108 protein-coding genes and 2 pseudogenes (1 of these 110 running past the window's edge) are annotated in these 110,813 nt (G+C 64.5%); 53 read left to right on the top strand and 57 right to left on the bottom strand.

Annotated features, from left to right (window positions below; translation table 11 throughout):
* Window positions 1-181 precede the first annotated feature (181 nt).
* The 3 genes from CDQ91_RS17465 to CDQ91_RS17475 are packed head-to-tail and all read right to left on the bottom strand — an operon-like array spanning window position 182 to window position 3,206.
* Window positions 182-1,189: a cytochrome d ubiquinol oxidase subunit II gene (locus CDQ91_RS17465; protein ID WP_088473984.1), complete on the bottom strand. Its 1,008-nt coding sequence runs from the start codon at window positions 1,187-1,189 to the stop codon at window positions 182-184.
* Window positions 1,186-2,571: a cytochrome ubiquinol oxidase subunit I gene (locus CDQ91_RS17470; RefSeq protein WP_088473985.1), complete on the bottom strand. Its 1,386-nt coding sequence runs from the start codon at window positions 2,569-2,571 to the stop codon at window positions 1,186-1,188. The genes CDQ91_RS17465 and CDQ91_RS17470 overlap by 4 nt, the downstream gene beginning before the upstream one ends.
* 2 nt (window positions 2,572-2,573) lie before the next feature.
* The gene (locus tag CDQ91_RS17475; protein WP_088473986.1) at window positions 2,574-3,206 is read right to left on the bottom strand and encodes a GbsR/MarR family transcriptional regulator; all 633 of its coding nucleotides are present in this window, start codon (window positions 3,204-3,206) and stop codon (window positions 2,574-2,576) included.
* 196 nt (window positions 3,207-3,402) lie between these two features.
* Between CDQ91_RS17475 and typA the strand changes: the two genes are divergently transcribed.
* From typA to CDQ91_RS17490, 3 genes are all read left to right on the top strand, one after another.
* Complete coding sequence (typA, locus tag CDQ91_RS17480) at window positions 3,403-5,232, top strand: translational GTPase TypA (RefSeq protein ID WP_088473987.1); 1,830 nt, start codon at window positions 3,403-3,405, stop codon at window positions 5,230-5,232.
* A gap of 124 nt (window positions 5,233-5,356) precedes the next feature.
* Window positions 5,357-5,851 (top strand): hemerythrin domain-containing protein, encoded by a 495-nt coding sequence (locus CDQ91_RS17485; protein ID WP_158213718.1) that lies wholly within the window; start codon window positions 5,357-5,359, stop codon window positions 5,849-5,851.
* On the top strand, window positions 5,848-6,360 hold the full coding sequence (locus CDQ91_RS17490; RefSeq protein ID WP_237246032.1) for a MaoC family dehydratase: 513 nt from the start codon (window positions 5,848-5,850) through the stop codon (window positions 6,358-6,360). Before CDQ91_RS17485 ends, CDQ91_RS17490 begins: the two co-directional genes overlap by 4 nt.
* A 38-nt stretch (window positions 6,361-6,398) precedes the next feature.
* Here CDQ91_RS17490 and CDQ91_RS17495 read toward each other — a convergent pair whose 3' ends face one another.
* Complete coding sequence (locus CDQ91_RS17495) at window positions 6,399-6,818, bottom strand: nuclear transport factor 2 family protein (protein WP_088473989.1); 420 nt, start codon at window positions 6,816-6,818, stop codon at window positions 6,399-6,401.
* 12 nt (window positions 6,819-6,830) lie between these two features.
* Window positions 6,831-7,739, bottom strand: a complete 909-nt coding sequence (locus CDQ91_RS17500) for an NAD-dependent epimerase/dehydratase family protein (RefSeq protein WP_088473990.1) — start codon at window positions 7,737-7,739, stop codon at window positions 6,831-6,833.
* Between the two features lie 103 nt (window positions 7,740-7,842).
* On the opposite strand from CDQ91_RS17500, the gene CDQ91_RS17505 reads away from it, so the two are divergent.
* Both CDQ91_RS17505 and CDQ91_RS17510 read left to right on the top strand, forming a co-directional pair.
* Window positions 7,843-8,220, top strand: a complete 378-nt coding sequence (locus CDQ91_RS17505) for a winged helix-turn-helix transcriptional regulator (protein ID WP_237246033.1) — start codon at window positions 7,843-7,845, stop codon at window positions 8,218-8,220.
* Between the two features lie 195 nt (window positions 8,221-8,415).
* Window positions 8,416-9,486, top strand: a complete 1,071-nt coding sequence (locus tag CDQ91_RS17510) for a hypothetical protein (RefSeq protein WP_088473992.1) — start codon at window positions 8,416-8,418, stop codon at window positions 9,484-9,486.
* A gap of 5 nt (window positions 9,487-9,491) precedes the next feature.
* Here the strand turns inward: CDQ91_RS17510 and CDQ91_RS17515 are convergent, their stop codons facing one another.
* Window positions 9,492-11,843 carry a TonB-dependent receptor domain-containing protein gene (locus CDQ91_RS17515; protein ID WP_088474091.1) on the bottom strand — a complete coding sequence of 784 codons (2,352 nt, stop codon included), beginning with the start codon at window positions 11,841-11,843 and terminating at the stop codon, window positions 9,492-9,494.
* Window positions 11,844-11,985: 142 nt separating this feature from the next.
* On the opposite strand from CDQ91_RS17515, the gene CDQ91_RS17520 reads away from it, so the two are divergent.
* Genes CDQ91_RS17520 through CDQ91_RS17530 form a run of 3 tightly spaced genes read left to right on the top strand, consistent with a single transcriptional unit; the run spans window position 11,986 to window position 14,642 of the window.
* Entirely contained in the window at window positions 11,986-12,729 is a 744-nt protein-coding gene (locus CDQ91_RS17520) for a response regulator (protein WP_237246038.1), read from the top strand.
* Between the two features lie 23 nt (window positions 12,730-12,752).
* On the top strand, window positions 12,753-14,108 hold the full coding sequence (locus CDQ91_RS17525; RefSeq protein ID WP_144036815.1) for an ATP-binding protein: 1,356 nt from the start codon (window positions 12,753-12,755) through the stop codon (window positions 14,106-14,108).
* 33 nt (window positions 14,109-14,141) lie between these two features.
* Window positions 14,142-14,642, top strand: coding sequence for a hemerythrin domain-containing protein (locus tag CDQ91_RS17530; protein ID WP_088473995.1), 501 nt, complete (start codon window positions 14,142-14,144; stop codon window positions 14,640-14,642).
* Here CDQ91_RS17530 and CDQ91_RS17535 read toward each other — a convergent pair.
* Together CDQ91_RS17535 and CDQ91_RS17540 are read right to left on the bottom strand one after the other, a co-directional pair.
* Window positions 14,594-16,186, bottom strand: a complete 1,593-nt coding sequence (locus tag CDQ91_RS17535; protein WP_088473996.1) for a ShlB/FhaC/HecB family hemolysin secretion/activation protein — start codon at window positions 16,184-16,186, stop codon at window positions 14,594-14,596. The two genes, CDQ91_RS17530 and CDQ91_RS17535, sit on opposite strands and share 49 nt — an antisense overlap.
* Before the next feature lie 53 nt (window positions 16,187-16,239).
* On the bottom strand, window positions 16,240-17,259 hold the full coding sequence (locus tag CDQ91_RS17540) for a hypothetical protein (RefSeq protein WP_088473997.1): 1,020 nt from the start codon (window positions 17,257-17,259) through the stop codon (window positions 16,240-16,242).
* A 378-nt stretch (window positions 17,260-17,637) separates the two neighbouring features.
* Between CDQ91_RS17540 and CDQ91_RS17545 the strand changes: the two genes are divergently transcribed.
* Complete coding sequence (locus CDQ91_RS17545) at window positions 17,638-17,910, top strand: DUF3297 family protein (RefSeq protein ID WP_088473998.1); 273 nt, start codon at window positions 17,638-17,640, stop codon at window positions 17,908-17,910.
* Window positions 17,911-18,190: 280 nt separating this feature from the next.
* Here the strand turns inward: CDQ91_RS17545 and CDQ91_RS17550 are convergent, their stop codons facing one another.
* The 3 genes from CDQ91_RS17550 to CDQ91_RS17560 all read right to left on the bottom strand — a co-directional run bounded on the left by CDQ91_RS17550 (window position 18,191) and on the right by CDQ91_RS17560 (window position 23,135).
* Window positions 18,191-18,778, bottom strand: a complete 588-nt coding sequence (locus CDQ91_RS17550; protein WP_088473999.1) for a CHAP domain-containing protein — start codon at window positions 18,776-18,778, stop codon at window positions 18,191-18,193.
* Between the two features lie 164 nt (window positions 18,779-18,942).
* A complete protein-coding gene (locus tag CDQ91_RS17555; RefSeq protein WP_088474000.1) occupies window positions 18,943-21,294 on the bottom strand; it encodes a putative bifunctional diguanylate cyclase/phosphodiesterase in 2,352 nt (783 codons plus the stop codon).
* A gap of 92 nt (window positions 21,295-21,386) precedes the next feature.
* Complete coding sequence (locus tag CDQ91_RS17560; protein WP_088474092.1) at window positions 21,387-23,135, bottom strand: fatty acyl-AMP ligase; 1,749 nt, start codon at window positions 23,133-23,135, stop codon at window positions 21,387-21,389.
* Between the two features lie 180 nt (window positions 23,136-23,315).
* Between CDQ91_RS17560 and CDQ91_RS17565 the strand changes: the two genes are divergently transcribed.
* The 4 genes and pseudogenes from CDQ91_RS17565 to CDQ91_RS21760 form a co-directional block, all read left to right on the top strand.
* Entirely contained in the window at window positions 23,316-23,888 is a 573-nt protein-coding gene (locus tag CDQ91_RS17565) for a regulatory protein RecX (protein ID WP_088474001.1), read from the top strand.
* A gap of 49 nt (window positions 23,889-23,937) precedes the next feature.
* Window positions 23,938-24,387 (top strand): DUF192 domain-containing protein, encoded by a 450-nt coding sequence (locus tag CDQ91_RS17570; protein ID WP_164499273.1) that lies wholly within the window; start codon window positions 23,938-23,940, stop codon window positions 24,385-24,387.
* 75 nt (window positions 24,388-24,462) lie between these two features.
* On the top strand, window positions 24,463-24,849 hold the full coding sequence (locus CDQ91_RS17575) for an NADH:ubiquinone oxidoreductase subunit NDUFA12 (RefSeq protein ID WP_088474002.1): 387 nt from the start codon (window positions 24,463-24,465) through the stop codon (window positions 24,847-24,849).
* Window positions 24,850-25,094: 245 nt separating this feature from the next.
* Window positions 25,095-25,265: pseudogene (locus CDQ91_RS21760) on the top strand (DUF2155 domain-containing protein); the annotation flags it as partial.
* Between the two features lie 35 nt (window positions 25,266-25,300).
* Here CDQ91_RS21760 and aat read toward each other — a convergent pair.
* Complete coding sequence (aat, locus tag CDQ91_RS17585; protein WP_088474094.1) at window positions 25,301-26,083, bottom strand: leucyl/phenylalanyl-tRNA--protein transferase; 783 nt, start codon at window positions 26,081-26,083, stop codon at window positions 25,301-25,303.
* The gene (locus tag CDQ91_RS17590; protein WP_088474003.1) at window positions 26,080-26,910 is read right to left on the bottom strand and encodes a class I SAM-dependent methyltransferase; all 831 of its coding nucleotides are present in this window, start codon (window positions 26,908-26,910) and stop codon (window positions 26,080-26,082) included. The genes aat and CDQ91_RS17590 overlap by 4 nt, the downstream gene beginning before the upstream one ends.
* Window positions 26,911-26,962: 52 nt before the next feature.
* Here CDQ91_RS17590 and CDQ91_RS21075 point away from each other — a divergent pair, with 52 nt between their 5' ends.
* A complete protein-coding gene (locus CDQ91_RS21075) occupies window positions 26,963-27,151 on the top strand; it encodes a hypothetical protein (RefSeq protein WP_144036816.1) in 189 nt (62 codons plus the stop codon).
* 12 nt (window positions 27,152-27,163) lie between these two features.
* Here the strand turns inward: CDQ91_RS21075 and CDQ91_RS17595 are convergent, their stop codons facing one another.
* The 6 genes from CDQ91_RS17595 to CDQ91_RS17620 all read right to left on the bottom strand — a co-directional run bounded on the left by CDQ91_RS17595 (window position 27,164) and on the right by CDQ91_RS17620 (window position 33,769).
* Entirely contained in the window at window positions 27,164-28,654 is a 1,491-nt protein-coding gene (locus CDQ91_RS17595) for a TadA family conjugal transfer-associated ATPase (protein WP_088474004.1), read from the bottom strand.
* A 182-nt stretch (window positions 28,655-28,836) separates the two neighbouring features.
* Entirely contained in the window at window positions 28,837-29,094 is a 258-nt protein-coding gene (locus tag CDQ91_RS17600) for an ATP synthase F1 subunit epsilon (RefSeq protein WP_088474005.1), read from the bottom strand.
* 47 nt (window positions 29,095-29,141) lie between these two features.
* A complete protein-coding gene (gene atpD, locus CDQ91_RS17605; protein WP_088474006.1) occupies window positions 29,142-30,665 on the bottom strand; it encodes a F0F1 ATP synthase subunit beta in 1,524 nt (507 codons plus the stop codon).
* A gap of 57 nt (window positions 30,666-30,722) precedes the next feature.
* Window positions 30,723-31,598, bottom strand: coding sequence for a F0F1 ATP synthase subunit gamma (locus CDQ91_RS17610; RefSeq protein ID WP_088474007.1), 876 nt, complete (start codon window positions 31,596-31,598; stop codon window positions 30,723-30,725).
* 71 nt (window positions 31,599-31,669) lie between these two features.
* A complete protein-coding gene (atpA, locus tag CDQ91_RS17615) occupies window positions 31,670-33,199 on the bottom strand; it encodes a F0F1 ATP synthase subunit alpha (protein ID WP_088474008.1) in 1,530 nt (509 codons plus the stop codon).
* Between the two features lie 3 nt (window positions 33,200-33,202).
* Complete coding sequence (locus CDQ91_RS17620; protein ID WP_088474009.1) at window positions 33,203-33,769, bottom strand: F0F1 ATP synthase subunit delta; 567 nt, start codon at window positions 33,767-33,769, stop codon at window positions 33,203-33,205.
* A 206-nt stretch (window positions 33,770-33,975) separates the two neighbouring features.
* On the opposite strand from CDQ91_RS17620, the gene CDQ91_RS17625 reads away from it, so the two are divergent.
* Window positions 33,976-34,653: a dienelactone hydrolase family protein gene (locus CDQ91_RS17625; RefSeq protein ID WP_088474010.1), complete on the top strand. Its 678-nt coding sequence runs from the start codon at window positions 33,976-33,978 to the stop codon at window positions 34,651-34,653.
* A 7-nt stretch (window positions 34,654-34,660) separates the two neighbouring features.
* Here CDQ91_RS17625 and CDQ91_RS17630 read toward each other — a convergent pair whose 3' ends face one another.
* Window positions 34,661-36,190, bottom strand: coding sequence for a S1C family serine protease (locus tag CDQ91_RS17630; protein ID WP_088474011.1), 1,530 nt, complete (start codon window positions 36,188-36,190; stop codon window positions 34,661-34,663).
* A gap of 40 nt (window positions 36,191-36,230) precedes the next feature.
* Window positions 36,231-37,052: a DUF2306 domain-containing protein gene (locus tag CDQ91_RS17635; RefSeq protein ID WP_088474012.1), complete on the bottom strand. Its 822-nt coding sequence runs from the start codon at window positions 37,050-37,052 to the stop codon at window positions 36,231-36,233.
* 166 nt (window positions 37,053-37,218) lie between these two features.
* Between CDQ91_RS17635 and CDQ91_RS17640 the strand changes: the two genes are divergently transcribed.
* From CDQ91_RS17640 to CDQ91_RS17650, 3 genes are read left to right on the top strand one after another with little or no spacing between them, the layout of a single operon-like run.
* Window positions 37,219-37,689 carry a DUF1203 domain-containing protein gene (locus CDQ91_RS17640; RefSeq protein WP_088474013.1) on the top strand — a complete coding sequence of 157 codons (471 nt, stop codon included), beginning with the start codon at window positions 37,219-37,221 and terminating at the stop codon, window positions 37,687-37,689.
* A complete protein-coding gene (ada, locus tag CDQ91_RS17645; protein WP_088474014.1) occupies window positions 37,686-38,747 on the top strand; it encodes a bifunctional DNA-binding transcriptional regulator/O6-methylguanine-DNA methyltransferase Ada in 1,062 nt (353 codons plus the stop codon). Before CDQ91_RS17640 ends, ada begins: the two co-directional genes overlap by 4 nt.
* Window positions 38,748-38,786: 39 nt before the next feature.
* The gene (locus tag CDQ91_RS17650; protein WP_088474015.1) at window positions 38,787-39,545 is read left to right on the top strand and encodes an isocitrate lyase/PEP mutase family protein; all 759 of its coding nucleotides are present in this window, start codon (window positions 38,787-38,789) and stop codon (window positions 39,543-39,545) included.
* A 6-nt stretch (window positions 39,546-39,551) separates the two neighbouring features.
* Here the strand turns inward: CDQ91_RS17650 and CDQ91_RS17655 are convergent, their stop codons facing one another.
* The 4 genes from CDQ91_RS17655 to CDQ91_RS17670 all read right to left on the bottom strand — a co-directional run bounded on the left by CDQ91_RS17655 (window position 39,552) and on the right by CDQ91_RS17670 (window position 46,729).
* On the bottom strand, window positions 39,552-41,090 hold the full coding sequence (locus CDQ91_RS17655; RefSeq protein WP_088474016.1) for a hypothetical protein: 1,539 nt from the start codon (window positions 41,088-41,090) through the stop codon (window positions 39,552-39,554).
* A gap of 69 nt (window positions 41,091-41,159) precedes the next feature.
* Window positions 41,160-43,328: a primosomal protein N' gene (locus CDQ91_RS17660; RefSeq protein WP_088474017.1), complete on the bottom strand. Its 2,169-nt coding sequence runs from the start codon at window positions 43,326-43,328 to the stop codon at window positions 41,160-41,162.
* Window positions 43,329-43,494: 166 nt separating this feature from the next.
* A complete protein-coding gene (locus CDQ91_RS17665) occupies window positions 43,495-44,580 on the bottom strand; it encodes a PepSY-associated TM helix domain-containing protein (RefSeq protein ID WP_164499274.1) in 1,086 nt (361 codons plus the stop codon).
* A gap of 4 nt (window positions 44,581-44,584) precedes the next feature.
* On the bottom strand, window positions 44,585-46,729 hold the full coding sequence (locus tag CDQ91_RS17670) for a TonB-dependent receptor (protein ID WP_088474019.1): 2,145 nt from the start codon (window positions 46,727-46,729) through the stop codon (window positions 44,585-44,587).
* A gap of 142 nt (window positions 46,730-46,871) precedes the next feature.
* Here CDQ91_RS17670 and CDQ91_RS17675 point away from each other — a divergent pair, with 142 nt between their 5' ends.
* On the top strand, window positions 46,872-49,196 hold the full coding sequence (locus CDQ91_RS17675; RefSeq protein WP_088474020.1) for a patatin-like protein: 2,325 nt from the start codon (window positions 46,872-46,874) through the stop codon (window positions 49,194-49,196).
* 118 nt (window positions 49,197-49,314) lie between these two features.
* Here the strand turns inward: CDQ91_RS17675 and dnaJ are convergent, their stop codons facing one another.
* Together dnaJ and dnaK are read right to left on the bottom strand one after the other, a co-directional pair.
* Window positions 49,315-50,436, bottom strand: a complete 1,122-nt coding sequence (dnaJ, locus tag CDQ91_RS17680; protein ID WP_088474021.1) for a molecular chaperone DnaJ — start codon at window positions 50,434-50,436, stop codon at window positions 49,315-49,317.
* A gap of 127 nt (window positions 50,437-50,563) precedes the next feature.
* Window positions 50,564-52,468, bottom strand: a complete 1,905-nt coding sequence (gene dnaK, locus CDQ91_RS17685) for a molecular chaperone DnaK (RefSeq protein WP_088474022.1) — start codon at window positions 52,466-52,468, stop codon at window positions 50,564-50,566.
* A gap of 153 nt (window positions 52,469-52,621) precedes the next feature.
* Here dnaK and CDQ91_RS17690 point away from each other — a divergent pair, with 153 nt between their 5' ends.
* From CDQ91_RS17690 to rmuC, 3 genes are read left to right on the top strand one after another with little or no spacing between them, the layout of a single operon-like run.
* Entirely contained in the window at window positions 52,622-53,152 is a 531-nt protein-coding gene (locus CDQ91_RS17690) for a copper chaperone PCu(A)C (protein WP_144036817.1), read from the top strand.
* Entirely contained in the window at window positions 53,153-53,623 is a 471-nt protein-coding gene (locus CDQ91_RS17695) for a vgr related protein (protein WP_088474024.1), read from the top strand. It begins immediately after the preceding gene.
* 53 nt (window positions 53,624-53,676) lie between these two features.
* Window positions 53,677-55,032, top strand: a complete 1,356-nt coding sequence (gene rmuC / locus CDQ91_RS17700) for a DNA recombination protein RmuC (protein WP_088474025.1) — start codon at window positions 53,677-53,679, stop codon at window positions 55,030-55,032.
* A gap of 86 nt (window positions 55,033-55,118) precedes the next feature.
* Here rmuC and CDQ91_RS17705 read toward each other — a convergent pair whose 3' ends face one another.
* The 8 genes from CDQ91_RS17705 to CDQ91_RS17740 form a co-directional block, all read right to left on the bottom strand.
* Complete coding sequence (locus CDQ91_RS17705) at window positions 55,119-55,829, bottom strand: META domain-containing protein (RefSeq protein WP_088474026.1); 711 nt, start codon at window positions 55,827-55,829, stop codon at window positions 55,119-55,121.
* 95 nt (window positions 55,830-55,924) lie between these two features.
* Window positions 55,925-56,737, bottom strand: coding sequence for a TrmH family RNA methyltransferase (locus CDQ91_RS17710; protein ID WP_088474027.1), 813 nt, complete (start codon window positions 56,735-56,737; stop codon window positions 55,925-55,927).
* Window positions 56,738-56,741: 4 nt separating this feature from the next.
* Window positions 56,742-57,020 carry an HPr family phosphocarrier protein gene (locus CDQ91_RS17715; RefSeq protein WP_088474028.1) on the bottom strand — a complete coding sequence of 93 codons (279 nt, stop codon included), beginning with the start codon at window positions 57,018-57,020 and terminating at the stop codon, window positions 56,742-56,744.
* Window positions 57,017-57,421 (bottom strand): PTS sugar transporter subunit IIA, encoded by a 405-nt coding sequence (locus CDQ91_RS17720; RefSeq protein ID WP_088474095.1) that lies wholly within the window; start codon window positions 57,419-57,421, stop codon window positions 57,017-57,019. Before CDQ91_RS17720 ends, CDQ91_RS17715 begins: the two co-directional genes overlap by 4 nt.
* Window positions 57,422-57,459: 38 nt before the next feature.
* A complete protein-coding gene (gene rapZ / locus CDQ91_RS17725) occupies window positions 57,460-58,401 on the bottom strand; it encodes an RNase adapter RapZ (RefSeq protein ID WP_088474029.1) in 942 nt (313 codons plus the stop codon).
* Window positions 58,398-58,844, bottom strand: a complete 447-nt coding sequence (locus CDQ91_RS17730; protein WP_088474030.1) for an HPr kinase/phosphorylase — start codon at window positions 58,842-58,844, stop codon at window positions 58,398-58,400. The genes rapZ and CDQ91_RS17730 overlap by 4 nt, the downstream gene beginning before the upstream one ends.
* A gap of 54 nt (window positions 58,845-58,898) precedes the next feature.
* On the bottom strand, window positions 58,899-60,512 hold the full coding sequence (locus CDQ91_RS17735; RefSeq protein WP_237246035.1) for a sensor histidine kinase: 1,614 nt from the start codon (window positions 60,510-60,512) through the stop codon (window positions 58,899-58,901).
* Window positions 60,505-61,215, bottom strand: coding sequence for a response regulator transcription factor (locus CDQ91_RS17740; protein WP_088474032.1), 711 nt, complete (start codon window positions 61,213-61,215; stop codon window positions 60,505-60,507). Before CDQ91_RS17740 ends, CDQ91_RS17735 begins: the two co-directional genes overlap by 8 nt.
* A gap of 301 nt (window positions 61,216-61,516) precedes the next feature.
* On the opposite strand from CDQ91_RS17740, the gene CDQ91_RS17745 reads away from it, so the two are divergent.
* Window positions 61,517-63,118 (top strand): phosphoenolpyruvate carboxykinase, encoded by a 1,602-nt coding sequence (locus tag CDQ91_RS17745; RefSeq protein WP_088474033.1) that lies wholly within the window; start codon window positions 61,517-61,519, stop codon window positions 63,116-63,118.
* A gap of 49 nt (window positions 63,119-63,167) precedes the next feature.
* Window positions 63,168-63,614 carry a hypothetical protein gene (locus CDQ91_RS17750; RefSeq protein ID WP_088474034.1) on the top strand — a complete coding sequence of 149 codons (447 nt, stop codon included), beginning with the start codon at window positions 63,168-63,170 and terminating at the stop codon, window positions 63,612-63,614.
* Window positions 63,615-63,664: 50 nt separating this feature from the next.
* Here CDQ91_RS17750 and CDQ91_RS17755 read toward each other — a convergent pair whose 3' ends face one another.
* Window positions 63,665-65,509, bottom strand: coding sequence for a DUF885 domain-containing protein (locus CDQ91_RS17755; protein ID WP_088474035.1), 1,845 nt, complete (start codon window positions 65,507-65,509; stop codon window positions 63,665-63,667).
* Window positions 65,510-65,635: 126 nt separating this feature from the next.
* The gene (locus CDQ91_RS17760; RefSeq protein WP_088474036.1) at window positions 65,636-66,025 is read right to left on the bottom strand and encodes a DUF3597 domain-containing protein; all 390 of its coding nucleotides are present in this window, start codon (window positions 66,023-66,025) and stop codon (window positions 65,636-65,638) included.
* Between the two features lie 178 nt (window positions 66,026-66,203).
* On the opposite strand from CDQ91_RS17760, the gene CDQ91_RS17765 reads away from it, so the two are divergent.
* Complete coding sequence (locus CDQ91_RS17765) at window positions 66,204-66,848, top strand: DUF937 domain-containing protein (protein WP_088474037.1); 645 nt, start codon at window positions 66,204-66,206, stop codon at window positions 66,846-66,848.
* Between the two features lie 42 nt (window positions 66,849-66,890).
* On the opposite strand, the gene CDQ91_RS17770 is transcribed toward CDQ91_RS17765, so the two are convergent.
* From CDQ91_RS17770 to rplU, 3 genes are all read right to left on the bottom strand, one after another.
* On the bottom strand, window positions 66,891-67,487 hold the full coding sequence (locus CDQ91_RS17770) for a GNAT family N-acetyltransferase (RefSeq protein WP_088474038.1): 597 nt from the start codon (window positions 67,485-67,487) through the stop codon (window positions 66,891-66,893).
* 240 nt (window positions 67,488-67,727) lie between these two features.
* Window positions 67,728-67,997, bottom strand: coding sequence for a 50S ribosomal protein L27 (gene rpmA, locus CDQ91_RS17775; RefSeq protein WP_088474039.1), 270 nt, complete (start codon window positions 67,995-67,997; stop codon window positions 67,728-67,730).
* Window positions 67,998-68,039: 42 nt separating this feature from the next.
* On the bottom strand, window positions 68,040-68,450 hold the full coding sequence (rplU, locus tag CDQ91_RS17780) for a 50S ribosomal protein L21 (RefSeq protein WP_088474040.1): 411 nt from the start codon (window positions 68,448-68,450) through the stop codon (window positions 68,040-68,042).
* Between the two features lie 228 nt (window positions 68,451-68,678).
* Between rplU and CDQ91_RS17785 the strand changes: the two genes are divergently transcribed.
* The gene (locus tag CDQ91_RS17785; protein WP_088474041.1) at window positions 68,679-69,200 is read left to right on the top strand and encodes a hypothetical protein; all 522 of its coding nucleotides are present in this window, start codon (window positions 68,679-68,681) and stop codon (window positions 69,198-69,200) included.
* Between the two features lie 34 nt (window positions 69,201-69,234).
* On the opposite strand, the gene pspF is transcribed toward CDQ91_RS17785, so the two are convergent.
* Complete coding sequence (gene pspF / locus CDQ91_RS17790) at window positions 69,235-70,272, bottom strand: phage shock protein operon transcriptional activator (protein WP_088474042.1); 1,038 nt, start codon at window positions 70,270-70,272, stop codon at window positions 69,235-69,237.
* Window positions 70,273-70,443: 171 nt separating this feature from the next.
* On the opposite strand from pspF, the gene CDQ91_RS21340 reads away from it, so the two are divergent.
* From CDQ91_RS21340 to CDQ91_RS17835, 10 genes are all read left to right on the top strand, one after another.
* Window positions 70,444-70,614: a hypothetical protein gene (locus CDQ91_RS21340; protein WP_158213719.1), complete on the top strand. Its 171-nt coding sequence runs from the start codon at window positions 70,444-70,446 to the stop codon at window positions 70,612-70,614.
* Between the two features lie 101 nt (window positions 70,615-70,715).
* Window positions 70,716-71,378: a phage shock protein PspA gene (gene pspA, locus CDQ91_RS17795; RefSeq protein WP_088474043.1), complete on the top strand. Its 663-nt coding sequence runs from the start codon at window positions 70,716-70,718 to the stop codon at window positions 71,376-71,378.
* Window positions 71,379-71,390: 12 nt separating this feature from the next.
* The gene (gene pspB / locus CDQ91_RS17800) at window positions 71,391-71,666 is read left to right on the top strand and encodes an envelope stress response membrane protein PspB (RefSeq protein ID WP_088474044.1); all 276 of its coding nucleotides are present in this window, start codon (window positions 71,391-71,393) and stop codon (window positions 71,664-71,666) included.
* Window position 71,667: 1 nt separating this feature from the next.
* Window positions 71,668-72,048: an envelope stress response membrane protein PspC gene (gene pspC, locus CDQ91_RS17805; protein ID WP_088474045.1), complete on the top strand. Its 381-nt coding sequence runs from the start codon at window positions 71,668-71,670 to the stop codon at window positions 72,046-72,048.
* A 50-nt stretch (window positions 72,049-72,098) separates the two neighbouring features.
* Window positions 72,099-72,398 carry a hypothetical protein gene (locus CDQ91_RS17810; RefSeq protein ID WP_088474046.1) on the top strand — a complete coding sequence of 100 codons (300 nt, stop codon included), beginning with the start codon at window positions 72,099-72,101 and terminating at the stop codon, window positions 72,396-72,398.
* A gap of 14 nt (window positions 72,399-72,412) precedes the next feature.
* The gene (locus CDQ91_RS17815) at window positions 72,413-72,733 is read left to right on the top strand and encodes a hypothetical protein (RefSeq protein ID WP_088474047.1); all 321 of its coding nucleotides are present in this window, start codon (window positions 72,413-72,415) and stop codon (window positions 72,731-72,733) included.
* Between the two features lie 12 nt (window positions 72,734-72,745).
* Complete coding sequence (locus CDQ91_RS17820) at window positions 72,746-72,994, top strand: hypothetical protein (protein WP_088474048.1); 249 nt, start codon at window positions 72,746-72,748, stop codon at window positions 72,992-72,994.
* 27 nt (window positions 72,995-73,021) lie between these two features.
* On the top strand, window positions 73,022-73,285 hold the full coding sequence (locus CDQ91_RS17825; RefSeq protein WP_088474049.1) for a hypothetical protein: 264 nt from the start codon (window positions 73,022-73,024) through the stop codon (window positions 73,283-73,285).
* A 25-nt stretch (window positions 73,286-73,310) separates the two neighbouring features.
* Entirely contained in the window at window positions 73,311-73,565 is a 255-nt protein-coding gene (locus CDQ91_RS17830) for a hypothetical protein (protein WP_174688525.1), read from the top strand.
* 157 nt (window positions 73,566-73,722) lie between these two features.
* Window positions 73,723-74,133, top strand: coding sequence for a SufE family protein (locus CDQ91_RS17835; RefSeq protein ID WP_088474050.1), 411 nt, complete (start codon window positions 73,723-73,725; stop codon window positions 74,131-74,133).
* Window positions 74,134-74,233: 100 nt separating this feature from the next.
* Here the strand turns inward: CDQ91_RS17835 and CDQ91_RS17840 are convergent, their stop codons facing one another.
* The 6 genes from CDQ91_RS17840 to CDQ91_RS17865 all read right to left on the bottom strand — a co-directional run bounded on the left by CDQ91_RS17840 (window position 74,234) and on the right by CDQ91_RS17865 (window position 83,849).
* A complete protein-coding gene (locus tag CDQ91_RS17840) occupies window positions 74,234-77,731 on the bottom strand; it encodes a TonB-dependent receptor (protein WP_088474051.1) in 3,498 nt (1,165 codons plus the stop codon).
* A 301-nt stretch (window positions 77,732-78,032) separates the two neighbouring features.
* On the bottom strand, window positions 78,033-79,304 hold the full coding sequence (clpX, locus tag CDQ91_RS17845) for an ATP-dependent Clp protease ATP-binding subunit ClpX (protein ID WP_088474052.1): 1,272 nt from the start codon (window positions 79,302-79,304) through the stop codon (window positions 78,033-78,035).
* Window positions 79,305-79,473: 169 nt separating this feature from the next.
* Window positions 79,474-80,124, bottom strand: a complete 651-nt coding sequence (locus CDQ91_RS17850) for an ATP-dependent Clp protease proteolytic subunit (protein WP_088474053.1) — start codon at window positions 80,122-80,124, stop codon at window positions 79,474-79,476.
* A 139-nt stretch (window positions 80,125-80,263) separates the two neighbouring features.
* Entirely contained in the window at window positions 80,264-80,602 is a 339-nt protein-coding gene (fdxA, locus tag CDQ91_RS17855) for a ferredoxin FdxA (RefSeq protein WP_088474054.1), read from the bottom strand.
* A gap of 113 nt (window positions 80,603-80,715) precedes the next feature.
* Window positions 80,716-81,075, bottom strand: a complete 360-nt coding sequence (locus tag CDQ91_RS17860) for an RNA-binding S4 domain-containing protein (protein WP_088474055.1) — start codon at window positions 81,073-81,075, stop codon at window positions 80,716-80,718.
* Window positions 81,075-83,849 (bottom strand): helicase-related protein, encoded by a 2,775-nt coding sequence (locus tag CDQ91_RS17865; protein ID WP_088474056.1) that lies wholly within the window; start codon window positions 83,847-83,849, stop codon window positions 81,075-81,077. The genes CDQ91_RS17860 and CDQ91_RS17865 overlap by 1 nt, the downstream gene beginning before the upstream one ends.
* Before the next feature lie 313 nt (window positions 83,850-84,162).
* On the opposite strand from CDQ91_RS17865, the gene CDQ91_RS17870 reads away from it, so the two are divergent.
* The 5 genes from CDQ91_RS17870 (at window position 84,163) to CDQ91_RS17890 (ending at window position 90,105) form a co-directional block, all read left to right on the top strand.
* On the top strand, window positions 84,163-85,680 hold the full coding sequence (locus CDQ91_RS17870) for a peptidoglycan DD-metalloendopeptidase family protein (protein ID WP_473825640.1): 1,518 nt from the start codon (window positions 84,163-84,165) through the stop codon (window positions 85,678-85,680).
* A gap of 84 nt (window positions 85,681-85,764) precedes the next feature.
* Complete coding sequence (hemB, locus tag CDQ91_RS17875) at window positions 85,765-86,763, top strand: porphobilinogen synthase (protein WP_088474058.1); 999 nt, start codon at window positions 85,765-85,767, stop codon at window positions 86,761-86,763.
* The gene (locus tag CDQ91_RS17880; RefSeq protein ID WP_088474059.1) at window positions 86,760-87,302 is read left to right on the top strand and encodes a GNAT family N-acetyltransferase; all 543 of its coding nucleotides are present in this window, start codon (window positions 86,760-86,762) and stop codon (window positions 87,300-87,302) included. The genes hemB and CDQ91_RS17880 overlap by 4 nt, the downstream gene beginning before the upstream one ends.
* Window positions 87,299-89,554: a spermidine synthase gene (locus tag CDQ91_RS17885; RefSeq protein ID WP_088474060.1), complete on the top strand. Its 2,256-nt coding sequence runs from the start codon at window positions 87,299-87,301 to the stop codon at window positions 89,552-89,554. Before CDQ91_RS17880 ends, CDQ91_RS17885 begins: the two co-directional genes overlap by 4 nt.
* A complete protein-coding gene (locus CDQ91_RS17890) occupies window positions 89,551-90,105 on the top strand; it encodes a gamma carbonic anhydrase family protein (RefSeq protein ID WP_088474061.1) in 555 nt (184 codons plus the stop codon). Before CDQ91_RS17885 ends, CDQ91_RS17890 begins: the two co-directional genes overlap by 4 nt.
* A 201-nt stretch (window positions 90,106-90,306) precedes the next feature.
* On the opposite strand, the gene CDQ91_RS17895 is transcribed toward CDQ91_RS17890, so the two are convergent.
* The 6 genes from CDQ91_RS17895 to CDQ91_RS17920 all read right to left on the bottom strand — a co-directional run bounded on the left by CDQ91_RS17895 (window position 90,307) and on the right by CDQ91_RS17920 (window position 96,318).
* Window positions 90,307-90,879, bottom strand: coding sequence for a urate hydroxylase PuuD (locus tag CDQ91_RS17895; protein WP_088474062.1), 573 nt, complete (start codon window positions 90,877-90,879; stop codon window positions 90,307-90,309).
* Window positions 90,880-90,959: 80 nt separating this feature from the next.
* Entirely contained in the window at window positions 90,960-91,661 is a 702-nt protein-coding gene (locus tag CDQ91_RS17900) for an inner membrane-spanning protein YciB (RefSeq protein ID WP_088474063.1), read from the bottom strand.
* Window positions 91,658-92,584: a signal recognition particle-docking protein FtsY gene (gene ftsY / locus CDQ91_RS17905; RefSeq protein WP_088474064.1), complete on the bottom strand. Its 927-nt coding sequence runs from the start codon at window positions 92,582-92,584 to the stop codon at window positions 91,658-91,660. Before ftsY ends, CDQ91_RS17900 begins: the two co-directional genes overlap by 4 nt.
* A complete protein-coding gene (locus tag CDQ91_RS17910; RefSeq protein ID WP_088474065.1) occupies window positions 92,581-93,822 on the bottom strand; it encodes a MiaB/RimO family radical SAM methylthiotransferase in 1,242 nt (413 codons plus the stop codon). The genes ftsY and CDQ91_RS17910 overlap by 4 nt, the downstream gene beginning before the upstream one ends.
* Window positions 93,819-94,625, bottom strand: a complete 807-nt coding sequence (dapF, locus tag CDQ91_RS17915; protein ID WP_088474066.1) for a diaminopimelate epimerase — start codon at window positions 94,623-94,625, stop codon at window positions 93,819-93,821. Before dapF ends, CDQ91_RS17910 begins: the two co-directional genes overlap by 4 nt.
* 52 nt (window positions 94,626-94,677) lie before the next feature.
* Window positions 94,678-96,318, bottom strand: a complete 1,641-nt coding sequence (locus tag CDQ91_RS17920; protein WP_088474067.1) for a putative bifunctional diguanylate cyclase/phosphodiesterase — start codon at window positions 96,316-96,318, stop codon at window positions 94,678-94,680.
* A gap of 247 nt (window positions 96,319-96,565) precedes the next feature.
* On the opposite strand from CDQ91_RS17920, the gene ffh reads away from it, so the two are divergent.
* From ffh to CDQ91_RS17940, 4 genes and pseudogenes are all read left to right on the top strand, one after another.
* On the top strand, window positions 96,566-98,014 hold the full coding sequence (ffh, locus tag CDQ91_RS17925) for a signal recognition particle protein (RefSeq protein ID WP_088474068.1): 1,449 nt from the start codon (window positions 96,566-96,568) through the stop codon (window positions 98,012-98,014).
* Window positions 98,015-98,054: 40 nt separating this feature from the next.
* Window positions 98,055-98,495 (top strand): annotated as a pseudogene (rpsP, locus tag CDQ91_RS17930) (30S ribosomal protein S16); the annotation flags it as partial.
* 180 nt (window positions 98,496-98,675) lie between these two features.
* The gene (rimM, locus tag CDQ91_RS17935; RefSeq protein WP_088474070.1) at window positions 98,676-99,170 is read left to right on the top strand and encodes a ribosome maturation factor RimM; all 495 of its coding nucleotides are present in this window, start codon (window positions 98,676-98,678) and stop codon (window positions 99,168-99,170) included.
* Window positions 99,171-99,282: 112 nt separating this feature from the next.
* Window positions 99,283-100,800: a serine hydrolase domain-containing protein gene (locus tag CDQ91_RS17940; RefSeq protein ID WP_088474071.1), complete on the top strand. Its 1,518-nt coding sequence runs from the start codon at window positions 99,283-99,285 to the stop codon at window positions 100,798-100,800.
* A gap of 84 nt (window positions 100,801-100,884) precedes the next feature.
* On the opposite strand, the gene CDQ91_RS17945 is transcribed toward CDQ91_RS17940, so the two are convergent.
* A complete protein-coding gene (locus CDQ91_RS17945) occupies window positions 100,885-101,085 on the bottom strand; it encodes a hypothetical protein (protein WP_088474072.1) in 201 nt (66 codons plus the stop codon).
* Between the two features lie 101 nt (window positions 101,086-101,186).
* Here CDQ91_RS17945 and CDQ91_RS17950 point away from each other — a divergent pair, with 101 nt between their 5' ends.
* The 7 genes from CDQ91_RS17950 (at window position 101,187) to CDQ91_RS17980 (ending at window position 106,724) form a co-directional block, all read left to right on the top strand.
* Complete coding sequence (locus CDQ91_RS17950; RefSeq protein ID WP_088474073.1) at window positions 101,187-102,107, top strand: LysR substrate-binding domain-containing protein; 921 nt, start codon at window positions 101,187-101,189, stop codon at window positions 102,105-102,107.
* Complete coding sequence (trmD, locus tag CDQ91_RS17955; protein ID WP_088474097.1) at window positions 102,104-102,841, top strand: tRNA (guanosine(37)-N1)-methyltransferase TrmD; 738 nt, start codon at window positions 102,104-102,106, stop codon at window positions 102,839-102,841. Before CDQ91_RS17950 ends, trmD begins: the two co-directional genes overlap by 4 nt.
* A 5-nt stretch (window positions 102,842-102,846) precedes the next feature.
* On the top strand, window positions 102,847-103,221 hold the full coding sequence (gene rplS / locus CDQ91_RS17960; protein WP_088474074.1) for a 50S ribosomal protein L19: 375 nt from the start codon (window positions 102,847-102,849) through the stop codon (window positions 103,219-103,221).
* A 113-nt stretch (window positions 103,222-103,334) separates the two neighbouring features.
* Window positions 103,335-103,931, top strand: coding sequence for a DUF1287 domain-containing protein (locus CDQ91_RS17965; protein ID WP_201791918.1), 597 nt, complete (start codon window positions 103,335-103,337; stop codon window positions 103,929-103,931).
* Between the two features lie 43 nt (window positions 103,932-103,974).
* Window positions 103,975-105,000: an aspartate-semialdehyde dehydrogenase gene (locus CDQ91_RS17970; protein WP_088474076.1), complete on the top strand. Its 1,026-nt coding sequence runs from the start codon at window positions 103,975-103,977 to the stop codon at window positions 104,998-105,000.
* Window positions 105,001-105,144: 144 nt separating this feature from the next.
* On the top strand, window positions 105,145-105,960 hold the full coding sequence (locus CDQ91_RS17975) for an arginine deiminase family protein (RefSeq protein ID WP_237246037.1): 816 nt from the start codon (window positions 105,145-105,147) through the stop codon (window positions 105,958-105,960).
* Between the two features lie 143 nt (window positions 105,961-106,103).
* Window positions 106,104-106,724: a DUF2238 domain-containing protein gene (locus CDQ91_RS17980; protein WP_088474078.1), complete on the top strand. Its 621-nt coding sequence runs from the start codon at window positions 106,104-106,106 to the stop codon at window positions 106,722-106,724.
* A gap of 4 nt (window positions 106,725-106,728) precedes the next feature.
* On the opposite strand, the gene CDQ91_RS17985 is transcribed toward CDQ91_RS17980, so the two are convergent.
* The 3 genes from CDQ91_RS17985 to CDQ91_RS17995 are packed head-to-tail and all read right to left on the bottom strand — an operon-like array spanning window position 106,729 to window position 109,920.
* Window positions 106,729-108,318 carry an MDR family MFS transporter gene (locus CDQ91_RS17985; RefSeq protein ID WP_088474079.1) on the bottom strand — a complete coding sequence of 530 codons (1,590 nt, stop codon included), beginning with the start codon at window positions 108,316-108,318 and terminating at the stop codon, window positions 106,729-106,731.
* A 52-nt stretch (window positions 108,319-108,370) separates the two neighbouring features.
* A complete protein-coding gene (locus CDQ91_RS17990; protein ID WP_088474080.1) occupies window positions 108,371-109,483 on the bottom strand; it encodes an HlyD family secretion protein in 1,113 nt (370 codons plus the stop codon).
* Window positions 109,480-109,920 carry a MarR family winged helix-turn-helix transcriptional regulator gene (locus CDQ91_RS17995; protein WP_088474081.1) on the bottom strand — a complete coding sequence of 147 codons (441 nt, stop codon included), beginning with the start codon at window positions 109,918-109,920 and terminating at the stop codon, window positions 109,480-109,482. Before CDQ91_RS17995 ends, CDQ91_RS17990 begins: the two co-directional genes overlap by 4 nt.
* A 630-nt stretch (window positions 109,921-110,550) precedes the next feature.
* Here CDQ91_RS17995 and CDQ91_RS18000 point away from each other — a divergent pair.
* Window positions 110,551-110,813 carry the 5' portion of a cupin domain-containing protein gene (locus tag CDQ91_RS18000; protein ID WP_088474082.1) on the top strand. The gene runs 73 nt beyond the window's last position, so the window shows 263 of its 336 coding nt (coding positions 1-263); its start codon is at window positions 110,551-110,553; its stop codon lies off the right edge, out of view.

A 110,813-nucleotide genomic window follows, 5' to 3' on the forward strand; every position in this document is an offset into this window, starting at 1 on the left:
TTCGCGATATCCAGACCGATTATGCTAACTTCCGACACGGACGCCTCCTCTAGTGGTGTGACAACACCTCCACTATGGCACATCGATGCCGCCGGGGGGCGTCCACCCCATCACCCCAAAGCGGACATCCATCCTCTGCCCGGTGATCCAATCCGCCGCAGAGAAGGCTAGCTCACCCGCCTCAATCATAGCTGAGATGCGTCGCCTTCCCCCGGAAGATCCAGTGCGCGAGGATCGAATAACCCAGGATCACCGGCAACACGAACACCGCACCGGCAAGGATGATCATCAGCGATTCAGGGCTCGCCGCCGCCTGCCAGATGTCGAGCCGGTCGGCGATCAGATAGGGGTAGAAGCTATAGGCGATGCCCACGAAACCGAGCGCGAACAGCACGCCTGCGGTTGCGAGCGGTACCCATGACAGCTCGTCCTTCGCGCGTAGCGGGCGGCGCAGGAAGATGGCGAGGCCGATGAACAGGGTCGCGGCGGCGATCGGGATCGGCAGCAGCGCGATAATCTCGGGCAGGCGGAACCAGCGTTCGAAGATGCGCTCCGACAGCATCGGGGTCGCGATCGAGATGATCGCCATTGCGAGCGCGGTCAGCCAGAGCGTGACTTCGGCCCAGCGCACCGCGCGCTTTTGCAGCTCGCCCTCGACCTTGTAGATCAGCCAGCACGCGCCGACGAAGAGATAGCCCGCGACAAGGCCGAGCGCGGCGAGCAGGCAGAAGAGCACCGAGGCGAGGCTCTGGTCGAACCCCAGCACATAGGCGCCGAGCATATAGCCCTGACACAGCGCGGTGATCAGCGAGCCATAGAAAAAAGCGCTGTCCCAGCGATGCTTCTGTTCGGGCGGCGCCTTGGCGCGGAATTCGAAGCTGACCCCGCGCAGGATCAGCGCGACGAGCATCAACACGACGGGCAGGTAAAGCTGGGTCAGGATCAGCCCGTGCGCGACGGGAAAGGCGACGAGCAGCAATCCGATGCCTAGCACCAGCCACGTCTCATTGGCATCCCAAAAGGGGCCGATCGAGGCGACCATCAGGTCGCGATTCTCGTCCTTCTCCAGCCGCGTCAGCATCCCGACACCGAGGTCATAACCGTCGAGGATGACGTAGAGCAGGATCGACAGGCCCATCAGCCCGGCGAAGATCACGGGCAGCCACCAGGCGTCGAAAAAGGGGGTCATGACTTTACCTCCAGCGCTTCGGCCGGGCCTTCGCCGCCGCCGGGAAGGGGGAACATCGGCTTGGCCTCGGGCGCCGCCTTGCCTAGTTTCGCGAGACGGTACAGCACCGCGATATAGGCGGCGAGCAGCACGACATAGACTATGAGGTAGAGCGCGAGCGAGCTGGCGACCATTCCCGCGCCAACCGGCCCGACGGCGTCGGCGGTCTTGAGGACGCCGGTGACGAGCCACGGCTGGCGGCCGATTTCGGTGACATACCAACCCGCGAGCGTTGCTAGCCAGCCCGAGAAGGTCATCGCGACCAGCGCGCGGGCGAGCCAGCGCGGCAGCGCATCAACCCCGCGCCGTCCGATCGTCCAGCTTGCGGCCCATGACGTGAGCAGCATCAGCATCCCGATCCCGACCATGATGCGGAAGCCCCAGAACAGCGGGCCGACCGGCGGATGATTGCCCTCATAATCATTGAGCCCGGGGACGACGCCCGCGGCCTCATGCTTCAGGATCAGGCTGGCGCCCGAGGGGACGGCGATTTCCAGATGATTGGTGCGCGCCTTTTCGTCGGGGATGGCAAAGAGGACGAGCGGGACATGGCTGCGCGTTTCCCAATTCGCCTCCATCGCCGCGACCTTTTGCGGCTGATGCTCGAGCGTGTTGAGCCCGTGCATGTCGCCGACGAAAATCTGCACCGGGATCAGCAGCGCGGCGGCATAGACGGCGGCCTTTAATGTGCGCCGCACGCCTTCGCCGCCGCCATCCTTTAGCCAGCGCCATGCGCTCATTCCGGCGATCAGGAAGGAGACGGTGAGCGCCGAGGCGAGCAGCATGTGCATCAGCCGGTATGGCATCGACGGGTTGAAGATGATCGCCCACCAGTCGGTCGCATGGACGATGCCGTCGCGCAGCTCAAAACCCGCGGGGGTCTGCATCCAGCTGTTGAGCGCGATGATCCAGAAGGCCGACAGGGTCGTGCCGCCCGCGACGAGGCAGGTCGCCATGGTGTGGACCCAATTGGGGACGCGGCGGAAACCGAAGAGCATGATGCCGAGGAACACGGCTTCGAGGAAGAAGGCGGTGAGTACCTCATAGGCGAGCAGCGGCCCGGCGACATTGCCGACGCGTTCCATATAGCCCGGCCAGTTGGTGCCGAACTGGAAGCTCATCGTGATGCCCGAGACGACCCCCATCGCGAAGCTCAGCGCGAAAATCTTCACCCACAGGCGATAGGCGTCCATCCACGCGTCGTTGCCGGTGCGATTATAGGCGAGCTTGAATCCGAGCAGCGCCCAGCCGAGCGCGATGGTGATCGTCGGAAACAAGATGTGGAAACTGATGTTCGCGGCAAATTGAATGCGCGCGAGGATCAACGGGTCGAACGCGTCCATGTCTACCGCCCCCTGTCTGACAGAAAGTCGCTGTCGGCCTGGGCGCCGCTCCGCCCAAGTATTCGATCCTTGAACTCCAATGCCTTTACCACATGCGACCCCAAACGCAAAAGCTGGAGCAGGCGTTCATTGTCGAGTCTCCGCATTTCGGCATACCAGTCGGTGAGTAGTTCGATTTGTTCGTGCATCGCCGCGATGCGTTCTTGCGCATGTTGATCGGCGGGGTCGTGTGCGGGTTCGATCAGCAGCCCGCGCAGCATCGACAGCGTCGGGTCGATTTCTCGCTTCTTGCGCTCCTCGACCAGCGTGCGGAAGATCGCCCACACGTCGCGCGGCGTCTCATAATAGTCGCGGCGGTCGCCGGGCAGATGGCGGAGCTGGACGAGGTTCCAGCTGGCGAGTTCCTTGAGGCCCATCGACACGCTGCCGCGCGACAGGCTCAGCGCTTCGCTGATTTCCTCGGCGTGGCGCGGCACTTCGGCGAGGAAGAGCATCGCGTAAATCTGCCCGACGGTGCGGTTGATCCCCCAGCGACTCCCCATCTCGCCGAAATGCAGGACGAACGCCTGCGCAAGCGGGGAGAGCCGGAACGGCGAAGATGGAGAGAGCGCTGGGGAATCAGGGGATATATTCATGGCGCATCGATACGCTTTCATTTCTAAAGTTTCAATAATTATTGAAACTTGTGACGGGTTGCCCTGGGCAATGTGGACGAAGATTGACAAATTGCGTGAGCCCGGCAATTTTGTTGCGCCGCAGCACCTCTTCTGTTAGGGGCGCGGCGTTTCGCGGCGCCCTGCGCGCTGCCCCCTTCATCAAGGCCACATCCGCATGTCTTTGCGCAATATCGCCATCATCGCGCACGTCGATCATGGCAAGACCACCCTCGTCGATCAGCTTTTCCGCCAGTCGGGCACCTTCCGCGACAACCAGCGCGTTGAAGAACGCTCGATGGATTCGGGCGATCTGGAAAAAGAGCGCGGGATTACCATTCTGGCCAAATGCACCAGTGTCGAGTGGGGCGAAGGCGCCGACCTGACGCGGATCAATATCGTCGACACCCCGGGCCACGCCGATTTCGGCGGTGAGGTCGAGCGTATCCTGAGCATGGTCGATGGCGTTATCCTGCTCGTCGATGCCGCCGAAGGCCCGATGCCGCAGACCAAATTCGTGACCGGCAAGGCGCTCGCGCTGGGCCTGAAGCCGATCGTCGTCGTCAACAAGATCGACCGCAGCGACGCGCGCGCCGCCGAAGTGCTCGACGAAGTGTTCGAACTGTTCCTGACGCTCGAAGCCAATGACGAACAGCTTGATTTCCCGATCCTTTATGCCTCGGGCCGCGGCGGTTACGCCTCGGAAGACCCCGAAGCGCGCGAAGGCACGCTCGAACCTTTGTTCAAGACGATCGTGTCGCACGTCCCGACCCCGGGCCTGCCCGAGGATGGTCCCTTCACCTTCCTCGCGACCCTGCTCGACCGCGACAATTTCATCGGTCGCATATTGACCGGCCGCGTCCAGTCGGGGACGATCAAGGTCAACCAGCCGATCCACGCGATCGACATGGACGGCAAGGTGATCGAGACCGGCCGCGCGTCGAAGCTGCTGGCATTCCGCGGGCTTGAGCGTGTTCCCGTCGAGGAAGCCAAGGCGGGTGACATCGTCGCGATCGCGGGCCTCGCGCTTGCGACCGTCGCCAACACCATCGCCGACACGAGCGTCACCGAGCCGATCGCCGCGCAGCCGATCGATCCGCCGACGCTGTCGATGCGCTTTGCCGTGAACGATTCGCCGATGGCGGGCCGCGAAGGCAGCAAGGTTACGAGCCGCATGATCCGCGATCGCCTGACGCGCGAAGCCGAAACCAATGTCGCGATCCGCATCACCGAAAGCGCCGACAAGGACAGCTTTGAAGTCGCGGGCCGCGGCGAGCTTCAGCTCGGCGTGCTCATCGAAACGATGCGCCGCGAAGGCTTCGAACTCGGGATCAGCCGCCCGCGCGTGCTTTTCGGTGAAGACGAAAACGGTAAGCGTACCGAGCCTTATGAAACCGTCGTCATCGACGTCGACGACGAACATAGCGGCACGGTTGTCGAGAAGATGCAGATCCGCAAGGCCGACCTGACCGACATGCGTCCGTCTGGCGGCGGCAAGACCCGCATCACCTTCAGCGGTCCGTCGCGCGGCCTGATCGGCTATCATGGCGAATTCCTGTCCGACACGCGCGGCACCGGGATCATGAACCGTCTGTTCGAGAAGTACGGCCCGCACAAAGGCCCGATCGAAGGCCGCAAAAATGGCGTTTTGATCTCGAACGGCAATGGCGAAGCCGTTGCTTATGCCCTCGGCCCGCTCGAAGAGCGCGGCATCCTGTTCGTCTCGCCCGGTGAGGCGCTGTACGAAGGGATGATCATCGGCGAAAATGCAAAGCCCGACGACCTCGAAGTCAACCCGATGAAGTCGAAGCAGCTCACCAACTTTCGTTCGACCGGCAAGGATGACGCGATCCGCCTCACCCCGCCGCGCCGCATGACGCTGGAACAGGCGATCGCCTATATCGACGATGATGAAATGGTCGAAGTGACGCCGAAGAATATCCGCATCCGCAAGGCGATCCTCGACCCGAACGAGCGCAAGAAAGCCTCGCGCAAGAAAGCGGCCTGACCAAGCGCGCCAGGGCTCCGGCCCTGGCGCCTTTCCCCGGCGCGGTTTGGCCTGACCGCCTGGTTCAATCTTTCTTCACATCGCCGCGATACGCCTGTGCCCATCAGCGATGGAGGGAGCGGCAATGACGATGCGTGCAGAAATCGAGCGACTGACGAGCGAGCATAGCCGGCTGCTCGCCTTGGCTGCCTCATTGGGACGCCATCTGAACGGGTCATTCCCGACCGATCGCGCGGCGCTCGATGATTTCCATGGCGCGCGCACCCAATTGCGCAACCAGCTGATCGCCCATCTGAAGCGCGAGGATTGGGTGCTTTACCCCTCGATGCTCGCCAGCGACGATCGGCAACTGGCCATCACGGCGCAGAATTTCGCCGACGAAATGGGCCATATTTCCGAAGCGTTCAGCAATTATAGCCGTCAATGGCTGCCCGATGCGATCGCCGCCGACTGGCCAGGCTATTGCGCCGCGACCAAGGGCATATTGGGCGCGCTGGCCGAGCGGATCGAGCGCGAGGATGGCGAGCTTTATCCGCTGGCCTCGACCGTCGAGGCGGTCGATGCCGCTGTGCTTGGCATGGCGCAGGTAACGGTTTCCTTCGGCGCATCGGCCGCATGACCGGCACACCGATGTTGCCTGAGGTTTACACGCGCCACCGGCTGGTGCCCGCTAAGGGTTTTGCCGACCTGAGGGTTGGCGATCTCTATCCGCTCCCGTCGCGGACGCTCGGCGACGCGAATTTCGTGGCCTTTCAGGCGGTGAGCCTCGACAATCATCCGATCCATTATGACGGGGAATATTGCCGCGCGCTCGGGTTTCCGGGGCCGCTGGCGCACGGGCTTCAGATCCTCTGCTTCACCGCCGCCGGCGCGGGCACCTTTCCGCACGAAATCGGCACCGCGCTGATCGGCATGATCGAGGTGCGCGCGCGCATCCTGAAAAGCGTCTTTCCCGGCGACACGCTGTACCCGCTCCTCGAAATCACCGAACTCAAGCCGCAGCGCACGACCGGCCTCGTCACGATGCGCGCGAGCGTGACCAACCAGCATGGCGATACGGTACTCGACGGCGAGCATGTCTATCTGCTTCGGCTGGAAGCGGACGCTACGAGCGACGCGAGCGGTTAGCCGGAGGCTATCGCCCTCCGATCCCCGCCAAGCCCCCCTCAGAGCGCGCGTCTCTCCTCCCAATCGAGGAGCAATTTGCGATCGCAGAAACGCCACACCCCATCCTCGCGGCGCCATTGGTCCTGATAGCGGATCGCCCAGCTCAGCGATTCCTTACGTCCATCCTGCTGGCTGATATGGTCCGCCGTGCAATAGGTCTCGCCGAGCGCGGTATCGCCGGTAATGGTGACGGTCTGATTGTGGATGCGATGTTGGGTCGCCGTGTACATGGTCGCCAGCACGTCCAGACTGGTAAGCACCGCATCGCGGCCGGAGAGCGTAAATCCCGGCCCTTCCAAAACGCAGTCATCGGTTAAGATGTCTGCCCACAGCTTTTTGTCGCGGCGATCCGCACCCTGCGCGTAAAGCTCGGCCGTTTGCCGCAGCGCGGCCTGATCGATCACCTGCTGAATGGTCATGTCCGTCACCTCCTATGCCTTTGTGCGATATTGGGAGACGATCTCATCGACCGTTCGCGCAATGTCATTCCGGCGATAGCCCAGCAGCGCGGCCTCGGCGGGATCGGGTTCGTAAAAAATGCTATTGCCCCGCCCGGCCAGAAGTGCCGCGTCGGGAAGCATCGGATGCTCCTGGTCGATGATCGGTGGCGCGTCCTTTCCGGCCGCCCGGAAGAAATGACCGAAATAATCCTGATAGGTCAGATTCTCGTCCCCAACGAGATAGGCGACATCCGATTGCCCATGCTCCAGGGCTCCGGCGATCGCTTCGGAAAGCGATTGCGCCGAGATGAAATTGACACCGCCGGGGGGAGCGAATGCGGGCATCGGTGCAAAAAGCCCTTCGGCATAGCGCGTATAGGCTTCGAACATCGGAACGACGAGGCCGGGCACGCTGCCCACAACAAAGGGCGCATTGACGCTCATCACCCGGAACTCGGGCGACGCCAGCGCGCGAGCACCGTCATCCGACATTTTTCGAGACCGCGCATAGGAGCTGGACGGCAGCACATCGGGAGCGGCCTGGGGATAGAAGCTGCCGACATTGACGGCATGGCGAATCCCGGCATCGCGCGCCGCCGCGAAGAAGCGCGGCACCCCTTTCGCATTGGCGCGCACCCAATGGGCATCTGCATCCTCGTCGGCTGGCACATGGCGGACATCATTACCGGCGGCAAAGACGAGGGCATCGAAACCGCTCAGCTCCTCCCGGGTAAAATCATTGGCGACATAGTCACCGGCGAGAAAGGGCAGCTCTGCGAGCGCCGACCCTGCGGCGGCTGGCTTCCGCGCCGCGATGGTCAGATCGTGACCGAGCGATTGCAGATGCAATGCGGCATGTCCGCCAATCATTCCCGTCCCGCCGACAACGAGGATTTTCATCCATTTTCTCCTGAGATTGCATGAGCCTTAAAGGCCTGTATGCTTCTGTGAGATCTTATGTCGCCATTCGCAATCAGGCACCTGAAAGTGCTGTAGGAACCCAATGGAAACCACCATGTCATCTACTATGGAAGCCTATCCGAAACTCACGATCGAGATCATGGGGCTCGTCGCGGATAAATGGTCCTTGCTGACGGTGTACATACTTGGCGAAGGAACATTGCGATTCTCGGAATTGCGCCGCCGCGCCGTACCGATCAGCCAAAAAATGCTCACACAAACGCTGCGCGTGCTGGAACGGCATGGGCTGGTGGTGCGGCGCGTCCTTCCGACGGCGCCTCCACAGGTTGAGTATTCGCTCTCACCGCTCGGCCGCAGTTTTCTGTCCGCCGCCAGCGTCATTTGCGCATGGACGCGTGATAATCTGGCGGAAGTGGACGCCGCCAGGCAACGATTCGATCAGGAACGATCGGCGGCTTAGGGTCAGGACGCATTGATTGTCACCGTCAGAAGGTGATGGTCGCGGCGAAATCGACATTCATCAAAATAGAACAAACCATAAACAAATCGCTTTCCTACAAAATCTCCGGCTGACATATTCTGTCTGGTTTGGCCGCGGTCCCGGCTTCGCTCGTCATGGGCGGTACGGCGCGCCGCTGGAGCAGGAGGGCAGGATATGCAGAACCGGATACCCGTGGCGCCCGAGGGGCGGGCGCCGCTTCCCGAATTCGAGCCGGTGCCGCGCAAATTTCGTCATGACGGGTGGACGCCCGAACGGCAGCGGGCGTTTATCGCCGCGCTTGCCGATACCGGATCGGTCAGCCGCGCTGCCGCGATGGTCAATATGGCGCAGACGAACTGCTATACGCTGCGGCGCGCACCGGGGGCGGAGAGTTTCCGGCGGGCGTGGGAGGCGGCGCTCGATTTCGGGCTGGCGCGGCTGAAGGATGTGGCGTTCGAACGCGCGATCGACGGCTATCTGGAGCCGGTGTTCGTGGCGGGCAAGCTGATGGGGTTCCGGCGGCGGCACAATGACGCCCTGTTGATGTTCTGCCTGCGCCATTACGGGCAGGATGCGGGCGGCAAGCGCACGACGATCAACTATTTTTCGACCCGCGCGGGCGCGGTGAGCGGCGTCGGGGAGGGCGGCGCGGCGGCGGCGGCCGAGGCGTCGACGACGACGGTGCGGACGGTGATCCATGGCGATGGCGGAATGGGCGACGGCGGAACCGGCGGGGCGGGACCGGGCGCGCGGCAGGACGGCGCAGCGGGAGTGCTGGAGGGCTTCGGTGGGGCGACGCTCGACGCGCAGGCGGTGGCGGAGATTGACGCGGCGCTGCTGGCGCTTGCCGAACGGCGGCGCGACATCGATGCGGCGATCGCCGGGGGCGGCGCCGAGGGGATCGCGGTGCAGATCGATGATGTCGATACGCCGCTGGTGCGGCTGGACGAGCGCGATGCGCCCTATTGGGGGCCGCTGCAACTCGGCGAGGGGTTGTCCGATGCCGAGCCGGGGCTGCGCATGGCGGGCGAGGCGGACTGGGTGCAGGCGGGGGCCGCGATTCCCGAGGTTTATCGCGAATGGATCGAGGCGGCCGAGGCGCGCGGCGAGGCGACGCCGGCGTTGCCGCTGGATGCGGTGGTGCCGGGTGCTGTCGCCGAGGTGAAGAAGCGGCCGCCGCGCCAGCGCGCCGCGAAGGACGCGGGGGACGACCAGGGGGGCGGAGCGCCAAGCCCCGGCCCCTGACCGGATCAGAAGCGTGCGTTGACGCTGACCCAATAGCTGCGCGCCTTATCCTTGTTGTTGTAATGATCGATGTAGGTCGGGGTGTAGGCGCCGTTCACCGGATCGCCGAAGTCGACGTCATAGGCGCGGAAATCCTGATCGAGCAGATTGTTGACCCGGCCGCTGAGCGTCAGATGGTCGTTCAGGCGATATTGGGCGCCGAAGTTCACCACGGTGTAGCTGTTGTAATAGAGATGGTCGCCATTGGTCGCGACGCCGCGATAGCGCCGCGAGCGATGCTCGGCCGAAAGCTGCGTCGACAGTCCGTCGAGCGGTTCCCAGTCGATCGTCACATTGGCCATATGCTTGGCCGACTGGGTGAGCGGCTGGCCCTTCGACGTGCCGGTCAACTGCTTGCTGTCGGTATAGGTATAGTTGGCGCGGAGCGAGAGGCCGTCGAAAAATTCGTAGCGGCCGGCGACTTCGGCGCCCTTGATCCGCGCCTTGTCGATGTTGAACGGGATGCTGATCGAGCTCCCGAGCCCGAGGACCGTCCAGTAATCGCCAAGGTTGGCGCAGGGACGCACGAAGTTGGTGACGGCGCACGGCCGGACGAGCGTCGTGTCGATCTTGTCCTTGAACTTGTTGTGGAACAGGGTGACGTTGAAGCCGCTGGCGGCGGTCGGGTTCCAGTAAAGCGCGACCTCGCTGTTGACGCTGGTTTCGGGCTTGAGGTCGGGGTTGCCGATGAAGGGGCTGGTGCCCTGACCGCCGAAGCCGCGGATGCCGTCGTAAAGATCGGTGGTCTTGGGGGTCTTGTATCCCGTGCTGACGCCGCCCTTGACCGTCAGGGTCGGGGTGATGCTGTAATTGGCGTAAAGGCGCGGGCTAAAGTGGCCGCCGAAGAGGTTGTGATCGTCGTAGCGGACGCCGCCGGTGATCGAAAAGCCCTCGAACGGCGTCCAGTTGTCCTCGGCGAACAGCGACCAGATCTTGTGGTCCTGCACCGCCTTGATGCCGCCGACCGCGGCTTCGAGCCCGAACACGCCGTCGTCGAGCGTGCCGTCGATATACTGGCCGCCGATCACGAAATTGTGGCGGCCGGCGAGGTCGACGGGAATGTCGATGCGGCCATCGAGCGTATATTGTGCGCTTTCAAGCGTGCGGAGCGGACGCGGCAGGAAGGTCTGCTCGGCCAGCGCGCGGCGTGCGGCGGTCGGCATGCCGGCATAGGCACCCGTCCCGCTGAACATCTGTTGCAGGAGCTGCCGTTCGGCGACCGAGAAGGGCATGGTGCGGCCCTTGTTGTTCGTCTCGATATAGGCGAACGACAGGAAGCTGCGCGCAAAGCCCCAGTCGCCATGGTGCGTCGCGGCCCAGCTCAGGCGGTCGAAGACCTGATTTTCGGTATAGCCGACGCGCGGCTGCACCACGCCGCCGCTGGCGCGCCAGATGCTTTCGATGCCGTCGAGCGTACCGAGCGGATAGGTGATTACCCCGGTGTCGGGGTCGACGATCGGCGTGTTGTCATAGGCCTGCTTCGAATAATCGATGTCGAAGGTGAAGCTGTGGTCGGGCGAGGGCGTGAAATTGATCGAGCCGCCATAGCTGCGGTTGGTGTTCTGCACCGTCTTGCCCCCGCCGCCGAAGCCGAGGCCGCGGACGTGCGACACGCCGGCGGGATCGACGACCGGCGCGAAGTCGGGTTCCGACGGATAGCGCTTGTAATAGGATCCGCGCAGTTTCACGCCGATGAGGCCGGGCACGATGGGGCCGCTGACGGCGGCGTCGAAGGTCATGTCGTCGCCGAAGTCACTGTCTTCCTGGATGCTGCGACCGAAGGTCGCCGATCCGCTCCAGCGGTCGAGGACCTTTTTGGTGATGATGTTGATCACGCCGCCGAGCGCGTCGGCGCCATAGAGCGTCGATGCGGGGCCGCGGATGACTTCGATGCGTTCGATCGTATCGAGCGGCGGAATATGGTTGAACTGGTTGCCGCCGAAGCTGTTCGGATAGATGTCGCCATGGTTGTTCTGGCGCCGGCCGTCGATCATGATGAGCGTATAGTCGGACCCCATGCCGCGAATGCTGATCGTCCGCTGCCCCGTCTTGTCCGAAGTCTCGCCGACATCGACGCCCTCGATGTCGCGCACCGCGTCGATCAGCGTGATATACGGACGCTGGCGCAGCTCCTCGGCGGTGACCACGGTGATGCTGGCGGGCGCATCGGTGATCTTCTGTTCATAGCCTGCGGCGGTGACGACGATGTCGCTGCCCGGCGCGTCGTCCACGGTTGCGGCGGCGGGCGTGGCGAGAAAGGCCGCGATGGCGGCGGCGCTGGCGCCGCGCGCGGCGGGCGAAAGAATCGACTTGATCATGAGATACCCCCGATAATGCGAATAATTATCATTTGACATTTGCGGGGCGAACTGGTGCGGACGGGGCGCCGGGTCAATCGCGAAGATGCTAACGCAGCGCGGGAGCAATATTTTGTTACAAACGGCCGTCATCGATCAAGCAGTGCCGGGGCCGATCCCGCGCGCGCCCGCGATCCCGCACCATATCGTCGTGGTCGACGATGATGCCGGGGTGCGGACGCTGCTCGCGCGCATCCTGCGCGAGTGCGGATATGACGTGACGGGGGCGGCCGACGGTGCCGAGCTCGCAACAACGCTGGGCGAGCGAAAGATCGACCTGATCCTGCTCGACATCATGCTGCCCGGCGAGAATGGGCTCGATCTGTGCCGGACGATCCGGGCGCGCAGTCGCGTACCGATCATCATGATCAGCGCGCGCGGGCAGGAAAGCGACCGGGTTGCGGGGCTCGACCTGGGGGCGGACGATTATATCGCCAAGCCGTTCGGGCGGTCGGAGGTGCTGGCGCGGGTGCGCGCGGTGCTGCGGCGGGCGCATGACGTCCATGTCCCGCTCGACATTCCGGCGCCCGAGCGCTTCGATTTCGCGGGCTGGAATTATCATGCGCGGCGCCGCGAGCTGATTGCGCCGTCGGGGGCCGAAGTCGAGCTGACCGCCGCCGAGCATGAATTGCTGCTCGCGCTCGTGCGTTATCCACAACGGATGATCGGGCGCGATCGCCTGCTCGAACTGGCGCGCAGTCGCGTGGGGTCGTCGACCGACCGCAGCGTCGACGTGCTGATCAGCCGCCTGCGCCGCAAGCTCGGCGATGGCCGCAAGTCGCGGCCGCTGATTCGCACCGTGCGCGGGGTCGGCTATATGTTCGCCGCCGATGTGACCGTCGCCTGAGCATGGGGCTTGCGCGGCTGGGCATGGTCGGACGGATCGCGCTGGTGCTGGTCTGCGCCGTCGCGCTCGAATTTCTGGGCAATGTCGCGCTGCACCGCTGGCAGGAACGCGAGCTGGTTCCGGCCGAGCAGGTGCAGCGGATTGCCACGCGGCTGGTCGAGGGCGAGCGCGTGGCGCTGGCCAGTATTCCGCGCGATCGCGAACGACTGATGCATGATCTGACGGGTGACGGCGCCGCGCTCAACTGGGTGCCGCGGACGGTGATCACCGATTTCAGCCCGGCGTTCGCGCAATTGTCGGCGATGCGCGCGCGACTGGTCGAGGCGGAGCCGACGCTGGCGAAGCGCGAATTGCGGCTGACTTTGATGCCATCGACCGATGCGGGCGCGCGCGATCTGGTCGGGGCGCTGCGGCTGGCCGACGGGTCCTATATCAGCTTTCGCGTCAGCCCCTATCTGGGCGCGCCGCCGCATCCGGCGACCGTTGTGCTTCTCCATATGCTGTTGATGGCGACCGTGCTCGGGATCGCGTTGCTGATGATCCACCGGCTGGTGCGCCCGTTGCGCAAGCTCGCCGAAGCGGCCGACGCCACCGGGATGCGCGTAGCGGGGGTGTTCGAAGCGGAAGGGCCGCCCGAAGTGCAAAGGGTCGCGACGGCCTTTGCCGCGATGCAGACGCGATTGGTGAAGGCGTTGGAGGATCAGGCCCACGCGCTCGTCGCTGTCTCGCATGATTTGCGCACGCCGATCCAGCGGCTGCGCCTGCGTGCGTCGATGATCGCGGACCGCGAAGCGCAGGATGCGATCGCCGCCGACCTCAGCGAGATGGAGCATTTCATCGACGCGACGCTCGATTATGTGCGCAGCGGCGAGGATGAGCAGGCGCGGTTGATCGACCTTGCCGCGCTCGTCGCGACCCTCGCCGACAGCGCCGCCGATATGGGCGACGACATTGCCTGTCATGGGCCCGACGAATGTCTCGTCACGGCGCGGCCGCTGGCGATCAAGCGGATTCTGGGCAATCTGATCGACAATGCGCGCCGCCATGCAGGGCGTATCGTGGTGACGCTCGACGATGCGGAGGCGGATTATATTGTCGTGACGGTCGAGGATGATGGCCCCGGTATCGCCGCCGAACAACGCGCCGAGGCGTTATTGCCGTTCCGCCGTCTCGATAGCGCGCGGGGAAGCCGTGCGGGTGGCGCAGGATTGGGGCTGGCGACCGCGCTCAAGACGGCACGCGCGATGGGCGGCGATCTGGTGCTGGAGGACAGCGAGCTTGGCGGACTGGCGGTCCGGCTGATCCTGCCGCGAGCGATTGCTGCCAATCCGGTGACGACCGCGATTTTACCCTCTTTTCACCATCCGCAGCTAACCTAATATCCGAGGGGCCACTCGAAGCGGGAGACCTCTATGTCTATCGGACATGAAATGCGTCGGTTGCGTGCCGAACATGATGCGCTGGCGACCTTGTCACGCATCCTGATGGACCTTGTCGATCAGCCAGACCCGCCGCGACCGACCGAGCTTTGCTCGGTGCGCGGGATGCTACGCGATACGCTGGTGCGTCACCTGAAATGCGAAGATTGGGTACTCTATCCGCGGCTGAAGGCGAGCGGCGACGCGGCGCTGATCCGGATGGCGTGCGAATTTGTCGCGGAGATGGGCGATATTGCCGACGATTTTGAGGTTTATGACAGCAAATGGACCGAGGATATGGTCGCCGCCGATTGGCCCGGCTTTTGCCACGAGACGCGCGCCGTTCTTGGCCTGCTTGCGATACGGATCGAGCGCGAGAATGAGGATCTTTATCCTGCGGTCGAGCGGATCGGGGTGGCCGAAGCCGCGCTTGTCGCCGCAGACGGTCAGGGTCGGAGCGACAATTTCCAGCTGAGCGCCACCCGCCAGCCCTGATCGAAACCCGGCACCGGCTGTTTCCACGCGTCGGCGACTTCGACCCCGATATTGGCATATTCGGCATAGGCGAGGCGCACTCCGCCGCCCCAGCTGCCGAGCTGGAAGCCGGTTTGCGGTATCCCCGGACGCGCGAGCAGCGTCACATCGGCATAGTCGGCGAAACCATAGATTTCGCTTTTGGCGAGCTTTCCGTTGCGCAGGGGGCGCAGTGCGACTTCGGTGAAGCCTGCGACGCCGCGGTCGCCGTTGACGAGCCCGTCGTCGAAGGCGCGGCCGAAGGTGGCGCCTCCGACGCTGAAACGCTGTGCCGCCGGAACACGGTCGCGTGTCCAACGTCCGGTTGCGGCGACGCGGATAACGGCGGCCTTGCCGACCGCCTGATTCGCCTCCAGCCCGCCATCGGCATAGAGAAAATCTTCCTCGCCGACGTCGGGGTCGACGCGCGCCCCCGCGAAACCAAGGCCTTGCGAAGCGCCGATGCGCGCGCCCAGCACGGTGCGATCCTCGCTGAACCGGAAAGCGAGGCTGCTGCTCGCGGTCCAGGTCTTTTCGGCGGCGATCGTCGATCCGAACAGCGCGTTGCGCGAATCGAGATAGTCGAGCCGCGCCGCGAGCGTCAGATTGCGGCGTGTCGCACGGATGATCGGATGGGTGATGCCGACGCCCCCGCTCCACGCCTCGCCGTTGACCGCCAGCCCCACCGGACGGGTTCGCAGCGCAGCGCCGGAAATTTCCGCACGAGTGCCGCCGATCCCGATCGGGCTCGAATGATTGGCGGCGAGATAGAGCAGGGATTTGAAGTTGAGCGCAGCGGCGCCGGTCAGTCGCGTTTCGTCGCCGCTGCGCAGCAGGCTGGAACCGCGGGCGTTCGCCTCGACGATTCCGTCATTGACGAAACGGCTGGTGCGGGTGGTGAAACCCAGGCCAATCGTCGGCTTTTTGGCATCGACCGCGAGGTCGAGCACGACCGCACCGGGTTCGCCGGAGAGGGCGAGGGTCGGGGTGACGGTGACGCCGGGAATATCGCCGATATTGCCGAGTACGCGTTCGAAACGCGCGCGCGGCAGCGGGCGCTGGCCGGGCAAGGTGCCGGCCATTTTCGCGATCAACGGCGCGGGGCCGCTGTTCCGCTCGCCGCTCAGCGTGACCGCGCCGACATGACCTTCGGCCGAGGCGACGGTGACGACACCCTCCGACAGATCCTGTTCGGGGATCACGAGAGTGAAGAGCGCGACGCTCGAGCGGCTGTAGGCGCGGGTCATCACGCCGGCGAGCCGGGCCAGATTATCCGCCGATGCAGGCTTGCCCACGAAGCGTTGCGCGGCGCGTGCGACATTGGCGGGAACGCCGGCGCCGACGAAGCGAATCTCGCGGATGATGATATCGCTGCGTGCACCGAGCTCGACCTTGCCGAGCGAGAGATTCGCGCTTTCGGGATCGGGCAGCGGATCGCGGCGGTTGTCAGAGGGCGAAAGCGGCGGCCGTCCGTCGAGCGGGGTGGCGGCCGGCTGCGCTGCCGAGGTCGCGGCGGGAAGGAGCAATGCTCCTGTCGCCGCCGCGGTCCAGGCGCTGCGCAGACTGCGCAGCGAGCGGCTCAGTTGCCGCCCTTTGGCTTCAGGCCGCCCAGCAGGCCACCGACGGTGCCGGTGACGCCCGTGACGGTATCGGTAACGGCATTGCCGCCCGTGGCGCCGCCGCCGAGCACGCCGCCGACGGTGCCGGTAACCCCCGTTACGAGGCCGGTGACGGCATTGCCGCCGCCGCCCGTGGCGCCGCCGGTTGCGCCACCCGCGACCTGAGCGAGTGTCCCCGTCACCGTGGTAACGGTCGATCCGACCAGCGCGACGGGATTGCCCGTTGCGCCGCCGGCGGGCGTCGCGATGGCGCCGAGCAGATTGCCGCCGCTGCCGGGCTGGACGGTCACCAACTGGCCGCCGGACCCAACGCCGACGGTGAGCAGCGATCCGCCGGTCTGGGTGGGCGACAAGAGGCTGGCGCCGATCAACGGCGAGGCAGAGGGCGAACCGACCGCGGTTGCCTTGCCGATCGTCGCGGTGATCAGCTGGCCGGGCGCAGCGGCAAGGCCATCGACCAGATATTGCTGACCAGTACCGGTCTGGACCAGCGCGACCCCGGTGCTTTTGACGACGCCGACGACGGTGCCGACAAGATTGGTGCCGCCGGGCAATTTGCTGTCGACCGCGTTGGCGAGCAACAGGCTCTTGTCGGCGACGACATTGACGAGGCCGCCCGTTTTGACGAGCACTCCGCCGATCACCGGATTGACGCTGGCTCGATCGCCGGTGTTGGCGAGCAGGCCGGTGCCGGCGACGCCACCGGGGCCAACCAGCCCGCCGACGGCAAGGGCGCCGGCATTGCCGAGGGCCAGGCTACCGCCGGTCGCACCGGTCGCGCCGGTGGCGCCAGTGGCACCGGTCGGGCCTGCTGGACCGGCCGGGCCAGCCGCGCCCTGCGGACCGGCGGCGCCAGTGGATCCACCGGTGCCGACGCTACCGACGCGATAGCTGCCTGACGATTCGCAGGCGGCGAGCGCGAGGCATGCCGGGATGAGGATGAGGTGGGCAGGGCGAAACTCGAGACGTGACGAACGCATGAGCAATCTCCTTCGCGGGGAATTGGTCCCTGAGTCGAAGAATAGCGCAATCGAATGAAAGTTCCCGCAAATTAGGTGGTTAACAGTCGACATTCGCGCAATTTAACCATCAAATCATTATTTTTCCTAGTATTTTTGCTAAGTAAAAATTTCGATATTTGATATATTTTGTCTCTGAAGGCCCTCGTAGTGGGTGAAGGGCGGTCTCTGCTGATCCATTTTGGTACAGGTAAAATACTGCCAAATTGGTTCTATTTGATACGCTTGCGGGGCTTTGGCATCGTCTGCTGCCTCGCAGCGGTTGGGCGCGACCGCGTGACGCTTGATTTCGGGGGGGCGCTCGCCTAGCCGCGCGGCAGCCATTGGAGATTTTTTGAGATGACCGACACCCCTCCCGACCATCTGTCGACCAACCCGCGTTCGCCGCATTTCAACATGGACGTGCTGCAGCGCGGCATCGGCATCCGTTTCAAGGGGCAGGAGCGCACCGACGTCGAGGAATATTCGATCTCGGAAGGCTGGATTCGTGTCGCCGCCGGCAAGTCGAAGGACCGCTTTGGTCAGCCGATGACGATCAAGCTGTCGGGCCCGGTCGAAGCCTGGTTCGAGGACAAGGCCGACGCCGAGGGCGAAGGCAGCGAAGAAGCCTGACCGTTAGCCACCCCTCTCGCTTGCGGGAGGGGCTGGGGGCGAGGCGCGCCATCGTGCACGCCGGAGGCCGGAGAGGCCCGCCCCGCTGCGACCGGACCGGATATTGCTGGCGTCCCCGCGAGCGGGCCGGGGCTTGCGTAATTTATCGAGCTGGAAGGCCGGGCATCCGTGCGCGGGGATCGGTTTCGCAGCCGTCCTTGGTTTCACCCAATGGGCTGGCATTGCGTCGGCGCGCCTTAGGGCAGCGCTTCTTTGAGAGAAATGGTGAGGCGGCTCGGACTTAGCCGCCGAGCGAGGCGACGACGATTTCGAGGCCGTTGCCGGGCTTCCAGTTATTCTTTGCCCAATTGGGCTCGTCGAATGCACGGCGCTGGGGGGCGGATTCGCGGCCGTCGCCATTGGCGTAGATGAAGCCCTGCACCGGGTTGGCGCGCAGGCCAAGGTCGCCGATCGGGGCGTACCAGACGCGGACCATGCTCCAGTCGCCATTGCTGCTGACGTCGACGACGCGGACATTGCGTTCGATCTGGCCGCGGCGGCCGTTGATCGGTGACCAGTTGGCATGGTCGATCAGGATTTCGCGGTCGCTGAGGACCTTCTTGACTACGGCAACATGGCCGTATGGCATGCCGCGCGTGCCGGCAAAAGCCATGACGGCGCCCTGACGGGGTTCTTCGCCGCGCTCATAGGTTCCGGCCGCCTGCGCCCACCAGGTTTTTGCATTGCCCTGAATTTCGACGCCCGATTCGGCGCGGGCGAAGGGAACGCATTGCAGATAGTCGCGGGCGATGGCGGGGGCGCTGGTCAACATGCCGGCTAGCATCATCATGGACGCGACAGCGGCACCCAGAAAACGACGATTGGACATGGATTGCGACCCCTTGTGGCTTGTCTTCAAGCGTTGGAGCGTCTTTGCCACGATGGTTCCATTCCACCACCCGTCTCGCGGTGAGTTGCATCCGTCGTGCGGTGAGCGGCGGAAGTTTTTGTTAATCTTTTCAGCTCGTCGCGCGCGCTGCTCGGCCTGTCGTCTCAGGCCGCGGCGATCGCCAGTGAAGCGGGCCGGTTGAACAGCGTCAGCACATCGGCGGCGGGCATCGGGCGGCCGTAATAATAGCCCTGGATGTTGCTGCACCCCATCGCGCGGATCGTTTCGACTTCAAGCTCGGTTTCGGCGCCTTCGGCAGTGGTCGACATGCCGAGGCTGTCGGCGAGCGCGACGACGGCGCGGATGATCGCGATCGATTCGATGCTGCCCTTTGCGGCGCCGACGACGAAGCTGCGGTCGACCTTGATCGTCGAAAATTGGGTCTTGCGAAGATAGCCGAGCGACGAATAGCCGGTGCCGAAATCGTCGAGGCTGAGGCGGATGCCGAGTCCGATCAGCTGGTCGAGCAACTGCGCCGCGCCGCCGCCGTCGCGCAGGAAGACGCTTTCGGTGACTTCGATTTCCAGTCGCTGGGGGGGCAGGCCGCTTTGCGCGAGCGCCGAGACGACGACCGAGGCGAAATTGGGGTCGGTGAGCTGGTCGGCCGACACGTTGATCGCGACCTTGAGGTTCGATGGCCATTTCATCGCTTCATGGCAGGCGGTGCGCAGCACCCATTCGCCGATCGGCGAGATCAGGCGCGCATCCTCGGCCAGCGGGATGAAGCGACCCGGCGACACATTGCCGAGTTTCTGGTTGCGCCAGCGGATCAGCGCTTCGAAGCCGTTGAGGGTGCCGTCGGTCGCGGTGACGACCGGCTGATAATGAAGCTCGAATTCGCCGCGCTCGAGCGCGCCGCGCAATTCCTGTTCCATCACCCGCCGTTCCTCGGCCTGGGCATGCAGCGAGGCGACATAGCCGGCGGCGACATTGCCGCCGCGATCCTTGGATTTATAGAGCGCAAGGTCGGCGTTGCGGGTCAGCGTTTCGACCGTCGCGCCGTCCTGCGGGCCGATTGCGAAACCGATGCTGGCGCCCACGAACAGCTGGTGATTGTCGACGACATAGGGTCGGCTGATCGCGACGATGATCCGCTTGGCAAGGTCTTCGGCGGCGGTGGCCGACGGGACATTGTGGAGAATGACCGCGAATTCGTCGCCGCCCAGCCGGCCGCAGGTCATGCCGCGATCCAAAATGCCCTTGAGCCGCGCCGCGACCTGCGCGAGCAATTTGTCGCCGACGGGGTGCCCCAGCGTATCATTGACCGCCTTGAACCGGTCTAGGTCGATCATCAGCATCGCGCAGCGCGATTTGGCCTCCAGCGCATGGGTCAGCGCGCGCGCGAGATCTTCGTTCAGGCTGAGGCGATTGGGCAGGCCGGTGAGATTGTCGAAGCGCGCCATGCGGGCGATTTGTTCGGCGGTCGCATGCTGTTCGGTTACGTCCGAGCCGACGCCGCGAAAGCCGAGGAACTTGCCGCCTTCGTCGAGGCGCGGCGAAGCCGACAATTCCCACCAGCGCGGCTTGCCGCCGATCGTCACCGGGACGGTCAGGTTGGAAAAGCTTTCGCGCCGCTTCATCCGTTCGGCCATCGCGTGCAGCGCTTTGGGGAAATTGCCGGTTTCCCATGCGTCACCCGACAAGGCCTGAAGCAGCGGGGTGCCCTCCAGCGCTTCCGCATTCGCGCCCAGCGCAAAAGCGAGGCGCGGCGATACATGGACGAGGCGGCGGGCATTGTCGGTTTGCCACAGCCAGTCGGCCGAGGTTTCCTCGAATTCGCGGAGCAGCAGGCTGACCGTTTCGGTTTTTTCGTGCAGCGTTTCCTCGGCACGGCGGAAGCGGATATGGGTCTGGGCAAAGCGAACGCAGAAGACGCAGAGCAGTAGCCCGGCGATCAGCGCGATTCCTGCCAGTTGCGGCGCTCCTGCGCGCACCAGCGCCACAGCGGCCGAGAGGCTGACCGGCGCGATGAACAGGATGCAGGCCATCGGGATGCTGTGGGCCACCATCGCGAGCATCAGCATCACCAGCAGCGCGATTGTCCACATAGACAGGACATGGTCGAGCGGCGGCGCGACCCCGGGTAGCCAGAAAGACACGCCCCACAATATGGCGCCATAGATCGCATGGCGGTTGCACTGCCGGTGTTCGGCGAGACCCGCCAGCCGGGGATCTCCGAACGGAAGTGTGCGGAAGCGATGATGGGACCAGAGGGCGAAGATCATCGTGGCCAAAGCCCAGCCGCCAGCGATGGCCAGGGGCAAGCGAACCGCCATGGTGCAGCCGGCAACCAGCGCCAGCGCGATGCCCATCGACAGGCGCAACTTCCCCTTGTTGCGAAGCGGCGCGAGTTGAAGCTGGCGGAGCTTGCCGACATCTTCGTCGCGTGGCCCCAGCCCCAGCAGGGTCCGCGCGGGAATATCATCGGCAGCCAATTGGTCAGTCAGGCTTTTCACCACATCAGTTTAGCGGGGCCGGGTTACCTGAAAGTAACCACGGCACGCGTCTGGTGCAATTTTTTGTCCCCTAACGGGACAAATATATCCCGTCAGGCCGCGATGGCAAAGGGCTGGATTTCTCCAGCGAGATATTGCGCGCGCGCTTTCGACCGGCTGAGCTTGCCCGAGCTGGTGCGCGGCAGCGTGCGCGGCGGGATCAGTTCGATCAGGCAGTTCATGCCGGTGATCGCGCGGACGCGGTCGCGGATCGTCTCGCGGAGCGCAGCGCGTTCAGCATCGTCGCTGGTGCGGCACTGGACGAGCACGGCAGGGGTTTCCTCACCGCCCGGCGCAGTGATCGCAAAGGCCGCGATGTCGCCCGACTTGAAGCCGGGAAGCTGTTCGACCGCCCATTCGATATCCTGTGGCCAGTGATTTTTGCCGTTGATAATGATCATATCCTTGGCGCGGCCAACGATATATATGTAACCATCTGACAAATAACCCATATCTCCGGTGTCGAGCCAGCCGTCGATCAGGCAGGCGGCGGTCGATTCGGGGTCGCGATAATAGCCGGTCATCAGCGACGGACCGGTGCACCAAACCTTGCCGACGGTCTGGTCGGGCAGCGCATTTCCGGCTTCGTCGCGCACTTCGATCACCATGTCGCGCGCGGCGCGGCCGCAATTGACGATGGCGCGGTAGCGGGTGGGGCGGTCGGCGTCGTTCGCCGCGCCCGACAGCTCGGTTTCCTCGACCAGTTCGACGACAATGCCTTCGCCCGGGGGCATGATGCTGACCGCGAGGGTCGCCTCGGCAAGGCCGTAGCTTGGCAGGAAGGCGCTGGCGCAAAAGCCCGCGTCGGCAAAGGCGTCGACGAAGCTTTGCATCACGTCGGGGCGGATCATGTCGGCGCCATTGCCTGCGACGCGCCAGCGCGACAGGTCGAAACGGTCGGCGACATGCGTCTGGCTGGAAACGCGGCGTGCGCAAATGTCATAGCCGAAGGTCGGCGAATAGCTGAGCGTCGTGCCCTCGTTGCGGCTGATCAGGTCGAGCCAAGCGAGCGGGCGACGGGCGAAATCTTCGGTCTTCAGATAGTCGACCGACACCTGATTGGCGACCGGCGAGAGCAGGCAGCCGACGAGGCCCATGTCATGATACCAAGGGAGCCACGAGATGCAGCGATCGCTGTCGCGCACTTCCATGCCATGGCTGTGCGCGGCAAGATTGTTGAGCAGTGCGGCGTGGGTTACCGCAACGCCGTGCGGGAAGCGCGTCGAGCCGCTGCTGTACTGGAGGTAGCAGGTCTCATTCGACTGCTGCGCCGGAAGCTCGGCGACCGGCGCGGCACGTTCGGCGAAGGCGCTCCAGTCGACCGGCAGCACATTCTGCGATTCGGCGGCCTCGACCGCCATTGCGGCGATTTCGGGCGGGAAGAAGAGCATGGTGGGGTCGCAACTGGTCAGCTGAACGACCAATTGCCCGACATAGCTGTCGCGCCCGCCAAAGCTGGTCGGCAGCGGCAGCGGCACGGGCCAGGCGCCAGCATAGATGGTGCCAAAGAAAAGCGCGGCGAATTCGGCGCCGGTTTCGGCGATCAGCGCGATGCGGTCGCCGGGTTTCACTCCGGCGGCGATAAGGCGATAGGCGGCCTCGAGCGCATCGGCCTTGAGCTCGGAATATGGATAGGGGCGCACCAGCTTTCCGCGCGGGTCGTGGAAGTTGAGCCCGCGCGTGCCGTTAGCGGCATAGTCGAGCGCTTCGCCCACGGTGGCGAAATCGGAAAAGCGGCGCGGTTGCGCGCAAAGGGTCGGCGTCGGAGCAAGCTCTTCGGCCATGGTGATCATATCGGTCATATTGGGTGCTAGGTCCCGGAAAGCGGGGCGCACAGCAACAAGCATGTCATCTTTCTGCGTCATGATTGTTTGCGCGATCCCCGGTTGTTGGAACAAAATCGCCTTTTTCGGGCTCTTATGGCCCGATATGGCGGCGCTGATCGTTCTCAATCGGGCCTGACTATGGCATAAACATGGCATATGGCCAACCGCCACGCTCCATCCGACCGGTCCAGGAAGTCACTCGGCGCAGCGCGACTCGATGAACTGGCGCTCGCCTATGTCGCGCGATTCGCGACGTCAAAGGCGAAATTGGCGCGCTATCTGACCCGAAAAATCCGCGAATCGGAATGGGTTGGCGAAAGCGATCCGTTTGCGGTGGCCGAGGCGGTGACGCTGCGGATGGAAGGGCTGGGGTATCTGAACGATCGCCAATATGCCGCGATGCGCGGCGCCGCAATGACGCGGCGCGGTTTGGGGGTCGGGCGGGTGAAAGCGCAGCTTTGGGTCGACGGCATCGCGCCGGAGGATTCGGGTGAAGCGGTCGAAACGGCCCAAGGCGCCGCGACGGGCGCCGCGATCGGCTTTGCCCGGCGGCGGCGATTCGGCCCCTTTGCGGTGCGCGTGATCGACGATCCGGCGCAGCGCGAGCGGCAGGTCGCGGCCTTTGCCCGCGCGGGCCATTCGTTAGCCCTCGCGCGGCGTATCCTTGCCATTGCGCCGGGGGATGATGAGGCTTTGGCGGCGCTGGACGATGACGGGATGTTCGATTAGGCGGGCTTGTCCCATCGGGTGGAAGGTCAAGCGGGTAGAAGGAATGCCGATGCGTGCGATGATGGTGGCGCTGGCCGCGGCGATGACGCTGCCGCTGGCGGCGTGCAACCAAAAGGCCGAAGGACCTTCGACGGTCCCGCTGACGATCCGCGACGGCGATATGGTTCATCAATTCACCGTCGAGGTCGCGCGCACCGAAGCGGAGCAGCAGCGGGGGTTGATGTTCCGCACCAGCCTGCCTGCCGATGGCGGCATGGTCTTTCCCTTCGCCAAGCCGCGATTCGCGAGCTTCTGGATGAAGAATACGCTGATTCCGCTCGATATGATCTTCGTCCGCGCCGACGGAAGCATCGACCGCATCGCTGAAAACACCATTCCCGAATCGCTCGAGCCCGTCGCGAGCGGTGGCGAGGTGAGCGCGGTGCTGGAGCTCGCCGGCGGCACCGCCACGCGGCTCGGCATTGACGAGGATGCGGTCGTGACGTGGAAAGCGCGTTGAAGCGCGTGTGAAACAGCGTGGGCGCGTGGTTTGGCGCTTGCGAAGCGTGGTGGCTTGCCTGTAAACGCCACGGCCATGAGCATTTTGGGCAAGATTTTCACCTGGTGGGACGGCGCGACCGTCGGCACATTGTTGAACAGCTGGCGCACCGGCGAAAAGGTCGGCGAGGATGGCCTCGGCAATCGCTATTTTCGCGCGCGCAAGGGCGACCGCCGCTGGGTGATTTATAACGGAGCGAACGACGCGAGCCGCGTTCCCCCCGAATGGCACGGCTGGCTGCATCACACCTTCGACGAGCTGCCGTCCGACATGTTGCCCGCGCCCCGCGCGTGGGAGCAGGCGCCGACGCCGAACCTGACCGGCAGCACGGGCGCCTATCGCCCCGCAGGTGCGCTCGAACGCGGCGGACGCCGCGCCGCAGCGACCGGCGATTATGAGGCCTGGCGGCCCGGCGCCGAGTGAGCGCCGCAGTGTCCCGGCTGACTGCGACTGTTGGGCTGGCCGTGCTGGCTGCGGCGACGCTGGCGGCCTGCGACGGGGCGCCGAGCGCGACGAAAACCGGTGGCAGCGCCAAGACGCCGCAGATCGCGAAATCCGCAAGCGTCCCGCAGGAAGTCGGCGGGATCGAAGGTGCGACGCCGATGGCCGAGCGCGTCGCGGTGCTGGGGTTGCTCAACAAGCGCAACGGGCTGGTCCGCGACCTTGAGATGAAGCCCGGCGAATCGGCGCGTGTCGACCGCGTTATCGTGCGGTTGCGTGCGTGCGAGCAGACCGCGCCGTGGGAAGATCCGCCCGAAACCGGCGCCTTCATCCAGCTGACCGTCCAGGATCAGCGCGACGACAAATGGTATCGCGTTTTTTCGGGCTGGCTGTTCAAGGAGCGCCCCGAGCGCAATGTGATCGAGCACCCCATCTATGACGTGTTCGTCAAAAGCTGTGCGATGACATATCCGGGCGGCGAACCCGTTGCGCCCTCCGCGCCCAAATCGGCGGCCGCGCCCAAGGCATCGAGTGCGCCCCAGTCGCCCGCGACGAACGGCGGCGAAGGAGGAGCCCCGGCCGCGGCGCCTGCTCCGGTCGCGGCTCCCAAGGCTGCGCCCGCACCGTCGGCTCCGGACAGTACCGAATAAAGCCGCTTCAGATAGTCGCGTTGGGGGATTTCGATCGCCCCCAGACTGGCGAGATGCGGCGTGATGAACTGACAATCGAGCAACTGCCACCCGCCCGCACGTAGGCGGGCAACGAGATGCGCGAGCGCGACCTTCGATGCGTCGCGTGCGCGGCTGACCATCGATTCGCCGAAAAAGGCGCGGCCGAGCGACACGCCGTAAAGCCCGCCGACCAGATCGTCGCCGTGCCAGCATTCGATGCTGTGCGCATGGCCAAGACGGAACAGGCGGTCGTAGCTCGCCTTGATCACCGGGTTGATCCATGTCGTCGGCCGGTCGTCGGCCGGCTCGGCGCACAGCGCGACCATATCGGCGAAGATCGTGTCGGTGGTGACGCGAAAGCGATCCGAGACGATGACTTTCTTCAGACTGCGCGACAGGCGAAAGCCGTCGAGCGGCAGGATCGCGCGCAGTCGCGGTTCGACCCAATGGACCGACGGGTCATCTGCCCCGTCGGCCATAGGAAAAAGCCCCTGCGCATAGGCGCTGAGCAGCAGCGCAGGGTCTATGGCTTCAAAGGGCTTCAGTTTGCCGGCTTTACGAATTTCAGCGTCATGCGGTCCGATTCGCCGATCGCCACATATTTGGCGCGGTCCTTGTCGCCTTCGGTCAGCGACGGCGGCAAGGTCCACACGCCCTTTTCATAATCCTTGGTGTCGCGCGGATTAGCGTTGATCTCGCTGCGTCCGGCGAGCTTGAAGCCCGCTGCCTCGGCAAAGGCGATGATCGAGCTTTCCTTCATATAGCCCGATTTCTCTTCCTTCGCGGCGGCGTCGCTTTCGTTCAGCCGATGTTCGACGACGCCCAGCGTGCCGCCGGGTTTCAGCATCGCAAAAATCTGTTTGAAGGCGTTGGCGGTATTGTCGCTGCCGCTGAAACGCCAGTTGTGCACGTTGCGGAAGGTCAGCACGACGTCGGCGCTGCCGTCGGGGACCTTGGGATTGGTTCCAGCGTTCGGAAATTCGGCGAGCTTGACCGTGCCATAGGTATCGGGTTTCGCGCCCTGCCATTCCTTGACCCGATTGAGGCCGCGTTCCCACGGAGCTGCGGCATAGAGGGCGCCGCCGCCGGCCTTGGCAAGCGGGGCAAGAATTTCGGTGTACCAGCCGCCGCCGGGCCATAGCTCGACGACGGTATCGCCGGGCTTCACGCCGAAAAAGGCGAGGGTTTCGGCGGGGTGGCGATATTGGTCGCGCGCCAGATTAGCGGGGGTGCGGGTCGGTGCGGCGACCGCGGCGGCGATGATGTCATGGCCCTGATGGGCCTGATGGGCGGCGTGGCTGTCGTCGCCGATCGCGGCGGCGGGGCCGGTAAAGGCGATGGTGGCACTTGCAACAATCAATAGCGGACGCATATGGGCACCTCTCTCTGGGGGAAGGCCCCTGTTTGCGTAGGGATGCGCGTCAATGCAAGTGTCCATGCTGTCGGTGAGTATCGGTGCCGCCCTTCTGTTCGGCGTTGCCGAGTTCGCCAATCATCGCCGGCGCAACCGCCGCGACGTCGACAGGGTCGGTTTCATGCCGTGGCGCGGGATCGCATTGGCGTCGGCCTCCGTCGCGCTGTTCGCGGCGGCGTTCTGGTTGAGCGGTCGCTGAAGGCCGAAAGGCTTACAGGCACGCCTCGAGATAGGGCTGGTCGAAGCCGTACTGGCGCGCCTTTTCGAGCGTATAGGGGCGCAGGCCCATCGCGCGATATTCGCCGACGATCTTGCCGTCCTTGTCCTCGTCGAGATATTCGAACTTGAAGAGTTCCTGGGTGACGATGACGTCGCCTTCCATCCCTATCACTTCGGTGACGTTGGTGACCCGGCGCGAGCCATCGCGCAGGCGCTTGATCTGGATGATCATGTCGACCGAATCGGCGATCTGCTTCGAAATCGCTTCCTTCGGAATCTTGATGTCGCCCATCAGGACCATATTTTCCATACGGCCAAGGGCTTCGCGCGGGCTGTTGCTGTGGAGCGTACACATCGACCCGTCGTGACCCGTGTTCATTGCCGCGAGAAGGTCGAAACATTCGGCGCCGCGAACCTCGCCCATGATGATGCGGTCGGGACGCATGCGGAGCGCGTTCTTGACGAGATCGCCCATGTGGATCGCGCCATTGCCCTCAAGGTTTGCGGGGCGCGTTTCGAGCGGCAGCCAGTGCGGCTGTTGCAGGCGCAGTTCGGCGGCATCCTCGATCGTCAGCACGCGCTCGCCCGGGTCGATCATTTTCGACAAGGCGTTGAGCATCGTCGTCTTGCCCGAGCCGGTGCCGCCCGAGATGACGATGTTGAAGCGGCTGGCGCCCGCGATCTTCAATGCGGTGCACATTTTCTGGCTCATCGCGCCCCATTGGAACAGCATGTCGAGCGTGATCGGCTTGGCCGAGAATTTACGAATCGAGATGGCGGTCCCGCGCAGGGACAGCGGCGGTACGATGACGTTGACTCGGCTGCCGTCCTTGAGGCGGGCGTCGGCGAGCGGAGTGGTCTGGTCGACGCGGCGGCCGACCATGTTGCAGATGCGCTGGGCGATCTGAAACAGATGCTGTTCGTCGCGGAACTGGATCGGCGCGATGACCAGCTGACCCTTTTTTTCGATATAGGTCTGGTAGGGACCATTGACCATGATGTCGGTGATGTCGGGGTCCTGGAGCAGTTCCTCCAGCGGGCCGAAGCCGAGCAGCTCGTCGACGAGCACCTTTTCGAGCGCGAACTGCTCGCGGCGGTTGAGCGTGATGCGCAGTTCGGCGAGCACTTCGAGGATGATCGGGCGGAATTCCTCGGTCAGCTCGTCCTTGCTCAGCGTTGCCGCAGCCTCGGGGTCGACGCGTTCGAGCAGGCGCGGCAGCACCTGCTCCTTGATCTTGTGGACGCTGGCCTCGAACCCTTGCGCTTTTTCAGGTTCCATCGCCTCGGCGGTCGAGCGCTGGTTCAGCCGCTCCATCGCCTCCATTTCGGGGGTCATCGGCCCCGAATAGGCCTCTGGCGCAGGCGATGTGTCGATCGCCGGGAACTGGGTTCCGCCGGACACGCCGGGGCCAGACTGCATCGGCTTCGCGACGCCAAAGGCGGGGCGGCCAGCGGTGCCGGGGCGACGTCCGAATGCGCTCATTATCTCATCCTGCTTTCGACTCGGGGGCAAAAGGCAACCCACGGCTGCCGCACCCCCATCCGACAGGGTGAATAAAGGGGAAACTTTGATATTGTCCTAATGGCGGGGGCAATTGCGGCGCGCACAAAAAAGCCCGCGTCCGGGTGGACGCGGGCTTTTTTGTGTTTCGTGACGGAAAGGCGTCAGCCGGCGATATGCTCGGCGAGGACGGTCAGGCCGCTCTCGTTGACTTCGGCAAAGCCGCCTTCGACTTCGATCACCTCGGGCGCGGCGCCCGCGGTGGCATAGATCGTCAGCGGGCCGTTGCGCAGCGTCGCCATGAAGGGCGCATGGCCTTCGAGCACCGAGAAGTCGCCTTCGGCCCCCGGCACGGTGACCATATGGACTTCGGCGGTCCGCTCGAGGCGGGCAGGGGTGACGAGTTCGAACTTCAGAGCCATTTTCTTGTCCTCAACCCCCTCCCCCGAAAGGGAGGGGTTCGGTAGGTTTACGCGTCTTCGGCGAGCTTCGCAGCCTTGGCGATCGCTTCGTCGATGCCGCCGACCATGTAGAAGGCCGCTTCGGGAAGATGGTCATATTCGCCATCGACCACCGCCTTGAACGACTTCACCGTATCTTCGACCGCGACGAACTTGCCGGGGATGTTGGTGAAGACTTCGGCGACGTGGAACGGCTGCGACAGGAAGCGCTGGATCTTGCGCGCGCGGGCGACGACCAGCTTATCTTCTTCCGAAAGCTCGTCCATGCCGAGAATGGCGATGATGTCCTGGAGCGACTTATACTTCTGCAGCGTTTCCTGAACGCGGCGAGCGGTTTCATAATGCTCCTGGCCGACGATAGCGGCAGTCAGAACGCGGCTGGTCGAATCGAGCGGATCGACCGCCGGATAGATGCCGAGTTCCGAAATCGCACGATTGAGCGTGGTGGTCGCATCCAAGTGAGCGAACGAGGTTGCAGGCGCCGGGTCGGTAAGGTCATCTGCGGGAACGTAAATGGCCTGAACCGAGGTGATCGAACCCTTGTTGGTCGAGGTGATGCGCTCCTGCAGCGCCCCCATGTCGGTCGACAGGGTCGGCTGGTAACCCACGGCCGAAGGAATACGGCCGAGCAGTGCCGACACTTCCGAACCCGCCTGGGTGAAGCGGAAGATGTTGTCGACGAAGAAGAGCACGTCCTGGCCTTCGACATCGCGGAAATATTCGGCGATCGTCAGACCCGAGAGGGCAACGCGAGCGCGGGCGCCCGGGGGTTCGTTCATCTGGCCGAATACGAGGGCGACCTTCGATCCTTCGGGGGTCGGGTTGCCGTCGGCGTCCTTGGCGATAACGCCGGCGTCGAGGAACTCGTGATAAAGGTCGTTGCCTTCGCGGGTGCGTTCACCGACGCCCGCGAACACCGAGGTGCCGCCATGGCCCTTGGCGATATTGTTGATCAGTTCCTGAATAAGAACCGTCTTGCCGACGCCGGCGCCGCCGAACAGGCCGATCTTGCCGCCCTTTGCGTAAGGCGCGATCAGATCGATGACCTTGATGCCGGTGACGAGGATGCTCGATTCGGTCGACTGGTCGACGAATTCAGGAGCCTTGGCGTGGATCGGCGAACGCAGGTCGGTGACGACCGGACCGCGCTCGTCGATCGGCTCGCCGATGACGTTGAGGATGCGGCCGAGCGTCTGCGGGCCGACGGGCACAGAAATCTGCGCGCCGGTGTCGGTCACGGGCTGGCCGCGGGTCAGACCGTCGGTCGCATCCATTGCGATGGTGCGGACGGTGTTTTCGCCGAGGTGCTGCGCGACTTCGAGGACGAGGCGGTTGCCGTTATTCTCGGTTTCGAGCGCGTTCAGAATCGCGGGCAGGGTGCCGGTGAACTGGACGTCGACGACGGCGCCGATGACCTGGGCGATGCGGCCCGTCGCGGTGCCGGTGCTGGCTGCCTTGGGCGCAGCGGCCTTCTTCGGCGCAGCGGCTTTCTTGGCGGGAGCCTTCTTTTCAGGGGCGGGTGCGGTTGCCATGAGCTTCTTCCTTGGGTTGATCAGTTAGAGCGCTTCGGCGCCCGCTTCTTCGTGGTGCTACAGCGCTTCCGCGCCAGCTATGATTTCGATGAGTTCGGTCGTGATCGCCGCCTGACGCGTGCGGTTGTAGATGATGGTCAGCTTGTTGATCAGGTCGCCCGCGTTGCGCGTCGCATTGTCCATCGCGGTCATCGACGCGCCCTGTTCGGACGCGGCGTTTTCAAGGAGGCCCTTGAAGATCTGGATGGTGATGTTACGCGGAAGCAGATCGGCAAGGATTGCTTCCTCGTCGGGTTCATATTCCACCGCGGCGTCGCTCGATGCCGGAACATCGACGGGGGCGGGAACCGGGATCAGCTGCTGACCGGTGGCTTCCTGAAGCAGCGCCGAGCGGAACTTCGAATAGAAGAGATGCGCAACGTCGAACGCACCGGCTTCGTAAAGCTCCATCACCTTGAGCGAGACGTCGTGCGCCTGCTCGAAGCCGATGTCGCGGATGCCGGTGGTTTCATAATGCTCGGTGATCTGACCGGCGAACAGCCGTGCGATGACCGGGCGGCCCTTGCGACCGACGAGGAAGAAGAGAACTTTCTTGCCCTCTGCCTGCAGTTCGAGCGCCTTGTCGCGCGCCGCCTTGACGATGTTCGAGTTGAACGCGCCGGCGAGGCCGCGGTCGCTGTTGAGCACGACGAGCAGATGCGTGTCGCTCTTGCCGGTGCCGGCGAGCAGCTTCGGCGCGCTGTCCGACCCGCCGACCTTCGACGCCAAGCTGGCGACGACGCCTTCGAGGCGGGTCGCATAGGGGCGCGCGGCTTCGGCAGCGGCCTGCGCCTTGCGCAGTTTCGCCGCCGCAACCATTTTCTTGGCCTTGGTGATCTTCTGGGTCGATTTGACCGAGCCGATCCGGCCTTTAAGTTCCTTCAGATTGGCCATGAAGCCCTATCCTTGTATCCCGGCGCGAGGCCGGGATCTTGGTGGACCCCGGCTTGCGCCGGGGACCAGTTTTACGCGAAAATCTTGGCGAAAGCGGTCAGCGCGGCAACCAGGCCCTTCTTGGCGTCGTCGCCAAGATCCTTGGTGTCGCGGATCGTCTTCAGCACATCGGCATGATCGCTGCGCAGATAGGCGAGCATCGCCTGTTCGTAGCGGTTCACGTCGGTCGTCGCGACATTGTCGAGATAGCCATTGGTGCCGGCAAAGATCGACGCGGTCTGCTCTTCGAACGGCATCGGCTGGAACTGGGCCTGCTTCAGCAACTGGGTCAGGCGCGCACCGCGGTTCAGCAGCTTTTGCGTCGACGCATCCAGATCCGAACCGAACTGCGCAAAGGCTTCCATTTCGCGATATTGCGCGAGCTCGAGCTTGATCGAGCCCGACACCTTCTTCATCGCCTTGGTCTGCGCAGCCGAGCCAACGCGGCTCACCGACAGGCCGACGTTGATCGCCGGACGGATGCCTGCGTTGAACAGGTTGGTTTCGAGGAAGATCTGGCCGTCGGTGATCGAAATCACGTTGGTCGGGATGTACGCCGAAACGTCGCCCGCCTGGGTTTCGATGATCGGCAGCGCGGTGAGCGAACCCGAACCATTGTCGGCGTTCATCTTGGCCGAACGCTCGAGCAGGCGGCTGTGGAGATAGAAAACGTCGCCCGGATAGGCTTCGCGGCCCGGCGGGCGGCGCAGCAGCAGCGACATCTGACGGTAAGCGACGGCCTGCTTCGACAGATCGTCATACACGATCACGGCGTGCATGCCGTTGTCGCGGAAATATTCGCCCATCGTGCAGCCCGTATAGGGTGCGAGGAACTGCAGCGGAGCGGGCTCCGACGCGGTTGCGGCGACGACGATCGAATATTCCATCGCGCCATTTTCTTCGAGCTGGCGGACGATCTGCGCCACGGTCGAGCGCTTCTGGCCGACGGCGACATAGATGCAATAAAGCTTCTTGCTCTCGTCGGTGCCCGCGTTGGCTTCCTTCTGGTTGATGAAGGTGTCGATCGCGACGGCGGTCTTGCCGGTCTGGCGATCGCCGATGATCAGCTCGCGCTGGCCGCGGCCGACGGGGACGAGGGCGTCGAGCGCCTTGAGGCCGGTCTGGACGGGTTCGTGAACCGAGGTACGCGGGATGATGCCCGGCGCCTTGACTTCGACGCGCATGCGCTTTTCGGCCTTGATCGGGCCCTTGCCATCGATCGGGTTGCCGAGGCCGTCGACGACGCGGCCGAGCAGGCCCTTGCCGACGGGAACGTCAACGATCGTGCCGGTACGCTTGACGGTGTCGCCTTCCTTGATCTCGGCGTCCGAGCCGAAGATCACGACGCCGACGTTGTCGGCTTCGAGGTTCAGGGCCATGCCCTGCACGCCGTTGGCGAATTCGACCATTTCACCGGCCTGAACATTGTCGAGGCCGTGGACGCGGGCGATGCCGTCGCCGACCGACAGAACCTGACCGATTTCGCTGACCGTTGCATCGGTCCCGAAATTGGCGATCTGGTCCTTAATGACCTTGCTGATTTCAGCGGCGCGGATTTCCATGGTTTAGCCTTTCATCGCCTGTGCGAAGCTATTGAGACGGGTACGGATGCTGCCGTCGATCAGCTGGCTGCCCAGCTGGACGACGAGGCCGCCGAGGATGGCGGGGTCGACGGTCGTGGCGATGCTGACATCGCGGCCGACACGGGTCTTGAGGTTGGCCGTCAGCTCCTTGAGCTGGGCGGCGGAAAGCGGATGTGCGCTGGTGACCTTGGCGGTCACTTCACCGCGATGGTCGGCAACGATCGCATCGAACGCGTCGATCATCTTGGGCAGATCGGCGAGGCGGCGATTCTCGGCGAGGACGCCGAGGAATTTTGCGGTCAGCGAATCGAGCTTCATCGCCTTGGCGACGGCGCCGATGGCGTTTGCGGCGTCGGTGCGGCTGACGACCGGGCTGGCGACCAGCGCCGAAAGATCAGCCGATTCGGCGAGGCCGGCACGAAGCGTCGCGAGGCTCTTTGCCGCTGCGTCGATCGCGTTCGATTCGCGAGCCAGATCGAACAAAGCGACCGCATAACGGCCCGCGAGGCCCGCCGTGATGTTGCCTTGAATGCCGCCGGAATTCTCCACGCGTGAAAGTCCTTTTGCTACGATCCCGAGGGGGATGGGCCGCGCGGGTTTGTGCGGATATTCGGAAATATCCCCCGCAGCGAAGTCGCGGCGCGCCTAGCAACGATTTTGCTGCAATGCAAGGCGGGGTGGCGATTGCTTTTGGGAGTCCGCGCGATAGGGGCGGTCCCAGCCAAAAATCAGAACGCAAACGGGAAGGATGCACGATGGGCGAGATGATCCGCATGACGATGGACGATGGCGCAGAGGTTGCGGTCTATCATGCCGCGCCGATAGGCGAGCGACGCGGCGGATTGGTGCTGGTGCAGGAGATTTTCGGGGTCACCGAGCATATTCGCGAGCTGTGCGACGAATATGCGGCCGATGGCTATGAGGTGCTGTCGCCCGCGCTGTTCGACCGCGAGCATCCCGGATTCGAAAGCGATTATTCGGGGCCGCAGTTCGAGCGCGCGGTGCAGCTGGCGCGCGAACTGCACCCGTTCGAGCAGAGCCTGAAGGATGCGCAGACGTGCATCGACTCACTGAAAGCAAAGGGGCCGGTTTTCATTACCGGCTATTGCTATGGCGGGTCGGTTGCCTGGCGGATGGCGCAGATCAGCCCCGACCTTGCCGCCGCGTCCTCCTATTATGGCAGCCTGGTGCCGACGCAGTTCAAGGACGACGCGCCCGCCTGCGCGACGATTGCCCATTTCGGCCGATTCGATGGCGGTATCCCGATGGAGGGCGTCGAGGCGCTGGTCGCGCGCGACCATCCGACCGCGCAGATTTTCGTCTATGAGGCGGGGCACGGCTTCAACAGCGACCGGCGCAAGGATTATCACGAACCGAGCGAATCGCTTGCCCGCGAACGCACGTTGATGCTGTTCAAGGCGTGCGGGAGCTAGCGCGGACTTATTGGGCCGCCGCACCCTTCGCCAGCGGCTGGCAGCGATAGACCAGCCGCTCGTTCGGGGCGGCGGGAAGGGCGCTGCGAATCGCGTCCTGCTGGGTCGCGAGCCCGGCAAGTTCGTTCGCATCGGCGGTGCAGCTTTTGAGCGTCACTCCGGCGCGGATCTCGCGCGCCTTGGTCATCGTGTCGGCGTCGAGCAGATAGCGGTCGACGCGATATTCCTCGGCGGCCTGGTCGATCGAGGCGATGGTTACGGTCGCCTCGTCATTGGGCACCAGGATGCGTTGCCAGCGGCCGTCAGAGCCTTGCGCATATTGGGTGCGGTCGTTGACGCAGCCGCCGCCGCTGATCGTTACCGGGACGTCGGTGGTTGCCGACACGGTGATTCGGCTGCGGTCGGGGCGGATGGTGCAAAGGAAACGGCCCTCGGCGAGCTTGGACGCCGTAGCGCTGCCAGGTGCCGCAGGTTCGTCGGTAGTGGCGGCGAGGACATCGGGGCGGGTGATGAAGAGGATTGCCGCGGCGAGCATCAGCACCGTCCCCGCGCCGCCCGCAATCTTGGCGTTGCGGATATTCCTCTGGTTGTAGAACAGCAGTCCCGCGCCTGCGGCGAGTGCGCCGATGACGAAGAGGACGCCGGCGAGCGCGATGCGATTCTCGCGTGCGGCGAGCGCTTCTTTGGCGGCGCGCGCCTGTTTGAGTTGGCGCTCAAGATTCGCTGTGGCTGTTTTGGCATTATTGGCCTCGGCCTCGGCGCGCGCGGCGGCGTCGAGCACGGCGCGGTCGCGCGCGTCGGCTTCTGCGAACGACAGGCAGGGGGTGCCGATGCTGGCATATTCCTGTCCGGCGTCGGCGAGGAAGCGCGCAAGCTCGCGTGTCGAAATGGCGAAGGCAAAGGGCGAATCGCCATCGTCGGCGCGGGTGATCGCCGAATTGATGCCGACGATGCGGCCGCACTGGTCGACCAGCGGGCCGCCCGAATTGCCGCGCGAGATTTTGGCGGTGTGGACGAGCATCGCGACGCCGTCGACGGCCTGGGTGTTCGACAGATTGCCTTCGCTGCGCACCGGGCTGCGCGGGGTGATATAGTCGTTGGCGCTGCGCGCGGTCGCAAGATCGACATTGCCCGGATAGCCCAGCGCGACGACGTCGGTGCCGGATTCGAGCGGGCCGGTGAAGATGGTCGCGGCGGGCAGGCGCGCGCCGCTGATTTCGATCAGCGCGAGGTCGCGCGCGACGTCGATTGCGATCAGCTTGGCCGCATAGCTTTTCTGCCCCTCCGACGGGACGACCCCCAGCGCGACATTACCGGGATATTTGACCGCCGATTCGACGACATGGGCGTTGGTGATCACACGCGTCGGCGAAATTGCGATCCCGCTGCCATGGCCGAAGCCCACCACCTCGCCATCGACCATCGCGACGGTGACGACGCGAACGGCGCTGCGCGACACCGCGCTGATATCGTCGGCGGCGCGGGCCGGCTGGGTGAGGGTGAAGAGGGCGGCGAGGAAGAGGAGGATGCGGGTCATGGGGGCACCCTAGACTCGCGCCGCGCGAAGGCAAGCCGCGCTAGATATAGGGACCCCACATGACCATCCACGCTCCGGCGCTGCCGGCGAGGATGACGAGGCCGCTGAAGGTGAGTAGTGCAGCCACGCGGTTTCTTGCCGCGGCTGTTCCCCGGGCACCCACGCGCAGGTAGATTTCGGCGACGGCGAGCGGGAGCAGCGAGTTGGCAAAGGCGAGGAACAGGTCGAACGGACCGTCCATCGCCTCGCCGATCCCCGCGCCGCCGGTCGCGAGGCCCCAAGCCATATAGCCGACGCGCATGAACCAGACTGCGCTGGCGACCGCAAACAGCCGGATCGCCCAGCGACGGTGATCGGCGAAGCGCCGCGCGCGGGCCGCGCCAAATGTCATGACTGCAAAGCCGATGATGAGCAGGGCATCAAGGGTGATGCCGATCGCGCCGCCCAGCGCAAGCCATGTCCCGCGTCCCCATGTCATCCACAGCCCGCCGAGCGCGAGGGCGAGAGCGCAGAGCATATAGAGGCGGCCGTTCCAGCGGTGCAGCGCGGGCCAGCGATTGCGGATGGCGGGAAGCAACTGCACCAGCCCGCCGAAAGTGATGACCGCGGCCATCAGCACATGCGCCGCGAAGAAGAGATTGCCCGCGCTATCGCCCGCGACGAAGCCGATGATCAGCGGCTTGTCGTTCCACGCGGCGAAATTTCCGGTCAGCGTCGGGGGGTAATAGAAGAGCAGGATGAAGGCGATGAAGAGCAGCTGTCCTGCGGCGATGGCGAGGTAGCAGAAGGTCGCGCTTTGCCCCAACCAGTCGGCGCGGCGTGCGGGTCTTGCGGTTGCGATCGATGCGTCGATGGTGGCCATGCTCAGCTCCCCGATTTGGGCGACAGAATGGCGCAGGAACATAAGTGAGTCAATGATATAATACAGTAACACAGTAAGTGCTTGTCGTTTTGAACGCAAGCATCGGGACGTGATCCGATGGGCGCCGTGGCATTGCACATCCAACGCCAAGAGAAAGGACGATCCAATGACCTATCTGATCCACGGGCTCAGCCCCGATCGCTTCGCTCCGCTGTTCGCGATGGATGATGCAGACCTAGCGGCGCGCAACGCCCGCCGCGTCATCGCGACCGCCGATCGCGGCTTTCCTTGCCGTGTCAGCCTCGAGGATGCGCGCATGGGCGAAGCGTTGATCCTGCTCCATCATGTCAGCCACGATGTCGCGACGCCCTATCGCAGCGCCTATGCAATCTATGTCCGGCCGGGTGTGGCCGCGGCGACCTGGCGCGACGAACTGCCGCCGGTGTTCGAGGGGCGCTCGTTCGCACTGCGCGCGTTCGACAGCGAGGGCATGCTGCAAAGCGCGCGGCTCGCGGGGCCGGGTGAGGCCGATGGCGCGATCCGCGATCTGTTCGCGGGCGATGCCATATCCTATATCGATGCCCATAATGCCGCGCACGGCTGTTTCGCGGCGCGGATCGAAAGGGATGCAGCATGAGCGGCGACCTGATGGACGATGATGCGCGCTGGGCAGCAGTGCTGCGCCGCGATCGCGCGCTCGACGGGCGCTTCGTCACCGGGGTGCTGACGACGGGCATTTATTGCCGACCGAGCTGCGCCGCGCGGCATCCGCATCGCGACAATATCCGCTTCTTCGCCGATGGCGCGGCGGCACGCAGCGCGGGACTGCGGCCGTGCAAGCGCTGCCTGCCCGACGATGTTGCGCGCGACGAGGGGGCGGTGCTTGCGGCGATTGCCGCGATCAAGGGCAGCGAGGAGCCGCTGGCGCTCGCCGATCTGGCGGGCCGCACCGGCTATTCGCCAACGCATTTCCAGCGCGTCTTCACCCGTCACACCGGGCTGTCGCCCGCCGCCTATGCCCGCGCACTGCGCGAGGAGCGCGCGCGGCAGGCCTTGAGCGATGGCAATCGGGTTACCGACGCGATCTATGACGCGGGCTTTTCGGGGCCGTCGCGATTCTATGAGAATATGGAGGGACGGATGGGCATGACGGCTTCGGCTTGGGTCAATGGCGGCAAGGGGGCGACGATCCACTGGGCGGTCGTGCCGACCAGCCTTGGCGACATGCTGGTCGCCGCGACGACCAAGGGCGTGTGCCGGCTGAGTTTCGCCGAAGGGCGGGACGCACTGGAGGAACGCTTTCCGGCGGCCGAACTGATCGAGGGTGGCGACGCGTTCGCGGCGCTGCTGGGGCAGGTCGTCGAGGCCGTCGAGGCGCCGACGGGCGGCTTCGACCATATCCCGATCGACGTGAAGGGCACCGCCTTTCAGGAAGCGGTGTGGCGCGAGTTGCGCAAGATTCCCGCGGGCGAAACGCGCAGCTATTCCGACATCGCGGCGGCGGTTGGCAAGCCCAAGGCGGTGCGCGCGGCGGGCAGCGCCAATGGCGCGAACAATGTCGCGGTGCTGATCCCGTGCCACCGCGTCGTGCGTAGCGATGGCTCGCTCGGCGGCTATGCCTATGGTCTGCCGATCAAGGATGAGTTGCTGCGCCGCGAGGGGGCGCCCGGCCAGCCGCGTCTTGATGATTTTTGACCAATCTCTCCCCGAACTGAAACAGACGGAGCTTTTCGCATGACTGACAAAATTGCCGCCTTTCGCGCGCTGCACGTCCCGGGCGATCCGCTGATCCTCGTCAATATCTGGGATGCGGGGAGCGCGAAGGCGGTCGCGGCGGCGGGCGTGAAGGCGATCGCGACGGGCAGCTATGGCGTCGCCGGCGCGCAGGGCCGCGCCGATGGCGAGGATTTCCCGCTGGAGGATGTGTTCGAAAATCTGGAGCGCATCCTGTCGGTCACCGACCTGCCGGTCACGATCGATATGGAATCGGGCTATGGCGCCGATGCGGCGGCGGTCGGCGTTTCGGTCGGCCGGGCGAAAGACGCGGGCGCCGCAGGGATTAATATGGAGGACCGGCTGCCCGGCGCCGACGCGCTGTTGCCGATCGCCGAAGCGAGTGCGCGCTATCGTGCCGCCGCCGACACCGGCATTTTCGTAAACGCCCGCTGCGACGTATTTCGCGGAGCCAATGCGGCGAAGGATGGCGACGCTCTGGTCGCCGCGACGCTCGACCGCGCGCGTGCCTATGCTGACGCGGGCGCGGGTTCGCTGTTCGTGCCCTTCCTTGGCGATGCGCGCTGCATCGGCGCGATCTGCGAGGGTTCACCGCTGCCGGTGAATATTTTGCGCGGCAAGGGCGGCCCGACGCACAAGGAACTCGCAGCTCTCGGCGTCGCACGAATCAGCCATGGGCATCAGTCATGGGCGGCGGCGATGGCATGGCTGACCGCGCAGGCGGCGCAGGTGCTGGGCGGCGCCGAACCTGACTATTAAGCGCGGTCAGTCGTCGGCCGCGTCGTTGTCGGCGGTGGACGCGGGTGCCTTGCTTCGTTCGCGCATTGCTTCGAGTTGCTTGAGCAATTCTGCGCCCTGCCCGCCGTCATGCGGGTCGAAAGCAACCGCTCTGGCCAGTTTCAGCGCGTCGTCGAGCCTGCCGTCGTTGGCAAGCGCGAAGGCATAGCTGACGCGGAGGCTGATATTTTCGGGAGCGAGCTGAAAAGCCCGGCCAAGACCCTGGATCGCGATCGGCGGCGGAGGCGTACCCTGGTCAAGAAAGGTTTTGAAATAGGCATAGAGCGGCACCGGATCATCGGGATTGGTGCGGTTGGCGAGCACGATTGGTTTGCGCACAATATCCCAGTCGGCCGGTCGGGGGGCGTCCTTGGCTTCAACCCCCGCGGTCAGGATCCGGCCGAGCAGCACATTTGCGCGGACATGTTTGGGGTTGATCGCCAGCGCCTTGTCGACTGCGGCGCGCGCAGCGGCGGCGTTGCGTTTGTCCTCGTTGATGGCCCATTCGGCGCTCGCCAATTCAAACCAGACGCCTGCATTATCGCCATGCACTGTGCTGAGTGTCTGGAGTTCGTCGCGTACGCTGGTGGTGCGTGCGTCGTCATGAGCGGCACTGATCCGTTCGAGGTGGAGGGGCAGCAGAGCATCTTCGGCCGGCGATAGCGCGGTGATATCGATCTTACGGGCGACGGCGACGGGCTCGTGCGACGTGCTGACGGACATCGGCCGGCCCATGTAGCGGTTGAGGTCCTTGTCCAGTTGGGCAAGGTCGCCAAACGCGTCGGTGGCGGCTTTCCTGCCGTTTTCGCCGAGGTTGATTGCGCCGAGGTAGCGGCCAAGTTGCCCGGAGCGCGTGGGGTCGTTGTAGAGCATGTGCGTGAGCAGCCAGGCGCGGCCATAATAGGCGTCGGTTTGCCCCACAGTTTGCATCGCTCCCGGTTGCTGGAGTAAAAGCGTTTCGGCAGGAATCTGCGGCATCGTCCGCAGGCCATAGGCCCGTGCATGAACGGGCTTGCCGATCACCGGCTTGCCATCCTGGGTGAAATCAACCGTCGAATAATATTCCGCGAACCCCTCGATAAACCATGCAGGGAGGGCGGCGCCGGCATAACGTTTCATGAAATGATGGCTATATTCGTGGAAGAGCGTCTGCTGCGATTGCGGCGTGCCCCGGATCACCACATTCTCGCGGTGCGAGATGGCGAAGCTTCCGTCGGGAGCGGGGTTGTACCAGCCGGCGATCATAGAGCCGCTCTTGCCTGTCATCAGTCGTCCGGCGTCGGTCGCGCGCGGGACCAGATAGACGATGAGCCGGTTGGGTTCCGGTGCCTCCGACAGATGGAAGCGCGTTCGCAAGGTCGTGTCGAACCGTTGGAGATTCTCGGCGAATGTGCGCAGCGATTTTTCGTTTCCTTCGCTATAGATGACAAAATTCTCTGTATCTGCGCGAAGCCATTTGGCTGCGGCGGTCGATGGCGCTGTCAACGCCGCGACGCAGCCCAGTCCGGCCCAAATAATATTCTTCATTCCTTCCCCACTTGTCTTTTGATAGCCGTTTCTAGAAATCCTTTACATTAATGTAAAGAATTGAAGGCGCTAAACAAAACTATAGGGATCGATGTCGATGGCGAGTCTGGCTTTCGATGGCCAGTCGATGCTGCCGACCCATTCGCGGATCGTTCCTTGCAGATCGAAACTGCGCGGCGCGTGGAGCAGCAGGCGGAAGCGGTGGCGGCCGCGCAGCATTGCGAGCGGGGCGGGGGCGGGGCCATAGACGGCGAGCCCCTCGGCGACCGGCGCCTTGTCGCCCAGCCGCTTGGCGACCCCGCGTGCGATATCGATATCTTCAGATGAAATGACGAGCGCGGCGAAGCGGCCATAGGGCGGGGCGCCAGCATGTTTGCGCGCCGCGGCCTCGGCCGAATAGAAACCGTCGCGGTCGTTGGCGACGAGTGCCGCCATCACCGGGGCTTCGGGAACGCGGGTCTGGATCAGCACCTCGCCGGGCTTCACCCCGCGCCCGGCGCGCCCCGCGACCTGTGCGATCTGTTGAAAGGTGCGCTCGGATGCGCGGAGGTCACCGCCGTCGAGGCCCAAGTCGGCGTCGACCACGCCGACGAGGGTGAGGTTGGGGAAATGATAGCCCTTGGTGACGAGCTGGGTGCCGATGATGATATCGACCAGCCCGCCCTCGACATTGTCGACGAATTCGGCGGCTTTCGCGGGCGACCAGAGCGTGTCGCTGGTGACGATCGCGACGCGCGCTTCGGGGAAGCGCAGGATCACTTCGTCGGCGACCCGCTCCACGCCAGGCCCGCAGGCGACGAGGCTGTCCTCATCCTTGCATTCGGGGCAGAGCCGCGGCGGCGGCATGACATGGCCGCAATGATGGCAGGCGAGGCGGTGGACGAGGCGATGCTCGACCATCCACGCGGTGCAGTTCGGGCACTGGATGCGGTGGCCGCAGGTGCGGCACAGCGTCAGCGGTGCGAAGCCGCGGCGGTTGAGGAAGAGCAGGCTCTGCTCGCCCTTGGTGAGCCGATCGGCGAGCGCGTCGACAAGCGGCGGGGCGAGCCAGCGGCCGCGGTCGGGCGGGTTGATCCGCATGTCGATCGCCGCGAGGTCGGGCAGTGTCGCGCCGCCGAAGCGCGCGGGGAGCTTGATGTGGCTGTATCGCCCCGCCTCGACCATCGCGAGGCTTTCGAGCGCGGGCGTCGCGCTCGCGAGGACGACGGGAAGCCCCTCGAAATGGCCGCGCATCACCGCGACGTCGCGTGCGTGATAGTGGACGCCATCCTCTTGCTTGAAGCTGGTCTCATGCGCTTCGTCGACGACGATGACGCCGAGCCGGGCATAGGGGAGGAAGAGCGCCGAGCGGGCGCCGATGACGATGCGCGCGTCGCCGCTCGCAATTGCGTGCCAGGCGCGGCGGCGTTCGGCCGAGCGCAGCCCGCTGTGCCAGCCGACGGGCTCACAACCGAAGCGTGCGGCGAAGCGGGTGAGCATCGGTTCGGTGAGCGCGATTTCGGGGAGCAGCACCAGCGCCTGCTTGCCCGCGTCCAAGGCAGCGGCGATCGCCTCCATATAGACTTCGGTCTTGCCCGATCCGGTGACGCCGTCGAGCAGCAGTGTTTCGAATTTTTCGGCGACGACGGCGGCTTTGAGCTGCGCCGCCGCAGCGGTCTGTTCGTCGGAGAGGTCGGGCGGGGCGAAGGCGGGATCGGGTTCGGGATAGGGGGCGTCGGCGGAGACCGAGACGGCTTCGAGCGCGCCGGTCTGGACGAGGCCGCGAATCACGGCCTCGCTCACCTCGGCGAGTACGGCGAGTTCGCGGACCATGCCCTGCCGCTCGCCGATCGCCTCGAGCGCGACGGTGCGCTGCGGCGTCATCCGCGCAGGGATTTCGCCGGTGGCGCGATATTCGACGATCGGGCGGCGCGCGTCAGCAAAGGCGACCCCGGGCAGCACCATCCGCAGCACCGAGCCGGGGGGGGCAAGATAATAGTCGCTCGTCCATTCGATCAGGCGGCGCAAGGGGGCCTGGATCGGCGGGACCGCGACGATTTCGTAGAGATTGCGCAGGCGATTGTCGCCGACGGGTTCGGGGGCGCCGAAGCTTTCATCCTCCCACACCACGCCGCCGAGCCGCCGCGGGCCGAGCGGCGCGACGACGACGCTGCCGAGCGGTGCTTCGCTTTCGCGTGGGACGCGATAGTCGAGCGGGCCGAGGGCGGCGGTCAAAAGGAGGACGCGGGCGCGGGTCATGGGTGGGGCAGGATATAGGTTGCCTGGCAAAATAGGAAAGCGCCGCGCAGTCGGTCTGACCTCTATTCCTTCGTCATGCCGGACTTGATCCGGCATCCCGCTTCTTGGGTCGCGTCGAAAAGAACAGCGGGACCCCCCCGGATCAAGTCCGGGGTGGCGAGGGTGGTTAGTTCGTGACCAGCGCCGCCTTCTTCGCTGGGCGCTTCGCGGGCTTCGGTCGGCGGAACCAGAAGGTCCAGACGGTGAGGCTGCCGAGCAGCGCCATTGCGAGCCCCGACACCGTGAGAGCCAAGCGATAGGGAAGCCCGCCGACTTTCCCGGCGTGGAGCGGGTAGGCGATGTTGAACGCCTGTGCGCCGGGCGCCATCGCGAGCGCGTCGCGGGAACCGAGCAGCTTGCCCGTCGCGGCGTCGAACCACAGGGTCGAGCGGCCGTTGGGGAGCCACTCAGCCTGCTGCTTCATGCGCAGCGAGATCGGGTCGCCGGCCTTGCGCGGCAGGCTGAGGATGCGGAATTCGGCGTCTGGGAAGCGCTGCCGTGCTTCGGTGAGCATCGCCGTGTAATCGGGCTTCGCGGCGAGCGGACCGCCCATATATTTCGGCGGTTCGAGCGCCTTTGCCGCTTCGCTAACCGAGCCGAAGGGGGCGATCATCACCATCGCGAAGGGGCGGAAGAGCATCATCGTTCCGGTGACGACCGACAGCAGGAGCAGCGGCGCGACGATGATGCCAAGGTCGCGGTGCTGCATCACGATCGCGGGACGGCTCATCCGCTTGGGCCACAGACGGAACTGGAATGTCCGCCGTGTGCGCCACCACAGGATCGCGCCCGAGATGATGAAGAAGAGCGCGCAGAGCCCGGCGATCCCCGACACCCACTCGCCGAAATCGCCGGTGAAGAGATGATGGTGGAAATCGAAGAGCCAGATTTCGGGGCGCTCCCACTGGCTCGCCCAGCGCGAAACAACCCCGCCCGACTGGCTGGCGTATAGGCCGCCCTCTTCGAAACGCAGCTGGTGCAGCCCGAGGCGCGGAGACGCGTAGATGATGCCCTGCGGATCGCCGGGCAGCGACATCAGCTTTTCGGTCGTCGCGGCGACCGTGCCGAGGTCGCCGTTCAGCGGATCTGCCGCGTGGGGAAGGCCGATCCATTCCTCTTTGTGAACAAGGATCGCGCCCGACAGGCCAAGCAGCGCGAGAAGGAGGCCGATCAGGCCGCCGATCCAGCGATGGAGCGTGTCGAGTGTTTTGATCATGTCAGAAACGATAGTCCCAACCCAGTGTGAAGGTCCGCCCGCGTCCGGTAAAGAAGCGGGCATTGTCGGTCGCCGCGACGGTCGAGCGGATCGTCTGGCTGTTATAGGTAACATAGTCGACATCGAACAGGTTGGAGGCCGCGAGCGTGATCCCGCCCATGCGCGGCAGGTCATAGCGTAGCACGGCATCTGTCAGCGTGTAGCCGGAAAAAGCGGTATTAGCCGGCGCGCCATCGAATTTGCGGTCGAGATAGAGGCCCGCCTGTACCCGAGCGGACACCGGTCCGTTGTTATAGCTGGCCCAGACATTGACACGGTCGGGCGAAATATTCGCGCCGTCCAGATCAATGTCGACCTTGTCGTCCTTGTTGCTGTCCGTGCGGCCGGACAGATGGGCGTAGCCGGTTCCAAGCTTCAGCCCGTCCACCGGAAGTTGAACCGCAAGATTGATTTCGAAACCCTGAATTTCGATACGCTGGCGCTGAACATCATAGACGCCTGCGCTGTTCATTACCAACAGGCCTCCATCTTTTGACGTAGACCAAAAATAGGAGGCACTGGCATCAAGGGGCCCACGCTTGATTTCGATACCAACCTCGCGATTGTTGGAAATAACGGGGGTGACGTTGATATCCTCGATGCCGAAATTCGGCTGGGTTGCGCCGTTGACCGACCGCAGGATGCGACCGACGTCTGCAATCGAATAGCCTTCTGCATAGCTGGCATAGGCCCGGATGCCTTGCGCAGGCTCGACAATCACGCCGCCATTGATCAGCAGATCGTTGAAATTGCGGGTGCCGCCGGTGACGCGAGCCGAATTATAGGAGGCCAGCGTCACATAATCATCGACCTTGAGCTGGCCATTTTCCCAGCGCGCGCCGCCCGCAACGCGCAGGACGCCGTCAAACAGTTTCAGATTGGCCTGGCCGAAGGGGGCGAGCGTGCGGAAGGTCGTGGGGGGGACCCAGTAGCGCGCTGTCGCGATCATCTCCTGCTGGGTCTTGTCCCACATCGAGTCAAAGCCGAACGTAATGTTGAGCGCCTCAAAAAATTGCCGTTCATAGCTGACGCGGGCCCCCAGCTTGCGCGAACGGTTCGCCGACTGGTCGAACAATGTGCCGACGGGTGCGATGCTGGCGTCCTGAAAGGTTGCGCTCACATCGCCGCCGAAAATGTCGCGCGACCGGTTGAAGAATGCCTGGAAGATCAGATTTCCGCCGCCGAGATCGGTGTCGGTCAGCGTTAGATTGACGGTTTCGACACGGTTGGAGGCCATCTCGCCTTCCAGTTCGCCACGCTTCGAGCTGGAGGCAAGACCCGCCGACCGATTGCCCGGAACCTGCACCCAGTCGCCATTGCCCTCCAGGTTGAAACGCGTGGCGAACAGCTCAAGACGGGCGGTCGATGACAAGTCATAGCCCAATCGCGCGAAGAAGCTGAGGCTCTGGCTATCCTGCACATCGCCCTGAGTATTGTCGATGCCCACGCGGCGGCCCGCGCCATCATAATATAGACCACGCTTTTCATAGGCGACGCCGCCGGTCACATCGAATGCGCCCTGACGGTAGGTAAGCAATCCGCCGAGCTTGCCGCCAAAGCTGCTGCTTTCAAAATTGCCCGTCGATCCTTGCACCAGTACGCGGCCGGAGAAGCCGTCTTCGCGCGGCGCCTTGATCACCACCTGATTGACCACGCCCCCGGTCGCGCCAATCCCCTGCAAGGCGTTCGATCCATAGATCAACTCGACACGATCGAGGAAAAAGGGATCGATCGTATAGCCATCGCGCGATCCGTCGCGGATCGGGGTCGATTGCGGAATGCCGTTGATCGCATAGAGCGGCGAGCGGCCGCGCAGCGTTTCACCCGAGCCCGAGAGTTTCTGGCGCGTTGGCGAGAAGCTGGGGGTCAGGTTTGCGACTGCGTCGATGACGGATCCCGACATGGCGATCTGCTGATCGAGCGTTTCCTTGTCGATGATGTCGATCGTCAGCGGCAGTGCATTGGGCGGCAAAATGGTGCGCGCCGCAGTGACGATGATCGTCGCCTCGCCGTTCGCGCCTTCGTCGATCGGCGCATTGTCCTGCGCAAAGGCGGGGGAGGAAAGCGCGGTGGTGACCAGCGCGGCGGCGACGAATTTGCGAATCATTCTTAACTCCTGTTCGGAGCGCCGCTAATGCGAGAGATTTGCAGAAGCAAGGAAAAAGGCCGTGAAGCGCGGACCCGATTTGCTTTGCTGGCAGGCTGTGGAAAATTCGCCACACCCCGCAAACCGCGCTATCATATTGCCAATGCGGGAAAAGGAACTTCGCTTCGCCCTGATTTGCTACGGCGGCATCAGCCTCGCCGTCTATATGCATGGCATCACCAAGGAGGCGTGGCGGCTGGCGGCGGCGTCGCGCGCCTGGCATGATGGTGCTGCGCTGACCGGATCGGGTGCGGTCTATGGCGAATTGCTCGCGGCCATCGCCGCGCATAGCAATGTCCGGCTGCGCGTGATGGCCGATATCGTCGCGGGCGCGAGCGCGGGCGGGATTAACGGCATTTTCCTTGCGCGGGCGCTGGCGACGGGGCAGTCGCTCGACCCGCTGACCGACCTGTGGCTCGATGATGCCGACGTCGACAGCCTCCTCGACCCCGATGCGCGGCCCTTGTCGGCCGCGACCAAATTCTGGGCGGTGCCGATCGCCGGCTGGGCAATGAAAAAGCGCGGCAATGTCATCGACCGCACCGTCGGCGAAGGCGCGCAGGACGAGGTGCGCGCCAAGCTGTCGCGCTTCGTCCGCGCGCGCTGGTTCGAGCCGCCGTTCGGGGGTGCGACCTTCTGCAACCTGTTGCTCGACGCCTTCGATGCGATGGAGGCGGGGCCGAAGGGGCCGGTGCTGGTGCCCGCGGGTCAGCCGGTTGACCTGTTCGTCTCGGTCACCGATTTCGCCGGGCATAGCGCCCCGCTGGCGCTCAACAGTCCGCCGCGGGTGACCGAGCAGGAGCATCGGCTGGTGATGCATTTCCGCCAGAATGGGCGGAGCGGCAAGCAGTTGAGCGATGTGCCGGGCCTTGCCGCCGCGGCGCGCGCGACCGCGAGTTTTCCGGGCGCCTTTCCGCCCTTTACGCTGCGCGAACTCGACGGGGTGCTCGAACAGCGCGGAATCGACTGGCAGGGCCGCGAAGATTTCATCCGCGTCCAGCTTCCCGCGGGCGGCGAGGCTGATCCCGCCGACCGGGTGCTGATCGACGGATCGGTGCTCGCCAACGCGCCCTTCCGCCCGGCGATCGCGGCGCTGAAGCAACGCCCGGCGCGGCGAGAGATCGACCGGCGCTTCGTTTATATCGACCCCAAGCCCGATTTTCGCTCGATCAGTTTCGGCAAGTCCGGAGCGGCCGGCGGAGGCAAGGCGGGGGGCGAGCCCGCGCGGCTGCCCGGTTTCCTGTCGACGATCCTCGGCGCCTTGTCCGAAATCCCGCGCGAGCAGCCGATCCGCGACAATGTCGAGGCGATCGGCGGCATGTCGCGCCGAATTCGGCGGATGCAGCATATCGTCGACGCGATGAAGGTCGAGGTTGAGGAACAGGTTGCGGCGCTATTCGGCAGCACTTTCTTCCTCGATACCCCGACCCCGGCGCGGCTCGATAAATGGCGCGCCAAGGCACAGGATCAGGCCTCGGTGCGCGCGGGCTTCGCCTATGCGCCCTATGGCCATCTGAAATTGTCGGCGGTGGTAGAGGAACTGGTGTCGGCGATCGACCGGCTGGCGCCCGCCGAAGGTCCGGTGCATTTCGCCAACCGGCGCCGCGCGCTGTGGCAGGAGGTGCGCACGCGCGGCCTCGACCGGATTTCGGGCAAGAAGGGTGCCGGGGCGAGCGGCGATGCCGTCGCCTTTTTTCGCACCCACGACATGGGCTTTCGCATCCGCCGCCTGCGCTTTCTGGCGCGCGAGCTCGATGCGTCGGTCGAGGCGCGGCGCGCCGAGCGCGACCCGGCGTGCGAGGAAATGCGCGGGGCGATCTTCACCGCGCTGGGCCTGTATCTGGAGCGCGAGGGCGACGCATGGCTCGCCGACCTCGATGTGCCCGCTGACGCCGATCCGGGGCAGTGGATCGACGCGATCGCGGCGCGCCGCGATTTGACGGCAGTCGATGGTGAGGCCGATGCACTGATCGCGGCGGCGCTCGCCGCGCTGCCCAAGGACGACCGGCGGGTGATGTTGCTCGCCTATCTGGGTTATCCCTTTTACGATATTGCGACGTTGCCCTTGCTGCAGGGCGAGGGGTTCGACGAGTTCGATCCGATCAAGATCGACCGCATTTCGCCGTCGGACGCGACCGCGATCCGCACCGGTGGCGCGGGGGCGATGCTGAAGGGGATTGAGTTCAACAGCTTTGGCGCCTTTTTCAGCCGCGCGTATCGCGAGAATGACTATTTGTGGGGGCGGCTCCACGGCGCCGACCGGCTGATCGACATCGTCGCGAGCAGCGTGACTGGCGACGCGGCGATGCCCGCCGATGCGCTGGCGGCGATCAAGCGGCGCGCCTTCCATGCGATACTGGATGAAGAGGAGGGGCGGTTGCCAAAGGTGGCGGCGCTGATTGCGGAGCTCAGGGGTGAGATTGGCTAACTATGTTTGTCATCCCCGCGAAAGCGGGGACCCAGAGCGCGCGTCGGCTGACTCCACTCCTGGGTTCCCGCCTTCGCGGTTATGACAATATTGGGGGTGCTGGTGGTGTCGCGACGGATCAATCCGTCAGATCGTCCCACATATCCTTGATGCGGCCGAAGAAGCCCTGCGATGCCGGACATTCGTCGCCGGTCTCGGTCTCGCGGAACTCGGCGAGCAACTCTTTCTGGCGCGCGCTGAGCTTGGTCGGGGTTTCGACATCGACCTGAACGACGAGGTCGCCGTGGCCGCGGCCGTTCAGAACCGGCATGCCCGCGCCGCGCTTGCGCAGCTGCTTGCCTGACTGGATGCCCGCCGGGATGTTGATGTCGTGCTTCTCGCCGTCGAGCCCCGGAATGGCGATGTCGCCGCCGAGCGCCGCGGTGGTGAAGCTGATCGTCGCGCGGGTGAACAGCGTCGTGCCCTCGCGTTCGAACAGCTTGTGTCGCGCCATGTGGAGAAAAATATAAAGATCGCCCGGAGCGGCACCGCGGGCGCCCGATTCGCCTTCGCCCGACAGGCGGATGCGTGTGCCTTCGTCGACGCCGGCGGGAATGTTCACGGTCAGCGTCTTGCGGCGGTCGACACGGCCTTCGCCGTGGCAGCTGTTGCACGGATCGGCGATCACCTCGCCCGCGCCCTGACAGGCCGGGCAGACGCGTTCAACCATGAAGAAGCCCTGCTGCGCGCGCACCTTGCCATGGCCGGCGCAGGTTCCGCAGCGGTTGGTGCGGGTGCCGGGCTTGGCGCCCGAACCGTCGCAGCTGTCGCAGCGTGCCGCGACGTCGACCTGAATCTCGCGGGTACAGCCGGCGAAGGCGTCCTCGAGCTTGATTTCCATGTCATAGCGCAGGTCGGCGCCGCGCGCGGGGCCGCGTTGCTGGCGGCCGCCGCCGAACGCCGAACCGAAAATCGATTCGAAAATATCGCCAATGTCGCCAAAATCGGCGTTGCCGCCGCCGCCATTCGCGCCGCGCACGCCATCCTTGCCGAAACGGTCATAGGCGGCGCGCTTTTGCGGGTCTTTCAGGCAGTCATAGGCCTCGCTGATCGCCTTGAAGCGTGCTTCGCTGTCGTCGCACCCCGGATTTTTGTCGGGGTGATACTTCATCGCGAGCTTGCGATAGCTGGCCTTCAGCGCCGCTTCGTTGGCGGTGCGTTCGACTTCGAGCAGTTCGTAATAATCAATGTCGAGTGACATAGGTATCGGCCCTTAGCCCCGCTTCCCATATCCGCTCGCCCTGAGCCTGTCGAAGGGCCGTTCTTCCCTAAAAGAAGAAGGGCGGTGCTTCGACAAGCTCAGCACGAGCGGCATGAGAGGCCAGCCCTTACTTCTTGTCGTCTTCGACTTCGGAGAATTCGGCGTCGACGACGTCTTCGTCGGTCTTCGCTTCGTCAGCATCGGCGCCGGGGGACGCGGCCGCCTGCTGCTCCTTCTCGTAGATCGCCTGGCCGAGCTTCATCGCGACCTGTGCGAGGGCCTGCGACTTTTCGGTCATCGCTGCGGCATCACCGCCCTCGATCGCGGTCTTGGTTTCGGCGATCGCGGCTTCGATTTCGGCCTTCAGGCTTGCGTCGATCTTGTCGCCATGTTCGACGATCTGGCGCTCGGTCGAGTGGACGAGGCTTTCGGCGTTATTCTTTGCCTCGGCCGCTTCGCGGCGCGCCTTATCCTCTTCGGCGAACTGTTCGGCATCCTTGACCATCTGATCGATGTCGCTGTCCGACAGGCCGCCACTGGCCTGAATCTTGATCTGCTGTTCCTTGCCGGTGCCCTTGTCCTTGGCGTGGACCGACACGATGCCGTTGGCGTCGATGTCGAAGGTCACTTCGATCTGCGGCACGCCGCGCGGCGCCGGCGGGATGCCGACGAGATCGAACTGGCCCAGCGCCTTGTTGTCGGCCGCCATTTCACGCTCGCCCTGAAAGACGCGGATCGTCACCGCCGACTGATTGTCATCAGCCGTCGAGTAAACCTGCGACTTTTTGGTCGGGATCGTGGTGTTGCGGTCGATCATGCGCGTGAACACGCCGCCCAGCGTCTCGATACCGAGCGACAGCGGGGTGACGTCGAGCAGCAGCACGTCCTTGACGTCGCCCTGCAGAACGCCGGCCTGAATCGCGGCGCCGATCGCGACGACTTCGTCAGGGTTCACACCGGTGTGCGGTTCCTTGCCGAAGAAATCCTTCACGACTTCGCGGACGCGCGGCATGCGGGTCATGCCGCCGACGAGCACGACTTCGTCGATTTCGCTCGCCGAAATGCCGGCGTCCTTGATCGCCTTCTTGCACGGATCGAGGGTGCGCTTGACGAGATTTTCGACGAGCTTTTCGAGGTCGGCGCGGGTGATCGTTTTCACCAGATGCTTCGGCCCGCTGGCGTCGGCGGTGATGAAGGGCAGGTTGACCTCGGTCGTCGCGGCGGTCGACAGCTCGATCTTCGCCTTTTCGGCAGCTTCCTTCAGGCGCTGGAGCGCGAGCTTGTCGCCGCGCAGGTCAATGCCTTCGTCTTTTTTGAAGCCGTCGGCGAGATATTGGACGATCGTCGAGTCGAAATCTTCGCCGCCGAGGAAGGTGTCGCCGTTGGTCGATTTCACTTCGAACACGCCGTCGCCAACCTCGAGGATCGAGATGTCGAAGGTGCCGCCGCCAAGGTCATAGACCGCGATCGTCTTATTCTCGGTCTTGTCGAGGCCGTAAGCGAGCGCGGCCGCGGTCGGCTCGTTGATGATGCGCAGCACTTCGAGGCCGGCGATGCGGCCGGCGTCCTTGGTCGCCTGGCGCTGGGCGTCGTTGAAGTAAGCGGGAACGGTGATCACCGCCTGCTCGACCTTTTCGCCCAGATAGGCTTCGGCGGTTTCCTTCATCTTCTGAAGGATGAAGGCGCTGATCTGCGACGGCGAATAATCTTCGCCGCCCGCCTTGACCCACGCGTCGCCGTTGCTGCCCTTGGAAATCGTATAGGGGACGAGCTCCATGTCCTTCTTGGTCATGGGGTCGTCGAAGCGGCGGCCGATCAGGCGCTTCACCGCAAATACCGTGTTTTCGGGGTTGGTCACAGCCTGGCGTTTCGCCGGCTGACCGATCAGCCGTTCGCCGTCCTTGGCGAAGGCGACGATCGACGGCGTCGTGCGCGTGCCTTCGACATTTTCGATAACCTTGGGCTTGCCGCCTTCCATCACCGCCACGCAGCTGTTGGTGGTGCCGAGGTCGATCCCGATCACTTTGGCCATATTTCACTCGTCCTTGTTGCTTCCCGGCGCCCTAAACAGGCACGCCGTATGTTGGGTTTCTGGGGGCGATATAGGTGCGCTTATCCTTGGCACAAGGGTTTTGAGGGCTTATCGAGGAGGGGAATTCATGCGCTTTTACGGAGTCCTCCCAAAATGAAACCCTTTGCCATCCTTGCTGTCGCCACCGCCGCGCTTTCCCTGACGGCCTGCGGGGAAAATCTGGGCAAGGGGCCGCAGCTCAATGTCGTCAGCGGACATATCGTGATGGGGGCGACCCCCGACCGGCCGGCGGTCGGTTATTTCCGGGTCACCGGCGGGCCGCGTGCGGTGCAGCTGATGGCGGTGACCTCCGACCTCGCGCAGCGCGTCGAGATGCACGAAAGCGTCAAGGAAAACGGCATGATGACGATGAAGCCGCTCGCCCGCGCCGATGTGCCGGCGAAGGGCGAGTTGCGCTTTGTGCAGGGCGGCAAGCATCTGATGATCTGGGGCATCAACGGCGCCGCAGTGCGCGCGGGCAAGCTGCCGATGGCGTTCGTTTTCACGAACAATAATAATGAGCGCATCCTGTTCGACATGGTGATCAAGCAGCCGGAAGGCGCCGAAGCGCCAATGGATCATGGCGCGATGGGCCATGGCGGTGCCGACGCCGCACAGGCAGCCCCGGACGCGGCAAAGAAATAAGTGCCACGGCCGTCGCGTCCCCTGACCTCGGGCGAGGTTGCACTTGCGCGCTCGGTGTTCGGCGACGCGATCGCCTATGACCAGGTGCGCATCTGCCACCATAAATGGATTTTCTTCCAGCCGCGCCATATTGTCATGGCGCCGATGGGCAGCCTGCATTTCAACCCGCATGGCGCGCTTTATTGCGACGATTTTGGCGCCGCTTCACAGCGGCTCCAGGGGCTGTTCATTCACGAAATGGTCCATGTCTGGCAGGCGCAGACGCGCGGGCGCTGGTATCTGGTGCTGATGCGGCACCCGTTCGCGACCTATCACTATAGCTTGAAACCCGGCTGGCTTCTCGACCGCTACGGGCTGGAGCAGCAGGCCGAGATCGTGCGGCATTACTGGCTGCTGACCCAGGGCATGGTCGTCGGCGGCGCGCCGGGGGCGGAGGCGTATCGCGCGATCCTGCCGTTCGGGCCGGAGTAATATCCGCAATTAGCGACTAGCCAGACGGGCGGTGTTCGTCCTATGTTCCGCACATGGATATGCCTTCGCTTTTCGTCGCCCTTGTTGCCCTCGCTATCGGTGCCCTGATCGGCTGGTTGTTCGCCGGGCGGCAGATGGGCGGGCTCAAGGCCGAGCGCGATGGGCTGTCCGAACGGTTCCGGATTGCGGTCACCGACCTGGCGGCCGAGACCGAGGCGCGCAAGCGTGCCGATATTCAGCTCGCGTCGCTGCTCAGCGAGCAGCGCGCGCGCGACGAGGCGCATGATGCCCAGATCGCGCAACTGAAAGACGCGCAGGCCGCGCTCACCGCGCAGTTCCGCGAGGTGGGGCAGGTGATGCTCGATGGCGCGCAAAAGGCGTTTCTCGATCGCGCCGACGCACGCTTTCGCCAGAGCGAAGAGACGGCGGGGCAGAATTTGAAAGCGCTGCTCGGTCCGGTCCACGAGCGGCTGCAAAAATATGAGGAGGCGGTTGGCAAGGTCGAGGCCGAGCGGCGCGACGCTTTTGGCCTGCTGCATGGCCAGATCGCCGCGATGCGCGAGGGCACCGAGCGGGTGTCGAGCGAGGCGGCGAAGCTGGTCAACGCGCTGCGCAACGCGCCCAAGGCGCGCGGCCGCTGGGGCGAGCAGCAACTGCGCAATGTGCTCGAAAGCTGCGGCCTTTCCGAACACGCCGATTTCCAGACCGAGGTCAGCGTGACCGATGGCGATGGCGGGCGGCTGCGTCCCGATGTTGTGGTCAAGGTACCGGGTGGGCAGAATCTGGTGATCGACGCCAAGGTTTCGCTCAACGCCTATCAGGACGCGTTCGGCGCGGTCGACGAGCGCGAGAAGGTTGCGCATCTGGTCGCGCACGCTGCGGCGATGAAGGCGCATGTAAATACGCTGGGAGCCAAGGCCTATTGGAACCAGTTCGACGACACTCCTGATTTTGTGGTGATGTTCGTGCCGGGCGAGCATTTCCTCGCCGCCGCGCTCGATCAGGATCCGGGGCTTTGGGACTATGCGTTCGAGCGCAAGGTGCTGCTCGCGACCCCGACCAACCTCATCGCGATCGCGCGCACCGTCGCGGCGGTGTGGCGGCAGGAAAAGCTGGCGAATCAGGCGCGCGAGATCGCCGCGCTGGGCAAGGAGCTTTATGCGCGCATGGCGACAATGGGGTCGCATATCGCGCGGGTCGGCAAGAATCTCGATCAGGCGACGGGGGCGTATAATAGCTTTGTCGGCAGTTTTGAGTCACAGGTTCTGACGCAGGCGCGGCGGTTCGAAAGCCTCGATATCGAGACCGGCGACAAGGAAATCCCCGTGCTTCCGGTCGCCGAGCAATCGGCGCGTCCGCTCGCCAAGCTGGCGGCGGCGCCGGCTGCGGTTAACGACGCCGGCGAATAAAAGGCGTCGCCCCCGCGAAGGCGGGGGTCGCTATCGGCGTTGCGCAAGGTTGCCAGCGGCCCCCGCCTTCGCGGGGGCGACGATTATTAGATTACTCGCTTAAGCACCGCAGTCTTGCCGCCTGTGCCGGTCAGGATCAGCGTGCCGTCGGACGCGAATTCCAGTCCGACCGGCGCGCCCATCAACGCGAAGAAGGCATTTTCCTGCGCCATCCCCGCGCCGGGGCAGGCCATTCGGGTCGATGCCATTGGTCCGGTGGTCAAGGTGGCGCCGTCGCTCTTGAAATCGCCCGTGAAGCGATTGCAGCCCGCGCTGCCGCTGATCCGCGTGCCGTCGAATTGTAGTGAGGTCGGCCGATCCGATGCGACTGGGACGCCGCCGATCGAGACGAAGGTCCAGCTGGTTCCGGCGAGGGTGTCGGGGGGCAAAATCCTGCCGCCGCAGCCTTGCAGGCTTTTGCCGTCGGCGGTCACGCGCACCGTATCGGCATAGCGGCGGTCGCTCATCCCGTCGCTGCATGGCATAGGGGTGATGGCGACGGCCAGCCGATTGGTGGTGTAGTTCCGGCCGGTGGTCGATGCCCGGGCGCCGGGGTTGGGGACGATGATTTTTGTCTCACCATAATCGCCGGAGTAGTTCAGCCGCGCATCGGTGATTTCGAGCGTCCAGTCGGGCTCGGTTCCGAGCGCCATATAGGCAGCGGCAGGCGCCCCGCCCGGGCCTTGCGGCGGAGCACCGACGGTGGCGCAGCCGGTGAGGGCGGCGAAAAGCGCGAGCGCGGGAAGGGTTTTTTGCATCGGACACTCCTTGAACTTCGCGCGATGCGAAAGGAAAGGCGGCCGGATAATAGCATGCGAATGGCGGCATGCTGAATGATATCGTGGGTGCTCGTTCAGCTTCGCCGCTGGTTCAATACCTCATAGGCCATCACCGCCGTGGCGATCGCGGCGTTGAGGCTGTCCGCCTTGCCCATCATCGGCATCTTCACGCGGACGTCGGCGGCGGCGGCATATTCGGCCGGCATACCTTGCGATTCATTGCCGGTGAGGATGAAGGTCGGCGCGGCGTAGCGTACCGCCTGATAGTCCTGCGTATCGTCGCCGAGCCAGGTCGCGACGAGCTGGCCGGGGCCGCCGCGAAGCCAGGGGAGAAATTCCTCCCAGCGCGTCTGGACGAGCTTTTGGGTGAAGATCGCGCCCATGCTCGCGCGCACGGCCTCGACCGCATAGGGATCGGTGCTTTCATCGAGCAGGATCAGCCCGCCCGCGCCGACCGCGTCGCCGGTGCGCAGCATCGTGCCGAGATTGCCCGGATCGCGCAGGCGCTCGGCGACGAGCCAGATCGATGATGCGCTGCGGTCGAGATCGGCGAGGCTGGTTTCGGGTTCGGCATAAATGCCGACGACGGTTTGCGGATTATCCTTGCCCGACAATTTGGACAGGATCGCGCCCGTGGTGTCGATCACCTCGCCGCCGGCTTTCAGCGTGTCGGCGGCGAGCGCGGCGGCGAGCGGATGCGTATCGCCATCGGGGCCCAGGAACAGCCATTGCGGCAAGATACCCGCCTCGCGAGCTTCGGTCGCGATGCGCAGCCCCTCGGCGAGGAATAGTTCCTCGGCGCGGCGATGGCGTTTTTCGCGCAGCAGCCGCATCCGCTTGATCAGCGGGTTCGACAGGCTTTCGATTTGGCTACGGCGACCGGTCATGCGGTCAATCCTCGCCGAAGCTGTCCTTGACCAGCCCGACGAGTTTCAGCAGCGCGGCATCGGCGCCGTCGCCCTTCGTATAAATGGTGATCGAATCGCCCTTGGCGGCGCCGAGCATCATCAGCCCCATGATCGAGGTGCCGTTGACGCGCGAACCATTGCGTTCGACCTCGACGCTCACCGTTTCGGGCAGGCGGCTGACGAAGGTAACGAATTTAGCGGATGCGCGCGCGTGGAGCCCGCGCTGGTTGGTGATTTCGACCGTTTCCGATATTTCGCTCATGAACCCACCCCCAGCATTTCCGATGCGACGGAAATATATTTTTGTCCGGCTTCCTTGGCAGCGATCACCGCGGGGCGGAGATCCATCGTCTTGCGCGCGCTTTCGAGGCGGATCAGCATCGGCAGATTGACGCCGGCGATCACTTCGGTCCGGCCGCTTTCAAGCAGGCTGATCGCAAGGTTCGACGGGGTGCCGCCGAACAGGTCGGTCAGCATGATGACGCCGCGGCCTTCGTCGACCTGGCGCAGCGCGTCGGCGATTTCGCACCGGCGCATTTCCATATTGTCGTTCGGGCCGATGCAAACGGTGGCAATCGCGCGCTGGGGGCCGACGACATGCTCCATCGCGGTCACCATTTCCTCGGCGAGTCGGCCGTGGGTGACCAGGACCATTCCCAGCAGCGGCAATGCTTTATCGGTGGGCATGTAAAGCGGGACCCTTATGCTTGTTCGTCGCCGGACGCGGGAGATGCGGGCGGGGGCCTGCCCTCAAGCCCATCTTGCGGGGCAGAGTCAAGGTTGCGGTGGGTCAGTGTCGGGCGATGACCCGCTTCGCGCAGCGTCCGGGTGACGCGATCGGCGACATGGACCGACCGATGGCGGCCGCCGGTGCAGCCGAACGCGACGGTGACATAGCTTTTGCCCTCGGCACGGTAACGCGGCAACAAGGCGAGGATCAGCGCCTCAATCTGCGCCACCGTCGCCTCATAGGCAGGGTCGGCGACGATATAGGCCGCGACATCGGCGTCGAGCCCTGTGCCCGGGCGCAATGCGGCATCCCAATGCGGATTGCGCAAATATCGCATGTCGAACACCAGATCGGCGTTGCGCGGCAAGCCGCGCGCGAAACCAAAGCTCAATATATTGAGTGCGGGTTCGTCGTGGCTGCTGTCGCCGAAGCGCTGGCGCACCTCCTGTTGCAGGTCGTTGCTGCTGTAGTTGGTGCTGTCGATGACATGTTCGGCCCAGCGGCGCAGCGACTCCATCATCTCGCGCTCGCGCGCGATGCCGTCGGCGGCGGGGCGATCCTCGGCGAGCGGGTGGCGGCGACGGGTTTCTGAAAAGCGCCGTTCGAGCTCGGCCCCCGCGCAGTCGAGGAACAGGGTCTGGACGTCGCGTCCGCCGGCATCGCGCAGCGCCTTGATCTGCCGCACCAGCGCCGCGGGTTTGAAGCCGCGGCTGCGGCTGTCGATCCCCACCGCGAGCGGGCGAGCGGCTTCGCTGCTCTTGACCGGGGCGTCGATCAGCGCGTCGAGCAGCGCGAGCGGGAGGTTGTCGACAACCTCCCATCCCAGATCCTCGAGCACTTTCAACACGGTCGATTTGCCCGCGCCCGAAAGGCCGGTGACGAGCAGGAGGCGGGGTTCGGGGTGGTCGGTCATGGATGGAGCGCCAAACGGTCGAGCGCGAGCAATATCTTGATCGGCGCTGATGCTTCAAAGGCGGATAGCTGGATGGCGGGGAGCGCGTGGCCTGCGACCATTTCCACCTGTCCGGCGGGCGGCATGCGTTCGTAGCGTTCGGTCAGCCGCACCGCGAGGGCGAGCGGTACCGGCGCGGTCCAGGGCTGTTCGACGATGCCCATCCCGCGCACTTCCAATTTGCCGGCGAGCGCCGCAGGCGGGCGGCACCAAAGCCGGTCGCGATCGAACCAGATGTCGCAGCGATCGTCGGCAACGAGCCGCGCGCCGCGATCGATCAGCCGGAGCGCGAGATCGGATTTGCCCTGACCGGATAGCCCGAGCAGCAAAATGCCGCGGCTGCCGGCTGCGACGCAACTGGCGTGGACATTGATGATCTGGGGCTGGGTCCGGCTGGGAAACATCGCGCAGGCTTACCGGCGGGGCTGCGGCGCCGCAAGGCGGATACCGGGCACAGCCTATCCCGTTTCGGTATGGTTTTCGCGGTCGGGACGCGCAGGCAGGGTGATCAGCAGGCTGGCGCCGCGCTTGCCGTCTTCGCGGTCGCGTGCGGCGATCGTCCCTGCATGTCCCTCGATGATCGTCCGCGCGATGGCGAGCCCCAGGCCGCTATGGCGACCGAACGCTTCCCCGGCGGGGCGTTCGCTGTGGAACCGGCGGAAAATGGCGTCGCGTTGATCGGGATCGATCCCGGGGCCGTCGTCGTCGATGCGGATATGCACTTCATCACCGAGACGCGTCGCGGCGATGCAGACGAGGCCGTCTTCGGGAGAAAAGCTGATCGCATTGTCGATGACATTGTCGATCGCGCGTTCAAGCCGGTGGCCATCGCCCATCACCGTCGTCGTGTCCTTGCGCGGCCGCGCGAAAGCGATGCGCGGCTGGCCCGATCGCTGTTCGGCGCGCGCGGCGCGGCCGGCGAGCATCGATTCGATCATCATCCCGACGTCAACGGGTTCGAACAGCGTGCGCGACAATTGCGCATCGACGCGGCTCGCCTCGCTGATGTCGCTCACCAGCCGGTCGAGCCGGCGGACATCCTCGTCGGCGATCGCCAGCAATTGCGCGCGCTGCTCGTCGGTCTGGACGCGGCCCAGCCCCTCGATCGCCGACCGGACCGACGCGATCGGATTTTTGAGTTCGTGGGTCACGTCGGCGGCGAAATGTTCGCCGGCGTCGATGCGCTCGCGAAGCGCTTGCGTCATGTCCGAAAGCGCCCGTGCGAGGGTGCCGATCTCGTCGCGGCGGCTGGGCAGGCGCGGGACGACGACTTCGCGGGCGCGACCCAGGCGTACACGCACTGCAGCGCGCGCGAGGCGGCGCAGCGGACGGACGATGGTGCGCGCGAGGAAGAGCGAGAGGAGCACCGACGTCATCAGCACCACCGATACGACGATCGCGAGGCGAAAGCGTTCGGCGCGCACGGTACGGGTAATGTCGCGCGCGTTGAGCGTCATCAACACCGTTTGCGGCGTTTCGAGGTCGACGACGCGCGCCGCGCTCAAAAGCGGGGTGCGCTCGGGGGCGTAGCGAAACCGGATTGCGACATCACCGCTGCGCTGTGCCTCGACGACTTCGGGCCAGGCGGCGGCGGTATCGACCATGGGCTCGAGAAAATCGGGATAGCTTGGCGCGCCGACGATCCAGTCGATGCCGCGGTCCATCGCGCGCGCGGCGTCACGCTGCCATGCCTGCAGGTCGGGGTCGCGCAGCGTGTAGGTTTGTGGCCCGGTTTCGAAGCTGTCGAAGCTGCGCTTGCCGCTCGAGTCATAAAAGCGCAGCCGCGATTCGGTTGTGGCGGCGAATTCATCGACCAGTCGCTGCCGCTGGTCGGGCCGCGCCGCCTCGAGTGCGGCGTCGAGCATCGCGAGCTGATCCTTCATCACCTCGATGCGTGTATCGACCAGCCGGCTGCGATAGGTGTCGAGATAATAGAAGCCGCCCGCGAGCATGGCGACCGCGAGAATATTGACCGCGAGGATGCGCGTCGTCAGCGACCAGCGTGACGACCAGACGAGCGGAGATTCCTCCTGCTCGGCGATGCTCCCTTCGGGCCTTTTGGCGTCACGCATCGTCGGCAAAGCGGTAGCCCGCGCCATAGAGGGTGGCGATCGCGTCGAATTCGGGGTCTACCTCGCGGAACTTGCGGCGCAGGCGCTTGATGTGGCTGTCGATCGTGCGGTCGTCGATATAGACATCGTCCTGATAGGCCGCGTCCATCAACTGATTGCGACTGCGCACGATGCCGGGGCGCGACGCGAGCGTTTCGAGGATGAGGAATTCGGTGACGGTCAAGGTCACATCTTTCCCGTCCCAGGCAACCTTGTGGCGCGCGGGATCCATTTGCAGGCGTCCGCGGGTGATCGGCTCGGCGACGGGTTCGTCATCCTCACTCGGCAAATTCTTGTTGAGTTCGACGCGGCGCAGGATGGCGCGGATCCGTGCGATCACCAGCCGCTGGGAAAAAGGTTTGGCGATATAATCGTCGGCGCCCATCGCGAGGCCGAGCGCTTCGTCGATTTCGTCATCCTTGCTGGTGAGGAAGATGACCGGAAGCTGGCTCTTTTCGCGCAACCGGCGCAGCAGTTCGAGCCCGTCCATCCGCGGCATTTTGACGTCGAAGACGGCAAGGTCGGGCGGATTGTCGAGCAGCGGTTTGAGCGCGGCTTCGCCGTCCGAATAGACGCGCGTCACGAACCCCTCGGCCTGGAGCGCGATTGACAGCGATTGCAGGATGTTGCGGTCGTCGTCGACCAGCGCGATGGTTGCCGTCATGCTCTTTCCGTTGGCGGTACAGGCTATTTGTTAGCCGATCCGTCGCGCAGCGACAACCGCATGGCTTGGGGGTGTGTCAAGGCGTGCGCCTCCGCCCATCTGGGCCGCCGACAACCGCACACGGGCGACCCCAAAAGGCGCTTTAATCTTTTGACCTCACCGGCCATCCTCGCTAACGCGACAGCCAATTCACAGAATCGGCGTCACGTCGGCACCCATGGAAATGCGGGCCTTCCCTTGTGTTCGGGATCGTCCGCATACCTATGCAAAGGGGCCCGAACGCCAAGGGAAAGGCAAGGCTATGACTCGCATTTTGATCGGTGACGCGGCAGTGGAAACCCAGGCGGATGTTGCTGAAAACTGGGGCACCGCGCAGCTCGTCGAAGATGCGATCCGCCACGGCGAAGGCCTGCTCGCCAAGGACGGCCCGCTCGTTGTCGAAACCGGCAAGCACACCGGTCGCTCGGCCAAGGACAAGTTCATCGTCCAGGACGCCGAAACCGCCGACACCATCTGGTGGGGCAAGACCAATGTCCCGATGACCCCCGAGCATTTCGCGGCACTGAAGGCCGATTTCTTCGCGCATCTTGCCGAACGCCCGCGCGTCTATCGCCAGCAGCTGTTCGGCGGTTCGCAGCCCGAACATCGCGTGAGCGTCCAGGTCGTCACCGAATTCGCCTGGCACAGCCAGTTCATTCGCACCCTGCTCGTCCGTCCGACCGCCGAGGAACTGGCGGCGTTTGAAACCGAATATACGATCATCGATCTGCCGAGCTTCCGCGCCGACCCCGCGAAGCATGGATCGCGGACCGAAACCGTCATTGCGGTGAATTTCTCCGAAAAGCTCGTGCTGATCGGCGGCACCGCCTATGCGGGCGAGATGAAGAAGTCGGTGTTCGGCATCCTCAACTATCTGCTCCCCGTCGATGGCGTGATGCCGATGCATTGCTCGGCGAACATCGGCGCCAATGGCGACACCGCGGTCTTCTTTGGCCTGTCGGGCACCGGCAAGACGACGCTGTCGGCTGACGCATCGCGCACCCTGATCGGCGATGACGAGCATGGCTGGTCGGACACCGCGGTCTTCAACTTCGAAGGCGGCTGCTACGCCAAGATGATCCGCCTCTCGCCCGAGGCCGAGCCCGAGATTTTCGCGACGACCAAGCGCTTCGGTACGGTGCTCGAAAATGTCGTGATTGACCCTGCGACCCGCGAGCTGGATTTCGACGACAACAGCCTCGCCGAGAATAGCCGCGGTTCGTACCCGATCGACTTCATCCCCAACGCCTCGACCGAGAATATGGGGCCGGTGCCCAAGACGGTGATCATGCTGACCGCTGATGCCTATGGCGTGCTGCCTCCGATCGCCAAGCTGACCCCCGAACAGGCGATGTATCACTTCCTGTCGGGCTATACCGCACGCGTTGCCGGTACAGAAATCGGCGTGACCGAGCCCGAGGCGACCTTCTCGACCTGCTTCGGCGCGCCCTTCATGCCGCGTCACCCGTCGGTTTACGGCAATCTGCTGAAAGAGCGTATCGCCAAGGGCGGCGTCCAGTGCTGGCTCGTTAACACCGGCTGGACCGGTGGCATGGCGACGATGGACGGGATCAGCCGCATGCCGATCAAGGCGACGCGCGCGCTGCTCAATGCTGCGCTCGACGGCAGCCTGAACGACGCCGAATTCCGCAAGGACCCGAATTTCGGCTTCGAATATCCGGTCGCCGTGGCCGGCGTCGACAGCGCAATTCTCGATCCGCGCGAAGCCTGGGCCGACAAGGCCGCCTATGACCGCACCGCGCAAATCTTGGTGCAGCAATTCATCGACAATTTCGCGCAATTTGCCGAGCATGTCGACGAAGGCGTTCGCCAGGCCGCACCGCAGGCGGCGGTCGCCGCATAATTGACCCGGATGTCTTCCGGGTGTCCATTCACCCGGAAGGACCGGATCGATGACCACCGAATATGTGCCGCGCCTGTTCGAGCGCGACGCCGAAATCCGTATGATTGGCGAGGGGCTGCTCGCCTGCGCGCTGCCACGCGAAGCCTGGACGCATGAAGCGCATCTGGGGGCATGCCTATGGCTGCTCGCCGAGCGCTCCGACATCGATATCGATGTCGAGATCGGGCCTGTCATCCGCCGCTTCAACGCGAGCGTTGGCGGCGTCAACGACGATCATAACGGTTATCATGACAGCATCACCCGCGCCTATGTCGCGGGAGTCCGGCTGTTTCTGGCGCAGACCGTAGAGACGGGGTTGGCTGCGCGGGCCAATGCGTTGCTGCTGTCACCGATGGGGCGCCGTGACTGGCCGCTGCGTTTCTATAGCCGCGAATTGCTGTTTTCCGTGCCTGCTCGGCTGGGGTTCGTTGAGCCCGATCTGGCGCCTTTGCCTTAACGTTGAAGGCAGGCGGGCGGACCCCGGGACGAGCCCGGGGTGATGAAGAGTTACCTCTTTTTGCTCGCCACATAGGCATCGACATTTTTCGCCAGCACGTCGAGCGGGACGTTGCCGCCCTCGACGACGACATTGTTGAAGTCGCGCAGGTCATATTTTGCGCCGAGCGCCGTCTGCGCCAGTCCGCGCTGGCGGTTGATCTCGCTATGGCCGACCTTGTATCCGCACGCCTGTCCGGCCCAGCTGCAATAGCGATCGACTTCGCTCGCGACCTCGAGCGGATTCGAGCCATTTTGCTCGACGAAGAAACGGACGCCTTCTTCGCGCGTCCAGCGCTTGGCGTGGAGCCCGGTGTCGACCACCAGGCGGCAGGCGCGGAAGGCGAGCGACTGGAGATAGCCGAGGCGCCCGACCTCGAAATCATCATAGAGGCCCAGTTCGTCGGCGAGCTGCTCGGCATAGAGACCCCAGCCTTCGCTATAGGCGTTGAACGCGAGCATCGAGCGGATCAGCGGCATCTGGTTCGCATATTCGCCCTGCCATGCGTGGCCGGGGATCGCCTCGTGCATTGTCAGGTCGGGCAGCGAATATTTGCTGTGCAAATCGGTGGTGCGCAGATTGATCCAGAATTTTCCGGGAACCGACCCGTCGATCGACCCCGCCCCGCCATAGGCCGCGGGTGCGCCAGGCTCTTCAGCGAGCGGCAGGCGCTTCACCTCGACATTGCCCTTCATCAGCGTGCGGAAGGCGCGGGGCAGCTGTGCGCGGATCTTGCCGAGCCAGGTCTGGATATAGGCGACGATTTCGGCGCGCCCCGCATCATTGTCTGGAAATTTATACGCCGGATCTTTGGCGAGCGCGTTCATCCGGTCACCGACCGAGCCCTGGGTGTATCCGAGTTTCTTCAGGATCGGGTCCATCCGGCCATGGAGTTCGGCGAGTTCGCTGCGGCCCATCTGGTGGACCTCCTCGGGGGTCATGCGCGTCGTCGTCGAGGCGCGCAGCGCCCAGGCATACCACTCATCGCCGCCCGGACGCGCCCACATGCCGGCGTCCATTGTCGCCTTGCTGCGCTGTGCCTTCAGCTCCGTGAGCTGTCGTTCGAGCGCGGGGACAACCGCCCCGTGCGTGATTGTGTCGGCGCGCGGACCCCAATTGCCTGCGATCTTGCCTTCGTGCGCGCGCTTGGCGAGGCTATCGACCAGCCCGCCGCCATTCCGCGCGTCGGCGAGGCTCGCCTCCATCTGCTTGACCGCCTTGTCGATCAGGAAGGCGGGGGCAATCAGCCCCTGGCCGCCTGCGGCCTTGAGCCGGTCGGTCTCGCCGTCGAGCGCGCCCGGATAGGCGTTGAGGCGCGCCAGATAGGCTTCGGCATCGGCTGCATTTTTGACCGGATGATCGCTGTCGAGAAATTTGGGGACGTCGAGATAGGCGCCGACATTCTGGATCACGACATAGGGCGTGTTGCGCCAGCCGCCGACCGCGACGTCGCCATAGGGGAGGGCAAAGCCGTCGAGCGCAACGCCATAGGCGCTCTCGACGACCGCGAGGCTGGTGCGGGTCTTGTGGTCGAGACCCTTTGTGTCCACGGCGCGGACGCGTGCGACGTCGGCTTTCAGCGTGTCGGCAAGTGCCCGGACTCCGGCGGCCGAGCGGTCGCCGAGCTTTGCGCGCATCGCGGCGCGGGCGCCGGTGTCGATGCCGAGCGAGGTTGCGCCCTCGGGCGAATGGGCGAGGAGATTGTCGGCGACCGAGGTGAGCAGCGCCTCTGCATCCGTCGCCGCGGGAGCATGGATCGCCCATGCCTGCGCGGGAAGTGTCAGGCTGGCGGTGCCCGCGCCAAGGGCGGCGAGAGTTTGGCGGCGGCTTACGGGGGTGGAAAGGCTGTCGTGCACGTGAGCGCTCCCTTGGCGACTTTGTTTCTTCTGAAACCTGTCTGGAGCGATGCCACGAGCGGGTCAACGAAAAGGGGCGGGAAAGCCGATGCTTTCCCGCCCCCTGTCGAACATTGTCGGTGATCGTCAGTCGGTGAGGTCTGCCGGAACCGTACCGCCATTGGCGGCGAGTTCGCGCATCACCGCCTTGTGCAGCCAGATGTTCATTTCGGCGCTGCCATTGCGTTCGCCGGTGTAGCCAAGTTCCTCGGCGAGTTGTTTGCGGTTGTCGAGGCTGGGGTCGATGCCGACCAGTTTCATCAGATCGACGATCGAGCTTTGCCAGTTGAGCGGTTGGCCAGCGTTTGCGGCCTGCGCCGACAGGATCGCCACGACATCGATTTCGCTGATCGAAATATCGGGTGCCGGGGCGGGAGCTGCGGGGGCGGCGCTCGTCGCCGGGGCCGACGCGGCGGGCTCGGCGGCCACGGCCTTCTTGCCGAAGATAGCGTCCTTGATACTGCTGAAAATGCCCATGAACTTGCTCCCATCAGGTTGCGTTGCGGTCCCCGGGAATGGGGAGTCGCATCGCTGCATGCTAAAGTTACGCACAGCCAAATGACAGTAAAATGAACATCTCGTGCTTGGCCCGCGCGCTGTTATACTAACGCCGCATCGGCGCCGTTCGATCCGCGCCAGAGAGGGAGATTAGCAAATGAATCTGACCGACATCCTGGCCCAGGCGGGCGGCATCGAATCGATGGCGAAAGAACTTGGCGTGTCCCCCTCGATCGCGAAAGCGGGCGCCGACGCACTGCTCCCGGCGATCCTCGGCGGATTCAAGAAGCAGGCGCAAAGCGGTGGGATCGAGGGACTCGGCGGTCTGCTCGGCCAGCTTGGCGGCGGCGGTCTGCTCGATTCGGTGCTGGGGTCGCAGCCGACCCCGGTCGATCAGGGCAATGACGTGCTCGGTCAGATTTTCGGTTCGAAGGACGTCAGCCGCACCGTCGCGGGACAGGCGGCGGCGCAGACCGGGATCGACAGCAGCCTGCTCAAGCAGATGCTGCCGATGCTCGCGATGATGGCGGCGGGTTATATGGCCAAGCAGAGCGGCGGCCAGTCGGGTGGCGGCGGGCTGGGCGATCTGATCGGCGGCGCACTCGGCGGTGGCGGAGCGGGCGGCGGCGGTCTTGGCGGGATGCTCGGCAATGTGCTTGGCGGCGCGCTGGGCGGCGGCGCGGCGGCGCCTGCGGGCGGAGCATCCGGCGGGTTGGGCGGCCTCGCCAACATGCTCGACCTGAATGGTGACGGCAATCCGCTCGACGATATCATGGGTATGGCGAACAAGCTGCGCGGGTAAAAGCGGCGTCGTCCCCGCCTTTGCGGGGGACGACGCTGATTTTCACGCTGCCATCAGGCGGAGTTCCTGACGAAAATCCTCGTCCACCCCGATGCGGGTTCGCATCGGGGTGACGGCGCCATCGGCGTCACCGGCGCCTTCTTCGAACAAGGCGCAGTCGGCAAGGCAGCCGCGCGCGACGCTGTAGCGCTGGGCAATTTGTCCGGTGGGGCGGAAGCCGAGCTTGCGCAGCACCGTGCCCGACGCCGGATTGTCGATGAAGTGGCCGGCGGCAAGCCGCGGCATGTGCATGGCGCGGGCGATGCGGATGAGTTGGCGCCCCGCCTCGGTCGCGAAGCCGAGGCCCCAATAGGGCCGTGCGATCCAGTACCCCATTTCGAGCGCGCCTTCGGGGTCCGGCGAAATGCCGCAGCCGCCGACGAGGCGCGGGGCGCCGCCGGTGCGGGCGAAGATCAGGAAACGCGGCTGCGCCGGATCGATCGGCTTGCTCAGAAACGCCTGCGCCTCGGCCTCGCCATAGGGCCAGGGCGCGGTCGCGAGATTGCGGACGACGCTTTCTTCGCCGATCGCCCGCGCCAGTGCGGGCGCATCTTCCTGCCAGCCGGGCCGCAGCAACAGTCTTTCGGTACGCGCAAACATCTTTTCACTCCCATTTGCCTGTCGCCCTGGCGCCAGATGGTGACGCTTTGACGACAATCGATGTGGAGGGAGATGGAAGGCCCGATTTTCACGCCTGACCGCTAGTGCGCGGATTTCAGGCAAGAAAAAAGGGAGTCCGGGGGTGACCCGTCTCCCTCTTTTCGAACCTGATTTCCGCTTGCGGGCGGAAAGGACAGCTCCGGGTCATCCCTTGGTAGGACGACCCGTCAGCGATCGTCCTTATTCGGCGGCAGCGGCCATCATGTCGACCGATACATATTTGCGGCCAAGCTTGCCGTCGTGGAATCGGACGCGGCCTTCGGCGGTTGCGAAGAGCGTATGGTCCTTGCCCATGCCGACGTTGACGCCTGGATAGACGCGCGTGCCGCGCTGGCGAATAATGATGTTGCCGCCGATCACTTCCTGACCGCCGAACTTTTTCACGCCAAGGCGACGGCCGGCTGAGTCGCGACCGTTGCGCGATGAACCGCCTGCTTTTTTATGTGCCATGAGGGATGCTCCTTAAATCTGGGCCGAGCTGCGTTACCGCGCTCAGGCTTCCTTCTTGGGGGCTGCTTTTTTGGCAGCGGGCTTGGCGGGGGCTTCGGCAGCCGGAGCGGCTTCGGCCTTCGGTGCAGCTTCCTTCTTCGGCGCGGCCTTCTTGGCATCGCCGACAGCGAGGATGCGCAGCAGCGTCAGCGACTGGCGGTGGCCGTTGCGACGACGGTAGTTGTGCCGACGACGCTTCTTGAACACGATGACCTTTTCGCCGCGCGTCTGTGCGATGATCTCGGCCGAAACGGTCAGACCGTTTGCGTCCTTCACTTCGCCACCGTCACCGGCCAGCAGAATGTCGCCCAGCGACACGGTATCGCCAGCTTCACCCTCGATCTTCTCGACGGCGATCTTGTCTCCAGCGGCGACGCGATATTGCTTGCCGCCCGTGCGCACGATTGCGAACATGGTCTTCCATCCAATCAAAAAACTAAGTCACCCGCGCACCAGTCACCCGCCGAAGCTGGCGATTTTTCCGGCATGCGGGAAAGTCAGCGCCACTAGCGAGCCATGCCGTTGCTGTCAACCGCCAAATCCCGTGCTTTTTGTCCAAAAGCCCGCTGCGTGGCGGATTATCGTGCCAGCTGCCGATTCGGTACTTGCTGCCGCCTTCGCCCCCCCATATCAGAGACAGCGATGAAACGCGTTTTTCTTTTGGGCCCGCTGATCCTGGCAATGACTCCGGCGCTGTCGGCTTGTGCCGCGGCGCAGGGGGCCGATGCGCCGTCGCTCGCCAAGCGGACGGTCGAGGGGCGATTCGATGTGGCGCCGCCCGCGGTGGTCGTCGCACCGCCAGGCCCGCTTCCCGCCGACCTCGCCGGGCGACTCGCGCGCTGGGAATCGGATGCGGCGCGCGCGCAGCAGGCCTTTGCCGCCGAACGCAATTCTACCGCATCAACGGTGTCCGCCGCCGCCGGAGCGTCGGTTGCCAGCGAGCGCTGGGTCGTCGCGCAGCAGGCGATTTCGCGCCTGACCGCGGCGCGCGCGCCGCTGACCGGGGCGCTCGCCGATATCGACCGCCTCTATATCGAGCGCAGCGTCGATGAGGCGATCGACGGACTTCCCGATATTTATGCGCTGCGCGACCGGTTGGCCGATATGGCGTCGGCGCAGGATGCGGTGCTCGATGCGCTGAACGCGCAGTTGCCGGGGCGATAGGAATATCTGTCGCCCCGTCTTTTGGGGGCGATGATTACTGATTCAGCCCATGCTTTTTCAGCGCGTGGCGAATCTGATCATAGCTTAGCCCCAGCGCCTCGGCTGCGACCTTCTGGTTGAAGCGGCAGCGCGCCATGGTGTCGGACAATATTTGCCGTTCATAGGCATCGACCGCGGCGCGCAGGTCGCTGACGGTGCCGGATGGCGGCGTCGCGGCTGAACTTGGGACCGAATCGGTTGTGTGGGGTGGTGGCGCGCTGGCTTCCGCTTTGGGTAGAGGGTTGCGCGCGACGGGGCGCCACGGGCTTTCGAAGGGGTCGAAACTGAGTGCGTCGACCGGCCGTTCAGGGTCTGCCCAGCGATAGATGGCGCGTTCGATGACGTTCCGGAGTTCGCGGACATTGCCCGGCCAGTCATGCCCCTCCATCGCCGCTAACGCGCGCGGGCCGAAGCCCGGCCATTCGTCCCAGCCGAGCACCGCCGCCATGCGCTGGCCAAAATAGGTGGCGAGCACTTCAATGTCGCCTTCGCGCGCGCGCAGCGGGGGCAGGGTGATCACTTCGAACGACAGGCGATCGAGCAAGTCGGCGCGAAAGCGATTGGCGTCGACCAGCGCCGGCAGATGTTCATTGGTCGCCGCGACGATGCGGACATCGACGCGAATCGGGCGCGAGGAGCCGACGCGCGTCACCTCGCCATATTCGACCGCGCGCAGCAGGCGCTCCTGCGCGCCCATCGACATGGTGGCGAGCTCATCGAGGAACAGGGTGCCGCCGTCGGCTTCCTCGAAGCGGCCCGCACGGGTGCGCGTCGCGCCGGTGAAGGCGCCGGCTTCGTGGCCGAACAATTCCGATTCGATCAATGTCTCGGGCATCGCGGCGCAATTGAGGATGACATAGGGACGGTCCCAGCGCGTCGACAGGCGGTGGAGGCGCTCGGCGATCAATTCCTTGCCGGTGCCGCGTTCGCCGATCACCAGTACCGGACGGTCGAGCGCTGCGGCCTGGCTGGCGCGGTCAACCGCGTCCTGGAAGGTCGCCGACTGGCCGATAAACTGTGTTTCGCGCTCCATTCCCAATCATTGGCAAATTTTCCCGCTGATTGGCAAGGAAAATGCGGGTGCGGGCTTCCTCATGGCTCCAAACCGGCGCTTTTCGGGGCTGCGCGGCAATTGGCACAGCTCCTGCATAGTATCCATCGAACCGGCGCACAGCGTGCCGGCGCAGCAGAGGAAGGTTCGACCATGTCAGTGATGTTTGCCCAGGCCACCAGTTTCGCGCTCAGCGCGGCGGGAGCGCTGGCCATCCTCGTCGGCGTGATCGACCAGCCGCAAATCGCTACCAGCCTCACCGGCGCCCCCGCCGCTACGCTGGTCGATGCTGCCACGTCCCCGGCGGTCAGTCCCTTGGCCTGACCGGATCTGGTGCCGGGGCTCTCTCCCCCCTTGCCCCGCCCCGGCACCAGCCTTTCCATAACAGACAAATAGGTCTCAAGGTTTTCGACAGGAGTTTTCAAATGGGTATTTTTTCACGAACCCGCGACATCATCGCCGCCAATGTCACCGACCTGCTCGATCGGGCCGAAGACCCGGAAAAGATGATCCGCCAGATCATCTTCGAGATGAACGAAACGCTTGTCGAAGTTCGCGCCTCTGCCGCCCGCACGATCGCGGACCAGAAGGAAATGCGCCGTCATATCGCCAAGCTGGAAAGCCTGCAGGACAGCTGGAAGGAAAAGGCCGAACTCGCGCTGTCGAAGGACCGCGAAGACCTCGCCACTGCCGCGCTCGTCGAAAAGCAGAAGGCTGGCGACATGGCCGCACGGCTGAAGAGCGAAATCACGGTTCTCGACGATGCGCTCTCGGGCTATGAAGGCGATATCGCCAAGCTGCAGAAGAAGCTTTCCGAAGCGCGCACGCGCCAGTCGAGCGTCGTCAACCGGCTTGAAAGCGCCGAAAATCGCTACAAGCTGCGCGAAATGACCAATGGTGACCGCGTCGAAGATGCCTTCTCGCGCTTCGAGATCCTCGAACGCCGCGTCGATGAGGCCGAAGGTCGCGCCGATGCTCTGGGTCTGGGCTATAAAAAGTCGCTCGACGAGGAAATCGCCGAACTGCAGGCCGCCGACCAGGTCGCTGACGAGCTTGCCGCGCTGAAAGCGGCGCAGGCCAAGAAGTAAGGAGCCGGACCGATGGAAGAAATCATCATGGTTCCGATCGTCATCGGAACACTCTTCCTCGGTCTGCCCTGGCTGATCCTCCACTATATTACCAAGTGGAAACAGGCCAAGACGCTGACCGGGGAAGACGAACAACTGCTCGATGAGCTTTACGACACGGCACGCCGGCTTGAGGGCCGCCTGCACACCGTCGAACGCATCATCCGCGCCGACCATCCCGATTTCCGCCCTGCGGTGCGGAGCGACGAAGATCTGGCGCAACTCGAAAACATCACGCGGAGGAACTGAGATGTCTGCCAGTCGCACCAAATTCTACCTCGACAAACAAAACGCCAAATGGAGCGGTGTATGCTCGGGGATCGCGGACTATAGCGGAGTCGATGTCCTCTGGGTCCGGGTCGGCGCAGTCCTCCTGACCTTGATGGGGGGCTTTCCCTGGACGCTGATCGCTTACTGGGTCGTCGCCTGGATGGGCACGCCCAAGCCGTTCGCCCTCTACGGATCGAACGAGGAAGCGAAATTCTGGCAGGGCGTGCGATCGAACCCGACCGCGTCGACCCGCGACATCAAGTCCCGCTTCCGCGACATCGACCGTCGGCTCGCCGACATCGAACAATATTATACCAGCCACAACCGCCGCCTCGCCGACGAAATCGAGGCGCTCCGTTAATCGGGCGCCGACGGACCGAGGGCGGTTGAAGGGCAACAGGGAGAAAGAAGATGAGCTGGGGTGGTCCCACCTTTGTGATCGCGATCATCGCACTGTCGATCGGCGGCTGGATGTTCACGACATGGATCCGTGCAAAGCATGGCTATCCGATCGAAAATGAATGGGGCGGCACGGTTCATCGAACCGACGCCGACGCTGATCGAAAAATCGCGCTGCTGACCGACGACAATGCCAAGCTCGCAGACAAAATCGGTCGGCTGGAGGATCGGATTTCGGTACTCGAACGCATCGCGACTGACACCAACGGTCAGGCGGCGCAACTCGCCGACCAGATCGACCGGCTGCGCTGAGAGGGAAAAATATCATGAATGCCAGCGACATACTCAGCACCATCTCACCCGCGGCCGTCATCATCGCGCTTCTCGCGATCGGCGGCTGGGTCTTCACCACCTGGCTGCGCGTCAAGAACGGCTATCCGCTCGATGGCGCATGGGGCCAGGCGGTCTACCCCAAGACCAGCGACGAGGCGATGGAACGCGTCAAGCTGATCAGTCAGGAAAACGCCCAGCTGCGCGCCGAACTGGGTTCGGTGAAGGATCGCCTCGCGGTGGTCGAGCGCATCGTCACCGATGAAGCCGGCCGGCTGAGCCACGAGATCGAGGCGCTGCGGCGCCCGTCCAATTGAGGGGGCAAAATCATGGGTGACGAAATCTGGATACTGATCCCGCTGGCGCCCTTCCTCCTCGCGGGCTTCATCTTCTGGTCGAAACATCAGCAGAAGATGATCGAGAAACAGTCGGAAATGACCGCCGAGAAAGCCGCCCAATATGCGGCGCACACCGAACGGCTGGAGGCGCGGGTCCGCGTTCTGGAGCGGATCGTGACCGACCGTGGCATCGATGTAGCCGACGAAATTGAAAAGCTGCGCGACGCGCCGCTGAACTAAAACAGGAATACGGAAAGGATCTTCCCCATGGGCCCATTTGAAATGGTTGTCGGCATCGTTCTGATCGTGACGATCGGCAGCATTGTCCGTGCCAAGCACGGCATCCGCCGCGACCCCAAGGGCGGCGACTATCTGGTCGCTCAGGACAATGGAGAAACCAAGGCGCTGCAGACCGAAATCCGCGCGCTGAAGGAACGCATTCAGGTGCTCGAACGCATCGCCACCGACCATAACCGCGCCGCCAGCCTCGACGAAGAAATCGAAAAGCTGCGCGACCGCTCTGTCCCCTGATATGTGACGAAGAAGGAGCCGAACCATGGCCGCCATCACTTCCGATCTTGCGACCAACCTTGTCCCCGCCGCTGTCGCGTTGGTCGCGCTGACCATCATGAGCCTGGTCGCGTTGCGCGGCTGGCGCGACTGGATTCAGCTGAAGCGCGATGAACTCGCCGCCGGGCATGGCGCCCAGCACGACGCCGCCGTCCCGCACGCCGGATCGCGGATCGAAATCGCCGACCTCAAGGAACGGCTGCGCAAGCTCGAGGCGATCGCTGCGGGGGTTGATCTTTAGGGCCGTCGCCCCCGCGCAGGCGGGGGCTGCTGGCAGCCTTGGACCGCCGCGCCGCTACATGCCGACTGCGGCCCTTGCCTTCGCAGGGGCGACGGAATTGGGGAAGGGGGCCCCGCACCCCTTTCAACCCTCCCCAAAATCTGCCAGTGCCGCGCTCATGCGCAGCCTCACCGACATTTTCGACGAATATGACTTCCTCGACGGCGACGATCGTTATCGCCTGCTGATCGAGCTCGGCCGCACGCTCGAGCCGATGCCCGATGCGCTGAAGACCGACGCGACCTTGGTGCGCGGTTGTTCGGCGAGCGTCTGGGTTTATCCCGTTCCGCGCGATGATGGCGCGCTCCACTTCCTTGCCGACAGCAATGCCGCGATCACCAAGGGGATCGTCGCGCTGGTGCTGTCCGCGGTGCAGGACAAGCCCGCGGCCGAAGTGGCGGACATGGACGTTGCGGCGGCGCTCGCGCCCTTTGAGCTCACGCGCCAGCTGTCGTCGAACCGGACGCAGGGCGTCCCCAATATGATCGCGCTGGTGCAGGACACTGCGCGCCGCATCGCCGCGGGCTGACTTCGGTTAGCGCTGCGTACGCCGCCAACGCATTTCCATTCGGGCATGAAAAAGGGCGCGGAAGTCACCTCCCGCGCCCTTTTCCTTTGTCTGGCTACGATCAGAATTCGTAGGAGATGCCCACCTTCAGGCGCCACACCGACGACGACACGTTGATCTGGTTGTCGCTGGCAATGTTGTTCAGGCCGTTGAAGCCCGAGATTACATAGCGGCCTTGGTTGTCGACAGCCTGAACTGCCGCAATGGCGCCCGAGTTGGCCGACGCGCGTCCTGCGGTAGCGATATCCTGCAGCCCTGCGAACTGGCGCCGCCGCTGCACATTCCAGTCATTGTCGAGGAAGTTCAGCAGATTGTCCATCATCGCATAGACTTTCAGCTTGTCCCGCTTGCCGAACAGGCGGCCCGGACCCGGGATTTCCTGCGAGAAGCTGAGGTCGACGTCGAAATACCAGTCGTTCGAGCAGGTGTTACGCGGAATGCTCTTGCCGCGATATTTGTTCGCGCACTTCAGGCTTGAAATATAGCCGTCGAGATCGGCCGCATTCTGCGCTGCCGTGCGAAGCACCGCGCCCGCCGAATTCAGCGTGTCGAGGAACACGACATTCGGATCGTTCGGACCGGTCGGGATATAGGCAAGCGCATTTTCAAAGCCCGATGCACTGTCATTGAATTCGCCGCCACCGGTGAAGGTCAGGCTGTACGGACGACCCGAGCGGGCGACGAAGGTCACTGCAAGACGCGTCGACAGATCGTCGAAGAATTCCTCGCGGAAGGCGAGGCGCGATGAGATATTGTGCTTGCTGCTGTAGAAGCCGCGCGACGCCGCGGGGTTCTGCCGATCGAAGGCCGCCAGATTGTCATAGTTCGATCCGGCGGTCGAATTATACATGCTGCGGCGATCCTGCGCATCGGTGTAGCTGTAACCGATGTTGAAATCTACATTGCCATTCTGCGTAAACAGCCCGCCGTCGAAGGTCTTTGACAGGATGAATGAAGCGTTGTGGCTGCGGAAGCCGGGGCCGTTGGTCAGCTGTAGTTCGTCATCGCGGTTGGTTGCAGGGCTAAAGCAGCTTGCCGTTACCCCCGAGTATACGGGCCCCGGATTCAAACCAACCAATTCTGCAGGGCAGTTCGCTGCGTTCGGATCGATCGACGCATAAATCGGACGGCCATCAATCGTGTAGCCATTGAGACCTTTGGTGATGTTGGGCGTCTGCGACAGATCGACAAGCGTGAACGGGTTGCGATATTTGCTGTAGATATAATCGAGATTCATGAACCAGCCGCTGAAGAAGCCCGTTTCAGCGAAGTTTAGCTGCGATGTGAAGCCGATGTTGGCGCGCAGAACTGACGGCATCTTGATGTTGGGGCTGATCGACTGAGTATCGCCTTCGCCGCGGGCAGCAGCAGCTGAGCCAGCCGTCATGAGGCAAGTGGGCAAGCCGGTAAATTGACCGTTGCTGAGCACGCTGATCTGGCCGGTCGGGCAATAATTCTTGCCTGTATCCGCACCCGAGAAGCCGCGGCCATCATTCTGGAAGGCGTTGCCGAACCAGACGAGCGGATCGCCGCCTGAGAAGATGCCAACGCCCGCGGTCAGCTTCGGCCGGCCGAACACGGCGAAATCGTCCATGTCATAGGTCATGGCAAGGCGCGGCATGACGATCGGGTCGAGGTTGCTGAAGCCGGTTGTGTTCGAGAAGCCGTAGCGCTGCTGGAACAGGGCGTTGGCCTTAGGCTGGCCACCCGAATACCAGTCGGCACGCACGCCGACCACTGCGTTCAGGCGATCGGTGATTTCCCAATCATCCTGCGCGAAGATCGAATAGGTCGTGCGTTTGAAGGCCGCCGCGGCGTCGCGGATGTCGCCGGTCGCGGTGAAATTGCCTTCGGCGCCGACGGCGGTCCCGTTCGCAATCTGGGTTGCGGTTGGGTTGGTCGTCGAGCCGGGTGAAAGGAGACCCGCGCGCAAATCGGCAATATTCTTGAAATAGAGCGTGCCGGTGGCGTTCTGGACGAACAGGTTGAACAGATCGGCCCGGTTCATTTCGAAGCCGACCTTCAACTGATGGGCACCCGCGTCGAGCTTGGCGACAGCGCGATAGGCGTCGATCTGCGTGCGCAGGTCGTTCGCGCCACGCGAGAAACCGGGACCCGCGAGAACCTGTCCCCGGTTGCCGGCTCCGTCATCGACACCGACGATGATGCGGGTGATCGGATTGTCCGATTGCGCTTCGCCGCCGCCGATCGGATCCTGGCGATCCGTAACCTTCGAGCGCGAATAACGCAGTTCGGTCGAGAAATTGTCGGTCCACTGCGAATAGAGGCGGCCCGAATAATAATCCGACTTGGTGCCGCTCAGATAGAAGGTGTTGGCGCCGGTAACGCGCGGGTTGCTCGCCGAAGTGCTGAAATCGTCGGGACGGACCGTGCTTTCCTCGAGCCGCTGATAGGTGAGTTCGAGACGGTGGTCGTCGTTGATATGCCAGTCGAGACGGCCGAAATAGCGGTCGTTCTTGAACGGACGGCTGCGGACCAGCGGGCCGGTTTCGATGCCGTAGACGCTGCTCAGAACCTCGGAAACTTCGTTAAAGGCTGCGAGCGGAACGCCCTTGAGTTCGTTCGCATACTCTGCGCCCGCCGGACCGTCGTCCTGCGACTGGCCGGCTTCATGATGTTCATAGGCGCCGAAGAAGAAGAGGCGGTCCTTGATGATCGGCGCGCCGGCCGAGATACCCCAGCGCTTTTCTGCTTCGACCGGAGCCACGGGCTGGCCTGCAACATTGTCGCCGCGCATGCCGTTGTCGGAGTACTCGAAGAAGCCGCCGAATTTATAGTCGTTGGTCCCCGACTTGGTCACGACGTTGATCGCGCAGCCGGTGAAGGAGCCATAGTCGACGTCGAACGGTGCGAACTGGACCTGCGTTTCGCGAACCGCGTCATAGGGGATCGGGGTCGAACTGCGCGAGGAGAAGCCGGTGTCGTTCAGGCCGTAAACGTCGCCCTGGCTGATGCCGTCGACGGTAAAAGAGTTGCCGCGATCATTGCCGCCGAGGCACGAAATGCGGTCCTGACCCGAGCCGCCGTCATCGCGGTCGAGGCTGACGCGTGGGTCGAGGCGGAGGATGTCGCGGACGTCGCGGTTGAACGACGGTGCGCTCGCAAGTACTTCGGTGCTGAAGCTGGTGCCCGGGCCGACTTCGAGCTGGGTGACGCGGACGCGGCTGCCAGTGACGACGATTTCGCCGCCGCCCGATGCGAGCGCGAAGGTGAGTTCGGTGTTGCCCTGCAGCGAGGTATAGACGTCCTGGATCGTCTGACCTTCAAAGCTGTCGGCGTTGACGGCGATCGTGTACGGGCCGCCCGTGGTGAGGCCGGTCGTCGTGAAGCGGCCGTCGGTGCCCGTGGTGATCGTGCGCGCCGAGCCGGTACGGGTGTCGGTGACGACGACGGTTGCGCCGCCGATCGCGGCGCCGCTGTCGTCCTTGACCTGGCCCTGGATGCCGGTGGTGATCTGCTGCGCTTGCGCCGGCGCCGCGATGACGGTCGCGACGCTGATAGCCATCAGGCTAGCGGCGATCGAATAACGAAGTTTCATGTCAGGATGTCCCCTATTTTTAGCGTCTGGCAGGCGCGGCAAATGGGGCGCGCTTGACCTGCGAGCGCCCCTGACGCCCGCATGTGGCACGATTGTGACAGCAAATGTGACAGTGCAAGCCGCGAGGGGGCCTGCGGTCAGTTCGGCGGCAGGAAAGCGCGAATTTGCGTCGCGGCCCGGGAGTTATCCACAGGCCGCGATGCGTTTTTTCCCGCAACTGTTGCTGCAATGCAACATAGTGGCCCCGAAGAAGGGGCGGAGTCGCGCCGCCGGCGCGACTCGGAGTACAGCAGTCAGGAAATCAGGCGGCGTCGCCCGCGGCTTCCTTCGCCTTGTCGGCATAGACGCGCACCGGGTCCTTGCGGCCCTCGACGACATCCTTGTCGACGACGATCTCGACGACATCGGTGAGGTCGGGAAGGTCGAACATCGTGTCGAGCAGGATCGCCTCGACGATCGAGCGGAGGCCACGCGCGCCGGTCTTGCGTTCGATCGCCTTTTTGGCGACCGCGACCAGCGCATCGTCGGTGAAGGTCAGCACGACCTCCTCCAGATCGAACAGCTTGCGATACTGCTTGACCAGTGCGTTCTTCGGCTCGCCCAAAATCTTGACCAGCGCGTCGATGTCGAGATCCTCGAGCGTCGCGATGACGGGCAGGCGGCCGACGAATTCGGGAATCAGGCCGAATTTCAGCAGATCCTCGGGCTCGATATTCTTCAGCACTTCGCCCATGCGGCGTTCGTCGGGACCGGCGACATGCGCGCCGAAACCGATCGACTTGCCCTGCAAGCGGTCGCCGATAATCTTTTCGAGGCCGCTGAACGCGCCGCCCGCGATGAACAGGATGTTGGTCGTATCGACCTGAAGGAATTCCTGCTGCGGATGCTTGCGCCCGCCCTGCGGCGGAACGCTCGCGGTCGTGCCTTCCATCAGTTTCAGAAGGGCTTGCTGCACGCCTTCGCCCGACACGTCGCGGGTGATCGACGGGTTCTCCGCCTTGCGGCTGATCTTGTCGATTTCGTCGATATAGACGATGCCGCGCTGCGCCTTTTCGACATTATAGTCGGACGATTGCAGCAGCTTCAGAATGATATTCTCGACATCCTCGCCGACATAGCCGGCCTCGGTCAGCGTCGTCGCGTCGGCCATGGTGAACGGCACGTCGAGGAAGCGCGCGAGGGTCTGGGCGAGCAGGGTCTTGCCGCTGCCGGTCGGGCCGACGAGCAATATGTTCGACTTCGCCAGTTCGACGTCATCACCGCGGCCGCTGTTCGCGAGGCGTTTGTAATGATTGTGCACGGCGACCGACAGCACGCGCTTGGCGACATTCTGGCCGATCACATAGGCGTCGAGATGCTGGCAGATTTCCAGCGGAGTCGGCACGGCGCCATCCTTGCGCGCGGCGATGCCGCCTTTAATCTCTTCGCGGATGATGTCGTTGCACAGTTCAACGCATTCGTCACAGATGAACACGGTCGGCCCGGCAATCAGCTTGCGGACTTCGTGCTGCGACTTGCCGCAGAAGGAGCAGTAAAGGGTGCTCTTGCTGTCCGAGCCGCTTAGTTTCGTCATATATATTCCTCTGGCGGGCGCCAAAAGGGCGCTGCCGCGTTCATCCTAGCCCGCGGTCACCCAATTACAATATGGCAATTGGGTGACATGGGGACAATGTCTGCCTGACAGGGGGCGGTAAATATGGCGTCAAGAAACGCGCTGGCCGTCCCCCGGCCGGGCAGAAAAATCAGGGCGTCGGGCCTTCGCTGACATCCTTGGGCGCGTCGGTATCGGTGACACCCGGGCGGCGGTCATAAACCTGATCGACAAGGCCGAATTCCTTGGCTTCGTCGGCTTCGAGGAAGGTGTCGCGGTCCATCGCCTTTTCAATCTCTTTCAGCGACTTGCCGGTATATTTGACATAGAGATCATTCATCCGCTTGCGGATGCGCAGGATTTCGCGCGCCTGGATTTCAATGTCCGACGCCATGCCGCGCGCGCCGCCCGAGGGCTGATGCACCATCACGCGAGCGTTGGTCAGCGCGACGCGCATACCGGGTTCGCCCGCGGCGAGCAGGAAGCTGCCCATCGACGCTGCCTGGCCGATGCACACCGTGCCGACGCGCGGACGAATATATTGCATCGTGTCGTGAATCGCCATGCCCGCCGTGACGACTCCGCCCGGCGAGTTGATGTACATCCAGATGTCCTTCTTCGGATTCTCCGATTCGAGGAACAGCAGCTGGGCGGTGATCAGCGAGGCCATATTATCCTCGACCTCGCCGGTGACGAAGATGATCCGTTCACGCAGCAGGCGAGAGAAAATGTCAAAGCTGCGTTCGCCGCGGCTCGTCTGTTCGACGACTACGGGTACCAGCGCACTCAGCGGATCGATCATCTGTATTTCGTCCTTCATTATTGGAGCGCCGCGCCGAGAACCGGCTGGCTGGCCCCTCCGCCATCCTACATCGTCGCCAACCGGAATGGTTTCAAGGGGGCAAAAAAGAAGGGGCGGGAAAGTCCCGCCCCGTTTTATGTCAGTCGCCTTCGCCGGGTTCGGGCGAGAAGAGCGTCTCGAACTTGTTCTCGACCCCCTTAAACTCGTCGGCGTCGGCGGGGCTGTCCTTCTTCACCGTGATGTTCGGCCATTCGGCGCTGAACTTGGTGTTCACTTCCAGCCATTTTTCGAGGCCGCTTTCGGTGTCGGGCAGGATCGCCTCGGCCGGACATTCGGGTTCGCAAACGCCGCAATCGATGCATTCATTGGGGTTGATGACGAGCATATTCTCGCCCTCATAGAAGCAGTCGACGGGGCAAACCTCGACACAATCCATATATTTGCACCGGACACAGGCATCGGTGACGACATAGGTCATGGGTATAGGCTCCCTTGGTCGGCGGCCCCCAGGCCGCCCGAAATTGCGATTCTTCGCCTCCTATGCCGCACGGCGGCGACGCGTCAACGCTTTGCTACAGTTGCGAATCACTCTCATTGCATAGGATGGCGCCCACGCTTTTGCGCCACAGCATTTTCTGGGGGGCTGATAGCGGAAGTGACAGCGGCCGGGGCGTTCGCGTCAAGACGGGCATAGCAGGCCTGCGCTTCGCTTGGCGGGCCGCGGCGCATGGGTAACGCGAGCAGGCGCACAACCTCAATATGTTCACCGACCGGCAGCACGAGAGTCTGCCCGACATGGACCGCGCAGGACGAGCGGGTGACGCGCCGCCCGTCGAGCCGAATATGCCCTGCGGCGACGATGGCCTGGGCGATGCTGCGCGAGCGCGCGAAGCGCAGATACCAGAGCAGCTTGTCGAGCCGGATGCTTCCCGCGGCGCCCGGGCTGGCCATTAATCCTCGCGCGCGCTCGCGAGGAGCGCGGCAAGCCCGGCAAACGGGCTGTTCGGCGATGGACCCCGGCGTGGTGGACGATCGCGTTCGGGTGGGCGTGGTGCGGGCCGGTCCGATTTGGTCGCCGGCCCTTTGCCCCGCTTTGCTGGCGGCCGTGCCGTATGACCATTCGTGCTGGGGGTTGTCCCCTTGGCATTCCCGCCATTTTTGTTGCCATGTTTGCGGCGCGGGCGCTTCTCGGCGCTCTTGCGCCCCGACCAGCGCCAGCGTTCGAGCGCAGGTTCGCCGATGGTGCGAAAGCCGAAGCTTTGCAGCAGCGCGCGTCGAGCTTCCGCGTCGAGCCCCAGCGAGGTCGCGAGCGCAGGATCGATCGCAAAGCCCGGCGGCGCGGCGGCGGGGAGGCCGTTCCCGCTTTCTTCGGGCAGGTCCGGTTCAAGGTCATGATGCGGGTCGGCGCCGGCGATCGGGGCGGGCGGCGGGGCTGCCGCCTGCAGCCGCGCGGCATGCGCCTGGCGTGCCAACTTCTCGGCCATGTCGATCCGCAGCCAGCCGGCCCCGCAGCGGCGGAACCCCGCGATGCCGAGGGCGATTCCCGCGCCCTCCTTTTGCCACACCGCGCCGTGCGGGGGCAGCGCGGCGATCGTGCCGCCCTGTTGCGCCGCGATCAGCGCGGCGCGCCAGCGCACCGCTTCGGGTTTGAGCAATTGCGGGTGGAACAGGTCGAGCGAGCCGATGGTGAGCCCGAGCTTGCGAAGCTGCGGACGTTCCTCGGCCGCCATGACCGAAAGCTGTTCATCGACCGCGGCACGCGCGACGAGCCCGCTGCCGTCGACCAGTGCGGCGAGCAGCGCGCGAACGCGCGGCGGGGTGAAAAGATCGCCCGCGGCTTCGCCCATTGCGGCGAGCGGTCCGGCGTGGCGCGCGAGCTGTTGGGCGACATATTGCTGCAATCGTTCGATAATCGCCTGAACCTGCTGGGGCTCGAGCCTGCGCAGCGACGGGTCGATCAGGATCGCCGGCTGAACCAGCGTCGGTCCGCGGCCGAGCGTCGCGACGACATGGCCGTGCCATGCGAGGCGTGGCGGCGTCCCGGCCTCGCTGACCAGCGCCAGTGCATTGTCGTCGCCTTCGGCCAGTGCAGTCGCGCGCCGTGCGAGTTCGGCGCGCAGATGCTTCTCGGCGGCGGCGAGCAGCATCTTGTGGTCGCTCGCGCGCGCCACCGGGTCGACCTTGAACTGAAAGCCCTTGAGCGTTCCGATCGGTTCGCCATCGACCGCAACGGTGCCGTCGGCGGCGACCGCGACCGGCAGCGCGGCGTGGCGTTGCCCGGCGTCGCGAAGCAGCAGCGCGAGGCGACGGTCGACGAAGCGCTGTGCGAGCGCGGCATGCAGCGCGTCGGACAGCCGCGATTCGAGATCCTGCGTCTGTTCGGTCCAGCCCGCGGCGCCCGCGATCCAGTCGCCGCGCTGGGCGATGAAGCAGAGCGTGCGGACCGCGGCGATGCGGCTCGCGAGCTGGTCGATATCGCCCTCGACGTCGTTCAGCCTGGCAAGTTTGCGGGCATACCAGTCGGGATCGATCATCCCGTCGCCGTTGGTGCGCCATTGCCACAGCTTCAGCACGGTGCGGCTGTGATGTTCGGCGCCCAATTGTTCGAAATCGGGAAGGCCGCAGACGTCCCAGAGGCGCTGGACGGCGTCGAAATCGCCGCCGCGCGCGCGGACTTCAAGGTCGCCCGCCAGATGTTTGAGTACGGCGATATCGACCGCTTCGGGCGCCGGGCGCAACGACGGGTCCGACGGCGGCCGCGCAAGATCGGACAGCAGTTGGTCGAGTGAGCCGAAGCCCGGGGTCGGATTGCGCCAGAACAGGCTGGCGAGCGGCGGGAAATGATGCCCCTCGATCGCGGCAATTTCCTCGGGCGTGAAGCCGCCTTGCGGCAGGCCGACGGTGCCGAAGCTGCCATCCTGCTGGTGCCGCCCGGCGCGCCCGGCGATCTGCGCCATTTCCGAAACGGTCAGCCGCCGCAGCCGCCGCCCGTCGAATTTCTGCAGGCTCGCGAAGGCGACGTGCTGGACGTCGAGATTGAGCCCCATGCCGATCGCGTCGGTGGCGACAAGATAGTCGACCTCGCCCGCCTCGAACATCGCGACCTGCGAATTGCGCGTCTTGGGGCTGAGCGCTCCCATCACCACTGCGGCGCCGCCAGAGAAACGACGCAGCATTTCGGCGATCGCGTAAACCTCCTCGGCCGAAAAGGCGACGATGGCCGAGCGTTTGGGTAGCCGCGACAGTTTCGACGACCCCGCATAGCTGAGGGTCGAAAAGCGCGGACGGGTGACGATGTCCGCCTCGGGCACCAGTTTGCGCACAAGGCCCTTGATGCTGGCGGAGCCGAGGATCATCGTTTCCTCGCGGCCGCGCGCGCGCAGCAGGCGGTCGGTGAAGACATGGCCGCGTTCGGGGTCGGCGCCCAACTGCGCTTCGTCGATCCCGACAAAGGCGACATCGCGTTCGATGGGCAGCGCCTCCATCGTGCCGAGCAGATAGCGCGCTTGCGTCGGCATGATCCGCTCTTCGCCCGTGACGAGCGCCACCTGCGCGGGGCCCTTGATCGCGACGACGCGATCGTAAACCTCGCGCGCCAACAGGCGCAGCGGAAAGCCGATCATCCCGCTGCTATGAGCGGTCAGACGCTCGACCGCCAAATGGGTTTTGCCGGTGTTGGTGGGGCCAAGGACGGCCTTGACCGGGTGGGGTGAGGGAGGTGACATTGTCTTGCCGCTACGCTGGCATGGCGGGCGGCGGCGCGCAACAGGCGATCGCTCCACGGCGGCGGAAAGGCGAAATTTTTACTGCATCTTGTGTCGGGAGCTGCGTCGCGTCCCGGGCCCGACACGGCTTGCCGCAAGGGCAAATTCCTCAGGTCCCGTTAAATTGACTTTAACGGCCTTTGTTTACAGATATTGTCACGGAAACATCATCGGCGGCGCTCGCGAGGGGCGGGTCGCCGAATGGGGGTCGCACTTTTTGCTCCAGCGTCACGAACCCATTGCGGGAATGTCGGGCAATATGGCCGCGCTCGCCATGTCGCAGGCGATTTCGCTTGGTCGCGCCGACGGCAATGCCGAAGCCGGGCCGTCGTGGCGCGAATGGCTGGCCCAGATCGACCTCGTTCCCGACCTGGGCGATCATATTGGTTCGGCAATCTGGTGGCGGGGGCTCGCGACATTAACTTTGCTCTGCGGGGCGGCGATCGCGACTTTTCCGGGCATCCAGCCGATCGCAGTCGGCGGCGCGCCTGCACTCGACACCGCCGATTTCAACGAAGCGCGCGGGCAGATGATCGTGCCGCAGGCGCTGGGCGGCGACACCGGACGGCATATGGCGGCAACCGATGCAGTGCGCCCGCTCACCCAGACTCCTGAACGGCCGCAGATCGAACTCACCGCTACCCTGGGCAGCGGCGACAGTTTTGCGCGCCTGCTCGAACGCTCAGGTGTCGGCAGCAGCGAGGCGCAGGCGCTGGCAAACCAGGTGTCGGGGGCGGTTCCGCTGGCCGACATCGCGGCCGGAACGCGCATCGACCTGATCCTCGGTCGCCGGGCTGCGCGCACGATGCCGCGCCCCGTCGAAGCCCTCGCAATGCGTGCGCGCTTCGACCTTCGTATCGAAATGGAACGTGAAGGCGGGCGATTGGTGATGCGGCGCATCCCGATCGCGGTCGATACGACGCCGCTGCGGATTCGCGGACGCGTCGGCGACAGCCTGTACCGTTCGGCGCGCGCCGCCGGGGCGCCGCCCGAAGCGATTCAATCCTATCTGCGCGTTATCGGCAAACAGATTTCGATCGGCCGCGACATGCGCGCCAATGACGAGTTTGATATCGTCGTTGATTATCGCCGCGCCGAAACCGGCGAGAGCGAAACGGGCAAGCTGCTCTATGCCGGCCTGATTCGCGGCGGGCAGCCGAAACTGTCGATGCTCGAATGGCAGAAGGACGGCCGCAGCCAGTGGTTCGAGGCGTCGGGCGTCGGTGAGCAGCGCGGCGGCATGGCACGGCCGAGCAACGGGCGCGTTACCTCGACCTTCGGTATGCGGCGTCACCCGATCCTGGGCTATCGCCGCATGCACAGCGGGATGGATTTCGGCGGCGGCTATGGTTCGCCCATATATGCAGTGACCGACGGCGTGGTGACGATCGCCGGGCGGCATGGCGGTTTCGGCAATTATGTGAAGCTCGCCCACGGCGGCGGCCTCGGCACCGGTTATGGCCATATGAGCCGCATCGCGGTGCGTCCGGGGCAGCGCGTTACGCGCGGGCAGGTGATCGGATATATTGGTTCGACCGGGCTTTCGACCGGTCCGCACCTTCACTACGAACTCTATCGCAACGGCCATGCGGTGAACCCCGCGTCGGTGACCTTCGTCACCCGCGCGGCGCTGGAGGGCAAGGAGCTTGCCGCTTTCCGCGCCCGTATCCGTTCGATGACGTCGATTGTGCCCGGGGCGGCGCTGACGCCGATCGCACCGCGGCAGATCGAAGGGCCGAAGCTCGGCTCGCTCGCCGATGTCGCGTCGAAACGGGCTGACGGCGGGCTGTGACGGTTTCATCCCCTCCCGCATGCGGGAGAGGGGGGCGGTCCAATATCCATTTGCCCTCGGTCGCCGCGCGGCTATGCACGCTGCATGACTCATGCTGCCTTTCCCGACCTGCGCCTCCGCCGCACCCGTCGTACCGGCTGGAGCCGCGCGATGGTGCGCGAGACCCAGCTTTCGCCCGCGAACCTCATCTGGCCGCTGTTCGTCTGTCCCGGTTCGGGGAGTGAGGAGCCGATCGCCAGCCTGCCCGGCGTCTCGCGCTGGTCGGTCGATCAGATCGTGCTGCGTGCGAAGGATGCGGTCGCGGCGGGCATCCCCTGTCTTGCGCTCTTCCCCTATACCGAGCCCGACCGGCGTAGTCCCGATGGCGCCGAGGCGCTCAATCCCGACAATCTGATGTGCCGCGCGGTCGCCGCGATCAAGGATGCGCTGGGCGACGATATCGGCGTCCTCACCGACGTCGCGCTCGATCCCTATACCAGCCATGGGCAGGACGGGCTGATCGACGATGCGGGCTATGTTCTCAACGACGAAACCGTCGCGGTGCTGGTCGGTCAGGCGCTCAATCAGGCGCGCGCCGGGGCCGACATTATCGCGCCCAGCGACATGATGGACGGCCGCATCGGCGCGATCCGGCAGGCGCTGGAGGCCGAAGGCTTCGGCCATATCCAGATCATGAGCTACGCCGCCAAATATGCGTCGGCCTTTTATGGTCCTTTCCGCGATGCCGTCGGCTCACGCGGACTGTTGAAGGGCGACAAGAAAACCTATCAGATGGACCCTGCCAACGCCGAAGAGGCGCTGCGGGAAGTCGCGCAGGACCTGACCGAAGGCGCCGACAGCGTGATGGTGAAGCCCGGTCTGCCCTATCTCGACATCGTTGCGGCGGTGAAGGCGAATTTCGCGGTGCCCGTCTATGCCTATCAGGTGTCGGGCGAATATGCGATGATCGAGGCCGCCGCGGCGGCCGGCGCGGGCGACCGCGACGCGCTCGTCCTTGAAACCCTGCTCGCGTTCCGGCGTGCCGGGGCGTCGGGGGTTTTGAGCTATCATGCACTGCATGCCGCGCGTCTTCTGACGGCATGATCAGGACTGAACGGCTGACCATGCGATCGTGGCGCGACGACGATGTTGTGCCCTTTCAGGCGATTTGCAGCGACCCGGAGGTCATGGCGACCCTCGGCCCGCCGCTTGATATGGACGCAACCGCCGCGCGGATCGCCTGGATGCGGGGGCATGAGGCCGAGCATGGCCATTGCTTCTGGGCCCTCGAACGTCAAAGCGACGCGCGATTGATCGGCTGGTGCGGTGTGATCCGTGGCGATATCGCACCTGTCGCGGACAAGGTCGAGATCGGCTGGCGGCTGGCGCGCGACTGCTGGGGGGCAGGCTTCGCCAGCGAGGCGGCACGCGGCGCGGCTGCATGGGCGTTCGCGAACCTGCCCGACGATGAAATCCGGGCCATCACCTGGCAGGACAATGTGCGTAGCCGTGCGGTGATGGAGCGGCTGGGCATGCAATATTGCGCCGAGCTTGATTTCGATCATCCGAAGCTTGCCGAAGATGATCCGCTGCGCCCGCACGTCACCTATTCCTTATCACGCCTGGCATGGGAAACCGTATGACCGCTAATGCATCGCCGCGCCGCTGGCTGTTCGTCCTGACGATCCTTGTCGGCAGTTTCCTGCTTTTCCTCGTCCAGCCGATGGTGGCGCGGATGGTGCTGCCCAAATTGGGCGGCGCGCCTGCGGTTTGGAACAGCGCGATGCTGGTCTATCAGGCGTTGCTGCTCGGCGGCTATGCCTATGCCCATTGGCTCGGGCGTTTTCAGATACGGCGCCAGGCGGCGATCCATGTCGCGCTGCTCGTCGCCGCGGCGCTGTGGCTGCCGATCGGCATCGCCAACATCGCGCCGCCCGCACCGGGGCAAGAGGCTTTGTGGGTGCCCCTGCTCCTGATCGCGTCGATCGGGCCGGTCTTTTTCGTCGTTGCGGCACAGGCGCCGTTGATGCAGCGCTGGTTCGCCGCCGACACCCGCGCGGGCGACCCCTATATTCTTTATGCGGCGTCGAACCTCGGCAGCTTTGCCGGGCTGATCAGCTATCCCGCGCTCGTCGAACCGGCGCTGCCGCTCGCGGCGCAAAGCTGGGGCTGGACCGCGGGCTATGCGTTGCTCGTCGCGCTGGTCGCGATCAGCGCGGCGGCACGCTGGCGGGCCGGAGGCGAGGCTGTCGGTGCCGAGGCGGTGGCGGATGGCGAGGCGCGCCCGGCGCTGCGGCGCCAGATTCACTGGCTGCTGATCGCCGCTGTGCCATCGGGGCTGATGCTGTCGACGACGACGCATCTCACCACCGATATCGTCGCAATGCCGCTGCTCTGGGTGTTGCCGCTCGGCCTGTATCTGCTGAGCTTCGTGATCGCCTTTTCAACGATGGACCGGCTGGTCCAGACTATCACCGTCGTTGCGCCGGCCGGTCTCCTGTCGGTGGGCGGACTGTCGCTGCTGAGTTCGGGTGGCGGATCGATGATGATCGCGCTTTCCAGCCTCGCGATGCTGTTTCTCGTCGCGACCGCGCTGCACGGCTATCTCTATCATCTGCGGCCCGCACCGCGATATCTGACGCTTTTTTACTTGATCATGTCGGCGGGCGGGGTGCTCGGCGGCTTGTTCGCCGCGCTGTTCGCGCCGCTGGTCTTCGACTGGGTTTACGAACATCCGCTGCTCGTTCTGGCGTCGGCGATGCTGCTGCCATTGCCGGCCTTGTTTCCGTGGGACCAATGGCTGGGGTTGAAGCCCCGGGCGGCGCGATGGACGGCGGCACTGCTCGTTGCGGTGGCGGCCTTTGCCTGCTGGAAAATGGTCGATGGCTGGACCGGCGTGGTGGCCGATGTGAAGTGGTGGGGAATCGTCATTTTCGCAATCGGCTTGCTGGTCATCGGCTGGCGCTGGGCCTTTGTGCCGGTTTTCGCGCTGCTGATGCTGGGCGTTGGCGGCTGGGATACGGTGCAGGAAAGTTTTTCCGGCATGCGAGTCCGCAGCTATTTCGGCGTCTATACGGTCACGGACGATCCCGAACATCAACAACGGCGTCTCGCGCACGGAACAACACTGCATGGATTGCAGCGCACCGAGGCCGGGAAACAGCTGGAACCGACGACCTATTATGGCCATCAGTCCGGGGTCGGGTTGACCCTCGACAAAGCCGAGGCGCTGGCCGGGCCCGATGCGGCGGTCGGTATCGTCGGGCTGGGGGCGGGGACGCTCGCCTGCTATCGCAAGCCCGGGCAGAAATGGACGATTTTCGAGATTGATCCGGTGATGGTCGATATCGCGCGCGATCCGACGAAATTCACTTTCCTGTCCGAATGTGCGGGCGACACGCCGGTCATTCTTGGTGACGCTCGGCTGCAGGTCGCAAACCAGCCGCCGGGGCGCTTCGATATTCTTGTCATCGATGCCTTTTCGTCCGACGCCATTCCGCTGCATCTGCTGACGAAGGAAGCGATCGGCATTTATGCGCGGGCGATGAAACCCGACGGCATATTGCTGATCCATATCTCCAACCGCTTTTTCAACCTCGAACCGGTGCTCGCGGCCGAGGCGAAGGCGCGCGGCTGGAGCGCGGCAATCCGTATTGACCCGTCACCGACGGGCGATGATTTCAGCGACCTCACCGGGTCGAACTGGGTCGCCCTGACCGCTGCACCGCAGCGCATGGATGCGTTGACCGGCGGCATCAGGCCGCGCAAGGATTCGCGGAATGAGGGTGTATGGGTGCCGCTGGAAGGGCGAGCGCGTTTCGAGCGCTGGACCGACGACTATGCCTCGACCCTGCCCATCCTGTTCTGGGGCAATATCATTGGGGACCGCGAATGACCTATCACGACGTCAGCATCATCAGCATCAATGGCAAGACGCCGCAGATCGACCCCAGCGCGTTTATCGCGCCGGGCTGCCGGATCATTGGCGATGTCGTGATCGGTCCCGATGTCAGCATCTGGTATAATTGCGTGCTGCGCGCCGACGTCAGCCGGATCGTCGTCGGCGCGCGTTCGAATATCCAGGACGGCAGCGTCGTCCATTGCGACGGCCCGATGCCGCACCGCCCCGAAGGCTTTCCGACGATCATCGGCGAGGATGTGCTGATCGGCCATCTGGCGATGGTCCACGGCTGCGTGCTCGACGACCGGGCCTTCGTCGGGCTGAAGGCGACGGTGATGAACGGATGCCGGATCGGCAGCGACGCGATGCTCGCCGCCGGGGCGCTGCTCACCGAAAATAAGGAAATTCCAGGCCGCGAGCTGTGGGCGGGATCGCCCGCGCGCCGCGTGCGCGAGATTGATGATGCCCAGGCCGCGGGGATGCAGGTCGGGGTGGCGCATTATGTGCTGAACGGCCGGATGCACAAGGCAGCGCTGGAGTCCTGATCGGACATCCCCTCCCGCAAGCGGGAGGGGCAGCGAGGCTTGCGAACTTGTTCGCTAGCCGCAGCGGAGTGGGCATGCGCGAGGCCAGGTGCTCGCTTTGCTCGCGCCCACCCCTAACCCCTCCCGCGGGCGGGAAGGGGACAAGAAAAAAAAAGGCGCCCCGGTTTCCCGGAGCGCCTCTTCTTTTAGCCTTTGGCCAGCTTAGCTGAAGTTTACCATCGCATAGAGCATCGGGATCGACAGCAAGGTGTTGGTCCGCGAAAAGATCATCGCGGTGCGTGCGGCCTTCGCCTTGGTCGCATCATCGGCTTCGACGATGCCCAGCGCCTTTTTCTGGTTCGGCCAGATCAGGAACCAGACGTTGAACGCCATGATCAGGCCCAGCCACATGCCGACGCCGATCAGCTTATAGGGATCCTGCAGGCCGAGCGCTGGGGCGAGATATTTCGCATGGCCGGCGATTGCGACGCCCAGCAGCACGGTGATCAGCGCCGCCCAGCGGAACCAGAAGAGCGCGGCGGGGGCGATATGCTTTGACACGCCGGCTTTCAGTTCGGCCGGAATCTTCGGCATCGTCGGCATTTGGACGAAATTGAAATAGTAAAGCAGGCCGATCCACAGCACGCCGAAGAAGGTGTGCAGCCAGCGCATGATGGCGTTGCCGGCGGCGATGCCATCCTCGAAATTCTGGCCGTTGAGGCACAGCATCAGGACGATCGCCAGCACAAGGCCCGCGCCCAGCACGGCGTGCAGGTTCCCGAAAAATTTATCCATTGCAATTCCCCCTTTATGATCCGGCATGGGATGCGACCCGGTGCCGATGACGCCTGCTATGCCAGTGTCGGGGGAATCGCTCAACCTTGCTTGTCGGCCGCGGGGTCTTCGGGCAGCGCGAGGCCGTTCTTCATCATCACCGGCAATTGGGTGAGGGTGAAGATGAAGGAGAGGGCGGTGATGCCCCACACCTTGACCGTCAGCCAGGTGTCGAAGCTGAAATCGCCGCGCTGGATCATCATATACATGATGTGATTGGCGATACCGAGCGCGCCAAAGAACAGCCCCCAATTGCGCGAGAGCAACAGCCAGCCGCGTTCGGTGACGCCTTCGAGCGCCGATTGCAGCAGATATTTGAGCATCGGCTTTTTGAACCACCAGCCGCCGAGCAACAGCACGGAAAAGGCGGCATAGATGATCGTCGGCTTCATCACGATGAAGCGTTCGTCGTGGAACCAGATGGTCAGCGCGCCAAAGCCGATGACGAGAATGCCCGACAGCCACAGCATCGGCGAAATCTTGCCAAGCTTCCACTTCGACACCGCCATGGCGACGATGATCGCGACCATGAAGGCGATCGTGGCCTTGATCGCGCCGGTGGTCGCGGCAAAGGCGCCCTCGCCGCCCGCGGTGAATTTATAGGTGAGAAAGAACACCAGCAGCGGCCCGAAATCGATCGCGAAATTCAGCCAGCCATGTTTGGCGGGCGGCGGCGCGGGGACGAGTTCAGGGCCGCCCGGAAGCTGTTCGAATTTGTCGAGCTGTTCGAGCGGTTCGCTCATCGGATATTTCCTGCAATGATCGCGGCGATTTCGTCGGCGTCGAAGGGGCGAAGGTCGTCGATGGTCTCGCCGATGCCGATCGCGTGGATCGGCAGCGCGTGGCGTTCGGCGGCGGCAACAAGGACGCCGCCGCGCGCGGTGCCGTCGAGCTTGGTCATCACGAGGCCGGTGACCCCGGCGACCTCGCGAAACACGTCGATCTGCGACAGCGCATTCTGCCCCGTTGTCGCGTCGAGCACCAGCACGACATCGTGCGGAGCGGCGGGGTTGAGGCGGCCGAGGACGCGCTTGATCTTGGCAAGCTCGTCCATCAGTTCGCGCTTGTTCTGAAGGCGCCCGGCGGTGTCGACGATCAGCACGTCGATCCCGGTCGCGGTCGCCTGTTTGACCGCATCGAACACGATGCCCGCCGAATCGCCGCCCTCCGGCCCCGCCATGATCGGGATGCCCAGCCGCTCGGCCCAGACCTTGAGCTGGCCGATCGCGGCGGCGCGGAAGGTGTCGCCCGCGACGAGCATCACGCCATAATCCTGTTCCTGGAACAGATGCGCGAGCTTGGCGATGGTGGTCGTCTTGCCCGACCCGTTGACCCCGATCACCAAAATGACCTGTGGGCGCGGGAAGGCGTCGATTTCAAGCGGTTCGGCGACGGGGCGCAGGACAATGGCGATTTCTTCGGCGACGATCTTGCGCAGCTCTTCGACCCCGCTCGCGACGGCATCGCGCCGTGCCGCCAGCCGATCGCGGATACGCCCGGCCATTGCAGGGCCAAGGTCGGCGGTGATCAGCGCTTCCTCGATCCGGTCGAGATCGTCATCGTCGAGGCGCGACTTTCCGGTCAGCCCCGCCAGATTTTCGCCCAGTCGCTCCGACGTGCGCTTGAGGCCGCCGAACAGCCGTTCGCTCCAGCTTGCGCCGCTCATGCCGCAATGTCCTTTTGGATTTTGGCGGCGATCATGCGGTCGCCGTCGCGCTTCGTCAGTTGCACCGCGACAACGGTGCCGGGCGCGGCGGGGGCGGTCAGTGCGAGGGGAGCGAAGTTCTCGGCGTGGCCGGTCAGGCCGTCGCGCTCGACCAGCATGTTCGCTGTCGTTCCCGTCTGGGCGTCGAGCCAGCTGTGGCGGCGGCGGGCATTGGCGTCGCGCAGCTCAGCCGCGCGTTGGCGCGCGATCGCACGACCGACTTGCGGCATGCGCGCGGCGGGCGTCCCGGCGCGCGGGCTATATGGAAAAATATGGCCAAAGACGATGTCGCAATCGTCGATCAGCGCCAGCGAATTGGCGAACATGCAGTCATCCTCGGTGGGAAATCCGGCGATCAGGTCGGCCCCGATCGCAATTTGGGGGCGGGCGGCCTTGAGCCGCTGGACCAGCGCGACCGCTTCGGTGCGGCTGTGGCGGCGCTTCATGCGTTTCAGCACCATATCGTCGCCGGCCTGGAGTGACAGATGGACATGCGGCATCACCCGCGCTTCCTGGGTCAGCAGCGCGAACAGCGCATCGTCGATGCGGTCGGGGTCGAGCGACGAGAGGCGCAGCCGATCGAGGCCGGGAAGCGCGAGCAGCGCCTCGACGAGCGCCGCGAGCGTGGTGCCGCTGTCGTCGCCATAGCTGGCGAGATCGACCCCGGTCAGGATGATCTCGCGCTGACCGCGCGTCAGGGCGGTGCTGGCGGCTTCCAGGATCGCTTCGATGCTTGCCGACCGCGCCGTCCCGCGCGCCATTACCGTCGCGCAAAAGGTGCAGCTGTGCGAGCAGCCGGTCTGGACGCCGAGGAAGGCGCGGGCATGGTCGGCGCCGGAAAGGGCGGGGGTGTAGGGCCGCGGGCCGGTCTTTGCTAGGGGCCCGTCGCTATAGCTCGCGGCGAACCCCTTGGCGTCATTTTGGACCACGCGCGCACCCAGCGCCGCAAAGCGTTCGGCTTCGAGCTCCGCCGCGCAGCCCGTGACGACCACCGTCGCATCAGGGCGTTCGCGCAGGCTTCGCCGCACCGCCTGCCGTGCCTGTCGCACGGCTTCGTCGGTGACCGCGCAGCTGTTGAAGATGATTGTGTCGCGCGCACCAGCCTGCATCGCGGCGCTACGCACCGCTTCGCCCTCGGCGATGTTCAGCCGGCATCCGAAATTGACGACCTCGACGCGGTCGGGGGCGGCTGCGCTCATCCGAACTGCGCCCAATCGGTCTCGCCCTCAAACACCCGGGTTGCGGCGCCGCTCATGATGATCGGTTCGCCATTGGCCCAGCGGATGATCAGGTCCCCGCCGGGCAGCGCGATGGTCACGGGCGATTGCACCAGGCCGGCGCGAATCGCCGCGACCGCAGTCGCGCAGGCGCCGGTGCCGCACGCCTGGGTCAGACCGACGCCGCGCTCCCACACGCGCAGTTGCAAACGGTCGGGGCCGTCGAGGCTCGCGACATTGACGTTGACGCGCTCGGGAAACAGCGGGTCGGTTTCGATCCGGGGGCCGAGTTCGTCGAGCGCGACGGCGTCGGCTTCGGGCACGAAAAAGATGATGTGCGGATTGCCGACATTGACCGCGGCGCCATGTTCCAGCTCGTCCCACGCGACGGGCATGTCGCGCGTGTCCATCGGCATGGCGAGCGGGATATGCTCCCAGTCGAAGACGGGCTCGCCCAGCGTCACTTCGGCGCCGCCGTCGGCGGGCGTGACGCGCAGCATGCCGCCGAGCGTTTCGATCACCGCAGGCTTGCCGATCAGGGTCGCGACGCAGCGGGTCGCATTGCCGCACGCCTCGACCTCGCCCCCGTCGGCGTTGAAGATACGCATGCGGACGTCGGCGCTGGTCGACGGTTCGAGCAGGATCAGCTGGTCGCACCCGATGCCGTGGCGCCGGTCGGCGATCGCATGCGCGCGCGCCGGGGTCATCTCGACGGGGGCCACGCGCGCGTCAATGACGACAAAGTCGTTGCCTAGTCCGTGCATCTTGGTGAAGCGATCTGCCATAGCCGCGCATGTAAGGGCGCAGGCCCGCGAAGTCTAGCGATGCGGGTGGCGGTCAGGCCGACTTGCGCAGCGGTTCGGTATCGCCGGTGTCAGGGCTTGTCGGCGGCAGCAGCGGTGTACGCAGCAGATCGCGATCGGCAAGCAGGCGCGCGGTGTCGGTCGCCGACATGGCGCGGCCATAATGCCAGCCCTGCCCTTTGCCGCAGCCGAGCCGCGTCAGTTCGACCGCGGTCGCTTCATCCTCGACTCCCTCGGCGGTGATCGGCATAGACAGGCTTTCGCCGAGCCGGACGATGGCGACGACGATCGCCAGCGCATCGGGGCTGCCGCGCATTGCGGCGATGAAGCTGCGGTCTATCTTGATCCGGTCGAAGGGCAGTGCGCGCAGATGCGATAGCGAACTATAGCCGGTGCCGAAGTCGTCGAGGCTGAGCGATACGCCCTGATTTTTCAGGCTGGTGACGATCGAGCGGACGAGCGGCAGATTTTCGAACAGCGAGCTTTCGGTGATCTCGACCTCGAGCTGGCTGGCCGGAAAGCCCGTCTCGACCAGCAATTTGGTCAGTTTCTGGCTGAACCACGGGTCCTTCAGCTGCTGCGGCGAGATGTTGACCGCCAGCATGATTGACGGGTCCCAGGCCTTGGCGGCTTCCATCGCCTCTTTGATCACCTGCAGCGACAATTCGCCGATCAGCCCGCTTTCCTCGGCGATCGGGATAAAGCGTTCGGGCGGGATCATCCCATATTCGGGCGATTCCCAGCGCATCAGCATTTCAAAGCCGACCAGTCGGCCGCTGGCGATATCGACCTGCGGTTCGAAATGCGGGACGAATTCGCCGCGCGGCATGCCTTCGCGGATGCCGGTTTCGATCTGGTTGCGGACCTGCACGGCCATTTCCATCCCGTTTTCGAACCAGCAATAGCGGTTCCGTCCCTTGTCCTTGCAATGATACATGGCAATGTCGGCCTGGCGGACCATCGTTTCCATCACCGCGCTGGCGTCGGTCGCCAGCGAAATGCCGAGCGACGCGCCGATGTGAATCATCTGCGCGTCATGCGCGACTGACGCCTCGAGCGCGGCGACAAGCTGGGTTGCGAGCGCGTCGATGTCTGGCCGCGCGGCGGGCTCGAACGGCAGCATGGCGACAAATTCGTCGCCGCCCAGCCGCGCCATGGTCGCGCTGGGTGGCAGGATGGCGGAAATGCGCTCGGCCGAGACGTGCAGCACGCGGTCGCCCGCGGCATGGCCGTGAATGTCGTTGACCGTCTTGAAATGATCGAGGTCGAGCAGGAAGAGCGCGACATGGCGTCCCTCGGCGGCGGCGCCAGCGATCAGTCGCTGCCCTCTGGCAAGCAGCGCGCGGCGATTGAGGAAACCGGTCAGGGGATCAGTGTCGGCGAGATAGCGGGCGCGTTGCTCGGCTTCGGTGCGTTCGCGGATTTCGCGGTTCAGATCCTTGTAGCGACGCCAGCCGAACAGGATCAGCGCGATGTTGAGGAGTAGCGCAACCGACAGCACCTTATCTGGTCCGCCGCCGATGCCGATGAGGGTGCCGACGACCGCCTGCATGACTTTGCCGCCGGTGCCGACGAACAGCAGAATCGCCGCAATGACGACTCCGCCCGCGATGATGTCGCGTTTGGCGCCCTCGCTGCGATCATATGGCTTCGGCTCGATCGTCGCTGCTGACATAAGTATTTCCCCACACTCGCCAGTCTTTTGGACGCGAAGCGATGAAATTTGCGTTAAGCAGGGCGCTGGCCGCCCGCCTTGCCTTTGCGCGCGCTTTTGTGTAGGGGGCCGACGTCCGGGCACATATTGCGTCCGGGCATATCGACTCCGCGACGGAAAAACTCTGTCCACGGATAGCGCTGGTTGGCGAGGTTTCGCTCACCGGCGTCTTTTGCGTTGCGAGCCGAGGAAGGGATTTGAAGGCGCCATGTTCGACAGTCTGAGCACCCGCCTGGGCGATGTTTTCGGGAAGCTCCGTGGCCGCGGCGCGCTGACCGAGGCCGACGTGCGCGCCGCGATGCGCGAAGTGCGAATCGCGCTGCTCGAGGCCGATGTTGCGCTGCCCGTCGTGCGCAGCTTCGTCGATCAGGTCACCGAACTCGCGATCGGCGCCAATGTCCTGCGCTCGGTCACCCCGGGGCAGCAGGTGGTCAAGATCGTCAGCGACGCGCTGACCGAAATGCTCGGCTCCGAAACCGCCGAGCTCGACCTGAACGTCGCGCCCCCCGCCGTCATCATGATGGTCGGCCTGCAAGGCTCGGGCAAGACCACCACCACCGCGAAGATCGCGAAGCGCCTCAAGGAAAAAGAGCGCAAGAAGGTGCTGATGGCGTCGCTCGACGTCAATCGCCCCGCCGCGCAGGAACAGCTTGCCGTCCTCGGCGCCCAGATCGACGTCGCAACACTGCCGATCGTTGCAGGCCAAGGGCCGGTCGAGATCGCGCAGCGCGCGATGCAGGCCGCGAAGCTCCAGGGCTATGACGTTCTGATGCTCGACACCGCGGGCCGGCTCCACGTCGACCAGCAATTGATGGACGAGATGCAGGCGGTGTCGCGCACGGCGAACCCGGTCGAAACCCTCCTCGTCGTCGATAGCCTGACCGGACAGGACGCGGTGCAGGTCGCGCAGCGCTTTACCGATCAGGTGCCGCTGACCGGCGTCGTGCTCACCCGCATGGATGGCGACGCGCGCGGCGGTGCTGCGCTGTCGATGCGTGCCGTCACCGGCAAGCCGATCAAATTCGCGGGCACGGGCGAAAAGCTGGGCGAGCTCGAACTCTTCCAGCCGTCGCGTATCGCGGGCCGCATCCTTGGCATGGGCGATGTCGTCAGCCTCGTCGAACGCGCTGCGGAGACGATCCAGGCCGAAGAGGCCGAGGCGATGGCGGCGAAGATGGCGAAGGGCCTCTTCGACCTCAACGACTTGCGCACCCAGCTCAACCAGATGCGCCGCATGGGTGGCCTCGGCGCGCTGGCGGGGATGATCCCCGGCATGAAAAAGGCGCAGGTCGCGATGGCGCAGGGCGCCGCCGACGACAAGATGCTCATCCATTTCGACGCAATCATGGGGTCGATGACTCCCAAGGAGCGCGCGAAGCCTGAAATCCTGACCGCGAAGCGCAAGATCCGCATCGCCAACGGTTCGGGCACCACGGTGCAACAGGTCAACCGGGTGCTGAAGATGCATCAGGAAATGGCCGGCGCGATGAAGAAGATCCGCAAGATGGGCGGGCTCAAGGGGCTCGGCGCGCTGTTCGGCAAGGGCGGCGGAATTCCCGGAATGGGCGGCGGTATGGGGGGCGCTGGCGGCCTTCCCGGCCTCGGCGGGGGCGGCATCCCGCCCGAACTCGCCAACCTGATGAATAAAAAGAAATAATTCGACCAATTACCAAACTTTAAACCTGAAGGACAATATCATGGCTACCTCTATTCGCCTTTCGCGCGGCGGCTCCAAGAAGCGCCCTTACTACAAGATCGTCGTTGCCGATTCGCGCGCTCCGCGTGACGGCCGCTTCATCGAGCGTATCGGCAGCTACAACCCGCTGCTCGCCAAGGACAATCCCGAGCGCATCAAGCTCGACGCCGACCGCGCGAAGCATTGGCTGAGCGTCGGCGCCCAGCCGAGCGACCGCGTCGCTCGCTTCCTCGACGCCGCCGGTGTCCAGGAACGCGCCGCGCGCAACAACCCCAACAAGGCAGTCCCGGGCGAAAAGGCCAAGGAACGCGCCGAGGAAAAGGCGCAGAAGATTGCTGACGCCGCAGAAGCTGCAGCCGCTGCAGCTGCCGCTCCGGCGCCGGAACCCGAAGTTGTTGCTGAAGAAGCTGCGGCTCCTGAAGCCGCAGAATCAGACGCAACCGGTTCGGTGAAGAGCGAAGAAACCACCGAAGCCGTTGCCGAAGCCGTGGCTGACGAAGTCCCGGCCGAAGCCACCCCCGCCGACGCAACCGCGATCGCCGAGGAAGTTGCCGAAGGCGGCCCCGTTGCTGAAGAAGCTCCGTCGGCTGAAGCTGGCGAAGAAAAGGCCGAGGGCTAAGCCTTGGCCCTCGCATCGCGCCCCGTCACTCTGGCTGCCATTGCTGGCGCGCACGGGGTGCGGGGCGAGGTGCGTCTCAAACTATTCGGCGAAGGCGCGGAGTCTCTCCGCGCCTTTTCCACATTCGACGCGGGCGACCGGCGCCTGACGTTGAAATCGGTGCGCCCGGCGAATCAGGGCGCGGTCGCGACCTTCGCCGAAGTTACCGACCGCAGCGCCGCCGAAGCGCTTCGCGGCACCTTGCTGACCGTCCCGCGCTCGGCGCTGCCGCCGCTCGGCGAGGGCGAATATTATCACCATGATTTGCTCGGTCTGTCGTGCGTTTCGACCGATGGCGAAGCGGTGGGCGAGGTCGTCGCGATCGACAATTTCGGCGCCGGCGACATCCTCGAAATCCAGCGCCCCAACGGCAAGCGCTTCATGGTGCCGATGAATGCGGGCGCCGTCCCCGAATGGGGCGAGCAGGTGGTGATCAACGCCGCCTTTATCGAAGAATAACGCCCTCTCGTAAAAATCCGTTCGCCCTGAGCTTGTCGAAGGGCCGTTCTTCCTTTCTATGTTGCTGACGAAGAATAGTGCTTCGACAAGCTCAGCACGAACGGGGGTTTTTATGCGCCAGAAATTTGGTCTTCTTCTGGTCGCTTTGCTGGCAACGCCACTTGCCGCCACCGCACAAGAATCTGCTCCCCAGACCCTCGACCAACTTACCCCCGAAATTGATGCGCTGTTCGCGAAATATCAGGCCGACGCGCATGTTCCCGGCATGGTCTATGGCGTCGTCAAGGACGGCAAGCTCGCCTATGTGAAGGGCATCGGCGTTCAGGATCTGGACGCCCGGCGCCCGGTCACAGCCGACAGCCTGTTCCGCATCGCGTCGATGACCAAGGCCTTCACCGCCTTGTCGATCCTCCATCTCCGCGACGAGGGCAAGCTGCGTCTTGACGATCTCGCCGAGCAATATGTGCCGGAAATGAAGGGCTGGACCTATCCGACCGGGGACAGTCCGCGCATCCGGGTCCGTGACCTGCTTCAGCATGTCGGCGGTCTCGTTACCGACGACCCGTGGGGCGATCGGCAACAGATATTGCCGCAAGAGGATTTCACGCGGATGGTCGCGGCGGGTGTGCCGTTCAGCCGCGCGCCGCAAACCCAACATGAATATTCGAACTTCGGCTATGCGCTGCTCGGCCGGATCGTCGCCAAGGCGTCGGGCATGGCCTATACCGCCTATGTCCAGCGGACGATCCTGACCCCGCTCGGCATGACGAGCAGCGGCTATGATGCGCCGAACGCGCCCAAAGCGCGTTATGCGCTCGGCTATCGCTGGGAAAATGAACGCTGGTCGGCTGAGCCCGAGATGGTTGATGGCGCATTCAACAGCATGGGCGGGCTTCAGGTCAGCGCCAATGACTATGCCAAATGGGTCGCCTTTCTGCTCTCCGCCTGGCCGCCGCGCGACGATGCCGACACGGGGCCGGTCAAGCGTGCGACGGTGCGCGAAATGGCGCAGGGGCTCAATTTCGTGGCGGTGGCGAACCGCACCGGCGCCAGCGGCGCGACCGCATGCAAGCAGGCCGCCGCCTATGGCATGGGCTGGCGCGTCGCGCAGGATTGCGACCTTGGCCTGACGCTGGCGCATGGCGGCGGCTATCCCGGCTATGGCAGCCATGTGATGCTGATGCCCGACCATGGCGTCGGGGTGTTCGCGCTGGCGAACCGCACCTATGCCGGGCCATCGGCGCCCGCGTGGGACACGGCGGTTGCGATGGGCAGGGCGGGGTTGCTCGAGGCACGCGCCGTGCCGGTGTCGCCTGCGGTTTCGGAGATGTTCGAGGCAGCAAGGGCTGCTTATGCTGCGGGCAATCTTGGCGCGCTGGAGGGCAAGCTCGCGATGAACTTCCTGCTCGACCGCTCGGCCGAAAACTGGACGGCGGAGTTTGCGAAGCTCAAGGCCGAGGTCGGTGCCTGTCCTGCGGCCGAGCCGCTCGCGCCGACGGGCGCGATGTCGACGGCCTTCCGCCTCAATTGCGAAAAAGGAAAGCTCGACGGAGTGCTGTTGCTGGCCCCGACGACGCCAGCGACAATTCAGGCGCTGCGCCTGCGTGTCGTGCCGCCTGAACGCCAATAGCCTGTACGGGGTGAGGTCCTTGCAAGGAGCGGCCTCACCCCGTTTTCCGCCCTGAACCCCTGAATGTTGGGGGGCGGGGTATCTTTATCGCGCCCGGCGACGCGCCACGCCGCAGCGCGCCGCGACGCGGGTGAAGGCGCTGTCCTCGCCCGGGGCGCTCGGCACCGCGATCCATTCGCCGAGGCGCCGGAAGGGGGCCCCGAGCCATTTGAGCCCGCGGGTGATATCGGCGCTGAAATGGTCATGACCTTCATTCCAGGCGCGCATGAAATGCTCGTCTTTCATCGTTCATCTCCTTTCGCTTGATGAAGAGAATATGCACGCGCCCGCGTCACGCAGCCAACAAAAGCCGTAGACCATATTATAAGGCAGGCTTATAAGGTTCCATGGCCAAACTTCCGCCCCTCGCCGCCATCCGCACCTTCGAAGCCGCCGGTCGTTTGGAGAATTTCTCCCGCGCGGCCGAGGAACTGGGGCTGACGCAGGCGGCAGTCAGCTATCAGATTCGCCAATTGGAGGACCGGCTCGGCCGCGCGCTCTTCGTGCGCGAAAAAGGCCGCGTTCGGCTATCCGAAACGGGGCAGCGCCTGCTTCCCGCGATCAGCAACGCCTTTGCTTCGATGGGCGATGCCTTCGCCGCGCTCGGCAGCGACGAGGCCGATGTGCTGACCATCAGCGCGATGACGACCTTTGGCGGCACCTGGCTCAGCGCGCGCATCGGCGGCTTCCAACTCGCCTATCCTGACCTCGCGGTGCGTATGTTGCTGAACAACGAACTGGTCGATTTCGATGCCACCAACGTCGATGTCGCGATCCGGGTCGGGCGGGGGCATTGGCCGGGCCTGCGCACCGACTTTCTCTACCGCAGCCATATCACCCCGATCTGCGCGCCCGCGTTTCTGGAGGTGAACCGCATCGAGGCGCCCGCCGACCTGCTCCGCGTCGACCGGCTGGCGCCCAACGATCCCTGGTGGGCAGGCTGGTTCGCCGCTGCGGGCGTTGGCACCGTCCCGCCGCAACAACGCCGCGGCATCGAACTCGATAGCCAGTTGCAAGAGGCGAGCGCCGTGCAGGGCGGATACGGCATTGCGCTGATGACGCCGTTGCTCTGGCGCGCCGAGCTTGATGCCGGGCGACTGGTTCAGCCCTTCGATACGCTCTACCAGCCGGGAACGGCGCATTATCTCGTCCACCGCGAGAACCGCGTCGGGGTACGCAAGATCGAGCGCTTCCGCGAATGGCTGCACGCCGAAATGGAGAAGGATCGCCACCTGCTTCCCGAGCCGCTATGGGAACCGCTGCCATGACCTTTACCGCCGTTCCGCTAACCCTTTATCCCGACATGTTTCCCGGCCCGCTGGGGCACAGCATGGCGGGCCGTGCGCTCGAAAGCGGGACCTGGTCGTGCGAACCGGTGCAGATCCGCGACTTCGCGACCGACAGGCATCGCACCGTCGACGACACGCCTGCGGGCGGCGGCGCGGGGATGGTGCTCAAGGCCGATGTGCTTGCCGCCGCGATCGATCATGCCGCGGCGGCGAATCCCGATCTGCCGATTCTCGCGATGACGCCGCGCGGAACGCCGATCACGCAGGCGCGCGTGCGCAACCTTTCCGCCGGTCCCGGCGCAATCATCCTCTGCGGCCGCTTCGAGGGATTCGACGAACGCATTTTCGACGCGCGGCCGATCGAGCAGGTGTCGATGGGCGACATCATCCTGTCGGGCGGCGAGATGGGGGCGCTGCTGCTCCTCGACGCTTGCATTCGCCTGCTTCCCGGCGTAATGGGCGCGGCTTCTAGCGGTGACGACGAATCGTTCGAAAACGGTTTGCTCGAATATCCGCACTATACCCGGCCCGCACTTTGGGAAGGGCGCACGATCCCCGAAGTGCTGCGATCGGGGGATCATGCGAAGATCGCGGCCTGGCGGAAACAACAGGCGGAAGATCATACACGGTTACGCAGGCCGGACCTTTGGGAGCGTCATATCGATGCTCGGGCCCGACCTGCCTCTGGCGCGCGGCGAAAAGAAAAGGACTAGAGGACATGAACCTCATCCAGACGATCGAAGCCGAAGAAATTGCCAAGGCTGGCAAGACGATCCCGACCTTCCGTCCCGGCGATACGCTGAAGGTCGGCGTGAAGGTCGTGGAAGGCGAACGCACCCGCGTGCAGAATTTCGAAGGCGTGTGCATCGCACGCTCGAACAAGGGCATGGGCTCCAACTTCACCGTGCGCAAAATGTCGTTCGGCGAAGGTGTCGAGCGCGTTTTCCCGCTCTATTCGCCCAACATCGATTCGATTACCGTCGTCCGTAAGGGCGCTGTCCGTCGTGCGAAGCTTTACTATCTGCGTGGACGCACTGGTAAATCGGCACGTATTGCGGAGCGCCGCGACAACCGGTCGGAAGCCAAGAGCTAAGGCTAAGGAGAGCTACTCTCCCCCAAAGCCGAAACAGCTTTCCAAAACGACCGGTTCCGCCAACAGGCAGAGCCGGTCGTTTTTTATGGGCAAAGCAAATCATGCAGCAGCCAGTGCCATTGCAGCCAACCCGGCGCGCCTTCATTGGCGCCGCACTGGCGTTTGGCATTGCGGGCCCGGCGCTCGCTGCGACGGGCGCGCAGCGACTGGTCGCAGCCGCGCGGCGGCAGGTCGGCGTCACGCTGGCCTATGATCCGGCGTATAGTGTGCTGGCATTTCCGGGTGGCGATGTCCCCCGTGCCAAGGGCGTGTGCACCGACGTCCTGATCCGCGCGTTTCGCGATGCGATGGGCATCGACCTTCAGGCCCTTGTAAATGCCGACATGCGCGCCAACTTCGGGGCCTATCCGAAAAATTGGGGGCTGCGCCGCCCCGACCGCAATATCGACCATCGGCGGGTGCCCAACCTGGCGGCCTATTGGAAGCGTCAGGGTGCGGCGCTGGCCGTCACCAGTGATGCTGCCGACTGGCGCCCAGGCGACGTCTTCACCTCGCTGGTTGGTGGGCGCCTGCCGCACACGGGCATCGTGTCCGACCGCAAAAGTGCCGCCGGCGTGCCGCTCGTCATTCACAATATCGGGGCGGGCGCGCGCGAAGAAGATGCGCTGTTCGACCATAGACTGACCGGCCATTTTCGCTGGAAGGTCTGATCTTCGTTTTTCAATCACGGTTTCTACGCTGAGGAGTGAGTAAATGGGTTATCGTATCGTTGTCGCCGGGGCCACGGGCAATGTCGGGCGCGAAGTGCTCGCCATTCTCGCCGAGCGCGAGTTTCCGATTGAGGAACTGGCGGTTGTCGCCTCGTCGCGCAGCCAGGGACTTGATATCGAAATCGGTGACACCGGCCGTACTGCCAAATGCCAGAATATCGATAATTTCGACTGGGCGGGCTGGGATATGGCGATTTTCGCGATCGGCAGTGAAGCGACCGCGATCCACGCGCCCAAGGCGGCTGCTGCGGGCTGCGTCGTGATCGACAACTCGTCGCTCTATCGCATGGACCCCGACGTGCCGCTGATCGTGCCCGAAGTGAACCCCGACGCGATCGACGGCTATACGAAGCGCAATATCATCGCGAACCCGAACTGCTCGACCGCACAGATGGTCGTCGCGCTCAAGCCGCTGCACGATGCCGCCAAGATCACGCGCGTCGTCGTCTCGACCTATCAGTCGGTGTCGGGCGCGGGCAAGGCGGGCATGGACGAGCTGTGGAACCAGACGCGCCAGATTTTCGTCGGCGACGAAAAGGACGTCCAGAAGTTCACCAAGCAGATCGCCTTCAACGTCATCCCGCACATCGACAGCTTCCTCGACGACGGCTCGACCAAGGAAGAGTGGAAGATGGTCGTCGAAACGAAGAAGATCCTCGATCCCAAGATCAAGGTCACCGCGACCTGCGTCCGCGTGCCGGTGTTCGTCGGCCATTCGGAAGCGATCAACATCGAGATGGAGCGCGAATTGTCGGCCGAGGATGCCCAGCGCATCCTGCGTGAAGCCCCCGGTGTCGTGCTCCACGACAAGCGCGAAGATGGCGGTTACATCACCCCCGTCGAATGCGTCGGCGATTTCGCGACCTTCGTGAGCCGCGTTCGCGAGGACCCGACGGTCGAAAATGGCCTGAACCTGTGGTGCGTCAGCGACAACCTGCGCAAGGGCGCGGCGCTGAACGCGGTGCAGATCGCCGAATTGCTCGGCCGCCGTCACCTGAAGAAGGGCTGATCTTATATTCCTCCCTGTGGCAAAGCCATGGGGAGGTGGCAGCGCGGAGCGCTGACGGAGGGGCCATGACGCGACGTCTCGGCCCCTCCACCACCGCTTCGCGGCGGTCCCCCTCCCCATGGCTTGGCCACAGGGAGGATCGCCGTGGCGATACCGGGGCATTGCCGCTATATCGCTGGCATGACCAGCCCCTATGCCTTCACCCACGCCCTCTGCCGCACGCCCGCGCCGTCGGCGGTCCATGGCATTCGCGCCGACGGTGGTCCCGATCCCGATTTCACCGGCCTCGCCGCCGAACATGCCGCCTATGTCGCGGCGCTGCGCGATCTCGGCCTGACGGTCGAAGTCCTGTCGCCGCTCGATGATTTTCCCGACGCGCTGTTCACCGAAGATGTCGCGCTGACCTTTCCCGAGGGCGCGATCCTGCTCCGTCCCGGAGCCCCGACGCGCGCGGGTGAAGTTGCGCATATTCGCCAACCCCTCGCCGCGCTTCACCCGCGTCTCCTCGAAATGAGCGGCCCCGGATATGCCGACGGCGGCGATGTGCTGCGCCTCGCCGACCGGGTTATCATCGGCCTCTCGTCCCGTACCGACCATATTGGTGCCGAGGAACTGGCTGTGCTGCTCAGCGAACTCGGCATCCGTGCCGAGATCGCCGAAACCCCGCCCGGCGTCCTGCACTTCAAGACCGGCTGCGGGCTGATCGACGAACGCACAATCCTCGCCGTCCCCGCGCTCGCGGCCTGCCCCGAATTTGCGGGGCTGGAGGTGGTAACAACCCCGGCCGACGAAGAGGGCGCGGCCAATCTCCTGCGCATCCGCGATACGGTGCTTGTCGGCGACCGCTGGTCTGCAACGCACGCGTTGCTCGCAGCGCGCGGCGTCGCGGTTCGCCCGCTGCCCACCACTGAAATCGCGCATATCGACGCCGGCCTGTCGTGCATGTCGCTGCGCTGGTGACAGGCTGGAAAATCGCTGTCCTACAATATCCGGCTGCACTAGGTCGCTAGCATGACACGGCCTTATCCCTCCCGCTCATTTTGTGCATTTCAGAATGAAGTTGCGCAGTTTTCCGACGTTTTTCTTGCGACAGGTTTCGATCGATGACGGCTGCGCCGGTGCGTCCTGAAGTGCAGAAGCGCCTGACCGGCCTGCTCCTCATCCTGCTGCTCCTCGCCCAGATCGAACAGCCCTATCCCGAGGTCGCGTTGCTCCAGCATCTGCCGACGATGCTGCTGATCATCGCATCCCCCTGGCTGCTGCGCCGCTGGCCGCTGTCGACTGCGTCGGTGGCGTGCATCGTCGCCTTCATGGCGCTTCACACGCTGGGCGGACGCTATGCCTATAGCAATGTCCCCTATGACGACTGGGCGCGCGCGCTGACCGGGACGAGCCTGTCCGACGTCTTCGGATGGACCCGCAACCATTATGATCGCCTCGTCCATTTCGCCTTTGGCGCGCTGTCGGTGATCCCGGTCGCCGAGGCGGCGCGGCGCTGGGGCGGCCTTGGGCCGCGCGGTGCGATGGGGACCGTACTCGGCTGGGTTCTCGCTATTTCGGCGCTGTACGAAATCTTCGAATGGCTGCTCTCCATCGCCGCAGCGGGCGCGACTGCCGACCGTTATAATGGGCAGCAGGGCGATATCTGGGATGCGCAAAAGGATATGGCACTGGCGACATTGGGTGCCGTGACGGCAATGGCCCTGACAGGAAGGCGGCGCTAACGCCTTAATGTCCCATGTCGGCCGCCGACGCCGTTGCCGCACCGGGCTTGGGCGGCCTGAGCAAGATCACCAGCGGCACCGATGCCAGCGTGACCCACATCATCACCCAGAAGTTGTCGAGATAGGCGATCATCGCGGCCTGCCGGTTAATCTCGGCATTGATCATCGCCATCACCGTGTCGCCGGCGATACCGAAGCGGTCCGCGGTCGACGGGTCGATCAGGCTGAACGAACTGTTGGTGATATGCGACACCAGATCCTGATGGCTCGTCTGGGTATTCGACCCCAGCAGCGTCGTGACGACCGAAATGCCGACCGAGGCGCCGATGCTGCGGAAGAGGTTGAGCAGGCTCGCCCCGTCGGTGCGATATTGCGGCGGGATGGTGGCGAAGGCCATGGTATTGAGCGGGATGAAGATCAGTCCCATTCCGATGCCCTGTACCAGCCCGCTGACGACGACCGGCTGCATCCCCATTGCGAGGGACCAGTGGCTCATCTGCCATAGCGAATAGCCGGCGATGGCGAGACCGGTGCCGACCAGCCAGCGCGCATCGATCTTGCCCAGCAATTGCCCGGCGATCGCCATGCTGGCCAAAATGCCCACGCCGCGCACCGCGAGGACCCAGCCGGTGTCGATCACCGGCCAGCCGAACAGGCGTTGCAGCATGGGGGGCAGCAGCGCCATCGAGGCGAACATGACGAGGCCGACGACGATCATGAATCCCATTGCGGTGACGAGGTTGCGGTCGGCCAGCATCTTGCGGTTGAACAGCGGCGCGCGCGCGGTGAACATATGAATGATGAACATCCACAGACAGGCGATCGCGACGCCCAGTTCGATCCAGATCTCGACGCTGTTGAACCAGTCTTCGTGCGCGCCTCGGTCGAGCATCAGCTGGAGCGCGGCAAGGCCCAGCGCGAGCATCGAAAATCCGAACAGGTCGAATTTGCGGTTGGCCTTTTTCGTCGCGGGCAGCAGCGCCCACATCATCGCCAGCGTGATGACCCCGACGGGCAGATTGACGTAGAAGACCCAGCGCCAATTGGCCGATTCGGTCAGCCAGCCGCCGAATATGGGGCCGAGAATCGGCCCGATCATGATTCCCATGCCCCAGATCGACATGGCGCGCGCGTGGCGTTCGGGCGGGTTGATATCGAGCATCACCGACTGGCTGAGCGGGCCGATGAAGGCGGCGCAAATGCCCTGGACGAAGCGGAAGGCGACCATCTCTTCCAGCGTCTGTGCGGCGCCACACGCCATCGATGCGAGGATGAAGCCGAAGACGGCGGCGAGGAATAACTGGCGGCGGCCGATGCGGTCGGCGAGCCAGCCGGTGATCGGCATCGCGATCGCGCTGGCGATGATATAGCTGGTCAGTACCCAGTTCACCGTCTCGCTCGTCGCACCGAGCGAGGATTGCATGTGGGGGATGGCGACGTTGGCGATCGTCGTGTCAAGGATCTGCATCACCGACGCGCCCATGACGGCGACGGTTAACAGGCCGCGATAGCGCACGCGTTCGTGCAGCGGGATGCTGTCGTCGGCGGGCAGTGCCGTTCCGGGCGACCGGCGGGGAAGACTGCGGCTTGCCATCGCTAAAGCGTCGCGTCCTTCACACGAAGGAGGAGGTGAACGGGCACCGCAATTATTTCGTGAACACAGTCACATCGGCCGACAGGCCGGCGATCATGTCCCGCGCGGGCTTTTCGTCGAACGCGATGCGCACCGGCACGCGCTGCGTCACCTTGACCCAATTGCCGGTCGCGTTTTGCGCGGGGAGCACCGAAAATTCGCTGCCAGTGCCAGCGCCGATCGTCAGTACATGCCCGCGTATCTTCAGCCCCGGATAGGCGTCGAAACGAATTTCGACGCGTTGGCCGGCGCGCATGTCGGCAAGGTCGGTTTCCTTGAAATTGGCCTCGACCCACGGATTTCCTGTATCGACGAGCGTGAGGGCGGGAAGGCCCGCAGCCATCATCTGGCCGAGCTGGAGCCGGTCTGACTGGGCGACCCGCCCGGCGCTGGGCGCACGGACTTCGGTGCGCCCCAGATTGACCTCGGCCTGCGATCGCTGGACGCGCGCCGCTTCGACCTGCGGATTGATTCCGCTCGACGGACCGGTGGCGAGCTTCGTCCGGGCTTCGGCGGCTGCGGCTTCGGTCTGGCGGACGCGCTCGCGCGCCTGCATCACCGCGTGACGCGACGCATCATAGGCAGCCTTGGTGGTGAAGCCTTTTTCCATCAGCGCCGCCTGGCGTTCGAAATTGACCTGGGCAAAGGCGACGTCTTCGCGTGCCGCCGCAATGTCGACGGTCGATGTCGCGGCGCTCGCCGACAAATTGCCGACCTCGACCTGGGCCGCGTCGATCGCCGCCGTCGCCTGCGCGACGGTCAGTGCATAGGGTTCGCCGTCGATACGGAACAAGAGCTGCCCCGCCGCGACCTGCTGGCCGTCGCGCACCGCGACCTCGGTGATCCGTCCGTTGACTTCCGCGGCGACCGACACCTTGTCCATCTGGACATAGGCATTGTCGGTCGACACCGACCCACCGCTGGTGAGCCACCAGCCGGCGCCTGCCGCGATCAGGATGAACGGGACGCCGAACATCAAGATCCGCGTGCGCCATTTTGGCATATCCTTGCCCGTGTCCTTCGCTTCGGATTCGGTGCGCACAGGCACGGGGTCGGGCCGGGCGATGGCGGCTGCCTCCGGCTGTGCATCGGCTTTGGGGCGAGTGGGGGCGATAGGGTCGGTCATTGGTCTTCTTTCACGCACTCGCGGCGGGACAGGTTGGAACGGACGCGCTCGACGAGCGCGACCAACTGATTGTGTTCGGCCTCGCTCAACCCGTCGATCGCTTCGTCGGTGAGCGTCTCGGCGATCTGGCGCACGCCATTCAGCAATTCGCCTGAGCGGGGTGTCAGGTGGAGGCGCCACGCGCGGCGGTCGGCCGGATCGGCGCGGCGTTCGACCAGCCCGGCCTCGGCCAACCGGTCGATCATTCGCGACAGGGTGATCGGCTCGACCTCGATTAATTCGGCGAGCGGGCCCTGACGAATACCCTCGTGGCGGCGGAGATAGGTGATCAGTCGCCATTGCAACGCGGTGACGCCGCTGTCGCGGGTGCGCGCGTTGAAGGCGCGTCGGTACAGTCGCGCGGTGTCGTTGAGCAGGAAGCCGATCGTTTCACTCATGGCATGTGTTATAATAGCAACTGCTACTATGTTCAATTCGAAATTTGCTGCACCTGCGAAATGATCCCCGGTAGCACAAGCTTACCGTGACCGTGACGCAAGCTTGAAATGAACTGAGCGACGGATTTCAGACATTTTTAGATCTGGGGGATTAAACTCGGTACTCGAAGCATTGCCCACCTTGCTTGCCCCTCGGCGGCGGGTTTCCTCCGACCCCATAAGTGCTCGTCAGCTATGCGCCTCATCTCAGTCATAGCCGGGAGTGAAACGGCTACCTGGAACCTGCCGTTCGCGTTTGTCGGACGAAGTGGCTGTAACGCGCCTCATCGAAGTCGTAGCGGGCACAGGATGGCCGCCTGAAACCTGCCGTTTATGAATGTAGGCTGGAATCGGTAACCGGCCTGATGTGGGTCGTCCGCTAAATGATCCGCCAGCGTCCGAAAATGGCCGTTCGACTATCCAATTCCTCGTCGATCCCGACTGCTTTGCTTGTATCCGTCTCGTATCCGGTCCAATGCTCATGCGCCTGCAACTCTGCTGACGCTTTGCGGGGTGAGCGACGCCGTAACCTCCGCCCCACTCACCCATTGCTGGGCCTGATGGTCAAGACTGCATCCAAGGAACATGACAATGGCACTCCAACACCTCGAACCCGGAGAAGTGATCCACCTTCCGTCGATTCCTTCCGAACGTGGCGCCACTGGCACTGCCGCGCTGGTCAAATCGGACCGGTTCGAGGCCATCCACCTCGTCGTTCCTGCCGGATCGAGCATACCGCCACACCATGTGGCAGGATATATGATGCTGCATTGCCTGGAAGGCCGTGTCATCTTGGGACCATCCGGCATCGAGCTCGGGGCGGGGGACTGGGTCTATCTGGCGCGCGGCGATCA

It is taken from the genome of Sphingopyxis witflariensis, assembly GCF_002205635.1.
GTDB classification, from domain to species: Bacteria; Pseudomonadota; Alphaproteobacteria; order Sphingomonadales; family Sphingomonadaceae; genus Sphingopyxis; species Sphingopyxis witflariensis.

What these genes read in the sequence shown, in the direction of transcription:
- CDQ91_RS17465 (WP_088473984.1), bottom strand. Translation starts at nt 1,189, where the DNA reads ATGACCCCCTTTTTCGACGCCTGGTGGCTGCCCGTGATCTTCGCCGGG.
- CDQ91_RS17470 (WP_088473985.1), bottom strand. Translation starts at nt 2,571, where the DNA reads ATGGACGCGTTCGACCCGTTGATCCTCGCGCGCATTCAATTTGCCGCG.
- CDQ91_RS17475 (WP_088473986.1), bottom strand. Translation starts at nt 3,206, where the DNA reads ATGAATATATCCCCTGATTCCCCAGCGCTCTCTCCATCTTCGCCGTTC.
- typA (WP_088473987.1), top strand. Translation starts at nt 3,403, where the DNA reads ATGTCTTTGCGCAATATCGCCATCATCGCGCACGTCGATCATGGCAAG.
- CDQ91_RS17485 (WP_158213718.1), top strand. Translation starts at nt 5,357, where the DNA reads ATGACGATGCGTGCAGAAATCGAGCGACTGACGAGCGAGCATAGCCGG.
- CDQ91_RS17490 (WP_237246032.1), top strand. Translation starts at nt 5,848, where the DNA reads ATGACCGGCACACCGATGTTGCCTGAGGTTTACACGCGCCACCGGCTG.
- CDQ91_RS17495 (WP_088473989.1), bottom strand. Translation starts at nt 6,818, where the DNA reads ATGACCATTCAGCAGGTGATCGATCAGGCCGCGCTGCGGCAAACGGCC.
- CDQ91_RS17500 (WP_088473990.1), bottom strand. Translation starts at nt 7,739, where the DNA reads ATGAAAATCCTCGTTGTCGGCGGGACGGGAATGATTGGCGGACATGCC.
- CDQ91_RS17505 (WP_237246033.1), top strand. Translation starts at nt 7,843, where the DNA reads ATGGAAACCACCATGTCATCTACTATGGAAGCCTATCCGAAACTCACG.
- CDQ91_RS17510 (WP_088473992.1), top strand. Translation starts at nt 8,416, where the DNA reads ATGCAGAACCGGATACCCGTGGCGCCCGAGGGGCGGGCGCCGCTTCCC.
- CDQ91_RS17515 (WP_088474091.1), bottom strand. Translation starts at nt 11,843, where the DNA reads ATGATCAAGTCGATTCTTTCGCCCGCCGCGCGCGGCGCCAGCGCCGCC.
- CDQ91_RS17525 (WP_144036815.1), top strand. Translation starts at nt 12,753, where the DNA reads ATGGTCGGACGGATCGCGCTGGTGCTGGTCTGCGCCGTCGCGCTCGAA.
- CDQ91_RS17530 (WP_088473995.1), top strand. Translation starts at nt 14,142, where the DNA reads ATGTCTATCGGACATGAAATGCGTCGGTTGCGTGCCGAACATGATGCG.
- CDQ91_RS17540 (WP_088473997.1), bottom strand. Translation starts at nt 17,259, where the DNA reads ATGCGTTCGTCACGTCTCGAGTTTCGCCCTGCCCACCTCATCCTCATC.
- CDQ91_RS17545 (WP_088473998.1), top strand. Translation starts at nt 17,638, where the DNA reads ATGACCGACACCCCTCCCGACCATCTGTCGACCAACCCGCGTTCGCCG.
- CDQ91_RS17550 (WP_088473999.1), bottom strand. Translation starts at nt 18,778, where the DNA reads ATGTCCAATCGTCGTTTTCTGGGTGCCGCTGTCGCGTCCATGATGATG.
- CDQ91_RS17560 (WP_088474092.1), bottom strand. Translation starts at nt 23,135, where the DNA reads ATGACCGATATGATCACCATGGCCGAAGAGCTTGCTCCGACGCCGACC.
- CDQ91_RS17565 (WP_088474001.1), top strand. Translation starts at nt 23,316, where the DNA reads ATGGCCAACCGCCACGCTCCATCCGACCGGTCCAGGAAGTCACTCGGC.
- CDQ91_RS17570 (WP_164499273.1), top strand. Translation starts at nt 23,938, where the DNA reads ATGCGTGCGATGATGGTGGCGCTGGCCGCGGCGATGACGCTGCCGCTG.
- CDQ91_RS17575 (WP_088474002.1), top strand. Translation starts at nt 24,463, where the DNA reads ATGAGCATTTTGGGCAAGATTTTCACCTGGTGGGACGGCGCGACCGTC.
- CDQ91_RS17590 (WP_088474003.1), bottom strand. Translation starts at nt 26,910, where the DNA reads ATGCGTCCGCTATTGATTGTTGCAAGTGCCACCATCGCCTTTACCGGC.
- CDQ91_RS21075 (WP_144036816.1), top strand. Translation starts at nt 26,963, where the DNA reads ATGCAAGTGTCCATGCTGTCGGTGAGTATCGGTGCCGCCCTTCTGTTC.
- CDQ91_RS17595 (WP_088474004.1), bottom strand. Translation starts at nt 28,654, where the DNA reads ATGAGCGCATTCGGACGTCGCCCCGGCACCGCTGGCCGCCCCGCCTTT.
- CDQ91_RS17600 (WP_088474005.1), bottom strand. Translation starts at nt 29,094, where the DNA reads ATGGCTCTGAAGTTCGAACTCGTCACCCCTGCCCGCCTCGAGCGGACC.
- atpD (WP_088474006.1), bottom strand. Translation starts at nt 30,665, where the DNA reads ATGGCAACCGCACCCGCCCCTGAAAAGAAGGCTCCCGCCAAGAAAGCC.
- CDQ91_RS17610 (WP_088474007.1), bottom strand. Translation starts at nt 31,598, where the DNA reads ATGGCCAATCTGAAGGAACTTAAAGGCCGGATCGGCTCGGTCAAATCG.
- atpA (WP_088474008.1), bottom strand. Translation starts at nt 33,199, where the DNA reads ATGGAAATCCGCGCCGCTGAAATCAGCAAGGTCATTAAGGACCAGATC.
- CDQ91_RS17625 (WP_088474010.1), top strand. Translation starts at nt 33,976, where the DNA reads ATGGGCGAGATGATCCGCATGACGATGGACGATGGCGCAGAGGTTGCG.
- CDQ91_RS17630 (WP_088474011.1), bottom strand. Translation starts at nt 36,190, where the DNA reads ATGACCCGCATCCTCCTCTTCCTCGCCGCCCTCTTCACCCTCACCCAG.
- CDQ91_RS17635 (WP_088474012.1), bottom strand. Translation starts at nt 37,052, where the DNA reads ATGGCCACCATCGACGCATCGATCGCAACCGCAAGACCCGCACGCCGC.
- CDQ91_RS17640 (WP_088474013.1), top strand. Translation starts at nt 37,219, where the DNA reads ATGACCTATCTGATCCACGGGCTCAGCCCCGATCGCTTCGCTCCGCTG.
- ada (WP_088474014.1), top strand. Translation starts at nt 37,686, where the DNA reads ATGAGCGGCGACCTGATGGACGATGATGCGCGCTGGGCAGCAGTGCTG.
- CDQ91_RS17650 (WP_088474015.1), top strand. Translation starts at nt 38,787, where the DNA reads ATGACTGACAAAATTGCCGCCTTTCGCGCGCTGCACGTCCCGGGCGAT.
- CDQ91_RS17655 (WP_088474016.1), bottom strand. Translation starts at nt 41,090, where the DNA reads ATGAAGAATATTATTTGGGCCGGACTGGGCTGCGTCGCGGCGTTGACA.
- CDQ91_RS17660 (WP_088474017.1), bottom strand. Translation starts at nt 43,328, where the DNA reads ATGACCCGCGCCCGCGTCCTCCTTTTGACCGCCGCCCTCGGCCCGCTC.
- CDQ91_RS17670 (WP_088474019.1), bottom strand. Translation starts at nt 46,729, where the DNA reads ATGATTCGCAAATTCGTCGCCGCCGCGCTGGTCACCACCGCGCTTTCC.
- CDQ91_RS17675 (WP_088474020.1), top strand. Translation starts at nt 46,872, where the DNA reads ATGCGGGAAAAGGAACTTCGCTTCGCCCTGATTTGCTACGGCGGCATC.
- dnaJ (WP_088474021.1), bottom strand. Translation starts at nt 50,436, where the DNA reads ATGTCACTCGACATTGATTATTACGAACTGCTCGAAGTCGAACGCACC.
- dnaK (WP_088474022.1), bottom strand. Translation starts at nt 52,468, where the DNA reads ATGGCCAAAGTGATCGGGATCGACCTCGGCACCACCAACAGCTGCGTG.
- CDQ91_RS17690 (WP_144036817.1), top strand. Translation starts at nt 52,622, where the DNA reads ATGAAACCCTTTGCCATCCTTGCTGTCGCCACCGCCGCGCTTTCCCTG.
- rmuC (WP_088474025.1), top strand. Translation starts at nt 53,677, where the DNA reads ATGGATATGCCTTCGCTTTTCGTCGCCCTTGTTGCCCTCGCTATCGGT.
- CDQ91_RS17705 (WP_088474026.1), bottom strand. Translation starts at nt 55,829, where the DNA reads ATGCAAAAAACCCTTCCCGCGCTCGCGCTTTTCGCCGCCCTCACCGGC.
- CDQ91_RS17710 (WP_088474027.1), bottom strand. Translation starts at nt 56,737, where the DNA reads ATGACCGGTCGCCGTAGCCAAATCGAAAGCCTGTCGAACCCGCTGATC.
- CDQ91_RS17715 (WP_088474028.1), bottom strand. Translation starts at nt 57,020, where the DNA reads ATGAGCGAAATATCGGAAACGGTCGAAATCACCAACCAGCGCGGGCTC.
- rapZ (WP_088474029.1), bottom strand. Translation starts at nt 58,401, where the DNA reads ATGACCGACCACCCCGAACCCCGCCTCCTGCTCGTCACCGGCCTTTCG.
- CDQ91_RS17730 (WP_088474030.1), bottom strand. Translation starts at nt 58,844, where the DNA reads ATGTTTCCCAGCCGGACCCAGCCCCAGATCATCAATGTCCACGCCAGT.
- CDQ91_RS17735 (WP_237246035.1), bottom strand. Translation starts at nt 60,512, where the DNA reads ATGCGTGACGCCAAAAGGCCCGAAGGGAGCATCGCCGAGCAGGAGGAA.
- CDQ91_RS17740 (WP_088474032.1), bottom strand. Translation starts at nt 61,215, where the DNA reads ATGACGGCAACCATCGCGCTGGTCGACGACGACCGCAACATCCTGCAA.
- CDQ91_RS17745 (WP_088474033.1), top strand. Translation starts at nt 61,517, where the DNA reads ATGACTCGCATTTTGATCGGTGACGCGGCAGTGGAAACCCAGGCGGAT.
- CDQ91_RS17750 (WP_088474034.1), top strand. Translation starts at nt 63,168, where the DNA reads ATGACCACCGAATATGTGCCGCGCCTGTTCGAGCGCGACGCCGAAATC.
- CDQ91_RS17760 (WP_088474036.1), bottom strand. Translation starts at nt 66,025, where the DNA reads ATGGGCATTTTCAGCAGTATCAAGGACGCTATCTTCGGCAAGAAGGCC.
- CDQ91_RS17765 (WP_088474037.1), top strand. Translation starts at nt 66,204, where the DNA reads ATGAATCTGACCGACATCCTGGCCCAGGCGGGCGGCATCGAATCGATG.
- CDQ91_RS17770 (WP_088474038.1), bottom strand. Translation starts at nt 67,487, where the DNA reads ATGTTTGCGCGTACCGAAAGACTGTTGCTGCGGCCCGGCTGGCAGGAA.
- rpmA (WP_088474039.1), bottom strand. Translation starts at nt 67,997, where the DNA reads ATGGCACATAAAAAAGCAGGCGGTTCATCGCGCAACGGTCGCGACTCA.
- rplU (WP_088474040.1), bottom strand. Translation starts at nt 68,450, where the DNA reads ATGTTCGCAATCGTGCGCACGGGCGGCAAGCAATATCGCGTCGCCGCT.
- CDQ91_RS17785 (WP_088474041.1), top strand. Translation starts at nt 68,679, where the DNA reads ATGAAACGCGTTTTTCTTTTGGGCCCGCTGATCCTGGCAATGACTCCG.
- pspF (WP_088474042.1), bottom strand. Translation starts at nt 70,272, where the DNA reads ATGGAGCGCGAAACACAGTTTATCGGCCAGTCGGCGACCTTCCAGGAC.
- CDQ91_RS21340 (WP_158213719.1), top strand. Translation starts at nt 70,444, where the DNA reads ATGTCAGTGATGTTTGCCCAGGCCACCAGTTTCGCGCTCAGCGCGGCG.
- pspA (WP_088474043.1), top strand. Translation starts at nt 70,716, where the DNA reads ATGGGTATTTTTTCACGAACCCGCGACATCATCGCCGCCAATGTCACC.
- pspB (WP_088474044.1), top strand. Translation starts at nt 71,391, where the DNA reads ATGGAAGAAATCATCATGGTTCCGATCGTCATCGGAACACTCTTCCTC.
- pspC (WP_088474045.1), top strand. Translation starts at nt 71,668, where the DNA reads ATGTCTGCCAGTCGCACCAAATTCTACCTCGACAAACAAAACGCCAAA.
- CDQ91_RS17810 (WP_088474046.1), top strand. Translation starts at nt 72,099, where the DNA reads ATGAGCTGGGGTGGTCCCACCTTTGTGATCGCGATCATCGCACTGTCG.
- CDQ91_RS17815 (WP_088474047.1), top strand. Translation starts at nt 72,413, where the DNA reads ATGAATGCCAGCGACATACTCAGCACCATCTCACCCGCGGCCGTCATC.
- CDQ91_RS17820 (WP_088474048.1), top strand. Translation starts at nt 72,746, where the DNA reads ATGGGTGACGAAATCTGGATACTGATCCCGCTGGCGCCCTTCCTCCTC.
- CDQ91_RS17825 (WP_088474049.1), top strand. Translation starts at nt 73,022, where the DNA reads ATGGGCCCATTTGAAATGGTTGTCGGCATCGTTCTGATCGTGACGATC.
- CDQ91_RS17830 (WP_174688525.1), top strand. Translation starts at nt 73,311, where the DNA reads ATGGCCGCCATCACTTCCGATCTTGCGACCAACCTTGTCCCCGCCGCT.
- CDQ91_RS17835 (WP_088474050.1), top strand. Translation starts at nt 73,723, where the DNA reads ATGCGCAGCCTCACCGACATTTTCGACGAATATGACTTCCTCGACGGC.
- CDQ91_RS17840 (WP_088474051.1), bottom strand. Translation starts at nt 77,731, where the DNA reads ATGAAACTTCGTTATTCGATCGCCGCTAGCCTGATGGCTATCAGCGTC.
- clpX (WP_088474052.1), bottom strand. Translation starts at nt 79,304, where the DNA reads ATGACGAAACTAAGCGGCTCGGACAGCAAGAGCACCCTTTACTGCTCC.
- CDQ91_RS17850 (WP_088474053.1), bottom strand. Translation starts at nt 80,124, where the DNA reads ATGATCGATCCGCTGAGTGCGCTGGTACCCGTAGTCGTCGAACAGACG.
- fdxA (WP_088474054.1), bottom strand. Translation starts at nt 80,602, where the DNA reads ATGACCTATGTCGTCACCGATGCCTGTGTCCGGTGCAAATATATGGAT.
- CDQ91_RS17860 (WP_088474055.1), bottom strand. Translation starts at nt 81,075, where the DNA reads ATGGCCAGCCCGGGCGCCGCGGGAAGCATCCGGCTCGACAAGCTGCTC.
- CDQ91_RS17865 (WP_088474056.1), bottom strand. Translation starts at nt 83,849, where the DNA reads ATGTCACCTCCCTCACCCCACCCGGTCAAGGCCGTCCTTGGCCCCACC.
- CDQ91_RS17870 (WP_473825640.1), top strand. Translation starts at nt 84,163, where the DNA reads ATGTCGCAGGCGATTTCGCTTGGTCGCGCCGACGGCAATGCCGAAGCC.
- hemB (WP_088474058.1), top strand. Translation starts at nt 85,765, where the DNA reads ATGACTCATGCTGCCTTTCCCGACCTGCGCCTCCGCCGCACCCGTCGT.
- CDQ91_RS17880 (WP_088474059.1), top strand. Translation starts at nt 86,760, where the DNA reads ATGATCAGGACTGAACGGCTGACCATGCGATCGTGGCGCGACGACGAT.
- CDQ91_RS17885 (WP_088474060.1), top strand. Translation starts at nt 87,299, where the DNA reads ATGACCGCTAATGCATCGCCGCGCCGCTGGCTGTTCGTCCTGACGATC.
- CDQ91_RS17890 (WP_088474061.1), top strand. Translation starts at nt 89,551, where the DNA reads ATGACCTATCACGACGTCAGCATCATCAGCATCAATGGCAAGACGCCG.
- CDQ91_RS17895 (WP_088474062.1), bottom strand. Translation starts at nt 90,879, where the DNA reads ATGGATAAATTTTTCGGGAACCTGCACGCCGTGCTGGGCGCGGGCCTT.
- CDQ91_RS17900 (WP_088474063.1), bottom strand. Translation starts at nt 91,661, where the DNA reads ATGAGCGAACCGCTCGAACAGCTCGACAAATTCGAACAGCTTCCGGGC.
- ftsY (WP_088474064.1), bottom strand. Translation starts at nt 92,584, where the DNA reads ATGAGCGGCGCAAGCTGGAGCGAACGGCTGTTCGGCGGCCTCAAGCGC.
- CDQ91_RS17910 (WP_088474065.1), bottom strand. Translation starts at nt 93,822, where the DNA reads ATGAGCGCAGCCGCCCCCGACCGCGTCGAGGTCGTCAATTTCGGATGC.
- dapF (WP_088474066.1), bottom strand. Translation starts at nt 94,625, where the DNA reads ATGGCAGATCGCTTCACCAAGATGCACGGACTAGGCAACGACTTTGTC.
- CDQ91_RS17920 (WP_088474067.1), bottom strand. Translation starts at nt 96,318, where the DNA reads ATGTCAGCAGCGACGATCGAGCCGAAGCCATATGATCGCAGCGAGGGC.
- ffh (WP_088474068.1), top strand. Translation starts at nt 96,566, where the DNA reads ATGTTCGACAGTCTGAGCACCCGCCTGGGCGATGTTTTCGGGAAGCTC.
- CDQ91_RS17940 (WP_088474071.1), top strand. Translation starts at nt 99,283, where the DNA reads ATGCGCCAGAAATTTGGTCTTCTTCTGGTCGCTTTGCTGGCAACGCCA.
- CDQ91_RS17945 (WP_088474072.1), bottom strand. Translation starts at nt 101,085, where the DNA reads ATGAAAGACGAGCATTTCATGCGCGCCTGGAATGAAGGTCATGACCAT.
- CDQ91_RS17950 (WP_088474073.1), top strand. Translation starts at nt 101,187, where the DNA reads ATGGCCAAACTTCCGCCCCTCGCCGCCATCCGCACCTTCGAAGCCGCC.
- trmD (WP_088474097.1), top strand. Translation starts at nt 102,104, where the DNA reads ATGACCTTTACCGCCGTTCCGCTAACCCTTTATCCCGACATGTTTCCC.
- rplS (WP_088474074.1), top strand. Translation starts at nt 102,847, where the DNA reads ATGAACCTCATCCAGACGATCGAAGCCGAAGAAATTGCCAAGGCTGGC.
- CDQ91_RS17970 (WP_088474076.1), top strand. Translation starts at nt 103,975, where the DNA reads ATGGGTTATCGTATCGTTGTCGCCGGGGCCACGGGCAATGTCGGGCGC.
- CDQ91_RS17980 (WP_088474078.1), top strand. Translation starts at nt 106,104, where the DNA reads ATGACGGCTGCGCCGGTGCGTCCTGAAGTGCAGAAGCGCCTGACCGGC.
- CDQ91_RS17985 (WP_088474079.1), bottom strand. Translation starts at nt 108,318, where the DNA reads ATGGCAAGCCGCAGTCTTCCCCGCCGGTCGCCCGGAACGGCACTGCCC.
- CDQ91_RS17990 (WP_088474080.1), bottom strand. Translation starts at nt 109,483, where the DNA reads ATGACCGACCCTATCGCCCCCACTCGCCCCAAAGCCGATGCACAGCCG.
- CDQ91_RS17995 (WP_088474081.1), bottom strand. Translation starts at nt 109,920, where the DNA reads ATGAGTGAAACGATCGGCTTCCTGCTCAACGACACCGCGCGACTGTAC.